Annotated in this window: 102 protein-coding genes and 1 tRNA gene (1 of these 103 only partly in view); 38 read left to right on the top strand and 65 right to left on the bottom strand. The window is 47.5% G+C overall.

From position 1 onward, the window contains the following. From CWI73_RS08840 to phoB, 4 genes are all read right to left on the bottom strand, one after another. A protein-coding gene (locus CWI73_RS08840; RefSeq protein ID WP_126752441.1) for an ABC transporter permease subunit crosses the window boundary here: on the bottom strand, nucleotides 1-1,007 show its start. Its footprint begins 1,261 nt before the window's first position; 1,007 of the gene's 2,268 nt are visible here — the first part of the coding sequence; its start codon is at nucleotides 1,005-1,007; its stop codon lies off the left edge, out of view. Nucleotides 1,008-1,183: 176 nt separating this feature from the next. Then, nucleotides 1,184-2,164: a PstS family phosphate ABC transporter substrate-binding protein gene (locus CWI73_RS08835; RefSeq protein ID WP_126752440.1), complete on the bottom strand. Its 981-nt coding sequence runs from the start codon at nucleotides 2,162-2,164 to the stop codon at nucleotides 1,184-1,186. A gap of 101 nt (nucleotides 2,165-2,265) precedes the next feature. Next, nucleotides 2,266-3,561 carry a phosphate regulon sensor histidine kinase PhoR gene (phoR, locus tag CWI73_RS08830; RefSeq protein WP_126752439.1) on the bottom strand — a complete coding sequence of 432 codons (1,296 nt, stop codon included), beginning with the start codon at nucleotides 3,559-3,561 and terminating at the stop codon, nucleotides 2,266-2,268. Nucleotides 3,562-3,578: 17 nt separating this feature from the next. Next, complete coding sequence (gene phoB, locus CWI73_RS08825) at nucleotides 3,579-4,265, bottom strand: phosphate regulon transcriptional regulator PhoB (RefSeq protein WP_126752438.1); 687 nt, start codon at nucleotides 4,263-4,265, stop codon at nucleotides 3,579-3,581. Nucleotides 4,266-4,490: 225 nt separating this feature from the next. Between phoB and CWI73_RS08820 the strand changes: the two genes are divergently transcribed. Then, a complete protein-coding gene (locus CWI73_RS08820) occupies nucleotides 4,491-5,888 on the top strand; it encodes a Fic family protein (RefSeq protein WP_126752437.1) in 1,398 nt (465 codons plus the stop codon). A gap of 12 nt (nucleotides 5,889-5,900) precedes the next feature. Here the strand turns inward: CWI73_RS08820 and CWI73_RS08815 are convergent, their stop codons facing one another. The 8 genes from CWI73_RS08815 to CWI73_RS08780 all read right to left on the bottom strand — a co-directional run bounded on the left by CWI73_RS08815 (nucleotide 5,901) and on the right by CWI73_RS08780 (nucleotide 13,057). After that, a complete protein-coding gene (locus CWI73_RS08815; RefSeq protein WP_126752436.1) occupies nucleotides 5,901-6,812 on the bottom strand; it encodes an AEC family transporter in 912 nt (303 codons plus the stop codon). 80 nt (nucleotides 6,813-6,892) lie between these two features. After that, nucleotides 6,893-7,858, bottom strand: a complete 966-nt coding sequence (locus CWI73_RS08810) for a porin (protein WP_126752435.1) — start codon at nucleotides 7,856-7,858, stop codon at nucleotides 6,893-6,895. A gap of 128 nt (nucleotides 7,859-7,986) precedes the next feature. Beyond that, nucleotides 7,987-9,264, bottom strand: a complete 1,278-nt coding sequence (locus tag CWI73_RS08805; RefSeq protein WP_126752434.1) for a tetratricopeptide repeat protein — start codon at nucleotides 9,262-9,264, stop codon at nucleotides 7,987-7,989. An 11-nt stretch (nucleotides 9,265-9,275) separates the two neighbouring features. Continuing rightward, on the bottom strand, nucleotides 9,276-9,881 hold the full coding sequence (locus tag CWI73_RS08800; protein ID WP_126752433.1) for an energy transducer TonB: 606 nt from the start codon (nucleotides 9,879-9,881) through the stop codon (nucleotides 9,276-9,278). A 6-nt stretch (nucleotides 9,882-9,887) separates the two neighbouring features. After that, nucleotides 9,888-10,295 carry an ExbD/TolR family protein gene (locus tag CWI73_RS08795; protein ID WP_126752432.1) on the bottom strand — a complete coding sequence of 136 codons (408 nt, stop codon included), beginning with the start codon at nucleotides 10,293-10,295 and terminating at the stop codon, nucleotides 9,888-9,890. Between the two features lie 21 nt (nucleotides 10,296-10,316). Then, nucleotides 10,317-10,847, bottom strand: coding sequence for a MotA/TolQ/ExbB proton channel family protein (locus CWI73_RS08790; RefSeq protein ID WP_088767536.1), 531 nt, complete (start codon nucleotides 10,845-10,847; stop codon nucleotides 10,317-10,319). A 2-nt stretch (nucleotides 10,848-10,849) separates the two neighbouring features. Continuing rightward, the gene (locus CWI73_RS08785) at nucleotides 10,850-12,229 is read right to left on the bottom strand and encodes a MotA/TolQ/ExbB proton channel family protein (RefSeq protein ID WP_126752431.1); all 1,380 of its coding nucleotides are present in this window, start codon (nucleotides 12,227-12,229) and stop codon (nucleotides 10,850-10,852) included. 12 nt (nucleotides 12,230-12,241) lie between these two features. Further along, the gene (locus tag CWI73_RS08780; RefSeq protein ID WP_126752430.1) at nucleotides 12,242-13,057 is read right to left on the bottom strand and encodes a DUF3450 domain-containing protein; all 816 of its coding nucleotides are present in this window, start codon (nucleotides 13,055-13,057) and stop codon (nucleotides 12,242-12,244) included. A 184-nt stretch (nucleotides 13,058-13,241) separates the two neighbouring features. Here CWI73_RS08780 and CWI73_RS08775 point away from each other — a divergent pair, with 184 nt between their 5' ends. Both CWI73_RS08775 and rdgC read left to right on the top strand, forming a co-directional pair. Beyond that, nucleotides 13,242-14,975 carry a sensor histidine kinase gene (locus CWI73_RS08775; protein ID WP_126752429.1) on the top strand — a complete coding sequence of 578 codons (1,734 nt, stop codon included), beginning with the start codon at nucleotides 13,242-13,244 and terminating at the stop codon, nucleotides 14,973-14,975. Nucleotides 14,976-15,035: 60 nt separating this feature from the next. After that, nucleotides 15,036-15,926: a recombination-associated protein RdgC gene (gene rdgC, locus CWI73_RS08770; RefSeq protein ID WP_126752428.1), complete on the top strand. Its 891-nt coding sequence runs from the start codon at nucleotides 15,036-15,038 to the stop codon at nucleotides 15,924-15,926. Between the two features lie 6 nt (nucleotides 15,927-15,932). Here the strand turns inward: rdgC and CWI73_RS08765 are convergent, their stop codons facing one another. Then, entirely contained in the window at nucleotides 15,933-16,781 is an 849-nt protein-coding gene (locus tag CWI73_RS08765) for an HDOD domain-containing protein (protein ID WP_126752427.1), read from the bottom strand. Between the two features lie 98 nt (nucleotides 16,782-16,879). Between CWI73_RS08765 and CWI73_RS08760 the strand changes: the two genes are divergently transcribed. The 9 genes from CWI73_RS08760 to srmB all read left to right on the top strand — a co-directional run bounded on the left by CWI73_RS08760 (nucleotide 16,880) and on the right by srmB (nucleotide 27,471). Further along, complete coding sequence (locus CWI73_RS08760) at nucleotides 16,880-18,541, top strand: dipeptidyl-peptidase 3 family protein (protein WP_126752426.1); 1,662 nt, start codon at nucleotides 16,880-16,882, stop codon at nucleotides 18,539-18,541. 420 nt (nucleotides 18,542-18,961) lie between these two features. Continuing rightward, nucleotides 18,962-19,702, top strand: coding sequence for a metalloregulator ArsR/SmtB family transcription factor (locus tag CWI73_RS08755; protein WP_126752425.1), 741 nt, complete (start codon nucleotides 18,962-18,964; stop codon nucleotides 19,700-19,702). Beyond that, on the top strand, nucleotides 19,689-20,729 hold the full coding sequence (gene arsB / locus CWI73_RS08750) for an ACR3 family arsenite efflux transporter (protein ID WP_126752424.1): 1,041 nt from the start codon (nucleotides 19,689-19,691) through the stop codon (nucleotides 20,727-20,729). The genes CWI73_RS08755 and arsB overlap by 14 nt, the downstream gene beginning before the upstream one ends. Nucleotides 20,730-20,739: 10 nt before the next feature. Next, nucleotides 20,740-21,735, top strand: a complete 996-nt coding sequence (locus CWI73_RS08745) for an ArsJ-associated glyceraldehyde-3-phosphate dehydrogenase (RefSeq protein WP_126752423.1) — start codon at nucleotides 20,740-20,742, stop codon at nucleotides 21,733-21,735. After that, complete coding sequence (gene arsJ / locus CWI73_RS08740) at nucleotides 21,735-22,952, top strand: organoarsenical effux MFS transporter ArsJ (RefSeq protein ID WP_126752422.1); 1,218 nt, start codon at nucleotides 21,735-21,737, stop codon at nucleotides 22,950-22,952. The genes CWI73_RS08745 and arsJ overlap by 1 nt, the downstream gene beginning before the upstream one ends. Beyond that, a complete protein-coding gene (locus CWI73_RS08735; protein ID WP_126752421.1) occupies nucleotides 22,949-23,626 on the top strand; it encodes an NADPH-dependent FMN reductase in 678 nt (225 codons plus the stop codon). The genes arsJ and CWI73_RS08735 overlap by 4 nt, the downstream gene beginning before the upstream one ends. Before the next feature lie 215 nt (nucleotides 23,627-23,841). Next, nucleotides 23,842-25,332: a SulP family inorganic anion transporter gene (locus CWI73_RS08730; RefSeq protein WP_126752420.1), complete on the top strand. Its 1,491-nt coding sequence runs from the start codon at nucleotides 23,842-23,844 to the stop codon at nucleotides 25,330-25,332. An 11-nt stretch (nucleotides 25,333-25,343) separates the two neighbouring features. Then, nucleotides 25,344-26,195 (top strand): universal stress protein, encoded by an 852-nt coding sequence (locus CWI73_RS08725; RefSeq protein ID WP_452176796.1) that lies wholly within the window; start codon nucleotides 25,344-25,346, stop codon nucleotides 26,193-26,195. Between the two features lie 22 nt (nucleotides 26,196-26,217). Then, on the top strand, nucleotides 26,218-27,471 hold the full coding sequence (gene srmB / locus CWI73_RS08720; protein WP_126752419.1) for an ATP-dependent RNA helicase SrmB: 1,254 nt from the start codon (nucleotides 26,218-26,220) through the stop codon (nucleotides 27,469-27,471). On the opposite strand, the gene CWI73_RS08715 is transcribed toward srmB, so the two are convergent. From CWI73_RS08715 to pomA, 4 genes are all read right to left on the bottom strand, one after another. Next, entirely contained in the window at nucleotides 27,468-27,800 is a 333-nt protein-coding gene (locus CWI73_RS08715) for a VanZ family protein (protein ID WP_126752418.1), read from the bottom strand. The two genes, srmB and CWI73_RS08715, sit on opposite strands and share 4 nt — an antisense overlap. A 12-nt stretch (nucleotides 27,801-27,812) precedes the next feature. Beyond that, nucleotides 27,813-29,267 carry a tRNA uracil 4-sulfurtransferase ThiI gene (thiI, locus tag CWI73_RS08710; protein ID WP_126752417.1) on the bottom strand — a complete coding sequence of 485 codons (1,455 nt, stop codon included), beginning with the start codon at nucleotides 29,265-29,267 and terminating at the stop codon, nucleotides 27,813-27,815. 66 nt (nucleotides 29,268-29,333) lie between these two features. Beyond that, on the bottom strand, nucleotides 29,334-30,272 hold the full coding sequence (locus CWI73_RS08705; protein ID WP_126752416.1) for a flagellar motor protein MotB: 939 nt from the start codon (nucleotides 30,270-30,272) through the stop codon (nucleotides 29,334-29,336). A 2-nt stretch (nucleotides 30,273-30,274) separates the two neighbouring features. Continuing rightward, on the bottom strand, nucleotides 30,275-31,042 hold the full coding sequence (pomA, locus tag CWI73_RS08700; RefSeq protein ID WP_126752415.1) for a flagellar motor protein PomA: 768 nt from the start codon (nucleotides 31,040-31,042) through the stop codon (nucleotides 30,275-30,277). Between the two features lie 181 nt (nucleotides 31,043-31,223). Here pomA and CWI73_RS08695 point away from each other — a divergent pair, with 181 nt between their 5' ends. From CWI73_RS08695 to dxs, 3 genes are read left to right on the top strand one after another with little or no spacing between them, the layout of a single operon-like run. Next, entirely contained in the window at nucleotides 31,224-31,460 is a 237-nt protein-coding gene (locus CWI73_RS08695) for an exodeoxyribonuclease VII small subunit (protein ID WP_058576199.1), read from the top strand. Then, complete coding sequence (locus CWI73_RS08690) at nucleotides 31,457-32,344, top strand: farnesyl diphosphate synthase (RefSeq protein WP_126752414.1); 888 nt, start codon at nucleotides 31,457-31,459, stop codon at nucleotides 32,342-32,344. The genes CWI73_RS08695 and CWI73_RS08690 overlap by 4 nt, the downstream gene beginning before the upstream one ends. Nucleotides 32,345-32,348: 4 nt before the next feature. Continuing rightward, a complete protein-coding gene (gene dxs / locus CWI73_RS08685) occupies nucleotides 32,349-34,199 on the top strand; it encodes a 1-deoxy-D-xylulose-5-phosphate synthase (RefSeq protein ID WP_126752413.1) in 1,851 nt (616 codons plus the stop codon). 355 nt (nucleotides 34,200-34,554) lie between these two features. Here dxs and CWI73_RS08680 read toward each other — a convergent pair whose 3' ends face one another. The 12 genes from CWI73_RS08680 to CWI73_RS08625 all read right to left on the bottom strand — a co-directional run bounded on the left by CWI73_RS08680 (nucleotide 34,555) and on the right by CWI73_RS08625 (nucleotide 44,754). Continuing rightward, nucleotides 34,555-35,019, bottom strand: a complete 465-nt coding sequence (locus CWI73_RS08680) for a phosphatidylglycerophosphatase A family protein (RefSeq protein ID WP_126752412.1) — start codon at nucleotides 35,017-35,019, stop codon at nucleotides 34,555-34,557. A 3-nt stretch (nucleotides 35,020-35,022) separates the two neighbouring features. Then, nucleotides 35,023-36,027, bottom strand: coding sequence for a thiamine-phosphate kinase (gene thiL, locus CWI73_RS08675; RefSeq protein ID WP_126752411.1), 1,005 nt, complete (start codon nucleotides 36,025-36,027; stop codon nucleotides 35,023-35,025). A 2-nt stretch (nucleotides 36,028-36,029) separates the two neighbouring features. Beyond that, complete coding sequence (gene nusB, locus CWI73_RS08670; RefSeq protein WP_126752410.1) at nucleotides 36,030-36,449, bottom strand: transcription antitermination factor NusB; 420 nt, start codon at nucleotides 36,447-36,449, stop codon at nucleotides 36,030-36,032. Nucleotides 36,450-36,451: 2 nt separating this feature from the next. Beyond that, the gene (gene ribH, locus CWI73_RS08665; RefSeq protein ID WP_053953707.1) at nucleotides 36,452-36,916 is read right to left on the bottom strand and encodes a 6,7-dimethyl-8-ribityllumazine synthase; all 465 of its coding nucleotides are present in this window, start codon (nucleotides 36,914-36,916) and stop codon (nucleotides 36,452-36,454) included. 70 nt (nucleotides 36,917-36,986) lie between these two features. Continuing rightward, nucleotides 36,987-37,634 (bottom strand): GNAT family N-acetyltransferase, encoded by a 648-nt coding sequence (locus CWI73_RS08660; RefSeq protein WP_241968877.1) that lies wholly within the window; start codon nucleotides 37,632-37,634, stop codon nucleotides 36,987-36,989. Continuing rightward, on the bottom strand, nucleotides 37,628-38,233 hold the full coding sequence (locus CWI73_RS08655; RefSeq protein WP_126752409.1) for a lysophospholipid acyltransferase family protein: 606 nt from the start codon (nucleotides 38,231-38,233) through the stop codon (nucleotides 37,628-37,630). Before CWI73_RS08655 ends, CWI73_RS08660 begins: the two co-directional genes overlap by 7 nt. Nucleotides 38,234-38,236: 3 nt before the next feature. Further along, nucleotides 38,237-39,115 carry a DUF3014 domain-containing protein gene (locus CWI73_RS08650; RefSeq protein WP_126752408.1) on the bottom strand — a complete coding sequence of 293 codons (879 nt, stop codon included), beginning with the start codon at nucleotides 39,113-39,115 and terminating at the stop codon, nucleotides 38,237-38,239. A gap of 10 nt (nucleotides 39,116-39,125) precedes the next feature. Then, nucleotides 39,126-39,902 (bottom strand): peroxide stress protein YaaA, encoded by a 777-nt coding sequence (gene yaaA / locus CWI73_RS08645; protein ID WP_126752407.1) that lies wholly within the window; start codon nucleotides 39,900-39,902, stop codon nucleotides 39,126-39,128. A 35-nt stretch (nucleotides 39,903-39,937) separates the two neighbouring features. Beyond that, nucleotides 39,938-40,876 carry a protein translocase subunit SecF gene (secF, locus tag CWI73_RS08640; RefSeq protein WP_126752406.1) on the bottom strand — a complete coding sequence of 313 codons (939 nt, stop codon included), beginning with the start codon at nucleotides 40,874-40,876 and terminating at the stop codon, nucleotides 39,938-39,940. Between the two features lie 15 nt (nucleotides 40,877-40,891). Then, nucleotides 40,892-42,736: a protein translocase subunit SecD gene (secD, locus tag CWI73_RS08635; protein ID WP_126752405.1), complete on the bottom strand. Its 1,845-nt coding sequence runs from the start codon at nucleotides 42,734-42,736 to the stop codon at nucleotides 40,892-40,894. A 29-nt stretch (nucleotides 42,737-42,765) separates the two neighbouring features. Further along, the gene (yajC, locus tag CWI73_RS08630) at nucleotides 42,766-43,101 is read right to left on the bottom strand and encodes a preprotein translocase subunit YajC (protein WP_053953701.1); all 336 of its coding nucleotides are present in this window, start codon (nucleotides 43,099-43,101) and stop codon (nucleotides 42,766-42,768) included. A 138-nt stretch (nucleotides 43,102-43,239) separates the two neighbouring features. Next, complete coding sequence (locus tag CWI73_RS08625; protein WP_126752404.1) at nucleotides 43,240-44,754, bottom strand: sigma-54-dependent transcriptional regulator; 1,515 nt, start codon at nucleotides 44,752-44,754, stop codon at nucleotides 43,240-43,242. Nucleotides 44,755-44,863: 109 nt separating this feature from the next. Between CWI73_RS08625 and CWI73_RS08620 the strand changes: the two genes are divergently transcribed. After that, nucleotides 44,864-45,481, top strand: a complete 618-nt coding sequence (locus tag CWI73_RS08620; protein ID WP_126752403.1) for a trimeric intracellular cation channel family protein — start codon at nucleotides 44,864-44,866, stop codon at nucleotides 45,479-45,481. A 2-nt stretch (nucleotides 45,482-45,483) separates the two neighbouring features. Then, on the top strand, nucleotides 45,484-48,831 hold the full coding sequence (locus CWI73_RS08615) for a PAS domain-containing hybrid sensor histidine kinase/response regulator (protein WP_126752402.1): 3,348 nt from the start codon (nucleotides 45,484-45,486) through the stop codon (nucleotides 48,829-48,831). Here CWI73_RS08615 and CWI73_RS08610 read toward each other — a convergent pair. Together CWI73_RS08610 and CWI73_RS08605 are read right to left on the bottom strand one after the other, a co-directional pair. Then, the gene (locus CWI73_RS08610; protein ID WP_126752505.1) at nucleotides 48,796-49,452 is read right to left on the bottom strand and encodes a response regulator; all 657 of its coding nucleotides are present in this window, start codon (nucleotides 49,450-49,452) and stop codon (nucleotides 48,796-48,798) included. The two genes, CWI73_RS08615 and CWI73_RS08610, sit on opposite strands and share 36 nt — an antisense overlap. A gap of 102 nt (nucleotides 49,453-49,554) precedes the next feature. After that, nucleotides 49,555-51,762: a TonB-dependent receptor gene (locus CWI73_RS08605; protein WP_126752401.1), complete on the bottom strand. Its 2,208-nt coding sequence runs from the start codon at nucleotides 51,760-51,762 to the stop codon at nucleotides 49,555-49,557. Between the two features lie 215 nt (nucleotides 51,763-51,977). Between CWI73_RS08605 and CWI73_RS08600 the strand changes: the two genes are divergently transcribed. From CWI73_RS08600 to CWI73_RS08590, 3 genes are read left to right on the top strand one after another with little or no spacing between them, the layout of a single operon-like run. Next, on the top strand, nucleotides 51,978-53,270 hold the full coding sequence (locus tag CWI73_RS08600; protein WP_126752400.1) for a GntP family permease: 1,293 nt from the start codon (nucleotides 51,978-51,980) through the stop codon (nucleotides 53,268-53,270). A gap of 23 nt (nucleotides 53,271-53,293) precedes the next feature. Continuing rightward, the gene (locus CWI73_RS08595; RefSeq protein WP_126752399.1) at nucleotides 53,294-54,922 is read left to right on the top strand and encodes a long-chain fatty acid--CoA ligase; all 1,629 of its coding nucleotides are present in this window, start codon (nucleotides 53,294-53,296) and stop codon (nucleotides 54,920-54,922) included. Beyond that, the gene (locus CWI73_RS08590) at nucleotides 54,919-56,097 is read left to right on the top strand and encodes an E22 family MetX-like putative esterase (protein WP_126752398.1); all 1,179 of its coding nucleotides are present in this window, start codon (nucleotides 54,919-54,921) and stop codon (nucleotides 56,095-56,097) included. Before CWI73_RS08595 ends, CWI73_RS08590 begins: the two co-directional genes overlap by 4 nt. A gap of 12 nt (nucleotides 56,098-56,109) precedes the next feature. On the opposite strand, the gene CWI73_RS08585 is transcribed toward CWI73_RS08590, so the two are convergent. Continuing rightward, nucleotides 56,110-57,861, bottom strand: a complete 1,752-nt coding sequence (locus CWI73_RS08585) for a TIGR03545 family protein (protein ID WP_126752397.1) — start codon at nucleotides 57,859-57,861, stop codon at nucleotides 56,110-56,112. 2 nt (nucleotides 57,862-57,863) lie between these two features. Continuing rightward, a complete protein-coding gene (locus tag CWI73_RS08580; protein ID WP_126752396.1) occupies nucleotides 57,864-58,370 on the bottom strand; it encodes a DUF2062 domain-containing protein in 507 nt (168 codons plus the stop codon). Nucleotides 58,371-58,501: 131 nt separating this feature from the next. Here CWI73_RS08580 and CWI73_RS08575 point away from each other — a divergent pair, with 131 nt between their 5' ends. Both CWI73_RS08575 and rimI read left to right on the top strand, forming a co-directional pair. Continuing rightward, nucleotides 58,502-59,965, top strand: coding sequence for a RimK family protein (locus CWI73_RS08575; protein ID WP_126752395.1), 1,464 nt, complete (start codon nucleotides 58,502-58,504; stop codon nucleotides 59,963-59,965). 16 nt (nucleotides 59,966-59,981) lie between these two features. Continuing rightward, complete coding sequence (gene rimI, locus CWI73_RS08570) at nucleotides 59,982-60,443, top strand: ribosomal protein S18-alanine N-acetyltransferase (RefSeq protein WP_126752394.1); 462 nt, start codon at nucleotides 59,982-59,984, stop codon at nucleotides 60,441-60,443. On the opposite strand, the gene glpQ is transcribed toward rimI, so the two are convergent. Beyond that, nucleotides 60,418-61,437: a glycerophosphodiester phosphodiesterase gene (gene glpQ, locus CWI73_RS08565; protein ID WP_126752393.1), complete on the bottom strand. Its 1,020-nt coding sequence runs from the start codon at nucleotides 61,435-61,437 to the stop codon at nucleotides 60,418-60,420. The genes rimI and glpQ overlap by 26 nt on opposite strands. Further along, on the bottom strand, nucleotides 61,430-62,482 hold the full coding sequence (locus CWI73_RS08560) for a cysteine synthase A (RefSeq protein WP_126752392.1): 1,053 nt from the start codon (nucleotides 62,480-62,482) through the stop codon (nucleotides 61,430-61,432). The genes glpQ and CWI73_RS08560 overlap by 8 nt, the downstream gene beginning before the upstream one ends. Nucleotides 62,483-62,697: 215 nt before the next feature. Here CWI73_RS08560 and CWI73_RS08555 point away from each other — a divergent pair, with 215 nt between their 5' ends. The 3 genes from CWI73_RS08555 (at nucleotide 62,698) to cfa (ending at nucleotide 65,422) form a co-directional block, all read left to right on the top strand. Next, a complete protein-coding gene (locus tag CWI73_RS08555) occupies nucleotides 62,698-63,036 on the top strand; it encodes a P-II family nitrogen regulator (protein WP_053953691.1) in 339 nt (112 codons plus the stop codon). Between the two features lie 11 nt (nucleotides 63,037-63,047). Next, nucleotides 63,048-64,235, top strand: a complete 1,188-nt coding sequence (locus CWI73_RS08550; RefSeq protein ID WP_126752391.1) for an ammonium transporter family protein — start codon at nucleotides 63,048-63,050, stop codon at nucleotides 64,233-64,235. Between the two features lie 71 nt (nucleotides 64,236-64,306). Next, nucleotides 64,307-65,422, top strand: a complete 1,116-nt coding sequence (gene cfa / locus CWI73_RS08545; protein WP_126752390.1) for a cyclopropane fatty acyl phospholipid synthase — start codon at nucleotides 64,307-64,309, stop codon at nucleotides 65,420-65,422. Here cfa and CWI73_RS08540 read toward each other — a convergent pair. Further along, entirely contained in the window at nucleotides 65,419-66,492 is a 1,074-nt protein-coding gene (locus CWI73_RS08540; protein WP_126752389.1) for an AI-2E family transporter, read from the bottom strand. The genes cfa and CWI73_RS08540 overlap by 4 nt on opposite strands. Before the next feature lie 169 nt (nucleotides 66,493-66,661). Here CWI73_RS08540 and CWI73_RS08535 point away from each other — a divergent pair, with 169 nt between their 5' ends. Further along, nucleotides 66,662-68,278 carry an EAL domain-containing protein gene (locus CWI73_RS08535; RefSeq protein ID WP_198675171.1) on the top strand — a complete coding sequence of 539 codons (1,617 nt, stop codon included), beginning with the start codon at nucleotides 66,662-66,664 and terminating at the stop codon, nucleotides 68,276-68,278. On the opposite strand, the gene CWI73_RS08530 is transcribed toward CWI73_RS08535, so the two are convergent. The 5 genes from CWI73_RS08530 to CWI73_RS08510 all read right to left on the bottom strand — a co-directional run bounded on the left by CWI73_RS08530 (nucleotide 68,271) and on the right by CWI73_RS08510 (nucleotide 73,279). Then, nucleotides 68,271-68,849 carry a gamma-glutamylcyclotransferase gene (locus tag CWI73_RS08530; protein WP_126752387.1) on the bottom strand — a complete coding sequence of 193 codons (579 nt, stop codon included), beginning with the start codon at nucleotides 68,847-68,849 and terminating at the stop codon, nucleotides 68,271-68,273. The two genes, CWI73_RS08535 and CWI73_RS08530, sit on opposite strands and share 8 nt — an antisense overlap. Before the next feature lie 10 nt (nucleotides 68,850-68,859). Beyond that, the gene (locus tag CWI73_RS08525) at nucleotides 68,860-70,746 is read right to left on the bottom strand and encodes a hypothetical protein (protein WP_126752386.1); all 1,887 of its coding nucleotides are present in this window, start codon (nucleotides 70,744-70,746) and stop codon (nucleotides 68,860-68,862) included. A gap of 91 nt (nucleotides 70,747-70,837) precedes the next feature. Continuing rightward, complete coding sequence (locus CWI73_RS08520; RefSeq protein WP_241968876.1) at nucleotides 70,838-71,590, bottom strand: sulfite exporter TauE/SafE family protein; 753 nt, start codon at nucleotides 71,588-71,590, stop codon at nucleotides 70,838-70,840. Between the two features lie 115 nt (nucleotides 71,591-71,705). Continuing rightward, entirely contained in the window at nucleotides 71,706-72,335 is a 630-nt protein-coding gene (locus tag CWI73_RS08515) for a peroxiredoxin (RefSeq protein ID WP_126752385.1), read from the bottom strand. A gap of 47 nt (nucleotides 72,336-72,382) precedes the next feature. Continuing rightward, nucleotides 72,383-73,279 (bottom strand): MBL fold metallo-hydrolase, encoded by an 897-nt coding sequence (locus CWI73_RS08510; RefSeq protein ID WP_126752384.1) that lies wholly within the window; start codon nucleotides 73,277-73,279, stop codon nucleotides 72,383-72,385. 230 nt (nucleotides 73,280-73,509) lie between these two features. Between CWI73_RS08510 and CWI73_RS08505 the strand changes: the two genes are divergently transcribed. Both CWI73_RS08505 and CWI73_RS08500 read left to right on the top strand, forming a co-directional pair. After that, nucleotides 73,510-74,382 carry an MBL fold metallo-hydrolase gene (locus CWI73_RS08505; RefSeq protein WP_126752383.1) on the top strand — a complete coding sequence of 291 codons (873 nt, stop codon included), beginning with the start codon at nucleotides 73,510-73,512 and terminating at the stop codon, nucleotides 74,380-74,382. Between the two features lie 13 nt (nucleotides 74,383-74,395). Further along, on the top strand, nucleotides 74,396-76,138 hold the full coding sequence (locus tag CWI73_RS08500) for a bifunctional protein tyrosine phosphatase family protein/NAD(P)/FAD-dependent oxidoreductase (RefSeq protein WP_126752382.1): 1,743 nt from the start codon (nucleotides 74,396-74,398) through the stop codon (nucleotides 76,136-76,138). 56 nt (nucleotides 76,139-76,194) lie between these two features. Here CWI73_RS08500 and CWI73_RS08495 read toward each other — a convergent pair whose 3' ends face one another. The 5 genes from CWI73_RS08495 to CWI73_RS08475 all read right to left on the bottom strand — a co-directional run bounded on the left by CWI73_RS08495 (nucleotide 76,195) and on the right by CWI73_RS08475 (nucleotide 82,508). Next, nucleotides 76,195-77,832, bottom strand: coding sequence for an amino acid ABC transporter ATP-binding/permease protein (locus tag CWI73_RS08495; RefSeq protein WP_126752381.1), 1,638 nt, complete (start codon nucleotides 77,830-77,832; stop codon nucleotides 76,195-76,197). Further along, the gene (locus CWI73_RS08490) at nucleotides 77,829-79,475 is read right to left on the bottom strand and encodes an ABC transporter ATP-binding protein/permease (RefSeq protein WP_126752380.1); all 1,647 of its coding nucleotides are present in this window, start codon (nucleotides 79,473-79,475) and stop codon (nucleotides 77,829-77,831) included. Before CWI73_RS08490 ends, CWI73_RS08495 begins: the two co-directional genes overlap by 4 nt. Nucleotides 79,476-79,484: 9 nt before the next feature. Next, nucleotides 79,485-80,492 carry a cytochrome d ubiquinol oxidase subunit II gene (cydB, locus tag CWI73_RS08485; RefSeq protein WP_126752379.1) on the bottom strand — a complete coding sequence of 336 codons (1,008 nt, stop codon included), beginning with the start codon at nucleotides 80,490-80,492 and terminating at the stop codon, nucleotides 79,485-79,487. An 11-nt stretch (nucleotides 80,493-80,503) separates the two neighbouring features. Beyond that, the gene (locus CWI73_RS08480) at nucleotides 80,504-81,886 is read right to left on the bottom strand and encodes a cytochrome ubiquinol oxidase subunit I (RefSeq protein ID WP_126752378.1); all 1,383 of its coding nucleotides are present in this window, start codon (nucleotides 81,884-81,886) and stop codon (nucleotides 80,504-80,506) included. 61 nt (nucleotides 81,887-81,947) lie between these two features. Further along, nucleotides 81,948-82,508: a Tll0287-like domain-containing protein gene (locus CWI73_RS08475; protein WP_126752377.1), complete on the bottom strand. Its 561-nt coding sequence runs from the start codon at nucleotides 82,506-82,508 to the stop codon at nucleotides 81,948-81,950. A 209-nt stretch (nucleotides 82,509-82,717) separates the two neighbouring features. On the opposite strand from CWI73_RS08475, the gene CWI73_RS08470 reads away from it, so the two are divergent. The 4 genes from CWI73_RS08470 (at nucleotide 82,718) to CWI73_RS08455 (ending at nucleotide 88,845) form a co-directional block, all read left to right on the top strand. Beyond that, nucleotides 82,718-83,227 (top strand): Mpo1 family 2-hydroxy fatty acid dioxygenase, encoded by a 510-nt coding sequence (locus CWI73_RS08470; RefSeq protein WP_126752376.1) that lies wholly within the window; start codon nucleotides 82,718-82,720, stop codon nucleotides 83,225-83,227. Between the two features lie 69 nt (nucleotides 83,228-83,296). Next, nucleotides 83,297-84,148: a glutathione-dependent disulfide-bond oxidoreductase gene (gene yghU, locus CWI73_RS08465; RefSeq protein WP_241968875.1), complete on the top strand. Its 852-nt coding sequence runs from the start codon at nucleotides 83,297-83,299 to the stop codon at nucleotides 84,146-84,148. Between the two features lie 104 nt (nucleotides 84,149-84,252). Next, entirely contained in the window at nucleotides 84,253-86,445 is a 2,193-nt protein-coding gene (locus CWI73_RS08460; protein ID WP_126752375.1) for an OsmC domain/YcaO domain-containing protein, read from the top strand. A gap of 336 nt (nucleotides 86,446-86,781) precedes the next feature. Beyond that, a complete protein-coding gene (locus CWI73_RS08455) occupies nucleotides 86,782-88,845 on the top strand; it encodes a TonB-dependent receptor domain-containing protein (RefSeq protein WP_126752374.1) in 2,064 nt (687 codons plus the stop codon). A gap of 113 nt (nucleotides 88,846-88,958) precedes the next feature. Here the strand turns inward: CWI73_RS08455 and tehB are convergent, their stop codons facing one another. The 8 genes from tehB to CWI73_RS08415 form a co-directional block, all read right to left on the bottom strand. After that, entirely contained in the window at nucleotides 88,959-89,528 is a 570-nt protein-coding gene (tehB, locus tag CWI73_RS08450; protein ID WP_126752373.1) for a tellurite resistance methyltransferase TehB, read from the bottom strand. A 167-nt stretch (nucleotides 89,529-89,695) separates the two neighbouring features. Then, a tRNA-Ile gene (locus CWI73_RS08445) sits at nucleotides 89,696-89,771 on the bottom strand. A 46-nt stretch (nucleotides 89,772-89,817) separates the two neighbouring features. Beyond that, nucleotides 89,818-91,233, bottom strand: a complete 1,416-nt coding sequence (locus CWI73_RS08440) for a histidine kinase (RefSeq protein WP_126752372.1) — start codon at nucleotides 91,231-91,233, stop codon at nucleotides 89,818-89,820. Between the two features lie 19 nt (nucleotides 91,234-91,252). Continuing rightward, nucleotides 91,253-92,041, bottom strand: coding sequence for an amidohydrolase family protein (locus CWI73_RS08435; RefSeq protein WP_058577032.1), 789 nt, complete (start codon nucleotides 92,039-92,041; stop codon nucleotides 91,253-91,255). 25 nt (nucleotides 92,042-92,066) lie between these two features. Further along, on the bottom strand, nucleotides 92,067-93,899 hold the full coding sequence (rpoD, locus tag CWI73_RS08430; protein ID WP_126752371.1) for an RNA polymerase sigma factor RpoD: 1,833 nt from the start codon (nucleotides 93,897-93,899) through the stop codon (nucleotides 92,067-92,069). A 101-nt stretch (nucleotides 93,900-94,000) separates the two neighbouring features. Next, on the bottom strand, nucleotides 94,001-95,746 hold the full coding sequence (dnaG, locus tag CWI73_RS08425) for a DNA primase (RefSeq protein ID WP_126752370.1): 1,746 nt from the start codon (nucleotides 95,744-95,746) through the stop codon (nucleotides 94,001-94,003). 114 nt (nucleotides 95,747-95,860) lie between these two features. Beyond that, complete coding sequence (rpsU, locus tag CWI73_RS08420) at nucleotides 95,861-96,076, bottom strand: 30S ribosomal protein S21 (RefSeq protein WP_006954239.1); 216 nt, start codon at nucleotides 96,074-96,076, stop codon at nucleotides 95,861-95,863. An 80-nt stretch (nucleotides 96,077-96,156) separates the two neighbouring features. After that, nucleotides 96,157-96,891 (bottom strand): PilZ domain-containing protein, encoded by a 735-nt coding sequence (locus CWI73_RS08415; RefSeq protein ID WP_126752369.1) that lies wholly within the window; start codon nucleotides 96,889-96,891, stop codon nucleotides 96,157-96,159. Nucleotides 96,892-97,091: 200 nt separating this feature from the next. Here CWI73_RS08415 and CWI73_RS08410 point away from each other — a divergent pair, with 200 nt between their 5' ends. Continuing rightward, nucleotides 97,092-98,408, top strand: coding sequence for a protein kinase domain-containing protein (locus CWI73_RS08410; protein ID WP_126752368.1), 1,317 nt, complete (start codon nucleotides 97,092-97,094; stop codon nucleotides 98,406-98,408). Here the strand turns inward: CWI73_RS08410 and tgt are convergent. The 11 genes from tgt to metK form a co-directional block, all read right to left on the bottom strand. After that, nucleotides 98,384-99,499: a tRNA guanosine(34) transglycosylase Tgt gene (gene tgt / locus CWI73_RS08405; RefSeq protein ID WP_126752502.1), complete on the bottom strand. Its 1,116-nt coding sequence runs from the start codon at nucleotides 99,497-99,499 to the stop codon at nucleotides 98,384-98,386. The genes CWI73_RS08410 and tgt overlap by 25 nt on opposite strands. Before the next feature lie 32 nt (nucleotides 99,500-99,531). Further along, on the bottom strand, nucleotides 99,532-100,587 hold the full coding sequence (gene queA / locus CWI73_RS08400) for a tRNA preQ1(34) S-adenosylmethionine ribosyltransferase-isomerase QueA (RefSeq protein WP_126752367.1): 1,056 nt from the start codon (nucleotides 100,585-100,587) through the stop codon (nucleotides 99,532-99,534). 105 nt (nucleotides 100,588-100,692) lie between these two features. Beyond that, nucleotides 100,693-101,964: an inorganic phosphate transporter gene (locus CWI73_RS08395; protein WP_126752366.1), complete on the bottom strand. Its 1,272-nt coding sequence runs from the start codon at nucleotides 101,962-101,964 to the stop codon at nucleotides 100,693-100,695. Between the two features lie 14 nt (nucleotides 101,965-101,978). Next, nucleotides 101,979-102,659: a TIGR00153 family protein gene (locus CWI73_RS08390; RefSeq protein WP_126752365.1), complete on the bottom strand. Its 681-nt coding sequence runs from the start codon at nucleotides 102,657-102,659 to the stop codon at nucleotides 101,979-101,981. Between the two features lie 92 nt (nucleotides 102,660-102,751). Continuing rightward, nucleotides 102,752-104,671, bottom strand: coding sequence for a methyl-accepting chemotaxis protein (locus CWI73_RS08385; protein WP_126752364.1), 1,920 nt, complete (start codon nucleotides 104,669-104,671; stop codon nucleotides 102,752-102,754). 120 nt (nucleotides 104,672-104,791) lie between these two features. Then, a complete protein-coding gene (locus CWI73_RS08380) occupies nucleotides 104,792-105,577 on the bottom strand; it encodes a DUF481 domain-containing protein (protein WP_126752363.1) in 786 nt (261 codons plus the stop codon). 10 nt (nucleotides 105,578-105,587) lie between these two features. Continuing rightward, nucleotides 105,588-106,652 (bottom strand): class II fructose-bisphosphate aldolase, encoded by a 1,065-nt coding sequence (gene fba, locus CWI73_RS08375; protein WP_088767464.1) that lies wholly within the window; start codon nucleotides 106,650-106,652, stop codon nucleotides 105,588-105,590. A 32-nt stretch (nucleotides 106,653-106,684) separates the two neighbouring features. Continuing rightward, on the bottom strand, nucleotides 106,685-107,866 hold the full coding sequence (locus CWI73_RS08370) for a phosphoglycerate kinase (RefSeq protein WP_126752362.1): 1,182 nt from the start codon (nucleotides 107,864-107,866) through the stop codon (nucleotides 106,685-106,687). A 27-nt stretch (nucleotides 107,867-107,893) separates the two neighbouring features. Continuing rightward, complete coding sequence (gene epd / locus CWI73_RS08365; protein ID WP_126752361.1) at nucleotides 107,894-108,913, bottom strand: erythrose-4-phosphate dehydrogenase; 1,020 nt, start codon at nucleotides 108,911-108,913, stop codon at nucleotides 107,894-107,896. Then, the gene (gene tkt, locus CWI73_RS08360) at nucleotides 108,914-110,914 is read right to left on the bottom strand and encodes a transketolase (RefSeq protein ID WP_126752360.1); all 2,001 of its coding nucleotides are present in this window, start codon (nucleotides 110,912-110,914) and stop codon (nucleotides 108,914-108,916) included. Nucleotides 110,915-111,004: 90 nt separating this feature from the next. Continuing rightward, nucleotides 111,005-112,150, bottom strand: a complete 1,146-nt coding sequence (gene metK, locus CWI73_RS08355; protein WP_126752359.1) for a methionine adenosyltransferase — start codon at nucleotides 112,148-112,150, stop codon at nucleotides 111,005-111,007. A gap of 115 nt (nucleotides 112,151-112,265) precedes the next feature. On the opposite strand from metK, the gene CWI73_RS08350 reads away from it, so the two are divergent. Genes CWI73_RS08350 through CWI73_RS08330 form a run of 5 tightly spaced genes read left to right on the top strand, consistent with a single transcriptional unit; the run spans nucleotide 112,266 to nucleotide 115,329 of the window. After that, complete coding sequence (locus CWI73_RS08350) at nucleotides 112,266-112,997, top strand: 16S rRNA (uracil(1498)-N(3))-methyltransferase (protein WP_126752358.1); 732 nt, start codon at nucleotides 112,266-112,268, stop codon at nucleotides 112,995-112,997. Between the two features lie 10 nt (nucleotides 112,998-113,007). After that, complete coding sequence (gene gshB / locus CWI73_RS08345; protein ID WP_126752357.1) at nucleotides 113,008-113,952, top strand: glutathione synthase; 945 nt, start codon at nucleotides 113,008-113,010, stop codon at nucleotides 113,950-113,952. A 60-nt stretch (nucleotides 113,953-114,012) separates the two neighbouring features. Beyond that, nucleotides 114,013-114,570 carry a YqgE/AlgH family protein gene (locus CWI73_RS08340; protein ID WP_126752356.1) on the top strand — a complete coding sequence of 186 codons (558 nt, stop codon included), beginning with the start codon at nucleotides 114,013-114,015 and terminating at the stop codon, nucleotides 114,568-114,570. Further along, the gene (gene ruvX / locus CWI73_RS08335; protein ID WP_126752355.1) at nucleotides 114,567-115,001 is read left to right on the top strand and encodes a Holliday junction resolvase RuvX; all 435 of its coding nucleotides are present in this window, start codon (nucleotides 114,567-114,569) and stop codon (nucleotides 114,999-115,001) included. The genes CWI73_RS08340 and ruvX overlap by 4 nt, the downstream gene beginning before the upstream one ends. Before the next feature lie 37 nt (nucleotides 115,002-115,038). Then, nucleotides 115,039-115,329 carry a hypothetical protein gene (locus tag CWI73_RS08330; RefSeq protein WP_088767455.1) on the top strand — a complete coding sequence of 97 codons (291 nt, stop codon included), beginning with the start codon at nucleotides 115,039-115,041 and terminating at the stop codon, nucleotides 115,327-115,329. Nucleotides 115,330-115,343: the final 14 nt, after the last annotated feature.

The following is a 115,343-nucleotide window of genomic DNA, read 5'->3' as shown; positions in this document are numbered from 1 at the left end:
CCGGCGTCGAAGCTGCGAATGTACTGATACTGACGGCCATCGTCACCCGGTACTTCAAACCACTGTGAGACTTTCCCTGTGTCATGGGTTAACAACACAGAAGACGCCCCGGCCAGCAGGTACATGCCGGTGGCATTACCCAGCTCGCGCGTGCGCATAGGCAGCAGTTCACGCTCAGTTACGTTACCACTAATAGAAATATCAAATACGTGCACGCGGTTGCCACGACGCGCAATGACTTGTCGTAAGTCAGGCGTGACAACAATGTCATCAATAGCGGTGTTTAACGGAATTTCAGTGTAGTTCGGCGTTAATGTAACTGCGCCGGTCATGAAGTTCTCTTCTGCAACAAAGTGCGTTATCAGCAAGGTGCTGTTTTCCACAGCTGCAGCGAACAGCATACCGTCGCCGTCAGTTTCATAGGACAGCTTTTCAAGTGCGCGGCCGTTTTCATCGACAACCAGCGGCTGCCCGTCATTTTTCACCTCAAAACGAGGCGTAATGACACGTTCAACTTTGTCTGTTGCAGCGGTTGCGGCTGTTTCCGGGAAAGTCACTGAAAACTTAGGTTCAACCACAACAGCTTCACCCGACTCCAACCCATAGGCGTACTGGTGGTTTACCGGTAAGGTTTTCGCAAAGCTGCTAACATTTTCCGGTTCAACAAAAGTTTCGCTGAGTAAAATATCGCCTGAGCGACGATCATTTTTGTCGATAAGGGAGAAAAATTGCAGCTCACCACTTCTTAAAAAGCGATAACCAATTTCGGCCTGCTCTTCCATACCAACGGCTTCAACTTGTCCCGACTCGGGCAGGTTAAAACTGTTTACTTTTTTCAGGCTGACCGACTCAAATATCGGCTGCACCACGTAAAGCAGGTAGAAGAAGATCAGAAGCAGTGCGACCAATACCATAACGCCGCCAGCCGTTACGCCGTATCGCGCAAAACGGTCTTTGAACAATCGCATGCGATTGGCCGACAGCTGTTGGGCAGATTGTGTTGCCATTGTGACCTCGGACTCTAAAATGACTTTAAGTTTAACTGCGTCTTAACTGGGTAGTAGTGTAGTAAAGTTTTATGACAGTACTGTTACAGTTCCGTCATATTTTCTTCACTAAAGTGTCAAAATAGAAAAAAGCCGGTAGTTTCAATTAACTACCGGCTTTGTTATGACGTAATTTTTTAGTGGCTAAGGCCTAGCTTTTTAAGCTCAGCGTCAACAACCTGCTTCGGCAAACCAATGTAGCCATCTTTGTTCACTATGTCCTGACCTTGTTTCGACAAAATCATTTTCATGAACTCAGCTTCTGCTTTACCTAATGGTTTGTTCGGGTGCTTGTTCACGTATACGTAGAGGAAACGTGCCAGTGGGTATTTACCCGCTAACGCCTCTTCGCGTGACGCTTCAATAAAGTCGTCGCCGTCGCCTTTAGCAATAGGTACCGCTTTCACACCAGAAGTGACATAACCAATACCTGAGTAACCAATTGCGTTCAGTGACGTAGAAACTGACTGCACAACTGACGCTGAGCCAGGCTGCTCGTTGACGTTAGAGCGGAAGTCACCGTCACAAAGGCCCACTTCTTTAAAGTAACCATAAGTACCTGACACCGAGTTGCGGCCGTACAGCTGTAAGTCACGGCTAGTCCAGTCGCCGTCTAAGTCCAGTTGTCCCCAGCGGTTGACTTGCTGGTTAGCACCGCATTTACGGGTTGACGAGAAAATAGCGTCAACTTCGGCAATCGATAAACCTTCGATTGGGTTATCTTTATGCACGAATACCGCTAACGCGTCGATAGCAACACGTACTGGTGTTGGTTTGTAACCGTGGCGCTTTTCAAACGCTTCGATTTCTTTTGACTTCATAGCGCGGCTCATAGGGCCAAAGCTTGAAGTACCTTCGGTGAGTGCTGGTGGCGCAGTAGAAGAGCCCGCCGCCTGAATTTGAATGTTAACGCTTGGATACATGCGCTTAAACTCTTCGCCCCAAAACGTCATCATGTTTGCCAGGGTGTCAGAGCCAACCGATGATAAGTTTCCTGATAAACCGCTGACTTTTTCATATTCTGGTAAGTCGTCGGTTGCTGCTGCCAGCGAGCTGAACATTAAAGTGCCCGCCGCTACTAAACCAGTTAATGTCTTGTTCAAAGTTGATTGGAACATGTTTTTCACCTCTGTGGGTTTTGTCTAACTTCAGAAAGTCATTCTTCGATAATGCGTAGTTTAAGAACGATTTGTGACAGCTTTATGACAATGTGAAAAATTTATGACTTAATTAGTCCGTGGGGCAGTTGAAATGCAAAACGACTGCCTTTGCCCGGCGTACTGCTTATGTCCAGTTGTGCATTATGGTGCTCGACAGCTTGCTTAACTATAGATAAGCCCAGCCCGGTTCCGCCACTGGCGCTGTTTCGGTCTTCATCGATGCGATAAAAACGCTCGGTCAGTCGCGGTAAATGCTGCGCTGGTATGCCTTTGCCATTATCGGTCACGCTGAATTCAACGCCGCCCGAGGTCTCTTTCCAGCACACCTCTATTTCGCCGCCTTCCGGCGTGTAACGAATGGCGTTAGTAATCAGGTTCTGCATGGCACTGCGTAGTAACGATTCTTTGCCGTAAATATGAATGGGGTCGATATTAAACTGCAGCTTGTGTTGTTTCTGTTCGTTAAGGCGATGCGCTTCCGTTTGTAGCTGCTCCAGTAAGACCGGTACATTCACCTCGTGGTCAAAAACATCGTCACTGGGAGTTTCCATGCGCGACAAGACTAATAGCTGATCAACCAAATTCGCCATGCGGTCACTTTGCGCATTCATATTCTCGACCGCTTTTTTCATCATGGCCGGCGGCGTTTGTTCCGGCTCTTCCAGCATTTCCAGATAGCCCTGCAACACCGTCAGCGGCGTTTTTAATTCGTGCGACACGTTCGCAACGAATTCACGACGCATTGAGTCCAGACGTTTAACTTGGGTGACGTCACGTGCGACCAGCAAAAATTGGTCTTCACTGTACGGCATAATGCGAATTTCAATGTCGAGGCTGTCACGCACAGGAGAGGGAATAGTGAGAGCATCGTCAAACTGACCTTTGCTGAGATACACCGAAAACTCCGGGTGACGAATAAGGTTAGACAGGCGTTGCCCGGCGTCGTCCGGCCAGCGCAGACCGAAGTAAAACTGCGCGAGTTTGTTGCTCCACAACAGCGCACCGTCGGCACGAAACACAATTGCTGCGTCCGGTAGTGCTTCTGCCGCTTCGCGAAAGCGTCTTAATAAGCGTGCCAGCGATTTACGGCGCTTTTGACTGCGGCGTTGCGAACGATAAATGCCGTCATAAATATAGGACCAGCTACCCGGCGCTGACGGCGGCATTAAAGTACGACTTTGCCATAACCATTTAATGAGCTTTTGCTGATAAAAATAATGCCAGCACACCAGGCCCAGCAGAGCAAACGTCAGCAGCGGCCAGAGAATATCGAACAGCCAGCCGACAAAAATAAATGGCAGCAGAAAAAGCGCCAAATTGCGCAGCGACTGCCAGTTTGAATAGTCTCTGTCCATATCAAGCAGACCCGCTGTTAACGACTCGAGAAACGATAACCGACTCCTCGCACGGTCTGAATAAGGCGATCATAACCGTGATCTGCCAGTGCTTTGCGTAAGCGACGAATATGCACATCGACGGTTCTGTCTTCGACGTAAACATTAGTGCCCCAAACGTGGTCTAACAGTTGTTCACGGCTGTACACGCGCTCTGGGTGTGTCATGAAAAAGTGCAGTAACTTGAATTCGGTTGGTCCCATGTCAACACTGTTGTCGCCAACCGAAATACGGTGCGATACGGGGTCGAGCTTTAAGCCTTCCACTTCCAGCGGCTCGTCTAACACGGTTGGTGCAACACGGCGGAATACAGCGCGCATTCTTGCCATGAGCTCTTTTGGCGAGAATGGCTTGGTAATATAGTCGTCAGCGCCGACTTCCAGACCTTTTATTTTGTCTTCTTCTTCGCCGCGGGCAGTCAACATAATAATAGGTATATTGCGGGTGAAGTCATCGCCTTTAATTTTTTTGGCCAGTTGAATACCTGAGCCGCCGGGGAGCATCCAGTCCAGCAGAACCATATCGGGATATGGCTCGGCAATTTTACTGACAGCGGCATCAAAATCATGAGCTTCGACTGCTTGATAGCCGTGTTGCTCCATAACAAAGCTCAACATCTCACGAATGGGTGCTTCATCTTCTACAATTAGAATTCTACGCGACATGTGTTTAGTCCCTTATTGGATCAGTTGAGCCAATTATTACTGAATAGTATGACACTTTTATGACCAGCGACACATTGCTGTAAGATTTCTTTTGTTTATGGGCTTTTTTAGTCATACTGTCCAATAAAAGCGGGTTGTTGGACAAATTTTCACTATTAACTGTCCAATAAATGTGATTTAATGGACACACTCCTATTTTAGGTGTCCATTAAAAGAATAAAGAATATGACGATTCAAACAGAATTAGAAGCTATCCTTACATGTCTGGAAGATATTGGGCAACCGGTGTCTGTTGGCGCTTTGCAAAGCCACCTCGAAATCGATATGCCCAAAAAGACGTTACAAAGGAGGCTGAAAAAGCTGGTTGAACATGGACAAGTCATTGCTGACGGTGAGAAGAAAGCTCGTACTTATCGCTTGGCATCTTATGGTATTAGCAGTTCTGCAACAGAGCGTTCAGTTACGGAAAGCCTTGTACTAAATGAAAAAGGGAATGAATATAATCAACACCCGATTTTTTCTGCGGAGTCCTTGACCAAGTTAGCCTACCTGGACACGCCTCCCTATGGCCGAACTAAACGTACTTACCAACGGCAGTTAGTTGAGCAATATATCCCTAATGAGACTTTTTACGTGCCGTTGTCTGTGCGCACGAAACTTCACACAATGGGTAAGCGAGTTGACAAGGCGCTGGCTGCCGGGACTTATGCTAAAGAGATTGGACAAAAGCTACTAATAGACTTGTCATACAACTCAAGCCGTTTAGAAGGCAATACGTACTCTAAGCTCGACACTCAGAAACTGATAGAACAAGGGGTATCAGCAGAGGGTAAGGTTCACGAAGAAACCGTGATGATAATGAACCATAAGGAAGCCATCGAATTTCTGATTGAAAACGCAGAAGATATAACACTCAGCTCTTTTACGGTTCGAAACATTCATTACTTGTTGTCTCAAGACTTACTGGCGAATCCTAATGCGTGTGGAAGAGAGCGAGAGCTTGAAGTGACTATTGGTAAGTCGGCGTATACACCTCTCAGCAACCCTCACCAAATCAAAGAACTATTAGCGCGCGTGTTGTTAAAAGCCGAGCAAATTAGCGACCCTTTTGAACAAAGCTTCTTTCTGCTAATGCATTTGTCCTACTTGCAGGCATTTGAAGATGTGAACAAACGAACAGCCCGGCTTACCTGTAACATTCCATTTATAAAAAACAATTTATGCCCGTTAAGTTTTACCGATGTGCCACAAGAGGACTACTTTAAGGCTCTGCTTTATTTTTATGAAACTAATGAGTTGATGCCCGCTTTGGAGTTATTTGAATGGGCTTATAAAAAGTCCTGCGAGCAATATGACGTGGTAAAAGAGTCTTTGGGGGATATCGATGCCTACCGCATTAAATACCGAGCGGCCAGAAAAGAAGCGATGGGACTGGTCATAAGAAATGACATTAGCGATGCAAAAATAAGTGCGTTTTTGAGCCGTTATTGCCATGACCACAATATTGAGCAGCCAGACAAGTTCATTGCTATGACAATAGCCGACTTAGAGCAATTGCATGAAGGTGCAATTATCGGCTTAGGTATTACCGAAGCCATGTTTAAAGCATGGAAACGGCGATAGCCGCTTCCTGTTTTACGCCAGAAACTGCATTAATTCATAGGTTAACGGCAGTGTGATAAAAGCCAGTAGTATGCCGTAGCCGACCATGGCTGCCGATAGCCGCGGCGCCAAACCCGCCATAATAGCAAGGGCACCAGCCGTTATCATCGGCGGCATAGCCGCTTCAAAGACAGTAACTTGAATAAGGGTACTGTCAAAGCCAAAACTGAATAGCAGTAACATAGCGACTGCCGGCATTAGAACCAGCTTGGTTAACAGGCCAATGGCCAACGGCGTTTTACTGCCCTTGGGCAGACGAAACTTCAGCTGAAAGCCAGCGGCTATCATAATGACCGGTACTAAGGTGACCGCTAATGACTCAATGAGGCGCTGGAAAACGTCCGGGTAACTCAGGCTTTTGGTCAGCAGAGCTAAAACTAAGGCAATAAACGGCGGGAAAGTAATAATTTTTTTTAAAACACCTGCCACGGTCGGCTTTTCGTCTTGGTCTTTATAAAGCGCAATTATAACGGTTGAGTAAAAGGCTAAGCCGAAAAAGGAGCCAAACTGATCATAGAGCAAACCATAGGCAATAGCGTCGCTGCCGTAGAAGGCTTCTATCATGGGGAAGCCGAAGAAAGACGTGTTTCCCAGCGGCACGCACACCAACAAGGCGCCAACAATTTCTTTGCGCCACTTCAGTGCTCTGCCAATAAGGAAAATAAACACGGCACTAAACGCTAGCAGCACCCAGGGAATAATAACCGGAATAAGTAAGTCAGCGGAGAACTCTAGACCGGGTACTTTGCTGAAAATAACACCGGGTAATGCGGCATAAATAACGTATAAGTTGAGAACTTCGGCTGTGTTGTCGGGACACTTCCCGGAGCGTTTTAAAGTAAAACCAATAAGTAAATAAAAGCCGAGTACCGCCAGGTTGGTCATATTAAGTACTGAGGTTGAGAATGACGCCTATAGTGTAGCCTGACCGAGGCGATCAGGCTACATTAGTCTGCTTTAGACGCTTACCAGGAGAAGTCGTGGCGAATGCCAACGGCGAAGAAGTCTTGCTCTGCGCCCGGTGTTGCCCCACAGCCACGGCTTTCGTAGGTGGCAATATCGCACTCACGACCGGTGTACCATGCGTACACACGAGTGTCGCCGGTAAAGAAGTAGTCCGCACCAAATGAGAACGACGCATCACTTTCACCGCTTTCGTCGACTGACTGGTACTGACCTTTTAATACCCAGTTATTAATTGGGTAAGTCGCACTCAGCAAGTAGCCGTCGCCATCTTCCAGGCCGTCGGTACTTTCGAACTGTTGCAGCGCAGCGCCTAACTTAAAGTCACCTAATTTGGTGTGCACACTTACCTGTTCAGTGTCGTATCCGCCGACGTCTCGATCAAAAGCAATAGCGGCGTAAAACGGCGTTTTCTTCAGTTTATCGTCACCGTACAACACACCCATTGAGACGCCGTCATCTTCTGCGTCGTTTTCAGACGCAATGTAGGTCACACCGAAGGTGAAGTTGTTAAAGGTTGGCGAGTAATAGGTTACCGTGTTGTCCGGGCGTTCTTCACCAACAAATAAGCTTTTTAAGTCCGCTTCGTAGTCTTTAAACGCGTCGATAGAGCCTTGCGAGTCTTTCAGGAAGGTGTCATAACGACCCAGCATAACCTCACCAAAGTTACCGCGCAGGCCAACCACTTGATTACGATTAGTTACCGCATCTTTGTCGTCGCTGGAGTCTGCCAGGTCAACGCCAAATTCAAGTTGGTAAAAGACTTCCAGGTTGCTCTTAAGCTCAGCCGCGCCCTTAAAGCCAAAGCGCGATGAGTTACTGACCACTTCGGTGTCAGCGCCGTCACCAGTATCATTACTTTGTAAAGACACATTGGCACGACCGTAAACGGTTAGCGTACCATCGTCGTTAGCAAACGCCGGAAAAGTAGCGCCCGCAATTAACAACGCAATTAAAGACTTCTTCATAGAACCCTCATTAACTCATTACTAAACTGCCTAATTCTTAACCGCATTATAGACACGCTGCGAATTATTGCAGTTATTTTTCTGTCATGAGTCAATTCTATGTCTTTTTTGTTACAGCTTTATGACAGTTATAAGTCAGCTAATGAGGCGAGCTGTTCCTTTTGTCGATATTGCGCTTTTGCGTACTTTAACCACTGCTTTGCAGCAGATGCTGTTTTTTCATATTCGCTTGCCTGTTCAAAGGCTTGTAGCGCCAGCTTGTAGTCTTTTAGATTTAACGCCGCCATTCCTTCTACTAAATGCAAATGTCCCAGGTTCGATACCTGGCCTTTATTACGGCTGCGTTCAACGTACTTAATGGCTTGGTCATTATTGTTCAGGTTTAAATGCAGTTGTGCAATTTGCGCGGCAAAGTCGCCATGGTCGACCTGCTCTGATGCTTTCTCATAGGCCTGAATGGCTAATTCATACTCTTTTGCCTGAGCGTAGGCCTGCGCTATGAATTTCAGATTATCAACATTGGCTTCGACCACACCCTTTTGCATGGCGTTGCTTAATGTCTCCGCTGCTTTAAACGGCAGTTCATTGAAGTAGTACGCTTGTGCGAGCTGACGCCAGTCGCTGGCTTTTTCAATAAAGCCCTGCTGATTCGCAGCTTCCAAAACCGCTAACTGCTTTTTGTCCTGCTCTAACTGCGCGTAGACGCCTGCCAGTTGCAGCCAGTATTCCGGTTTACTGTAGTCTGTGACCAAACGTTCCATAACTTTGGCAACTTGCGTCGGCTGCTCTAGTTCGTAGTGCAGTGCACGCTTGAGAATTAACCAGTTTTCGTCGGGCGTTTTATTGTTGGCGTCGGCATTAGCAATGGCTTTCTCAATGAGCGGCAGCGCTTTAGTAAAGTCACCCGACTGATAAAAGGCTTGCGCTTTTAATACCCAGGCTTTGCCCAACTCATCTTGCTCGGCCAACGCTTCCCAGCGTCCCAGAAATTCTACAGAGCGCTGATACTGACCTTCGCTTAACGCCAGCTGAGCCAAGCTGAACAGGGTACTTTTTTTGAGCGACTCGGGAATTGGCGACTCATTCACGACTTTTTCAAAATAGTTAATGGCCTGGCTTATTTGGTCCTGCTCGTAATACATAAAGCCATAGAAATTCCAGAGCATGGCACGTTCATAACTGTTCATACTATCGGCTTTGCCTTCAATGTCTGACAGTATGCTAAGCCCTTCCTGAACATTACCGTTGTCGGCTTGTTCCTGCGCCCGTGCCAGCTGACCATAGACTTTTTCGCGCAGTGCTGGCACACGCTCTGTTTGTTGAGCCCCTGTCTGTTGAGCAATAACGGGCTGCGTTAATGCTATCCAGCCACTTAAGGCGGCAATAACCACAAATTTCATGTTCATAAGTCACCCAATTAGTTCATTTCAAAGGTCATGCGGTTTCTGACTCCGTCAACTTCAACCGCTTCACCATCAATGACCCGTGGTTTGTATTTGAATTTCAGCACCGCATCCATGGCGGCCTGATCAAAAATGCCTTCCGGCTCGGCCTCAACAACGACAGGATCGCGCACTGAACCTTGTTTGGTCACAGTAAATTCCACCACCACATAACCTTCAATGCCACGCTGTAAAGCACGTCGAGGGTAAGCCGCCTGCACTTTTACAATAGGCAGATATTCACCGTCGCTGGCTTGCAATGACATGCCATTACCAATGTCAGCGCCGGCATCCATACTGGCCGAGAAGTCATAACCTGAGCCGCTATCCGCATCGGCAATGTCGTTGTCCATTTGCGGTTGCGGCAAGTCTTCGGGCGGCTGTTCTGGCTCTGGTGGGCGCTCGGGCTTACGCTCTTTTTCCTGCACTTCTTCAGGCTCTGGTGTGCGCACAAAGTCCAGCACACTGCCTCGCGGCGGCTCGCTCATTGCCCCTTCGCCACCGCTTATTAGCGACTGCATTAAGTAAAACAGCCCAATTGTGACAAACGCGGCGACTAATAATGCTGCCAAAAGTCTCATTGCGGGTTACTCTTCGTCGGTTGCAACAGATACGTCATAAACACCAGCAGATCGCGCTGCGTCCATTACTTTAATGAGGACACGTGTGTTCGACTCTTCGTCGGCCTGAATCACCACAGAACCTTGCGGGTTCTCTGCGTATAAGCGCTCGATATTGGCCTGCACCGCACGCACATCAACCTGACGCTTGTTTATCCAAATTTCGTTGTTGTCACTAATGGCAACCAGAATATTGGCACGGTTTTTTTGCACCGCTGTTGCTGCGTCAGGGCGGTTTACATCGATACCCGCCTCTTTGACAAAAGAGGCGGTAACAATGAAGAAAATAAGCATGATGAACACCACATCCAGCATGGGCGTCATGTCGATGTTGCTCTCTTCTTCTTCAATTAAGTTGGCAAAATGCTGCTTCATAGTTGTTTCCTCAGCCTCACCTTAGTGACGCTCTAAAAGTATTTTGTCTTCCAGCTTCATGCGCTCGCGACGGGTGGTGCGCTGTAACCAAGTGGCGGCGAATACGCCGGACAGTGCGCCAACCATGCCCGCCATTGTCGGGATAGTGGCTTTTGATACGCCCGATGCCATCGAGCGGGCGCTGCCGGTACCTGTTACCGCCATAACGTCGAACACTTCAATCATGCCGGTCACGGTGCCCATGAGCCCTAATAAAGGACACAAGGCAACCAGAGCTTTAATGACCGGCAAATTGCCGCCCAATGCCAAACTGACGCGTGAAATCATTGCCTGACGAATTTGCTCTGCGTTCCAGGACGACTTGTCTTCACGTTGCTGCCAGCGTTTAAGCGTGTCTTTAACCCGCGCGCGATGCCCTTTCAGGTAGTAAAAAATGCGCTCGAGAATCATTAACCACATACTAAAAATTAGGATTCCGATGACCAGCAGGACTTGCCCGCCGGCCTCGATAAAATCTCGAATCGCATTATTAAACTCGATGAGAAATAACACGGTTACTCTCCTCGCTCTGAGCGCTCCGCAATAATGCCGGACGCCTGCTCTTGCAATATGTGAATCAGGTTTTTACTGCGAGTGTGCAAAGTGGCAAACAATAAGGTCATGGGTATTGCGACCACCAAGCCGAGTACGGTTGTGACCAGGGCTTGAGAAATACCACCTGCCATCAGTTTCGGGTCACCTGTGCCGAACAGCGTTATCGCCTGGAAGGTATTGATCATGCCGGTCACGGTACCCAATAGACCCATCAACGGTGCGACCACGGAAATGATTTTTATGAACGTCAGGTTGCGCGTAATTTTAGGAACTTCACGCAAGATGCCTTCACTGAGCTTCAACTCCAACGTTTCGGTGTCGGCTTGCGGGTACTTGTCCTTAATAAGCATGACTCGACCCAGCGGGTTGTCCTGGCTTGGCTTGTCTTTCTTAAGCTGACGTTTCACTTTATTGCCCAGTAGCATCAGTGACACAAAGCGCTCTAACGCGAACAGCAAGCCGATAGCACCCAGAGCAAGAATGATGTAACCCACAGTACCACCCTGATCGATGCGATCACCTAAGCTTGGTGCCTGAACTAATAAGCCAAGAATTGAGCCGCCTGTTGGGTCAAGGCCGAATGTGACAATGCCATTGTCGGTTTGCTGGATATTTTCAGCAGTGTCCAGATAGCGACCTGAGGGTTGGCGTACCAGCTCAGCAACAGAGCCAGTTGAGCTCATGCGCTCTAAATACTTGCCATTTGAAACCAGGTTAAAGGCACCAACACGAACGACTTCTTGTTCGGCTTTGTCGCCGTTGGCTGCGGTCACCTCAGTTGTGAACTCAGCGACTTTTCCCGACTCGGTCATTTCCTTTTGCAGGGCAAACCAGACACTTTCAATGTCTTCAATAGACGCCAGTTTAGATGACGAGCTCATGTTTTCTGCTAGCTGCTTAAGCGCTTCGGCACGGCCCGGGTACTGCGCTGAAATGACAGAGTTGTCGAACTTGCCTGAAGCGTCATTAGCCACCTGCTGCAGCACACCAAACAACTCTTTGAGTGAGCCCATGCGCTGAGTCAGAGTGTCGCTTAAGTTGCCTAAATCGACTTCGTTCTGTTCAAAGTCAGTTTCCAGTTGCTCGGCGCGTTGCTCCAATTGGTTTCTTTGGGCAATCGCGTCTTCGAGCATGGCTTTTTGCTCTTCCTCTTTTTCGCGGAAGCGCTGCTCGCGTTGCTTATTGCTCTCCGACTGCGAGAACTTACCCTGCTCCAATTGCTGTAACAGCTGGTCTAAGTTAATTGGGTCTTGCGGCAACGGCGCGGCTAATGCAGCACTCGAGGTTGCTGCCAGCGCAATAACTGAGAACCACTGAACAATTCGTTGTGTTAATTTCATTGGTGCGACTCCTTATTGGCCAGCTGCGCTGTTTGTGGCGGCTTTGTTGGCAAAAACGGGCATCATCAGCATGTCCGGTGCTAACTGTTTTCGGGCTATGCGGATAGCTTCTTCAACGGCAGGTAAGTGCTTACTATCGAGCTCTTGCCAGTTGCGCTCCTGCTGGTTCCAGATACCCAGGTGCTGACCGTCGCGGGTTTTATAAATAAGTGCTACCCGACCAATGCGCAGGAAAGTGACGTCTTGTTGTTGGCCGTTAATCTCATGCTCTGCAGTGTAGGCTTCAATGTTGCGGCCGTAGTCTGCTTCTATTTGATAAGCTTCCATAACACGGCGGAACTTTTCAGAAACGTCTACGTTGGCACGCTCCATCAAGTCGTTTAACTGCGCTAAACGCTCGTTACGCTCGGTTTCAAGGAACGGAACGTCCAGTTCAACAAAGGACTCGAGCGAGTCGATCATGCGTAACATCAGCGGAGTAATTTGACGCTCGACATAACTGACCTTGTCTATTGAGTCATTGATGTCTTGCTTTTCCTGTTGTTGGTTACCGATTTGCTGCTCAAGCTGTGCGGTATACACTTTTAAACCATCAATTTCCTTCATGATGCGTTTATACTGTTGCAAACGCTCTTGCATGTTGTCTGAAATTTGATCGATGGTCAGCTGAGACTGACGCGCGGACTGGTTAATTGAAGAGGCTTCTTCAACAACAGGCTCAAGTTTGTCCTGCTCTTGTATTGGAGCTGCGTACGCTGCAGTTGTCTGCGCTGGTAAAAAAAGCGCAGAGCTTAAAACGAAAGCGCCAGCGGAGGTAATGAACTTCATAAGTTATAACCCTTGTGAATTAATTTGTGGCAACTTTAGTGAGTTTTAGTGACAGCTTAATGACCAAAATGTGTCAGTTTTATGTCAATTGCTTAGGGCTGGGCGCTTTGCTTTATTGCGTTATGGGTAGCAATGATTTAGTTTAAGGTCATATTGACAAAAAATTTACACACACCTCTTTTATATGGTCATCAAAAGTATTTCATCATCGCTGCTGACACGGGTTCTGTCCGTTTACTTTGTGCTGACGCTTATTGTCACTGCAGTACAAATTGGTGCGGAATACTTTGATACCAAGCGCATACTGATTGCCGAGCTGCAAAACCAGCAACGAACCTTTAATGGGTCTTTGACGCGCTCACTTTGGGAATTTAATAGTGACCAAATTGACAGTATCGCCGACGGCCTTATTGGCATTCCGGCTATTGCCGGAGTATTGATTCGCGACGACGCCGGTAATATTTTGGTTCAGTTGGGTGAAACCTCAGAAATATCTGACTTGCCCGAAGAAGCCAGTGAGGGAATTCTGCTTCCTGAGCGTAACGGTATTTTTGGCTACCACAACTCGCTCATTTTCGAGTTTTCCGGGCATTCCACCAAGGTCGGTGACGTCAGCCTGTTTTCAACGCGAGACATAGCGATAGACCGCATTAAAGTCAGCCTGGGCTTTATTATTGGTAACGCACTTATAAAGAGTACCTTTTTAATCATTCTGTTTACGGTCGCATTCAGCCGCATGTTGAGCCGCCCGCTCAATGACTTAACGCAGCAAATAAAGAGTTTCTGCCTGGATAACCTCGAGCGCTCCCGCATTCGCTTAAAAGATCAGGACAACAACGAGTTGGTACTTATTGAGCATGCGTATAATCAGTTACTCGATAACATTGAAGAATATCAGGCTGACCTGGAGCGCACACAGAATAAGCTGAAAGCGGCAAACCGACAGCTGGATGAACAAAATGCGATTTTAGAACAGGAGGTGGCCCGTAAAACCTCCCGTTTGAGCCAGGTGATGCTGGATCTGGAGCAGCGCAAAAACGAACTGGAAATGCGACAGGAAAAGCTTGAACGCGAAATTAGCCAACGTCGTACTATGGAAAACACGCTGCGTCAGTCTAACCAGCGGCTTGAGTCGTCGTTGAACCACTTACGCGAAACCCAGCAACAACTCATTGAGTCGGAAAAAATGGCGTCGTTAGGTGGACTTGTCGCGGGCATTACTCACGATGTGAACACACCCATCGGGATTAGTGTGACTGCGGCCTCATATCTGCGCGAGAAGTTAGATTCACTGGATACCGCGTTAAGCAATAAAGAACTGACGCAGCCTCAACTGCAAAAATTTATCGAGGAAGGCAGAGAAAGCTTAAGCCTACTCGATAACAACCTGCATCGAGCGTCAGATCTTATCAGTAGTTTTAAACAAGTGGCTGTCGACCAGGCGTCTGACGCCATTCGCGATATAAACGTGAAGCGCTACATAGAAGAACTGATTCAGTCTCTGCAACCTCATTTGAAAAAAACCTCGCATCAAGTAGAGCTGAACTGTGCTGACGATTTATTTATACGCTGCCCGGCCGGTGCGCTGTCGCAGATATTTACCAATTTAATTTTAAACTCATTACGTCATGCCTTTGACGGCATTGAGCAAGGTACCATGACCATCAATATCGAACTGCGCGACAGCGAGCTTCATGTTGTTTACGAAGATAATGGTAATGGTCTGTCTGAAGAGAACCTCGGCAAGCTGTTTGATCCCTTCTTTACGACTAAGCTCAATGACGGTGGTAGTGGTTTGGGAACTCATATTGTACGCAACCTGGTTACCCAAACCCTGCAGGGCGATATTGACGCCACCAGCGAACCGGGTCACGGCCTAACTTACACCTTTTCGTTTCCTGTACAGGTTTTAAACTGACACAGACGCCGTTAGTCGATACAATTCAGGGTTTCTAATGCCGGACAGGAACCCTTATTTATGTGGTTTAAAAACCTTCGCTTTTATCATTTCAGTGAAAATTTCTCGTTACCCGAAAACTTTGAAGAGCAGCTTGCGGAGCACAGCTTTCACCCTTGCTCTCGCACTGAGCAAAGTAGTTTTGGCTGGTTTTCTCCTTTTGGCCCAGACAACGAGACGTTAACCCATAGCGTCGGTAACTGTTGGTTACTCTGCGCTAAGCGAGAAGAAAAAGTGCTTCCCAGCACGGTTGTTAACGCTCAACTCGATGAAAAAGTCCGTCAGATTAGTGAGGCCGAAGGCCGCTCTGTGCCGCGCAAAGAAAAACAAAACTTAAAAGAAGATTTGATTCACCAACTATTGCCACAGGCGTTTAGCCGTTTTCGCTTAAGCTGGGGCTACATTGATTTAGACCGTCAATTTATTGCGGTTGACGAGTCGGCGGCGAATAAAGCGGAAGACTTTCTCGGTTTATTGCGTGGCTCGGTGGGGTCTTTACCTGTCAGACCTTTCAGCTCGTCTGAAGCCGTTGAAGTGTACTTGACCGACTGGCTACAAAAACAAGACATTCCTGCCCCCTTTGAACTGGGCGACGAAGCAGAGCTGCGTTCACCTCAGGCCGACGGTGGCATCATTCGCTGTAAGCAAGAAGACCTGACTCGTGACGACATTCAGGCTCATTTAACTGCCGGTAAACAAGTGACTCGCTTAGGTTTGGTGTGGCAGGAAAACTTGGAGTTTATTCTTGAAGCCGATATGGCACTAAAACGTGTTAAGCCAACCGACGTGCTGCTGGACGCAAAAGATGATTTGGTAGACCCAACCCCGGAAGAGAAAGTGGATGCCGACTTTGCGCTAATTAGCGGCGAAGCCGGGCAGCTATTTGATGATTTGAAAAAGGCGTTTGAGTAACGCGAGTTAGCCAAATAAGTCCAGCACCTGGTGGTAAGACTCTTGAGTCGAGTCTTGCTGCCAGAAGTCCGCGCTTTCAATAACCCCTCTTAGTTCATACTCCACCACGGTCACATTTTGTCTTTCGCCTGAATTATTTCCGGTTAAAAGACTCGCCAAATGCACAATATCGCAATAGTTAACGGTAATGGCGTCGTCGAGATTGGTACGTCCTTTATCGTAATGTAGTGGCACCTGCACCAAGTTTGGTGTGAACTGCCAGTATTTCAAAATATTAGTGCCTAGCGGCGAACTTAGCTGTGAAATACACTCATTAATAAACGTGGGGTTGGCAAAGCTGTCTTCAAACTCGCTGGCCATTCTTAAAATAGGTGTTACCCCTATTCTAGACACCATCCCCGCCAGCAAAGAGACGTCCTGATGCAACCGGTGCCCTATTCCGCGGCGTTGGAGGTCTTTCGTAATAACCACCGACGCTGCCGCAATTTGCCGACTTTCCTTAATGTATTGCTCTGAGAACATCTTCACAATGTCGTTGTCGGGTTCGAAAACCTGCTCCATTGCCATCGCAAACGCCAGCGTGCGAATTCGACGCATGCCAATACGTGTTAACGCCTGCATCAAGCTTTCTGCTTTATTACGACCGCCCAGGTAAGCGCTGTTAGCCAGGCGTATTAACCGGGCTGACAATACTGCATCTTGCTGAATGATATGCGCAAGGTCATGCAGGTTACAGTCAGGATCGAGCGTAGCGTTACGCACCTGTTCAGCGGTTTTCGGCAAACCGGGCAACGTTAGTTCGTCACGCTGTAACCGTTCATCAATGAGTAAATAAAGCGCATTCTGCGATACCATTGAGAGATCCTTTTTTATGGTTATTCTATTGCTTCTAGTCAGGCATAGCAGTAGATTAACAGAACTTTCCAACAACTCAATTTTACAAAAGTATCATTATGAAAAAATCAGCCTTTTTTATTGCACCGCTGGCACTGGCTATTGCCGCCTGTGGTCAACAATCGACTACAGAAGATACCAAAAGCGCAGCTCCTGAGAGCTACCAATTGGTTGAAGGAAAAGAGCATAGACTCGATATTTACACGCCGTATGAATTGACCAGTGATTTGTCGCACTTGTCTGACAACCAGAAAAAAATGGTCAGCTTGCTTATTGATGCATCAACAATAATGGATGAGCTGTTCTGGAAACAAGCCTTCCCCGGTAACAAAGATGAGTTGCTGGCTAAAGTTGAAGGGCGGGCTAAAGAATTCACGGTAATTAACTACGGCCCGTGGGATCGCCTTAATAACAACCAACCCTTTTTAACCGGCTTTGACGATAAGCCTGAAGGCGCTAACTTCTACCCGGAAGATATGACCAAGGTCGAGTTTGAAAATGCGGACCTTGCTGACAAAGACAGCCTTTATACATTATTGCGTCGTGATGAAAACGGCGACTTAATGACGCTTCCTTACTCTGAAGCGTTTAATGATTCACTGACTGAAGCGGCGGAGTTACTGCGTCAAGCCGCTGAACTTGCTGAAAGCGAAGACTTTGCGAAGTATTTGCGCCTGCGCGCCGATGCATTTTTAAGCAACGAGTATCAGCCGTCTGATATGGCATGGATGGACATGACCGACAACGATGTTGATGTGGTTATTGGCCCTATCGAAAACTATGAAGACCACTTATACGGCTACAAAACCGCGTTTGAATCTTACGTATTGATTAAAGACAAAGCATGGAGCGAGCGCTTAGCGAAATACGCTGAGTACCTGCCTGAGTTGCAACGTGGCCTGCCGGTTGAAGACGCTTATAAAGCAGAAATGCCGGGCGCCAATGCTCAACTGAATGCCTACGACGCGGTTTACTATGCCGGTCACTCGAATGCGGGTAGCAAAACTATTGCGATAAACCTGCCTAACGACGAAGAAGTTCAGCTGGAAAAAGGCACCCGCCGCTTACAGTTGAAAAACGCCATGCAGGCTAAGTTCGATAAAATTCTGGTGCCTATTGCCGAGCAGTTAATTGTACCGGAGCAGCGTGAGAACATTACGTTTAATGCCTTCTTCGCCAATACCATGTTCCACGAAGTCGCACACGGCCTGGGTATTAAAAACACACTGAATGACAAAGGCACCGTGCGTTCGGCGCTGAAAGAACACGCTTCTGCGCTGGAAGAAGGTAAAGCCGATATTCTGGGGCTTTACATGGTGACTCAGCTGTTTGAACAAGGCGTTTTAGCTGAAGGTGAGCTGGAAGACTATTACACCACCTTTATGGCCAGTATTTTCCGTTCAGTGCGCTTTGGCGCATCCAGTGCCCACGGCAAAGCCAACATGATTCGTTTCAACTACTTTGCCGATGAAGGTGCCTTCAAGCGTAATGAAAAAGGCCAATACGCCATTGATATGGACAAAATGCGTGCCGCCATGAATAGCCTTTCAGAAAAAATTCTGACGCTGCAAGGCGACGGTGACTACAACGGTGTGGCTGAACTGGTTGCGACCTTAGGCGTTGTCAGCCCACAGCTCAAAGCCGATCTCGACAAACTCGCCGACGCCGGCATCCCCGTTGACGTCACCTTCAAACAAGGCAAAGACGTACTAGGGCTATAGGGCAGGTTGTCACTTGCTTCGCTTGAACATTGAGCCCCCTGTGACGGAGACGCTACAAGTTCATCCATGAACGCTTGACGAAGGCCATCCTTGGCCTTCGACACTCCGCCACAGGGGGCTCAACATTCATAACGCTTACAAGTGAGCAACCTACCCTATCTACACCTACCTGCCATTGATATCAGGTGAGGGCTGAAACAGGAGCACGCCCGACGGTTACAGCGGACCATTGTGGAGGTGTGCAGCGCCATGGATGGCGCTGCTCAAGCCCTACAGGGATGTATTCACGGGCGTCCTCCACAATGGTTCCTGTAGCCTCAGCGCTCTTGGTTCAGTCCCCAGCCTCCCAGCTTGGCTATTGCGCGGCCAATATATTCGGTATAACATATATATGGAATATCGAATATATGGTGTTACCTGATGACGAAAGTTTTGTTTCTGTGTACGGCGAATTCTGCGCGGTCTTTGATGGCGGAGGCTATTTTTCGGCAGTTTGCTGGTGATGACTTTGAGGTTGCCAGTGCGGGTACTGAGCCGACACAACCTGAGCCGGGTGCTTTAGCGGCATTAGAGCACTTGGGTGTTGAAACGGATGGGCTGCATTCAAAAGCGCTTGCTGATATTGATCTCAATAGCTTTGATTACGTGATAAGCCTGTGTGATCGAGCTCGCACTGAATGCCAGACTTTATGCGGTGATCAGCACTTCATTGCCTGGGACTTCCCCGACCCGGTGACCAGTAAAAAAGCGGATGCTTTTAAGAAAACGGCGCACGAATTAAGAGAGCGTATAAAGATGCTGTTGCTTATTTTACGCAAGAAAAGTGACCGTCCGCAGCTGTTTGATGCACCTCATGAGTTCTTCAAAATTATGGCTGACCCCCTGCGCCTGAAAATGATTCTAATGCTGCAACACCATGGTGAGTTATGTGTTTGCCAGTTTGTGGACGCGACTGGTATGTCACAGCCAAAAGTGTCGCGGCATTTGGCGCAACTGCGCGAATACGGCTTATTAGCCGACCGTAAAGATCAGCGCTGGGTGTACTATCGAATAAACCCGGCCCTACAAGACTGGATGGCGACTATCATTAATACTACTGCGACTTATCACGCGTCGTTGATTCCTCAACAAGTCAAGGATGTCGATAATGGGTGTGTTTGAACGGTTTTTATCGGTTTGGGTTGCTCTGGCGATTATTGCAGGAACCTTACTGGGCAACGTATTCCCGGCAATTTTTGAGGTTTTGTCAGGTATTGAGTTTGCGCAGGTTAACCTGATTATCGCCGTACTGATTTGGCTGATGATTTATCCGGTCATGGTACAGGTCAACTTCGAGTCTATTACACAAATTGCTAAAGAGCCCAAAGGGCTTATTCTAACGGTCGTTATTAACTGGCTGGTAAAACCCTTTACTATGGCCCTGGTCGGCTGGCTGTTTTTCAAAGGCGTATTTGCTGATTTCATTCAGCCCGAAACTGCTAACGAGTACCTGGCCGGGGTCATTCTACTCGGTGTTGCTCCGTGCACAGCTATGGTGTTTATCTGGAGCCAACTGACCAAAGGCGATGCCAGTTATACGCTGGTACAGGTGTCGGTCAACGACGTCATTATGATTTTTGCCTTCGCCCCTATTGCTGCCCTGCTGCTGGGTATTACCGATATTATTGTGCCCTGGCAAACCTTGCTGTTAAGTGTTGGCCTATACGTAGTAGCACCGCTTATTGCCGGGCTGTTAACGCGCCAGCGGCTAAAGAGCAAAGCAACATCGCGACAGCATAATGTCGACTCTGCGCTGCAAGCCTTTGATGCACGCATGAAGCCCTGGTCTATTATCGGGCTATTGCTAACGGTCGTACTGCTGTTCGGCTTTCAAGCGGAAGTTCTGCTTACACGTCCATTGGACATTGCCATGATAGCAACACCATTGCTGATACAAACCTACGGCATTTTTGCTATTACCTTTATTATTGCGTTATTAATTAAGCTGCCCTATAGAATTGCGGCACCAGCCTGCTTAATTGGCACTTCGAACTTTTTTGAACTGGCAGTAGCTGTAGCTATTTCACTATTTGGCTTGCAGTCCGGCGCAGCGTTAGCCACGGTTGTTGGTGTACTGGTTGAAGTTCCGGTAATGCTCTCTTTAGTGTGGTTCGCTAACCCGACTCGTCACTGGTTTAGTCAAAATTAAGGAGTCTTTTATGACTATTAAGGTTGGAATTAACGGTTTGGGTCGTATTGGTCGTTTAGCCTTGCGCGCGGCGTGGGACAATCCTGAGCTGCGGGTTGTGCAGGTGAATGACCCGGGGGCTGATGCGGCAACCTTTGCACACCTTCTGAATTTTGATTCGGTGCATGGTCGTTGGGGCTATGAGGCCGAGGGTGCGGATAACTCGATTCAAATTGGCGGGGAGCGTATTGCCTTCTCTCAGCAAAAAACCATTGCCGACAACGACTGGCGTGGTTGTGATGTGGTTTTAGAAGCTTCCGGCAAAATGAAAACCGTAAATGTTCTGAATGATTACCTGTCACAAGGCGTAAAACGAGTTGTAGTATCCGCTCCGGTCAAAGAGCCCGGCGCTTTGAATATTGTAATGGGCGTTAATGACCATCTATATGATCCTGACAAGCATCAGATAATCACTGCTGCGTCCTGCACCACTAACTGTCTGGCGCCAGTAGTCAAAGTGCTGCAGGACAAAATTGGTATTAAACACGCCTCTATCACTACTATTCACGATTTAACCAACACGCAGACCATTCTTGACGCACCGCACAAAGACTTACGTCGGGCCCGCGCTTGCGGCATGAGTTTAATTCCGACGTCCACCGGTTCGGCTACTGCTATTGTGGAGATTTTCCCAGAGCTGAAAGACAAAATTGATGGACATGCGGTACGTGTTCCTTTAGCCAATGCATCGTTAACCGACTGTGTATTCGAAGTGGAAAAAACCATTTCTGTTGAAGAGGTTAACGACTGGATGAAAGAAGCCGCAGAAGGTGAACTTAAAGGCATTCTGGGTTACGAAGAGCGCCCGTTAGTGTCGATAGATTACAAAACGGACCCTCGCTCAAGCATTGTCGATGCCCTGTCCACCAAAGTCATTAACGGTACGCATGTAAAAATTTACGCCTGGTATGACAACGAGTGGGGTTATGCCAACCGCGCGGTTGAGCTGGTCGAAAAGGTCGGTTAATGCTGAGTCAGCTGTCGCCGGCAATACGCCAATACTTAATTGTTACGGGCAACTACTGGGCTTTTACTCTGACTGACGGCGCGCTGCGTATGCTGGTGGTGCTGCATTTCCACCAGTTGGGTTACAGTGCGCTGGAAGTCGCTATGTTGTTCCTATTCTACGAATTTTTTGGTGTGGTCACTAACCTGTTTGGTGGCTGGCTGGGCGCTCGTTGGGGGCTCAATCGCACCATGAACATTGGGCTTGGTATACAGATTGTGGCGTTAGTCATGCTGTTGGTACCCAGTTCTATGCTCACCGTCATTTGGGTGATGGCTGCTCAAGCGCTATCTGGCATTGCCAAAGATCTCAATAAAATGAGTGCCAAAAGCACCATTAAGCTATTGGTGCCGGACGACAAGCAGGGTCAGCTGTATAAGTGGGTCGCCATACTCACTGGCTCAAAAAACACCTTAAAAGGCGTTGGCTTTTTCTTGGGTGGCCTGTTGCTTACGTTAATTGGCTTTCAGGGCGCAGTGCTGTCCATGGCAATTATGCTTAGCGTGGTCTGGATAGGCAGTTTGATTTTCCTGAAGAAAGAGTCGGGCAAAGCCAAGTTCAAACCTAAGTTTAAAGACATTTTGTCTAAAAGCCGGCCTATTAATATTCTATCGGGCGCGCGCTTTTTACTCTTTGGTGCGCGCGATGTCTGGTTTGTGGTTGCTTTACCGGTGTTCTTAGCCAGCCAATTAGACTGGAGCCACTGGCAGGTCGGCAGCTTTTTAGCGCTTTGGGTTATTGGCTACGGCTTTGTACAAAGCATTGCGCCTAAATTCACAAAAAGTAGCCAGGACGTGCCCAAAACTCAGGCGATTGTCTGGAATGCACTACTGACTATAAGTCCACTCGCGCTTGGCTTGGCACTATGGCAGCACCTACCGATTGCCCAGAGTATAATTATTGGCTTAGGGTTGTTCGGCATTTTGTTTGCCATTAATTCATCCTTGCACAGTTACCTTATTGTCTCGTACTCACGCGCCGATGGAGTGTCTTTGGATGTTGGCTTTTATTACATGGCCAATGCCGCCGGGCGTCTGCTGGGCACCATTTTATCGGGTTGGGTTTATCAGCAATGGGGACTGGTTGCTTGCCTAATGATATCAACGCTGCTATTGCTATTATCCACGGCTGCAATTAGCTTTCTGCCAGCGAGAAATTCAGTTAAGGAACCACAATGAAATATTTAGTGTTTTTAGGCACGGTACGTGACAGTACGCCGCCCAAGCCAGCCAGACTGGGAGAGCGAGTGGCAAAAGCCTGCGTTAATTACCTGGAGCAAAGCTTCGACGACGCCGAAGTCGAACTTGTTGACCCTTTAGATTACTCATTTGACGATGTTTTCAAGCCACATTTTTCTTATCACGAAAAAGACGTTCCCGAGCAGCTGGACGCCCTGGCTAAGAAAATTGAAGCCGCCGATGCTTACGTGATGGTCAGCCCTGAGTATAACCACTCCATGAGTCCCGCTCTGGCAAACTTACTGAATCACTTCGGTGCGTCTTTGTATTCCTATAAACCCAGTGCCATTGTGACTTACTCGGCCGGTCAGTGGGGCGGTGTTCGCGCTGCGGTTAATATGCGTACCTTCATGTCAGAGTTAGGCTGCCTGCCGGTATCGGCTATGATCCACGTGCCTAAAGCACAAACAGTGTTTGAGGAAAATGGCAAATTCAATCAGGAAGTTAAAGACACTGAACGCTGGATCCAATATTTTGGCCGAACTCTGAATCAGTTATTCTGGTGGGCCGAAGCCGCTCAAAAACAACGCGAAGCTCTGAACCCGCGCAAGTTGGTCAGCGATTTTAAGAGCGACCCCTCGCAACGCAATGCCCCAGACAGCGACCGAAAATAATTTTTCGGTTGTAGTTGGCACATTTTATGCTAAAATTCGCGCTCTTTTTTTAACCAGCCTCAAACCATAAGGAGCCACCTACGTGCTGACGCGTATTACGCCACCCTAGCCGTCATTTCCCTGTCACAGGTGCGCAGTAGGCTGTTTACTGCTTTTCTGGCCATTCCGGCCACTTATTACTGTATTGTTTTTTTAAAATTTGGTGTCACTTAACTATGTTGAAGTCTATCCAGCAGAACTGGTTTTCTAATATACGTGGTGATTTGCTTTCAGGTATTGTCGTTGCTCTAGCGCTAATTCCTGAAGCTATCGCATTCTCTATCATTGCCGGTGTTGACCCGAAAGTGGGTTTATACGCGTCGTTCTGTATTGCGGTTGTTATCGCATTTACCGGCGGTCGTCCGGGTATGATCTCCGCTGCTACAGGCGCTATGGCCCTGCTTATGGTGACCCTGGTCAAAGACCACGGGCTTGAATACCTGCTTGCCGCCACTCTGTTGACCGGTGTGCTGCAGATAATTGCGGGCTACCTCAAGTTAGGGGACCTCATGCGCTTTGTCTCGCGCTCAGTGGTAACAGGCTTTGTGAATGCCCTGGCTATTTTGATATTTATGGCACAACTGCCCGAGCTGACTAATGTCACCTGGCATGTGTATGCAATGACGGCGGCCGGCCTGGCTATTATTTACGGCTTCCCTTACATTCCGGTCATTGGAAAAATTCTACCGTCTCCGTTGGTTTGTATTGTTTCTTTAACCATTGTTGCGGTGTTTTTAGGCCTGGATATTCGCACCGTTGGTGATATGGGCGAGCTTCCTGACGCCCTGCCGATATTCTTATGGCCTGATGTACCTTTAAACTTCGAAACCTTAGCCATTATTTTCCCTTATTCTGCGGCATTGGCAGTTGTCGGTATTCTTGAATCATTGATGACGGCGACCATTGTTGACGACTTAACCGACACGTCCAGCGACAAAAACCGCGAATGTAAAGGTCAGGGTATTGCCAACATTGGTTCTGGTTTACTTGGTGGTATGGCGGGTTGTGCCATGATTGGTCAGTCAATTATTAATGTAAAATCAGGTGGTCGTACGCGCTTATCCACCTTGGTTGCGGGTATTTTTCTGCTGATTATGGTCTTAGTGCTGGATAATATTTTGGTACAAATACCCATGGCAGCGTTGGTTGCAGTGATGATCATGGTCTCTATTGGTACCTTTAGCTGGAGCTCTATTCGAGACTTGAGAAAACACCCACTGTCGACCAATATCGTTATGGTGAGTACCGTTGCGGTTGTTGTCGCAACACATAACTTAGCATTAGGCGTTTTAGTCGGTGTGCTGTTGGCTGCCATGTTCTTTGCCAACAAAATCGGGCATTATCTGTATATTAAATCGGATGTTGATGCGGATGGCATTAAACGCACATACCGCGTTGTCGGCCAGGTGTTCTTTAGCTCGTCTGAGAAGTTTCTCGCCGCATTTGACTTTAAAGAAGGTGTTGAACGGGTTGTTATTGACGTGAGCAATGCCCATTTCTGGGATATTACCGCCGTTGAAGCACTTGACCGTGCAGTAGTGAAGTTTCGCCGTGAAGGTGCTGATGTTGACGTGGTTGGGCTGAACGAAGCCAGTGCCACCATCGTGGATCGCTTTGGTGTTCATGACAAACCAGAAGCGGTTGATAAGTTAATGGGCGGCCACTAAAAAGGAATTCGATGATGAAACATGTTGTTGCTTGTATTGACGGTTCTGCCTCGACGCAATCGGTGTGCGATTACGCCAGCTGGGCAGCGCTGCGACTTGAAACGCCACTGACGCTTTTCCACGTACTGGACGAAGCGCGTTATCCGACTGAAACGGATATGACGGGCAATATTGGTTTAGGCAGTCGTGAGGCCTTACTGGAACAGCTTGCAGAACTCGACCAACAACGCAGTAAGTTAGCGCTTGAACAAGGGCATCATATGCTGGAAAGCGCGAAAGCCCGCGCTTTGGAAGACGGTGTCGAGCAAGTAAACCTGCGCCAGCGTCATGGTGACTTAGCCGAGTCGCTGCATGAAATTGAAGACTCTATGCGCCTGTTGGTTATGGGATTACACGGCGAGGACACAACTCGGACTACTCGTGTAGGCAGCCAGTTGGAAACCGTGGTAAGAACTATGCACCGCCCTATCTTGGTGGCGCCTGAAGAATTTACTGAACCCAAAAGCGTTATGTTAGCTTACGATGGCAGTGACTCTTCACGAAAAGGCATACGCTTGCTGGCCGAGAGCCCGATATTCAAAGGTTTACCGCTGCATTTAGTCATGGTTGGCGCTGGCACCAACGATAACCATGCCTCAATTGAGTCGGCCGCAAACCACCTGCGCGAGCTCGGCCATGATGTCCGTTTTGAAATACGTTCGGGCGAGGTTGAACCAACGCTGCATGCGTATCAGAATGAGCACAATATTGACGTGTTGGTTATGGGCGCCTACGGTCATTCGCGTATCCGTCAGTTTTTGGTGGGCAGCACTACCACCAGTATTTTACAAACAACCAACTCGGCTTTGCTGTTGTTGCGTTAATGCAATTTAAAGAGGAAAAAAGATGGTCCCAGACTGGGAAGAGTTAGAACTGGATGATCGCTTAATTGGCGTTCTTAAAGCAGCCGATTTAAACAAGCCGGCCAAGGTTCAACAATTAAGTATTCCACAAGCGCTCGACGGTCGGGACTTGTTAGTGAGTGCGCCAACAGGCACCGGCAAAACGCTGGCCTTTTTATTGCCCGCGCTTCAGCATTTACTGGACTTTCCTCGTAAACAACCGGGGCCGGCGCGCATTTTGGTGTTAGCGCCGACGCGTGAGTTAGCCGAGCAAATACACCAGCAAGCCTCATTGTTTTCTGAGGCAACGGGTTTGTCGTCAGTGGTTGTCACTGGTGGTATCAATTATGGCAGTCAACTGTCTCAGTTGGAAAAAAGCCACGACATTGTGGTCGCTACGCCAGGTCGTCTGATGGACTTACTGGAAGCCGAACAATACAACTTAGAAAGCGTTGAGTGGCTGGTTATTGATGAAGCCGACCGAATGCTGGACATGGGTTTCGCCGCTACGGTAAAAGAAATGGCGTTGCAGGCGCGACACAGACAGCAGTCGTTGTTGTTCTCAGCAACTCTGGGTAGCTCTGGGGTTATTAAGTTTTCTAAAGAACTGCTGGAAGAACCCGAGTACATTGACGTGCAACCACCCAAGCGCGAGCGCGGTAAAATTGTTCAGTGGGTTCATTTGGCTGACACCGATGAGCACAAGCGTAAGCTTTTAGTCTCATCCCTAAAAGACTTTGACGGCCGCCAGTTTGTGTTTGTGCGTACTCGTGAGCGGGTTGAAATAGTCGCCAATTTCCTGCGCAGTGAATTTACTGATACGCGTAAAATTGTCACGTTAAGAGGTGACATGCCTCAAAACGAGCGTCAGCAGATTATTAATACGCTGAAGGAAAACCAGAACATCACGCTAGTTGCGACCGATGTCGCTGCCCGCGGACTGGATATTGATGACATTGCCCTGGTGGTTAATTACGACTTACCGAAACAAGCGGACGTCTACGTACACCGTATTGGCCGCACCGCTCGTGGTGGGCAAAAAGGTACGGCTATTTCGTTAGTCGAAGCGCATGACGCCCTATTACTTGGCAGGATTGAGCGCTATTTAGATGCACAACTCGACAGACGTGTTATTGAAGGGCTTCGTCCTCAATACAAATTCCCGTCGACGAAAAAGTCTAAGCCTAAGAAAAAGGCGAAGAAAGATACGAAAGGGAAAAAGCCGGTTAAGTCGAAAAAACCTAAAAAGTCGCGTTAAGAACGCGACTTTTTTAATACATGGTGTAAGCCAAAGTAAGCAATAACACCGCAAGCGTCGGCTATCCAGTCGTAGACATCGGCACCGCGTCCTGGTGCATAGCTTTGCGCAACTTCAATAGCCAAGCCGTAGCAGGCTAAAAATAACAGCGATAATCGGGCAGACAAGGCAAAAGCTTTGTGAAAGGTCATAGCCAGCACAAAAAATATTCCAAAATGAACCGCTTTATCTAAATAAGGGATACTTTGGGCGCCAGTCGTTGGAAATTGCCATAAAAACAACACCGTAGTGACGGTTAACAGAATAAAAAACAGCACTCTTGCCAGCATAAATACGTCTCTTTAGTCAGGCTTATAAACAGATACGTTGGTAAAGCCATTTTCGTGCAATAGCAACGCCTGCATACGGCTCATAATTCCCTGATCACAGTAAAGCAAATAGTCATGGCTTTGATCCAATTCAGGAAACTTCGTGGCTAATTTAAAAAACGGAATTTCGATGACCTCTGCATTAACGTTCAATGGTGCAGCTTCAATTTCATCGTCATTACGAATATCTATGATGACACTCTGTTTATTGAGTTCCGCTGTGGTGTCCGGCATTTTCAATTCGTTTTCAGTTTGCTCAGCAATATCCTGCATGCTCAACACATTCGATGCACGCACGACCTGCTCTAACAAATCCTGGTTCAACTTCGCTTCTTCCGCCTCGATAACTTCAGGTACCGCTTTCACCGTCGGCTTATTCGAAATAACCCCACAGTACTCCGGAATTGACTTAGCTAACGGCTCGGTGCCTATTTTCTTCGCTTCGTCGACAATTTCCTGTTTATCTTTGGTAATTAACGGGCGTAGCACCAATGTCGGCGTCGCCTGATCGATGACACGTAAATTTGATAATGTCTGGCTCGACACTTGGCCTATAGCCTCTCCAGTGACTAAAGCCTGGGCTTTTACATAGTGCGCAACCCGGGCAGCCGCCCTTAGCATTTGGCGTTTTAGTACAACCCCCATTTGGCCGTTATCGACGTTCGTTAAAATGTCATCGACAATAGGCGCGAAGTCGACACTAATAAACTTAATAGGGTGCGATGAGCTGTACTTTTTCCATAGGAAATAGGCGATTTGACGAACCGCGACTTCGTGAGCGTCGCCCCCTAAGTTGAAAAAGCAAAAGTGAGTACGCGCACCGCGACGAATAAACTCATAGCTGGCAACCCCCGAATCAAAACCGCCACTTAACAAAGACAGCACCGTTTCCTGAGTTGGAATAGGAAAGCCGCCCAGGCCGTCGATACGTTCACCAATTAAATGAACCACCTGATTGGTAATTTGCAGCTGTACTTCTTCGTCAGGTCGCGTGAGTTGCACTCGGGAATTCTCAGCATGTTTCAGCAAATAGCCGCCTATGTAGCGTTCAAGTTGCTGCGAGTTAAACTCGTGTTTGCCCTGGCGCTTTACACGCACAGCAAAGCTCTTGCCTTGTAGCCGTTTAATCCAGTGCTCGCCGACTAAATCAGCAATATCATCAAAGTCAGTTAACGGCTGCTCGATAACTTCAGCGAACCATGAAATACCCGGAGTGTTTCTGAGGAGCTCGCGTATGGCGTCGCGAGCATCATTACTGTCAGTATCCGCCGCCACTTCAATACGATCCCACAGCCACTTCACATAAATGGACGGGTGTATCGGCGCCAAAATTTTGCGCAAGTTATTGGTTAACACCTTACCGTGGCGTTTTCGTACGGATGCGCTTTTGATGGTAATTTCGGCGTGCAGACGAACAACAAACTTCATAGCAATATCATTAGACGTTGGGGAAAGTCGGCAATTATACGTGTCCTAAGCGCCAGAAACCAGCGCTTAGTCTATAACGTCAACTTCCTCATCTGACTCAGCTGCTTTACCTTGCATGACGGAAATTTCTACTCGGCGGTTACGGCGGCGGTTCTCTTCAGAGTTGTTAGGCACCAGTGGTTTGGTGTCTGAATACCCCATAACCACCATACGATCTTCGCTAAAGTCGTCTACTTTTAGCATTTCTTCGGCAACTGCTACGGCCCGTTTGCTGGAAAGATCCCAACGTGAGGAGTAAATTTCTGACACCACTTGCTCGTTATCACTGTGTCCTGAAACAGTGATTTCACCCGGAATTTCTTTAAGCGCAGTCGCTACTTCCTGAATAATTGGTCGGAACTGCGGTTGTAAGAAAGCGGACCCCTCAGGGAACGAGCCCTGCTCACGGATACGAATAATGATTTGCTGACCATGCTGCTCTAACTCAATGGTGCCTGCTTTAATTTCATTTTCGAGCTGTTGCTCAATGCGTCGCATCAGCTCTTTAGACACCTGAGTCATAGCTTCGGTGTTCTTTGATTCTGCCTGTTTTTCATCACTTTCGCTGTCTGCTTCCTGACCCCCGCGCTCGGTTTGCTGACCGCCGGCAAAATCGGACTGACCTTCCTGAAACTCCAGCATTTGCTGGGTCATTTCAACGGTTTGCTGCTGAATGGTTTCTATAGGTGTTGGTTCAGGACGCCCCGGACGGAACTCCTGAGCAATAACGCTAGTGCCTTTCGGAATGTCTTTCACTTCAATTTTATTCTGCACACCAAGTGCGTACTTCATTGAACCCGCTATTTGCTTAAACTTCAGCACGTCCATTTCTGAAAACGCCAACAGCAAGACGAAGAAACACATTAACAGTGTCATCAAGTCGGCGAACGTTGCCATCCACATGGGAAGTCCCTGTGGTGGACAATCGCACTCTTCTTCTTCGTCTCTTACTGTTTCAGAGACCATTATTACTCTTCCTCGTCCCCATCGCCGATACGCTTCGACTCAGCCAGGTAATTACGCAGAATACCTTCAATAACGCGCGGGTTCTGACCGTCCTGAATACCCAAAATAGCATCCAGAACCAGCTGCTGATTAAGCTTTTCCTGCTCGGCACGCAGTATTAGCTTATTAGCAATTGGAATAGCAATAACGTTAGCCAGAAACGCACCATACAGCGTTGTCAGCAAGGCAACAGCCATTGCCGGACCAATGGCTTTAGGGTCATCCATGTTGGACAGCATAGCCACCAGGCCAATCAACGTACCTATCATACCCATGGCTGGTGCTACATCACTGAGAATTTTAAAGACTCGAGCGCCCTCTTCATGACGCGCAAAGCTCATTTTTATGTCTTTCGAAAGAGTTGTTCTGACAACTTCTGCGTCGTGGCCGTCGACCAGCATGTCGACACCTTTACGGAAGAATTTATTGGGGATTTCGGCTTCTTCCAGTGCTAAAAAACCACCTTTACGGGCAGCATCAGCCATTTCAACTGCAGTGTCGATAAGCTCTTGCGGGTGTTCAATTTTGAAAAAGAAGGCTTTTACGACAACCTTGCCGGTGCCCAGGAACTGGCTAAGCGAGAAATTTGCGAGCGTAATGAACAGGGAGCCGCCAAAAACAATAAAAAATGAGCGAGTATCAAGAAATAGCCCAATGTCTCCCCCTAAAACCATCGCCACAACCACGAAGCCAATGGCGCCGATGATTCCTATGAGCGTTGCAATATCCACTCAGTTCTCCTCCCCAATTCTCGTTTTGCCATTCCAGCTACGCTCCATTCTTAAACAATAGCGCTGCTCTGACAAGCATCTTCTTGTTATGTTACACAGGAATAATGAGATCATCGGCTGACATTCGGGATTCTTTATCGGATAATTAGCCCTAACACACAACAATTGCGCAAGAAGCATTATGTCAGAACAACAAAAAGCCCCGTCGTTTGAGCAGGCATTAGAAGAGCTTGAGTCATTGGTTAATGAGCTTGAGCACGGTGAACTGCCACTGGAAAAGTCGCTGGAAAAGTTTGAGAAGGCCATTCAACTGGCTCGCACCAGTCAACAACAGCTGCAACAGGCTGAGCAAAAAGTGACGACACTCATGGCTGCTCAGGAAGGCTCTGCTGATAATGATGACGGAGAAGTGATGTGAGCATTAATGCGTTAACGGCTGATGTGCGCGAGCAAGTCGACGCATTTTTAAAACAGCAGCTGGCGCGTCACTCTATTAATGAAACGCTTAGGCGGGCGATGGAGCATGGCGTGCTACTGGGCGGCAAGCGTGTCCGTCCTTATTTACTAATGACTATTGCCGAAATTTGCCGTGGCGATAAACAAGCCGCTTTGACGGCTGCCGGTGCTATTGAGCTGATTCATGCCTACTCACTGATTCACGACGACCTGCCCGCCATGGACAATGATGAGCTCAGGCGAGGCCAACCCACTTGCCACATTGCGTTTGACGAAGCGACCGCTATTTTGGCGGGCGATTCTCTGCAAACCCTGGCTTTCGAATTATTGTCAGAATCGCCGTTAGGTGGGTTGAAGGCAGAGCGTCAGTTGTCTATGGTGAATGCATTGGCTCGTGCGAGTGGCAGTGCCGGAATGTGTGCCGGCCAGGCAATTGACTTACAAGCCACCGGTCAACAGGTAAGCGAACACGAACTTGAACACATGCACAGACATAAAACCGGTGCTTTAATTGAAGCTGCGGCAACAATAGGCGTGCTGTGTGGTGAAGAGGAAGCACTAAAATGGCAGCCTCATTTTGAAGAGTTTGCGACCCATTTGGGGCTCGCATTTCAGGTTCAGGATGATATTCTCGACGTTATTGGCAACACAGAGCTACTGGGCAAACCGCAGGGCTCGGACACAGCGGCAGACAAGTCGACTTATGTTCAGCTATTAGGCGTCGAAGGTGCTCAAAAATACTTAAGCTCGTTGCATGAGAAAGCACTACTGTCACTCGCCGATATCCCTTACAATACGGCAAAACTCGAACAATTTTCTGACGTCCTGCTGAAGCGGGATCACTGAGCGAATGATACAAAATTACCCGTTACTCGATAAAATTAATTTTCCAGCTGATTTGCGCGAGCTTGCGCCGAGTCAACTGACCGATTTATGCGCTGAAGTGCGTCAGTTTTTACTGACCTCAGTCAGTCAAAGCAGTGGTCATCTAGCCTCTGGCCTGGGAACTGTTGAGCTTACTGTTGCTCTGCACTACGTGTATCACACGCCAAATGACAAGTTAGTTTGGGACGTTGGCCATCAGGCATATCCGCATAAAATTCTCACGGGTCGCAAAGAACAGCTGCATACCATTCGCCAGAAAGACGGTTTGCACCCTTTCCCATGGCGCGAAGAAAGCGACTATGACGTGCTTTCTGTTGGGCATTCGAGTACATCAATATCCGCGGCTTTAGGTTTAGCCGTTGCCGCGCAGCGTCAAAAACGTGAGCAGAAAGTGGTGTCCATTATTGGTGACGGCGCCATGACCGCCGGTATGGCTTTTGAAGCAATGAACCATGCCGGTGACATAAAGCCCGACATGCTGGTTATTCTGAACGACAATGACATGTCAATTTCAGAGAACGTCGGTGCGCTGAACCATCATTTCGCGCGCTTACTGTCTGGTCGTTTTTATACCTCATTACGCGAGAGCGGCAAGAAGCTGCTAAGTCCACTGCCTCATATTCGTCATTTCGCCAGCCGTGCCGAAGAGCATATGAAAGGCATGATGGCACCGGGCACAATTTTCGAAGAGCTTGGCTTTAACTATATAGGCCCCATTGACGGTCACGATGTTAATGCGCTGGTAGACACCCTACGTAATATGAAAGACCTGAAAGGTCCTCAGTTACTGCATATAGTGACGCAAAAAGGTAAAGGCTATAAGCCCGCTGAGAAGGATCCTATTGGTTACCACGGCGTGCCCAAGTTTGATCCTAAGTCGTCAGAGCTGCCACAAAAGGCACCGGGTGTTCCGAATTACTCCGATATTTTTGGTCAGTGGCTGTGCAGCACAGCTCAAAATGATAAGTCCTTGATGGCGATAACACCCGCTATGCGGGAAGGCTCCGGGATGGTCGAATTTTCACAAGCCTACCCTGAACAATATTTTGATGTCGCCATAGCCGAGCAGCACAGTGTTACCTACGCAGCGGGTTTAGCCATAGCTGGTATGAAACCTGTTGTCGCTATTTACTCAACGTTCTTACAGCGTGGTTACGACCAATTAATTCATGACGTGGCGCTGCAGAACTTAGATGTGTTGTTTGCGATTGACCGCGCCGGTATTGTTGGTGCCGACGGCCCAACCCATCAGGGCGCTTTTGATATTAGCTACATGCGCTGCATACCGAATATGGTAATAATGACGCCTAGTGACGAGCAAGAATGCCTGGATATGCTGACCACCGGTTATCAGTACAAGGGACCGGCCTCTGTTCGATACCCACGTGGTGCCGGTGTCGGGCTCGAGTTGAGAGACCCTGAACCACTAGAAATAGGCAAAGCCAGAACCGTCCGCGAAGGTGAAAAAATAGCATTCCTAAACTTTGGCACACTATTGCCTGAAGTTAAACAAGCGGCAGAGGCATTAAACGCCAGCATTATTGATATGCGCTTTGTGAAGCCTCTGGATACCCAAGCCATTGAAGACGCCGTTGCCAAACACGACAGTCTAGTCACCGTTGAAGAAAGCGTCATTGCCGGTGGCGCTGGCAGTGCCGTGCTGGAATATCTCGCCGACAAAGGCTTGTCTATTCCTGTCCTGCAGCTAGGACTCCCCGACGAGTTCATCAAACACGGCTCCCAAGCCGAAATCCGCACCGAACTCAACCTCGACGCCGAAGGCATAGAAGCCCAAGTCAAAGCCCGCTTTTTCTAGATCGAGGAAAAGCGAGCGCTGAGGTTATAAGGGGCACTATGGAGGACGCCCGTAAATACATCCCTGTAGGGCTTGAGCAGCGCCATCCATGGCGCTGCACACCTCCATAGTGCCCCTTACAACCTATGTGGGCGCTCGCTTATACCCCTCGATATTACGCAGCGACTATCTCTTTCTAGCCTGAAGGGACAGATAAGCCGCTTATAAGCGTTACGAGCATAGAGAAGCTTTACTGGGGAGTGTCGAAGGCCATGGATGGCCTTCGTCAAGCGTTCATGGATGAACTCGTAGCGTCTCCACAGGAAAGCTTCCCTATGCTCAAGCGAAATAAGAGGGTTATCTGTCCCCTCGGGCTTTAAAGGAAGTATGCCGCTATATGCAAGATGGCGGTGGTTAGGATGCCGGCTAGGACGTCGTCCATCATTATGCCGGTGCCGCCGGTGAGCTTTTTGTCGGACCAGCCGATGGGGCCGGGTTTCCAGATATCGAAAAGGCGGAATAGAAGAAAGGCGGCGATGAGCCAGGTTGCTTCAAAAGGTAATGCAAACATTGCGAAGCCGTAGCCGACTATTTCGTCCCATACGATAGATGGATGGTCGTGCTCGCCCATGGCTTTGGCGGTGTATTGGCACAGAAAGATACCGATAATTGTAGCCAGTATCAGGGCGATAAGTTGCCACTGCCATGTGAGTTGGGTAATCAGGTAGACAAAGGGTATGCCGACTAAGGTCCCGAAGGTGCCGGGGGCTTTTGGGGCTAACCCTGTGCCGAAACCAAGGGAGAGCCAGTGGATAGGGTTAAACCAATTCAGTTTCGGCATGACTTACTCGCCTTCTTTGACTATTTCTTCTTCGGCAAAGTGGTTAAAGCTTTTATAGCCTTGCGGAAGTTCCCACGGCTCGCCTTCGTAGTGCATGTTAATTTTTGCTTCAGCACCTTTCATTATCCGACCGATACAAACGGGTTTGGTCTTTAAATGCGATGTCAGCGTTTCCATGCGACCACGGTGCTCTTCAGGCAATGTAAAACATAGCTCGTAGTCGTCACCGGCTGTTAACGCCATAGCCAGGGCTTCATTGGCGTTTAATGTTTCGGTAAGTGCCAATGACAGGGGTAATTTTTCTAAATCGATTTGCGCGGAAACTTGTGCCTGATTCAGTAAATGCCCTAAATCGGCTATCAGGCCATCAGAGACGTCAATGCAAGACGTTGCAACGCCCCGAAGTACCTGCCCCATTGCCACCCGTGGTGTTGGGTAGTGCAGCCGCTCAATGACATGCTGCAAGTGGCGACCTGTTGTGCTGACTTTATTCTGTGTGACTTTTAAGCCAAGTCCTGCATCACCGAGTGAGCCACTCACGTAAACCCAGTCGCCGGGCTTTGCTCCGCTTCGACTAATTGCCGTCCCAGTTGGTAATTGCCCATGAGCAGTAACAGTTACCGTTAAAGGGCCTTTGGTTGTGTCACCACCGATAAGTTGGCAGTCATAGTAACGGCAGATTTCATCAAGGCCGCTACTGAACTCTGTCAACCAGTCTTGGTTAGTATTGGGGCAGGTCAGCGCTAAGCTCACCCAACTTGGTTGCGCCCCCATTGCCGCCAGGTCGCTTAAATTGACGGCAACAGCTTTGTGGCCGATGGCTCTTGGCGGCGTGGTTTTGTCGAAATGTACACCTTCAACTAAGGTGTCAGTAACCACAACGGTATCGTGCTCGGGCATGGGTTTAACGACAGCGCCGTCGTCACCAATGCCTATTACAACATCGCTCCGACAAGCGGAGCGATTTGCGAAATAATCGTTAATGAGAGAAAACTCGTCGTTAGGCATAACTATTTTCGTGCGGGTCGTAAGGTATCTACCGCTTTGTCCAGAACACCATTCACAAAACGATGGCTTTCGTCAGCACCAAATGATTTGGCAAGTTCAATCGCTTCGTTAATGGCAACTTTGTACGGAACATCCATGCGTTCGCTTAACTCGTAAGCCGCAATACGCAGAACCGCCAGCTCGATAGGATCAAGCTCGTTTATCGGACGTGCCAAAAATGGCTTCAAAGACTCGTCGAGCGAACGGTACTGACCGCCAACGCCTCGCACTAGCTCAAGAAAGTAATCTACGTCGACTTTGTCGGTGTCCGTATCTGTTAAAAACTGAGCTTCTATATCGCTAAAACTGTTTTGCGACAACTGCCAGGAGTAAATAGCCTGAACCGCTAACTTTCGTGCTTTTCTTCGTGCTGCAGGTTTCATCTTTAGATTTTATCCAGTACGTTGACCATTTCGAGCGCGCTTAAAGCGGCTTCGGAACCTTTGTTACCCGCTTTAGAACCGCTTCGTTCAATAGCTTGCTCTAATGAGTCTGTGGTAATAACACCAAAGGCTACCGGTAATCCAAATTCGGTTGCAACACGACCCAGTCCGCTATTGCATTCGCCTGCGACAAACTCGAAGTGAGGCGTGCCGCCGCGAATCACTGCACCAACAGCGATAATGGCGTCATATTTACCCGACTGCGCTAAACGCTTTGCTGTTACCGGAATTTCATAGGCGCCAGGAACACGTACCACAGTAATGTCGTCGTCTGCCACTTCGCCATAATGCTTTAATGTTTGAACAGCACCGTCCAGTAAGCTTTCAACAACGAAATGGTTGAAGCGAGATACGATAATGGCAAATTTTTTGCCAGCCGCATTGATACCGCCTTCAATTACCTGCATAAGTCTTCCTTAATTAACCTGTCTTTTATACTCAATAGCGAATTGCGCGCGATCATAGCACAACGAGGAATTATTTGCGTGAAATTGCGTATGAGAAATACTTTTCTTGTGTATCGAGGTTTCTGCCAATGTAGCGTGCTTTACTGCTTTCTAACAGTTGCAGAGCTGTTGCGTTATTTTCAGAGACAGGAAACATAACCTGCCGCCATGGCCAGCTTTCCCCAAGCCAACGCGTTAGTAAAGCGAAGAGATCGTTATGGAGGTTATTATCAACAGCACTTTCTAACAACCACCAGCTGACTTCTGCGTTATAGGCACTTTTTGAAATACCACTGTTTTCCTGGCGCTCCGACGCCACAGGCACCATATAAACCGCACCAATAATAGAATTGTCGGATTTATCCAATACAACATAAGTGAACGCAGTCTTTTGTTCGGCTTGTTCCAGGTGGTAATCCACCATTGTACTGTTTTGTTCCAGCGTACTTTTCTCAGAAGGCCAAGCCCAGCCGAGTTTCTTATACAACCATTTTTGTGATGTCATGTAAGAGTGAAAAAAGCGCGCTTTATCAGACTCACGTATAGGACGAATAATTAAGTTATTACTTTCAGCTTCACCAGGAACCGTCCATTGCTGTTGCCAAAAGTCGCCCGCCTTAGCCGGCATTGCGGCCAGTGCAAGAAAACACATAATGACAGCAGCCAAACTTCTCAGCACGATGCTTCACTCCGTTTGCCCTGCGCATGCGCGAAAAATGACTTCACGCGAAGCAGTTCTTTTTCAATTTCGTCGGTGATCATTAACGCTGGGCCAATATCAATAGCTTTACGAGCAAAGTCGAATGCAACCGGTATAACCGGTACTTTTGCTTGCTTCGCCATGTGCAAAAAGCCCTTTTTCCATTCCGTAACTTTTTTACGTGTTCCTTCCGGGGTGATAACCAGAATAAGCTCGTCCTTGCTACGAAACTGCTCCACCATGCTGCCAACTACGCCATTAGCGGCACTTCTATCGACAGGAATGCCTCCCAGCTTAGTCATCAGCGTTTTTATAGGAAAGCGGAACAGGCTATTCTTACCCAGGTAATTCAGTTTAAGTCCCATAGCAAGCATAACGAACGCGCCAACCGGGAAGTCCCAGTTTGACGTATGTGGCGCCACAGGAAGAATCGCCTTTTTAACCGCTGGCATACTGCCGTTAATTTTCCAGCCTCCCATGAGACGCATTCCAACACGACCAATCCAGCGCAAGAAACGGTTGTCTCTGACAGGAAATTCGCCTTTTACAAATTCAGGAAGCTGATCGTTACTTTTCATAAACTACTGCAGTGCCCTTTGGATTTCTCTAAGTTTTTGTTTAATACGCTCGATATTATCCGGCCCCATTCGCAACAATTGCTTTTGGGCTGCCGGTAACGCTTCATAAGCATCATCCGCATAAGTATACATGACACTGTCAGCGTTCACCTCGACCAAACCCTCCGGCACTGGTGTCGACAACAGCACATCGATAGCTTCGATTAGGGTGTCATCAAAGTTTGAATCCGGGTAGCCAATTTCCGCATACGCCTCCTGAACTAAAGGCTTAAATAGCTCGTAGTTGTCAGCTAATGCGTAGGCGTCCAGACTAACGAACCAGTCGACGAGTGCGTCGTAACGACGGTAGGAACTCTCATCAATATAAAGCTCACCATCCACTTCTATAACGCTAAAACGACCATCGGGGCGCTGCACAATAGTGCGGTCTCGAACAATACTGCCATTACTAATATTGTCGGCTAATACGACAGCGTCGCGGATAAGCTGAGAGCTTTTCAGCGGACGAATGTTAATATCGCTTGAGTCCAGCTCCTGTAAAACCGTCGGCGTACTGTTGTTAAGCTCTGGCAGTGCTATTTGTTCCGGCTCGGGGTCTTCTTCGGTTTGTTCAACCGGTTCAGGCTCTGGCTCTACGGGTTCCGGTAAAGGTTCCGACTCTTGTTTTGCAGGCTCTTCAGGTTCGTATGACTCTGCTTCTACCTCTGTTGAGGTTGACTGCTCCACGACAACCTTTTCTTGCTGCTGTGGCTTTTCCGAGGGTAACCACCACCAAATAACAGCAGCAATGACCGCAACCACAATGACAATAACAACGGCCCAGGTTGTTTTCCGGCTGGCATCTTCTGTTGCCGGAGAGTTTTCTACTTTGTCGTCACTCATTCAGGGCTCCTTATTTTTGCTCTGCCCGGCAAAACACCAACTCATTACCTTTTGACAGGTCTTCGTTGTAGCTGTATCCGGCCGCATCAAACTCTTTAAGATCAGACACAGATTGTGGCTTTTGGTTCACTATAAAGCGCGCCATCATGCCTCTTGCTTTCTTAGCATAGAAGCTAATGACTTTGTATTGACCATTTTTTTCGTCTTTAAACACCGGCGTTACAATGTCTGCGTTCAGCGCTTTTGGTTTTACCGCAGAAAAATACTCGTTCGATGCCAAGTTAACTAAGGTTGAGCTGCCGATAGCGTCCAGGTCTTTATTGAGCTGTTCTGTTATCGACTCACCCCAAAATTCATAGAGATTTTTACCTTTCTCGGTTTGCAGCTTCGTGCCCATTTCCAGGCGGTATGGCTGCATTAAGTCAAGAGGTCTTAATACACCATATAACCCTGACAATATGCGTAAATGCTGCTGCGCATTATTCACTGCGTCAGCATCTAACGAAGCTGCCTCTAAACCCGTGTAGACATCTCCGTTAAACGCATACAATGCAGGACGAGCATTTTCTTCCGTGAACGGCCGTTGCCACTCTTCAAATCGCGCAGCGTTAAGCCCGGCTAACTTATCACTAATTTTCATTAGCGAGCTTAAGTCTTGTGGGCTTAATTTGCGACAGACTTTAACCAAGGCCTCTGCCTGGTCCAGCATTCTTGGCTGGGTGACGTCTAACTTCGGCAAGTCACTGCCATAGTCTAGATTTTTAGCAGGTGAAACAACGGCTAGCATGCTCTAATCTCCTGTAATGTTAACTCAGGACCTTCTTATTGAAGAGGATCCTGGTCTGCACCTTCTTTTTCAACTTCCGGAGGCATTAAGTCTTCTCGGCTTACACCAAAGGCTAAGGCGACGGTACTTGCAATGTAAATTGACGAGTAGGTACCGATAACCACACCGAATAACAACGCTGTTGCGAAACCGTGAATTAATGGACCGCCTAAGAAGAACAAGGTCAATAACACCAAAATAGTGGTAATTGACGTGACTAAAGTACGGCTTAATGTGTCAGTCAGTGCCCGGTTAACCGTTTGCACCGGAGTCAGCTTAGCGAACTTACGGAAGGTTTCCCGAATTCGGTCACACACCACAACAGTATCGTTAATGGAGTAACCGATCACGGCTAAAAGAGCAGCCAGTACCGTTAAATCAAACTCTAATTGCAAGAAAGAGAATAGTCCCAACGTTAGTATCACGTCATGTGCCAATGCGGCTACTGCGCCGACCGCTAAACGCCATTCAAAGCGCATCGCAATGTACAGTAAAATACAGATTAGCGCTGTCAGCATGGCTAAACCGCCCTGCTCAATGAACTCGTCACCCACATTAGGGCCAACGAATTCAATACGGCGCATTTCAACTGTCTTGTCGAACTCTGCACGCAGTGCTTCGAGGATATTTGAGCCAAGTTCTTCGGCTTTTACGTCAGTACGGGGTTCCAGACGGATAAGAATATCTTCCTGCGTTCCGTAATTCTGCACAACAGCATCGCCGAAGCCTTCACTTTCTAAAGAGCTGCGCACGCGATTAAGATCGGCCGGCTCCTGAAAACCAATTTCCAGCAAAGTACCGCCGGTAAAATCGAGACCAAAGTTCAGCTTATTCACCGACAATGACACGATAGACGCAATAACCAATAATGCACTAATGATTCCGGTAACGCCCCGGAAGCGCATAAAGGGAAGTCGTTCTTCTGAATTAATCATATTCCTGTACCTCCCTTATATCGACAGCTTCGATAATCGCTTGCCACCCCAAACGGAGTTAACAATGGCACGCGTACCGACAATGGCTGTAAACATGGATGTAATAATGCCGATTGCTAAAGTAATAGCGAAACCTTTAATAGGCCCATTACCAATAGCGAACAGAATAAGTGCGGCAATTAATGTCGTGACGTTGGCATCGGCTATCGTCGACAGAGCACTGTCATAACCATGGTGAATAGCCTGTTGCGGACTGCGCTTGGCTTTTATTTCTTCACGTATACGCTCAAAAATAAGTACGTTCGCATCGACCGCCATACCAACGGTTAAGACAATACCTGCCATACCCGGCAAGGTCAGTGTCGCTCCTGGTATCATTGACATAACGCCAATAATTAAAATTAAGTTGGTTGCCAACGCCCCATTTGCGACCAGACCAAACTTCTTGTAATACACGACCATAAAGGCCAGAACTAAAACAAAGCCCCAGAAAATAGCCTGTGTACCCGAATCGATGTTTTGCTGACCCAGGCTTGGACCAACGGTTCGTTCTTCAACAATTTGAATAGGCGCAATAAGAGCACCGGCGCGAAGCAGCAGCGCCAGGTTTTGTGCTTCGTTAGCACCAACACCGGTAATACGGAAGCTACTTCCAAGACGAGACTGTACGGTGGCAACGTTGATAACCTCAGCACTTTTCGTGAATTGCAGGTTGCCTTCCGGGTCGCGCTCTTCAGTTGCTTCATACTCAATAAAGACCGTTGCCATTGGCTTACCAACATTGTCCTTTGTTGCCAACGACATTTTGTTACCACCAGCACCGTCTAGCGTTATATTTACCTGAGGACGGTTATATTCGTCGTAGCCAACGCCCGCATTAACAATGTGGTCACCCGTTAAAATAACGTCTTCTTTAAGCAGTTGCTGTGGACCGTCCCGCATTGGTAATAATTCACTACCAAAAGGCACGCGGCCATTTTGCGCATCACGCACATCGTTTTCAGTGTCGACCATGCGAAATTCCAGCGTTGCTGTCGCGCCGAGAATTTCTTTTGCCCGGGCAGTGTCCTGAACACCAGGTAATTCAACAACAATGCGGTTAGAGCCCTGGCGTTGAATGACCGGTTCGGCGACGCCAAGCTCGTTCACACGGTTACGCATAATGGTAATATTTTGGTCAACTGCGTAGTCGCGCGTTTCGACAATCTTCTGTTCGCTCATTTCTAAGCGCAAAATACGATTTTCTTCGTCTTCAGCAAGTACATAACCCTGATAACGGTTATCAAGATATTGGGCTGCCTGCTGATACGCTTCGTCGTTACGAAGCTCGACTTCGACAGCTGTGTCGTCAACTCGAACGGCGCTGTAACGGATACGCTCTTCACGCAACTCAGCTCTTACAGTGTCTTTCATGCCATCGACAATTTTGGACATTGCTTCGTCCATATCGATTTCCATTAAGAAGTGGACACCACCACGTAAATCAAGGCCGAGCTTCATTGGTTGTGCACCTAAGCTTTTCAGCCACTCGGGTGTTGCCGGTGCGAGGTTGAGTGCGACAATATAGTTGTCACCAAGGCTATCAAGAATGGTTTCTCTGGCCTTTAACTGTTCGTTGTCTGAGTTCAAACGAACCAACAGTTGTTCATTCTCTAATGACACGCTTTTCGGTTCAATGCCAACACTGTTCAGCGTGTTGCGCACGCGATCCATAGTGCTTGCATCAATGGTTGCGTTTCTATCTGCGGAAATTTGCACCGCTGGGTCTTCGCCATAAATATTTGGCAGCGCATAAAGCGCTGCCACTAATACAACAAAGATAACCAGCAAGTTTTTCCACAACGGGTATTTGTTTAACACGTCGTGCCCCTGCTTATTTCTTTATCACATTACAGTGATTTCATGGTTCCCTTAGGAAGAACAGAAGTAACAGCACCTTTTTGAATGGTCACTTCTAACTCGTCAGTCAACGCGATAACAACAAAGTCTTTTTCGTCGCTCACTTTGGTGATTTTCCCAACTAACCCACCTTGAGTCAGAACTTCGTCACCTTTGCTCAAAGAGCCCATTAATTCTTTGTGTTTTTTCACGCGCTTTGCTTGTGGGCGGTAAATCATGAAATAGAAAATCAAAGCGAACATGACCAGCATGAAGATAAGCTCCATACCGCCACCACTTTGTCCACCAGCGTCCTGGGCGTAAGCTGAGCTAATAAAAAAGTCCATAAGTTTCCCTCAAATTAACGTTAAATTATTATTCGTTATGATTGCTTCTCCAGAGATATGGGGACAAAGCAACCAAAATACAATTCGTAATTTACAGACAGCGTATCTTAACAGAAAGTTTTTCAACTCTCAGTAGAATCAAATGTCATAACCTAAGCTTTTTAAACGCCGTCTCAAGCCTATCTGTGAGACACGTAATTCCCACATCATTTTCTCGGTGTCGCCCCGGTGTTTTGCGTAGCTGCCTTTAATTTCCGATTCGCTAAGATCCTGCGCTGTCTGAAGGCCGTCAAAGCGCTGGATTAATTGATAAACCGACGCTCGCGAGATATTCAGCTGTTTAGCAACAGCCTGAAGCTCAAACCGGCAGCTTTCCAGCGCTCCGGTCAGCTCGCCACGACTTACACTATTCGGACGGCGCTGTTTAGGCGCGGATTCTACCGAACCCGTCTGAGGTGACTGAGGCTTCAATAAGGACAACAGTTGCGGGTCTAAATACAGTTGCTCTTGATCTCGGCTGTCGATAACAACCTGCCTCGCGACATTTCGAAGCTGACGAACATTACCCGGCCAGGTAAAAGTCATCAGCTGTTTCATCAACTCGCCCGGTATGACAAATTGATCCGCTTTTTCAGGATACAACTTGCGCCATTGCTCACGAACAAATGCGTCGAAGAGCAAGCCAACATCTTCTTTACGCTGCACTAATGGCGGCATAAATAGCTGATACGGCGCCAGCTTTTCAAACAGCATCGATACCATCGACGACTCATCAACGGCACTACTCTCCTGATGGCTGGTTATTATAATGCGACATTCAATAGGTATGGCTTTAGTGCTACCTTTAGGCATGACACTTTGGCTCTGCAATGCGCGGCTCAGTAATTGGTGGATGTTGTCTGAAGCGTCTTCGATATCTTCCAACACAATAGTGCCGCCAGCAGCCTGCTCGAAATAACCCGGCTGATGCTTAGCATTTCTGACCACACCAAATAACTCTGCTTCAGCGACCGCATCATGAACTGCGGCTAAATTCACTGATATAAAGGTTTTATTATCGCTAAATTGTTCTTTATGAATGGCATACGCGGCTTGTTGCTTACCAACACCAATAGCACCACGAATAATAACAGGTACGGACAACGTCGCCAGATGCTCAACTCGGTGACGTATTGCCTGAATATCTGCGCTAATACCCATTAGCGTATGGCTGTCGTCAACTGTCGTGTCTTTTAACGGAAGGCGTTTAAACAACAGCACAATACGATGGTTAAGTCCGAGTACGACACCGTTATCCAGTTCGTCCTCACTCACCAGATACTCGTCCTGAGGGCGGCGGCCGGCTAATGTCAGAACGGTTTTAGTGCTGTGCGCACGCAACTTGATGCCACCACTGTCAGTGGCCTCAAAGATAATAGGCGAGCGGCTCACATATTCATCGAGCAATGCGCGGCCGGCATTACCATTTTTCGCAAACTCAGGTTTTACACGACTTAAATAGTCCGTTCCTGATAGGTGCAAGTCGAGCAATGCCGCTCGCTCACCAATACGCTCCCGGTTCGGGTGCGTGGCTATAATGAGCATAGGCACGCGCTGGTATGACTCTACCAGTTCATCAACCGCATGTTTTGTGGTGCACTGGGTAACACTCATTGACGCTAATCCTTAGCTTGACTGTGTGTAAGACGGCATAATTTGTGCTGGGAATCAGCAAAGGTTAATGACAAACTAAGCCTTAACATTTTGACCTTTTATACCGCACATGGAACAGATATTCTACTGGACAGATCAGGCTGGTGTCGCTGTTTTTGCGATAGCTGGCACATTATTAGCGTTTCGTAAGAAAATGGACGGCTTTGGTGTCATTGTTCTCGCCTCTGCGACTGCTATTGGCGGTGGAACGATTCGGGACTTAATACTTGGCTTGCCGGTGTTTTGGACGCACGATGAAGTTTATCTGTACACCATTTTAACCGCTGCGTTACTCACCATTGTGTGGTTAAGATTTAAAGCCTACATACCCATGACAACGCTACAAATAGCGGATGCTTTCGGGTTAGCCTTTTTCGCAGCCATGGGCACCGAAAAGACACTAGCTGCAGGCTTCTCCCCATTTATTGCCGTTATTATGGGTACAATATCAGCGTGTTTCGGCGGCATGCTTCGCGACGTTTTAGCACGCGACATACCTATGGTGCTAAAAGGCGAACTTTACGCTACGACCTGTCTGGTTGGCGCTACGGTATATGTGTTACTGGTGCCATTCCAACCACTTATTGCGCTCGCCGCCGGTATGTCAGCAACATTAGTCATACGCTTAGGCGCTATTAAATATCAATGGTCATTGACAGTGTTTCGTGACCATCAGGATCATTACTAGCCATGCTGAGTATTGAGGTTACGGTATTTGCTGCTATTGCGTACCTCGCTGTTCTGTTCGTTATTGCATACAGAGGCGATAAATCCTCAACGAATACTGTAAAACCTTACCGTTACTCTCTCGCTCAAGGCGTTCATTGCACTTCATGGGCCTTTTTTGGCACTGTCACCCAATCTGCCTACTACGGCTGGGCATTTGCTCCAACCTATATTGGGGCGATTATCGTATTTTTGCTGTTACACGGTGTTCAGTTAAAACTTCTGAACTATTGTAAGCAGAAAAACATAACGTCTATCGCCGATTTAATAGGCACTCGATACAGTAAATCTCCGGTTTTAGCGGCAGCCGTTGCTTTAACGGCCTTTGTTGCTGTTGTCCCTTATATATCTCTGCAACTACGGGCAGTTACCTCCAGTTTTGCGGCCGTCACTGGGTTCGACAATAGTCCGCTGTGGCTTTCAGACCTGTCATTCTTAGTTGCTTTATTCATGGTTGGGTTCGGTTTTTTATTTGGTACGCGCCGACTTAGTCTTGCAGAACAGCACTCTGGATTAATGGACGCTATTGCCTTCGAGTCAATCGTCAAACTTGTCGCTTTTGTTATTGTTGGTTTGTTCGTAAGTTACAGCCTTTTTGACGGGCTAAGCGACCTTTTTAGAGCCAGCTTCGAAAACCCAGTCACTCGCGATGTTTTGACCGGTGAAGAAGGCGGGGGTTACGTATTTACAGTGCATATCTTGCTTGGTGCGCTGTCCATGTTTTGCTTACCACGGCAGTTTCATGTCAGTTATGTAGAAAACACTCACCCCGACGAGTTAAAAGTAGCTCGCTGGGCTTTCCCTCTGTATTTATTCAGTATTAACTTTTTCATTTTGCCTATCGCGCTGGGAGCGTTGCACTTAGCCCCCGAGCAGGCGGCTAACGACACGTTTTTATTAAGCATTCCGCTTATCAGCGAGCGACCCGATATTACACTAGTTGCATTTATTGGCGGCTTATCTGCCGCTACCAGTATGGTTATTATCGCTTTGCTCGCACTCAGCATTATGATTTCTAACGACGTAGTTATGCCCATTTGGCTGCGTCTGACAAAAAGCCGGCTGCGCCAGTTTAGCTTCACGCCTAAGCGAATCTTGAGAATACGACGGGTCACCATTGTCATTGTAATGCTAATGGCATACCTCTATTACCAAGTGACTATCGACTCAATGCCGTTGGTTAACTCAGGGCTTTTATCGCTTGCACTGCTCGCTCAGCTGGCTCCCGGCATATTAGCTACGGTTTTATGGAAGCGCGCTTCTCAAACCGGTGTTTTCAGCGGTCTTTTCGTCGGTACCTGTGTTTGGCTAACGCTACTGCTTATTCCTTCAATTGGGTCGAACTCGCGGCTAACCGATATCGACATTGCCAACGGCGTACTTTTAAGCCTTGGCCTTAACCTTTTGTGTTTCACTCTTTTTTCACTTCTGTCGAAACGACGCACTAATGATAGTCAGCTCACAAGCAGCAACAGCGAATATATTAACCAGCCAGTTATCGCCTGGGGAACAGTACATTCACTCTTGACTCGCTTTTATAATCAACAACAATTGCAAGCCCTTCACGAGCGCCTCAATATCGACATCCAGAGCATCAATACAGATGCTCTGGTTCCGGCTCCGGTGCTTATACGTATTGAACGAGAGCTTTCTGCCATTATTGGTACCTCTGCTAGTCGCCTTCTTTTAGATACCGTTTCCAAACAAAACGACGCACCCGTATCAAGCATGGTCGACTGGGCAACAGAAGCTTCGAAGCTCTATCAGTTTAACCGTGAGCTACTTCAATCCTCCGTTGAGAATATACCGCAGGGCATTAGTGTCGTTGACCAAGATCTTCGGTTGGTTGCGTGGAACCGTCGTTATTTAGAGATTTTTGATTACCCCGACGGCCTGGTCAGAGCAGGAATGCCAGTAGAAGAACTTTTGCGATTCAATGCCCGACGCGGTCTGCTGAGTCGTTCGGACGGAGCCAGCACCGATGAAGAAATAGAAAAGCGCCTGGATTACCTACAGGCTGGTAGCGCGTACCGATACCAGCGCCAGCAAGGTGACTTGACCATAGAGCTACAAGGCAACCCTATGCCCGGCGGCGGCTTTGTTACTACTTACAGTGACATTACCGAGCGTATTGAGGCGCAGAAGCAGCTCCAGCGAATCAATCAAGAACTGGAAGAGCGCGTTGACGAGCGAACAAAACAGCTATTAAAGGCTAAGCTCGCTGAGGAAGAAGCCCATAAAAGCAAGTCACGCTTTTTTGCCGCAGTCAGCCATGATCTTATGCAGCCTTTTAATGCAGCCAGCCTGTTTTGCGAAATGCTGCAATCGCGGCTGTCGCAAGATCAACAACCTTTAGCAACAAACATTCAGCGTTCGCTGGAGCATGCCGAAGAGCTGCTCACTATGCTGCTTGATATGACAAAACTCGACTCTGGAAACTTACAGCCCGACTATCAGGAGGTTGACCTGAACGCGGTGATAAAACCACTGGCGGAGCGTTATCAATTTGTCGCTGAAGAGAAATCAATTCTCTTTAAATATCACCCGACATCGGCTGTTATCAACAGCGACAGAAAGCTTCTGACACGCATATTGCAAAACTTATTATCGAATGCCGTAAGGTACACTGAGTCAGGCCGCATAGTAATAGGAGCCAGGCGTCATGGTAATACAGTCAACGTTTGGGTTATTGACACAGGCACAGGCATTCCTAAGCATAAACAATCAGAAATATTTAAAGAGTTTCACCAGCTACCTTCCACTGGCGATAACCCGGGACTTGGGCTAGGGTTATCTATTGTTAAGCGTATGTGCGAACTGCTCAATATAAAGCTCGATATGCGCTCTACCCCAGGGCAAGGCACTGCATTCAAACTCTCTTTACCGGCCGTGCGGTGGGAGTCGAACAGTAAACAACCTAAACTTCGGGAAGCGGTAGAAAACTCACAACCGCTGGCTGGAATGACGGTATTGGTCATCGATAACGATAAACGAGTGTTAGAAGCAACCTCTCAACTTATGACAGACTGGGGCGCCAAAGTAGAATCAGCGGGCGGTATAAATGACATACGCCATTTAGCCAAGTGTGACTTGATTCTGGCTGACTACCACCTTGACGACGGAGTTACTGGTATCGATATCGTTAGAAAACTGAGAGCTCTCTGGAATACTCAAACGCCAGCCATTATTAATTCGGCCGACCCTGATGAGTCACTACGAGAAGAAGCGTTAGAAGTGGATGCTTACTTTATTCCGAAACCCTTGAAAAGCGGAGCTTTAAAGCGACTCATCCGTCGTATCCGGAGTATCTAGCATCTCCCGAAATAGAATGCCCGCCTGAGTTCGGTTAACGCATCCCAACTTACGTAAAATAGCTGATGCATGCTGCTTTATTGTCGTTTCCTGTACGCCCAACTCGTAAGCGATTTGTTTATTCAGCAAACCGTCAGCGATGCATTGAAGTACTTTAAATTGCTGTGGTGTTAGCTGCTCAAGCTTGTTCGCAAACTCTGTCATATCCTCACTGGCTGACAAATCGATGTTACTCATACTTTCCGGTAACCAATTGTACCCGGCTAAAACCGTTGATACCGCTACCTGCCACTGCGGCAGAGGAACTGACTTAGGTATATAACCGCTAGCCCCCAGCGCCATAGCCTGACGAATGACTTTTGTATCCTCATTTGCTGACACAATGACCACTAATATGTCTGGATACTGACTACGCAGCACCGATAAGCCTGTGAGTCCTTTGTTACCCGGCATTGAAAGGTCTAGAAACACAATTTCGACTTGAGGCTGCTCTTGTAATAACTGTTCGAGCTGCTCGAAACTGGAAACTTCGATGATGTCGCTGTCAAGACTTTCACTTAAAGCCTGCTGCATTGCAGCCCTAAACAACGGGTGGTCGTCAGCGATGATTGCTCTGGCCATATTTTTATTATTATTCGGTAAGGTGTCTTTCATGACCATGCTATCGACTTAGAGGAAAAAAGCCAGTATTACCGGATAACCGGCAATACTGGCGAGCGGGAGTTAAAAACGATAACCGACCGATAGAGATACGGTGCGCGGGTCACCGTAGTAACCGGTTACGATATTTTCTCCAAAGGTTGAGCCAAAGTTATACCCAGACAAGCGATATTCTTCATCGAAAACGTTCTTCGCATGCAGACCGACAGTCCAGTTCGACGCGTTCGAGTACCATACTAAGCTGGTATTTACGAGAGAATATGAGTCCTCATCCAACGGCGATGGCTCTTCGAAAATTTGCGTTTCATCGCGATAAGCGACGGCTCCAGACCAAACCAAGGCGCCATTTCCCAGGTTAAACTCTTGGTTAAAGCCTAAATTTGCAGTCAACTCAGGCGTGTTTGCAAACGACCAGCGGTTAGAAACATCCTCAACTTGCTGCGTCGTTGGGTTGAATACTGCCACTTCGTCAAATTCAGCATTGATGTAACCAATTGAACCGGTAAAGTTCAAAGAGTCCGTTGCTGCAAAGGTACTTTCAAGTTCAACACCTTTAACGGTTGAATCCGCCGCGTTCAGGACTTGCGAAGACACCCCTGTTGGCACGGCAGTTTGTACAGTGACCTGCATATCCTGATAGTCTGAATAGAACGTTGACAGGTTCGCTCTCAAGCGTCCATCCATGAACTCACTTTTCACACCAATTTCGTAAGTATCTACTGTTTCAGGATCATAAGGGTCACGGGCACTTGGGTTAATTGAGACGTCCGCTCGCATATCAACACCGCCTGATTTAAAGCCGTTGCTGTAACTTGCGTAGAACATCAAATCAGGGTTTGCCTGATAACTAACGCTGGCATGCGGTGAAAACTTACTCCAATCCGCTTTTGTCGTGAAATCAGAGTTAACCGCGATAGGGTCTGCAGCGTAGTCATTACGGTCCAGAAATTTCACGCCAGCATAAGTGTAACGGTAAACATCAGCTTCTTTTTCATCGCGAGTGTAACGCCCTCCTAAGGTAAACGACCATTGGTCATCGACATGGTAAGTTGCCTGTCCAAAAGCGGCCTGACTTGAAGTATCAACACAGCCACCGTTATCAATCGTTAGACCCAACATGCCTAGCACTGTACCGAATACCCCACAGGCTTCGCCTTCATAGAAGTAAACCCCACCAACAAAGTCCATGCGATCATCACGATACATGAACTGGAACTCCTGAGTTGTTTGGTCGTCTTCATAAATAGCAGGAACCAGAAGAACCGGATTTACCGTCGAATCAAAGTCAATGTTCGTGTCAGTGTAACCTTCCCGGTAAGCAGTAACTGATTTAAACATCCAGTCGTTATTGATGGCCCAGTCGACCGTCATTGAATAACCTTCGGTTTCCACTTCGTTCCAAGTGGGCATAGCAGTATACGAGTCGTATACATCGGTTAAACGCGGCTCATCACTCAATACCGACTCTTGCTCTCTGTGACCCCCTCGGGAATTGGAGTCGTCTTTTGTCCAGTCGGCAGCAAATTTAACATTAATGTCTTTGTTTACTAGCCACTTAGCATTTAGCCGCCCTGTCATTAACTCTTTATTGTAGTTTTCATCGCCCGTGTTAACGAACTCGCCGAAGCCATCTCGGTTTAACGTCGCAAAAGCACCGCCGACGTAAAAGTTATCGGCCAGAGCCGTCTGCCCGGAAACTTTCAAATCTCTTTGGTTATAACTGCCAACCGTGCCTTTCACTTCAAACTCGTTATAACCAGTCAGTTCACGTGTGACGTATTTCATCGCACCACCGATGGTATTCTTGCCGTAAAGTGTTCCCTGTGGACCACGGAGCACTTCTACGCGCTGAACGTCAAGCACCTCTAAAACTGCGCCTTGAGGACGAGCAACATAAACATCGTCGATATAGATACCAACGCCAGGCTCAAATCCCCAGAGTGGGTCCTGTTGACCAACACCTCGAATGTAGGCCGTTAATGTTGAATTAGTACCTCGGCTGACTTGAAAGGTTGTATTCGGCATTTTGAACTGAAGCTCAGTAATGTCTTCAATACCACTTTGCTCCAACTCTTGTTCGCCGAATGCACTCACGGAAACCGGCACTTCTTGCAGGCTCTCGTTGGTTCGACGCGCGGTTACTTCAATGCGCTCCAGTTTACCTTCATCGACTTCAGCTTCTTCGTTTTGCTGTGCTAAAGCCGCCGGACTCCCCAGCAACGTAGCTACCGCTGCTGCAATCATCGATTTCTGAAATTTGGGCTGTTTCATGGTTGTTCCCCTGACAGATAATGTCGTTTGTATTTGTTATTTCCGTTTACAGCAATTTAACGGTTCAGAGCTATGGTTGCTCATTAAACTAGCGCAAATTGTTAAAATTGTGATCTGTACCATAGTACTATATGGTCAATTTCCTTAATAACGCAGAATACTTCCATGCAACGATTCAGAGCATGGTCCGTTTTTCATTCGTTGCGAGGTAACTCATGTTAAGTATGATTGGCCTGATTGGCGGCTTAGTGCTGCTTATCATACTCACACTACGGGGGATGAACCTGTTTATCAGCGCCCCTCTTTGCGCCGTTGTCGTTGCTTTATGCAGCGGCGTACCATTATTCACAGGTGACGTGAACTTTGTCAGTGCCTATATGGACGGCTTTGCCAGCTTTGTGGCGGCCTGGTTTTTTATGTTCTTACTCGGCTCTATGTTCGGTAAGTTTATGGAAGACACTGGAGCGGCCGACAGTGTTGCGCGCTGGATCATCAACAAGTTAGGCCGTAAGCAAGCGGTGCTCGCTGTAGTATTGGCCTGTGCGATTCTGACCTACGGCGGTGTCAGCGTCTTTGTAGTAGCGTTCTCAGTTTATCCAATGGCGCTCAGTTTGTTTAAAGACGCGAACTTACCTCGTCGCTTTATTCCCGCTGCACTGGCCTTTGGCTCTGTCACTTTTACCATGACCTCTGCCGGCTCACCGGAAATTCAAAACTGGATACCGGTTAAATACTTGGGTACCTCGCCTTATGCCGCCTGGGAAGTAAGCCTGGTAGTTGCTGTGTTAATGGCAACCTTTGGTTACTGGTGGCTTAAGAAAATTATTAATAAAGCCATAGCAAACGGTGAACAATTTGAAGCGCGTGAAGGCGATCCAATACTACTTGAGCGCGAACTACCTTCACCGATAAGCGGATTAATTCCACTACTGGTTGTACTTGGACTGTCCTTTACCTTTCACGATACCTTGCAGCAAAACGCTTTAATTGTTGCTTTGCTGGGCGGTGTTATTGCCATTGCGGTCATTAACTTCAAACATTTTCATAAGCCACAAACCGCCATTCATGAAGCCACAACCGGCGCCTTGGTGGCTATAGGTAACACCGCCGCGGTCGTGGGGTTTGGGAGTATTGCCAAGATAACCCCGGCTTTTGATACTGCCGTGACCGCTATGACCAATCTACCGGGCAATGAATTAGTCGGCGCTGCCGTTGCTGTGAGCGTTATTGCGGGTTTGACCGGTTCGGCTTCCGGCGGACAAGCGATTGCCCTGCCCGAAGTAGGACCTCATTACATGGCGGCCGGTGTTAATCCTGATCAGTTGCATCGAATTGTTTCAATCTCCTCAGGTGCGCTGGACTCCCTGCCACACAACGGCTATGTGGTTACCACTATTCGCGCTATTTGTAACGAGAAGCACAGTGCCGCCTACTGGGCTGTAGCTGCCGTGACCGTTGTTGTGCCGTTAATGGGTCTGGCCGTGGCCATTGGCTTATTCATGTTGTAACCCAGTAGTAAGGGGATTTGACCATGTTAGGAAATATGATGAAACGGCCACTGCAAATTATCGACTTACTGAAATTTGCAGCAAATCGCCACCCTCGACAGGAAATTGTCACCCGCCGGCTGGAGGGTGACATTCACCGGTATAACTATGCTGACTGCTGGGAAAGAAGCGGGCAATTAGCCCACGCTTTAAAAAATCTGGGCGTACAGCCCGGCGAGCGCGTGGCCAGTCTGGCCTGGAATACTTACCGGCATATGGAGCTTTATTACGCTGTCAGTGGCAGTGGCGCTGTTATGCATACGGTAAACCCACGCTTGTTCGGTGAACAGATAGCCTGGATCCTAAACCATGCTGAAAGCGGGTGGGTCTTTGTTGATCTTAGTTTTGTCGAACTACTGGAGTCCATTGAGGACGAGCTGCCCGGGGTAAAAGGCTTTGTAGTGATGACCGATCAAAACCACATGCCGAATACCAAACTTAAGAATGTGCTTTGTTATGAAGAGCTTTTAGCGTCAGAGCCTAAAGACTATGACTGGCCAGACGTTGATGAAAACAGCGCGGCGCTCCTTTGTTATACCTCGGGCACTACAGGCAACCCCAAAGGCGTACTGGCCTCACACCGCGCCATGGTTTTGCACGCGCAGGCAACCGTCAGTGCCGACATGCTCGACCTACGCAGCGATACCGTACTCATGCCTATGGTCACTATGTATCACGTAGCCGCCTGGGGCGCGCCCTACGCCGGTCCTTTGTCCGGTTGTAAGTTAGTGTTCACTGGCGACGGAACATCCGGCGAGGCAATGGCTGACATGATACGCACAGAAAATGTCACTGTGGGTTTAGGCGTACCCACTATTTGGCTCACTTTGCACAATTATTTGAATGACAATAAGCTGGATATCCCATCACTGCAGCGCGTTTGCGTAGGAGGAGCAGCCTCTCCTATGGGGCTGGTTAAAACTTACGACAGAGAGTACGACGTTTACTGGCAGCCTATTTGGGGTATGACAGAAACCGGTCCGCTGGTTCATTCGGTGCCGCCGCAGGCAGACATTATTAACCGGCCTAAAGACGAGCAATACCAACTGCAGACAACGGCTGGCCGCCCGGTTTTTGGTATTGAACACCGCATTGTTGACGCTGAAGACAACCCATTACCGCATGACGGAGAAACACGTGGCGAATTGCAGGTTCGTGGACACTGGATTGCTTCGCAGTATTTTCGCAATGACGACTTAAGTAGCTTCCCGGATGGATGGCTGGCTACGGGTGACATCGCGGTTATTGATCCCGAAGGCTTTATGAATGTGGTTGACCGCAAAAAAGATGTGATTAAAAGCGGTGGCGAATGGATAAGCTCTCTGGATATCGAAAACATTGTCAGCCAGCACGAAGCGGTTAACGAGTCCTGTGTCATTGGTGTTAAACATCCGAAATGGGACGAGCGCCCGCTATTGCTGGTGGTACTGAATAAAGGTCACCAGCTATCCAAACAAAACATTAAAGACTTTTTAACCGGCAAAATTGCCCGTTGGTGGATGCCCGACGACGTGGTCTTTGTCGATGAGTTGCCCCATACCGGCACCGGTAAGCTGGTTAAAAATAAATTGCGCGAGCAGTACCAAAATTACTTACAGGAGAATGTGTCATGACACGATTATGGACAACGGTTATTAGCATTGCGGTATTGCTGATTAGCCTACCGTTAGCAGCCGAGCAATGGGTAGAGAAAAAGACCTTTAGCATGGACAGTTATACCACTCACGGCGGTGAAACCATTAAAGACGTAAAAGTGGGCTGGGAGTCTTACGGCACACTTAATGAAGCAAAGGATAACGTCGTGCTTATTACCCACTTTTTCTCCGGTAACAGTCACGCCGCTGGCAAATACAGTGAGGATGACCAACAGGCCGGCTACTGGGATTCTATTATTGGTCCCGGCAAAGCCATTGATACCGATAAGTACTATGTTATTAGCGTTGATTCGTTAGTCAACGCTTACCCTAACCTTCCTAATGTCATTACCACCGGTCCTGCCAGCATTGACCCGGATACCGGAAAGCCCTACGGTTTAGACTTTCCGGTGGTGACCATACGCGACTTTGTGAATGTGCAAAAAGCGCTACTGGAAGATTTAGGCATTAGTAAACTGCATGCAGTAGTCGGCGCTTCTATGGGCTCATTACAGGCCATTGAATGGGCAGCGGCTTACCCGAACTGGGTTGAGCGTATGGTCTCTGTTATTGGTGCCGGCTCGTTAGACGCCTGGACTATAATGGGCCTGGAACAGTGGGCACAAGCGATTAAGCTGGACCCTAACTGGAAAGGTGGTGACTACTACGACAGCGACGCGCCTTTAGACGGCATCACTATGGCACAGGCCATGATCACCCATGGTGCGATGCATCCGGAATACATTAATCAGGCCGTACCGAAACAGGAAACTCTGCCTGAAAAAGGCCTTGAGTCCGTTACTCATGAACTGCCGGCTGTGGAATGGTTATACGCTGCCAGCCGTGCGCGTGCGCCACTGGCAGATGCCAACCATATTCTTTATCTGGTGCGCGCAAACCAGCTGTTTGTTGCCGGGCATCAGGACACGTTAAAAGACGGATTAAAAAACATTTCCGCAAAAACCTTGTTTTTGCCATCCAGTAACGACCTGCTGTTAATGCCGTACATGGCAGAAAACACGGCTGAACAACTTAGAGAAATGGGTAAAGAGGTTCAGTACGAAGAAATTAATGGTCCCTGGGGACACTTGAACGGACTGTTTTCTATTCAACAAAAAGCCGAGCTACTCAGCGAGTTTTTAACCACTGAGTAACTCAGTTGAAGCTTAAGAGTCGCCGAACAGGCGGCCCTTAAGCTTATCTTTCAGACTGTCTTCAATTTTAGACTTCAGTAACTCTTCCAGTTTCTGATCTTTCTCACCTGATTCGCTGTTCCATTGCGTCAGGCTTTGTAGCAGCTCTTCCTGACCACCTAACTGATCAGATACTTTCGCCGTTAAGTCTGCTTTAATGTCTGCCAGTTTGCCGTCAGCCTCTGACATGGCGGTATCGGCCAGTAAACTGCCCAGTTGATCATCCAAGTCCGAGTCAAAACTCAGCGAAGGACTCTGAATATCGCCCGTAATGTTGGTCGCAATGTCCAAACGCTGTAACTGGCTAAGCGCACTGGCAATAGCATTGGTCAGTTTGCTGGAGCCGCTGGCATCCATGTCCAGGTTCAGCATTCTGACCATGGCGTTACCATCAAGCTTGTTTTCTCTGACTAAAATAGTGCCGTCACTGTCTAGCAATGAGGAGACAATTTGGGCGCTCAACTCCGCACTTTCACTCAATCCAAGGTTCTGTAACTGCGCACCTTTTAACTGCCATTGTTGCTTGGCATCAATACCCAAGTCTGAGAGCGAGAGTTCGCCATTTAAGTTAAACGCCTTCCAGAGTTCACTGTTATCAGCACGCGCCTGGTAAGTCGTTGGCTGCCCCAGTAAATTGTGCTGATGAGTAATATTCTGCCAGTCAACATCAATGACGGTGCCCGCCACCATAAACTCAGTACGCGCCTTTTTAATCAGAAATTCCGGTGGTGCGTCTTCCTCGGCAAAGGAGATACTTTGCCCTTCTCCACGCACCGGTTTAACGGTTTCTGAATTATCTGACCGCGCCAGCATGGGCCCCAGTTGCTCGTAGGCCAGCAACAAGTATTGACTCCATTGCTTCGCCTGTTCACCCAATAGCAGGCCGGTCACGTTCTGTAAGCCCTGTCCGTCCATACTAAAAAATGACTTAATTCTATCAATGTCATTGCCCGGCGCGTTTTTCAGCTCTGTGACTTGTGTTTGCAGCACGTCTTTCGCTTCTGACACTCTGTTCCGGAAGTTTGCTATAGCTTCTTTGTCTTTACGAATAGACTCTTTAAGTTCGTCTAAGGCCTCTTTGCGCGCTGCAATAGCTCCTAAGTCTTTAACATCGCCTTCGGTTATTTCTTTTATCTTTTGCTCGTACTCTTTAATTTTATCTTCACTCGGCAAAGCGTCTTTCGCTGCGATAACTTGCTGCTTCTGCTTCTCATACGCCGCTTTTGACTCTTCAATAACTTTGTCAGTACGAAGGTTTACCTGAGCCATAATCTCATCGGTCGACGGCAGTGACATTTTTAAGTCTTCCCAGGACTGGCCGGCCCACTGCTTCATGTCATCTTCTGACGGCAGAACGTACACCTCGCCTTCACTATCACGCTCTTGATTGACTCTTATGCCAGTCATGGTCAGCTGTTCAATAAGAGTGCGCCCCAAAATGAGTTCTGTCGGACTGATATCGGCAGACGCTTCCCCCACTTGCACCCGGTTATGCGTTGGTTGCTGAGGATTTGTCACTTGCACACCTTTTATGCGTAACGCCAGTGGCGACCAGCTGTGCTCAACCTGCTCAATATTAACTTCAGCGCCATTTAAGCGCCCGAGTGTGTGCTCCAAAGTGACTTTTATAATAGAGTCCAGAAATAACCAGGAAATAGCCACCAACAGCAGCACAAATCCAGCAAATACGGCCAGCCCAGGCCAACGAATAATACCCCGTTTCATAATTACCCCCTAAGACTCGAGTAAATTTGCCAGAACCGGCTGCCTTTAATAATTTGCACAACTCGCAGTTTCATAAAGGCTTTTTGAATGCGCTTACGATAATTTGCCACGACAAAATAGCTAATCGCAGCAACGAAAGGAGCGGCCAACAAGCTGAAAATGACACTCCCCATGGTTATGGTGTGGTTAAACATAGACAACCGCCCTACCGCACTGGCATAAGCGGCTTCGTAGATACCCTGCCAGCTTGAAGCATTAAGAATACTCAAACCCATGTCGTGGAACACCGGATCCAACAGGTAGGCAACACCCGAGAACACACCAAAAGAAACCAGGAATAAGCTTAAATTGACCCGAAAAATAAGGGCCGCGAGAATAATAATGAGGTTATGGATCCGCCACAGTGGCGTCAGACCAATGAACATTCCTAAAACCACTGCTAAGGCCAGTGCCCAGGGACTGGTCTCTGAGTTCAACGCCTTTAGCAGCTTAGCCAAAATTGTCAGCATTTATCTGACTCCTTTCATAGCAAAAAAACAATAAAAATCTGCTTGTTATCCGTTATCTTTCTAATATAGTGTCAGTTGCTTTTAATAAGCAAATAAACTCGTGGGTTTTACACTTTTTATATCAGGACATCATGCAAACTCAGGCTCACGTCATTATTGACGAGATGGTCGATTGGCAGCCATATTACCCTAGCCAAAGCTTACTTAGCGCAAGTGAGTACTTGCAAACTACTCACTCGAATTCGCGTCAAAGTATTTTAAACCTCTGTAACGACTTATCTTACTTGTCGACCGGCTACTATGTCAGCCTATTAGCGGAAGCCCGCGGCCAAAAAGTCATTCCGTCAGTTGCCACTATTAACGATGTGAACAACTTTTCACACTATCAGTTACTCATTAATGCGACCGACCGATCACTTCTGCGTTACCTGCAACAGTCCGACAAGAAATCGTTATCCTTACTTATTTGTTTCGGTATGTGCAAAGAAAAAGCGCTGACAAACTTTGCCCGGCAGATTTTCGAGCGCTACCCATGCCCAATATTACGAGTACAGCTTGAGTTTAATGGTCGCTGGCACATTTCAGCTTTGCAGGCCGGTGCCCTAAACCAGTTAGACGACAACGAGCAAAGCTTTTTCGGTAATGCTTTGGATCAGTTCAGTAAACGAGTTTGGCGTAAAGCTCGCTCTCGTAAGGAGCTGCGCTTTGATCTGGCCATATTACACAACCCGGACGAGGCTATTCCTACCTCTGACAAACGCGCTCTAAGCCAATTTATTAAGGCGGCAAAAGAAGCGGATATCGACGCCGAGTTAATAACCGCAGACGACTTCAACCGTTTGCTGGAGTTTGACGCGTTATTTATAAGAGAAACCACACGAATTAACCATTACACCTACCACTTTGCTAAAAAGGCAGAAGCCAACGGTATGGTAGTGATAGACCATCCTGACGCTATTGTTCAGTGCGCTAATAAAGTGTTTTTGAAAGAGCTGTTAGACAAACACAAAGTAGCCACACCAAAAACTAAATTACTACTGAGCCAATCCGACATTGACTATAAAGCTATTGGCGACTCTTTAGGCTACCCGGTGGTTTTAAAAATTCCTGACGGTTCATTTTCTATCGGTGTCGAGAAGGCAGAAAACCTCGAGCAGTTACAAGCGACTGCGGAATCATTATTTAAACAGTCGACTATTTTGCTGGCACAAGAGTTTATTAAAACGGACTACGACTGGCGTATCGGCGTACTGAATAACCGGCCTATTTATGCCTGTCAGTACTTTATGGCACGTAATCATTGGCAAATTTATAACCATAAAGAGTCATCTTCTCGCGCTAAAAGCGGCTCGTTTACAACGTTGGGGGTGCATCAGGCACCTAAAGATGTGGTTCGCCTGGCATTACAGGCAACCCGGTTGATTGGCGACGGTCTATACGGTGTCGATATTAAACAAACCGAGCGCGGCCCTGTGGTAATAGAGATTAACGATAACCCGTCCATTGAATACGGTGTGGAAGATCTACACCTGGGATACGAACTTTACCGCCTAATTATGGCGGACTTTAACCGCAGGCTCGACGAGCGCAAGTAAAATCAGGTAACTCACAGTGAATGTCAATGTCGAACGGGCTCAACTTTCAGACCTGGACAACTTAGTCCGGCTGGAACGCGCGACCTTTAATTACAGTTGCATTAGTCGTCGTAGCTTTAAGCACTTAATAAGCTCTGCAACGGCTTACTGCTGGGTAGTGCGAGACGGAAATAGACTGCTTGGTTATGCGCTGGTACTGACCCGTAAAAACAGCTCGGTGTGGCGGCTCTACTCCATTGCCGTAGCGCCAGAAGCGCGCGGCAAAGGTATTGGCCAGAAGCTTATGGATGAGCTTATTTCATGCGCTCGAAAAAGCCAGGCGAAAGCTCTTTCATTGGAGGTTAAATCAGACAATAAAGCCGCAATAGCCTGGTATCAGGACTGCGGCTTTGAAACTATTGATGTTCTCGCGAACTATTACGATGACAGCTCTGATGGCTTAAAAATGCGCTTTACTTTTGATCCGGAAAGTCCGTAAACGCTCCTTCAACACCGGCGGCTCTCAGCCACTGTCGCAATTGTGAGTGAGACTCTACGCCTTCAGGTAAGTCATCCGCGCGCAAGGTATACACATGAACATCCAGACCTTTTTTGTCGGCCGTGTCTAACACTGTTGACCATTGGGGCTGCCCCTCTTTTACGCCTTCCAGTGCGTGACTCAACCAAAGACCAATGCCCTCGGCATAAGACTTCACTGCTTCCAGTCCGGCACTGGTACGCATGGAGCTGTAATCCACATCGCTCATGCCCCAGTCGTTATCACCAATAAGCTGTATAAGCGGTTGCTCCCAGTTAAACTCACGTTTCAATCGGCGTAGCACTTCCGGGTCGAACGACTGCAAATAAATAGGAGTCGCCATGATGTCGTGATAACCATTTTGAGCCAGTACCGACATAACCGCCGCCGTCGAATCATAACCTTGTTGCTGATACCAGCGCGGTGATTTTATCTCAACATAAATACCTGTGTTTTTCTCACGAGTTCGGTTCAGTTCATGAATTAACTTGAGTTGCTCGTCCAAGGTTTGAATGGGAAAGCGAACCTCAGTATTTGCGAAGCGCTTAGGATATACCAGCTCATAGTCCTTATGCCGTGGCGTTATTGACAGCTGTTTTAACTCAGCAAGGGAAAAATCCACCACATAATAATGGCCATCGGGACGGTGCTTTTCCGGAAATACCTGGGAAACATCGGTAATGTAATCCAGCACTTCGTCATGCAGCACAACAGGCACACTGTCACGGGTTAACTGTATGTCTTGCTCAATATAGTCTGCGCCCATTGCATGCGCCATAACGGTGCTGGCTTGCGAGTGCTCGGGTACATAACCCGATGCTCCCCGGTGTGCAATGTCTATAAACTGCGGTATTTTCAGGTCGGACAGTGACCCTTGCTGCGGCAGAACTTCTGCGGTTGCTGAAGAAACAATAACGCCCAGAAAACTTACCGCATAGACAAGTATTTTAGTCATTATTCCAGCTCACATTTAACACCTTATCGCCCAATGAACGATAGCGCTCAAACAATGCGTCTATCGGCTCCGGCTCAGTGCTCAACTCCCGGCCTCGAAGGTATTCCGGGTTATACAATTTACTGGCTGAACGTTCACCTAAGTCACAGGCGAAAGTCACAATACGTTGTCCAGCCCCTTTTTTCAGCGCTGCCGCTAAAGCAGCAGCAACATTCAGGGCAGAGCTGCTGCCGAGTACAATGCCGTCATGGTCGCGTACGTAACGGGAAATAGTCACTAAGTCCTGGTCCGGTAAGTTAACCGCATGGTCTATTTTTGCCTGCTTAAAGTTTTCCACTAAGCGCATAATACCGATGCCTTCAGTCATCGACCCGCCGTGTGATACATACTCGCCGGTTTTCAGAAACTCATAAATGCCAGAGCCGTCAGGGTCTGCCAGCCACACATCAATGGTCGAGTCCTGCTCTTTGAAAAACTTAGAATTACCGCCAATAGTACCGCCTGTGCCTGCCACCGACACAAAAACGTCGATATTGCCGTTCATTTGTTCCCAAATTTCGGGCGCAGTGTGCAGGTAATGCGCCCGTGCGTTACTGGTATTTTCAAACTGATTCGCCCACCAGCAATCATCGCGCTCTTCGGCTAAACGACGTGCCGTATGGTAAAAGTGGTTTTCATTTTTAAAAGGTACCGGGTCCACTGCCATCAACTCACCGCCATGCAAGCGTATCATTCGCTCTTTTTCCGGGGTCTGGTCATTAGGCATCACCGCCAGCATGTTTAGCCCGTAAGCTTTAGCAACGACAGCCAAACCAATGCCAGTGTTACCCGCGGTACCCTCAACGACGGTCATTCCCGGCTTCAGCTCGCCACGTTCCATGGCATCTTCAATAAGCTGCTTTGCCGCACGGTCTTTAATAGAGCCGCCCGGGTTTTGAAACTCGCACTTCAGGAATATGTCGCACCCTGTCAAATCCGACAATGACTGAATACGTAAGAGATCGGTCTGCCCAATTAAGTCACTCTGACGTTCACCTACCAGCATGGCTAAACCCTTTAATCATTCAATAGTGTTGGTAAATAGTATCTCTTCTGAGCACACCGCATCAATAGAACTTTTTGGTGCAATGCACCCGCTTAGTGCAGGTTTCCGCTTTAATAAGCTCTTAAAAATAAATTTAACCTTAAAAATCAACACGTTGTTTTTTTGGCATGGTTCGTGAAAGGCAAAGTTAACACTGCATTAACAAGGTAAAGCCCATGAAAATGATCATCGCATTAATTAAGCCGTTTAAATTGGACGACGTGAAGGAGTCTTTATTCGAGATAGGCTGCCAAGGACTAACCGTATCGGAAGTCAGAGGTGTTGGTCGTCAAAAAGGACACACCGAACTTTACCGAGGCGCCGAATACACCGTTGATTTTCTCCCTAAAATTCGTATCGAAATTGCGGTTAGTGACGCGCAGCTAGAGCGAGCGTTAGAAGTCATTCAGTCAGCGGCGCAGACCGGCGCCATTGGCGATGGGAAAATTTTTGTCACCCCTTTAGAGCATTGCATACGCATTCGCACTGGAGAAACGAACGAACAAGCTTTATAGAGGAAGCACTCATGGAATCTCAACAGCACTTAGCGCAACTGCCTTATGTTTTAGACACTTTCTTTTTATTAATCTCCGGCGCCTTTGTTATGTGGATGGCGGCGGGCTTCTCTATGCTTGAAGCCGGTTTGGTCAGAGCTAAAAACACGACAGAGATACTGACTAAGAATATCACCCTCTATGCTTTAGCCTGCCTCAGCTATTTGTTTATTGGTTATGCCATCATGTACCCAGATGCCGCGCCAACAGCCCACGCAGCTGACGCCGGCTTCTTTTTCCAAATGGTGTTTGTTGCCACCGCAATGTCTATTGTTTCGGGCGTTGTTGCAGAGCGCATGAAACTCAATAGTTTTTTACTTTTTTGTGTTGCATTAAGCGCCTTTATTTACCCAATCCAGGGCGCATGGAGCTGGGGTGGCGGTTTCCTGTCAGAACTTGGCTTCGTTGATTTTGCCGGTTCAAGTATTGTTCACCTAACCGGAGCATCCGCCGCTTTTGCCGCTGTTCTATTACTTGGTCCACGCTTGGGCAAATATTCTAAATCAGGTGCCGTAATGGCCATTCCAGGCGCTAATATGCCACTGGCCACTTTGGGAACTCTGGTTTTATGGTTCGGATGGTTCGGCTTTAATGGCGGCTCTCAGCTTGCATTAAGCTCTACCGCGGATGCCAATGCTATTGCTTCCGCCTTTGTGAATACCAACATATCAGCAGCGGGAGGAACGGTCGCGGCCTATTTGTTTACCAAAGTCTTTTTTAAAAAGGCTGACCTCACGATGATTCTAAATGGCGCCCTCGCAGGCTTAGTTGCTATAACAGCACAACCCGTTACTCCACCAAGTTGGCTGGCGGCCATTGTTGGCTTTACGGCAGGAATACTGGTTGTGCTATCCATTATTTTTCTGGACAAACTGCATATCGATGACCCTGTTGGGGCTATTTCAGTTCACGGGGTGGTGGGAATATTCGGTACCCTGGTCGTTCCAATCAGTGACTCGGGGGCAACTCTGCTTAACCAGTTGATAGGAGCATCCGTCATTCTGGTCTGGGGCTTTTTAACGAGCTTTGTCCTTTGGGGGTTACTAAAATTCACAATCGGAATAAGGGTCACCAAAGAACAAGAGTATGCGGGCTTAGATAAAGTGGATTGCGGCGTGGAGGCTTACCCTGAATTTATTCGCTCTCCGGAAGGACAGTGACTACTCATTGTCAGGGTTATAGCTTCCTGTTAAGTTAATGCGACATTTCTGGAAAGAATGGACCAAATGTTATGGCAACCTCTAAGGCATATGTTGAGGAATTATTAGCCAAGGCCGATATTCGCATTAACGGAAACCGCGCCTGGGATATGCAAGTTCATGACGAGTCTGTTTTTGATGAGGCTCTTTCGCGTGGCAACCTGGGACTTGGTGAGTCTTATATGGCTCGGCTGTGGGACGCCGAGTCACTGGATCAGTTCTTTTTTAAGCTGCTGCGCTCCGGTATTCAGGACGAAGTAAACCCTGCCCGGCTCATTTTTCACTCTCTGAAAAGCCGCTTATTTAACTTACAGGACAAGTCGCGTGCCTGGAAAGTCGGACAACACCACTACGACATGGGTAACGACCTGTATCAAGCCATGCTTGATGACAACATGGTCTATACCTGCGGGTATTGGGAAAAAGCGGATAACGTAGACGACGCACAACGTGACAAACTAGAGCTATGCTGCCAAAAGCTGGGACTGAAACCGGGCATGACGGTGCTGGATATTGGTTGCGGCTGGGGTAGCTTCATGAAATACGCTGCTGAAAACTATGGCGTGAAATGTGTGGGCGTCACCATTTCTAAAGAGCAGGTGGCACTGGGCGAGAAACGCTGTGAGGGGCTACCTGTCGAGTTCCGTTTACAGGACTATCGTGACTTAAACGAGCAATTTGACCGGGTGATTAGCCTGGGTATGTTTGAACACGTTGGCCAGAAAAACTACGACGACTATATGGATGTCGCATTACGCTGCACCAAACCGGACGGCCTTTTCCTACTACATACCATTGGTAAAAATGTCAGCGATACCGCCGCCGACCCATGGATTAGCAAGTACATATTCCCTAACGGAGAAATTCCTTCTATTTCTCAAATTGGGCAGGCGTTGGAGCAGAAGTTTGTCTGCGAAGATTTTCATAATTTTGGTGCTTATTACGACAAAACCCTTATGGCCTGGTTTGAGAACTTCGATGCCGCCTGGCCTCAACTGAAAGCACAGTTTGACGACGAGTTTTATCGTATGTGGAAGTACTATCTGCTTTCCTGTGCAGGCGCTTTTCGCGCCCGCGACATTCAGCTTTGGCAGTGGGTATTGTCGCCTAAAGGTCAGCTCGACGGTTATTTAAGACCGCAGCTTTAACGCTGCGGTTTATCGTCTTCATAGACATCGGTGGTATTAAACTCGGACATAAACAGCTGCCAAAACACCAGGAATAAAGCGGCAATGAGAGGCCCTAAAACGAAGCCGGTAATACCAAATAATGCAATACCGCCCAGCGTTGAGAACAGCACTAAATAATCCGGCAGTTTGGTGTCACGGCCCACTAAAAGAGGACGCAGTACATTGTCGGCCAACCCAATAACAATTGCACCGTACGCCACCAAAATAGCGCCCGCAATCCAGCTTCCGGTTGCAAACAAGTAAACCGACACCGGCAACCAAACCAAACTCGCGCCTACCGCCGGTATTAATGACAAGAACGCCATCACTACGCCCCATAAAATAGGACCGGGAATACCAAGCAGCCAGAATATCAGCCCACCTAATGCGCCCTGAACCATAGCGACAACAATATTGCCTTTTACGGTGGCTCGAGTGACCTCCGCGAACTTTTGAAATAGCTTGCGCTCACGCTCGTCACCCAGTGGTAACGCCTTCATCAAGACATGTAGCAACTGCTTACCGTCGCGAAGCAAAAAGAAGGTCAAATACAGCATTAGTGCGACGCTCATAATAAAAGCGAAGGTGTTTTGCCCAATGCTAAGTGCTTGCTCCGCCAACATTCGGCTTGCCGTCACAGCAAATGATGACAGGCGCTCTCTAACGTCGGCTGGCGTAATATCAAACTGAGCCAGTAAGTCATTAATAAAAGGAAATGCGGTTCTAATTTCTTCGAAAAACTCACCCGGGTTGACCTTGCCTGAGTCAAGCTTTTGATAAAAGCTTAGCCCTTCCTGAACAAACGAATAAGCAATGCCTAACACCGGTAACACAACAATGAACAAGGCCACCATCAAGGTACTTAAAGCCGCTCGGTTCGGCTTGTCGCCAAACACACTTTTGAGCTTTTCATGTAACGGGAAAAAGATAACAGCGACCGCGCAGGCCCAAAAAATGGCGCCCCAAAACGGCTGCAACACTAGCGCGAACGTAACACTTACCAATCCCAGCGCTAGCACAAATGAGCGCCTTTCCAGTGACTCTCTCACGGTACCCTCCATAGGGAAAAATAGCTCTACTTGACAGTAGATAACATTAAACACACTCTAAAGCGAGGTAATAACCTATCAACATAACACGATATTATAAGTAGGAATAATGGTAACCTTCTCAAAAATAAGCCGATTTTTTCAATTGGCACTGATTAGGGCATTACGAATGCAGGCGGAGAGCGTATTCATCGCTAGCTTCGTTTTACTGGTTCTTAGCGCTGCGATAGTAAGGTTAGTTATCAGCTCTGGTGGATTACCCAGTATTTATAGTTCACTCATTTATATTCCTCTGGCTATTGTCGGTCTACTATTCGGTTTTAGAGCGGGCCTCTTATTTGGAATCATCACCGCGATAGTCATGGGGCCTTTTGCCCTTTCCTCTCCATTCATCAGCGATAACTTAGTGTCAACTGGGTGGGTCTTTTTGCTGATGAGTTGCACCTTTGTTCCGGTTATCACCGGTTTGGTCTCAAGCACATTAAAAACCACTCTCCGCCGAGAACAACACGCTAAGTTCCGCCATCAAGAAACGGGACTGCCGAATATCAAAGCATTGCTAGGATATTTTAAAAGCTTGTCTAAAAACCCCCGTTTAAGTGATGAATCCCTGTTTGATATTATTGACATTCGCCTAAAAAACTTCGACGACATTCAACAAAAAATAGGCACCGAGAAAGCTCACAGGCTGGTCAAGTTGATGGCCAAGCAATTGAGTGAATTGTTAGGTAATCAGGTTCACTTTGGACAAGCTTCCGACAATGAACTTATCGGCGTGCAGCATGCTGCAGAAAAAGAAAACCACAACGTTCAGGATAACCTGAAAGAGTATCTGCAAAAAGAAGTTCAGGCGGAAGATGGTACGTCCTACCAACTCGATCCCAGCGCCAGTATTCTGCGGGTGAATAAGCGACAATTAACAGAAAGTTCTCAAGAGGTACTCAAGCGTTCACGCGACCGCGCCTATCGGGTAAAAGACACCGGCGATATCCTGTCATTTTTTGATGAAAGCGAACCAGCTCAACAACAGTCAAGTTTTTCAAAGCAGTTTAAAGACGCCCTGATCAATAATGAAATATCGTTACTTTATCAGCCACGATTAAGCACCGTCACCGGGCATTTTGAGACGTTAGAGGTATCGAGTCGATGGCTCCATCCAACCAGAGGCGACATTATTTTTAGCGAGTTTGCCTCAATGATTAAAGAAAACCAGCTAACGAAAGATTATTTAATGTGGATGATTGAGTCGTGTTTTGCGGACTTAAGTCAATTGACTCAGGAGCAACGGCAACCTAAGGTCTCTATCGATATTTCTCTGGGCGAAGACGTGGAGCCCAATGTTTTATACGCACTGGCGAATAAAATACAAACAACGGATTACCCGCCCACTCGTATTTGTATAGAAGTTCTGGATTCAGCATTGATGAACCTTACCCCTAAAACACGAACTTATTTAGAAAAGCTGCATAATATTGGCTGTAATATTATCGCGGACCATTTTGGCGAAGGGTTTTCCACCATTCAATCACTTTTTAAACTACCGGTGGATGCCATAAAACTTTCTGACGAATTGATACACTCAGCCGCATCGAACAGCGATGCCAAACGTCAGCTCGCCTCAATTGTCAAGATAGCTCATGCTAAAGGTCTTCGAACCATTGCGACGGGCGTCAACAGTAAAGAAAAACTATTGCTACTCAAACATATTGGTTGTGAAGAACTGCAAGGCTCTGTTTTGACCCCCCCAGTTCTCAAAGAAGCTCTTCCGTGGGAGCGAATTAAATAATATCCTGCGGCTTTTGATGGCAAAGTTTTTGATAAATATCGGCTACGTGGGGGTCATGAACGCCTAGCTGTTCCAAAGCCAGTTGCAACTTCACTAAATACTCGCTATTGGGTCCGCTGGGACCTGACGCTTGCCCGATATGCTCGGCCAACTCTTTACTGCTAGCTGGCCCTAAGAAGGCCTCGTTGTCCTTAGTTGCAATATAGACGAGCCCTTCATGCTGGCTGCCGTCTCGAAACGTCATAGGTGTGGTAAAGCGTAAATAACCGTTTTTCTCACGATGATCCAAATGCTCGAACACGTCGGGCGTGACTTTGTAGGCCATACCCGTACATTTTTCTCCTGGCGTTTCTATTAGTGTCAAAACACGACCTGGCGCATCCGGTGTACCACGGTGGTCGTGTGACCCCTGCCAAAAACGTCGCGACCAACCTTCAATGTAAGCCGGTGCGCGCTCTAAGTAAGGAAAGTCGACCTTGTAAATCAACGACCCATAGCCGAACAGCCAAACCTCGCTATGACCACTTAAGTCGTGACGTTTCTTGTTTTCGGCTATGGTGTTTTGCGACATACTTCTCCCGTTACGGCTTGTCGTTATTTAAGTCTTCTTCCTGTCGGAGGTAACCGGCGGCTTCCTCATCAGACGTTTGCTGCTTCTCATCTAAACGTTCTTGAGAGCCCGGAATCGCACGAGTCTGCTCATTAAGCTGATGAATTTGCGAGGCATTACCCAAATCACGCTTGCTGGTCAGCGACGCTATTGACTCTCTGTCTTTCAAAAAGTCTATCACATCGTTTCGTATACTCTCGAGCTCCGCATCGGCTCTGTGCATTTCCAGAATATGCCGCGGGTGCTCCAGATTTCTCATACCGGTAGCAGCAAAAGTCGTCGTCACTAACCGGGAAACAATAACCCAAGGGGTAATACTGCTTCTAACCAACGTATTTTCAGAGCGTGTGCTGTCGTGAATACCGGTTCCGGTTGATATTTTAGACTCGGTGAATGTACCTTCACATTTAAAATAAATAAGTAACGACTCAAACTGGATCTCGGCGAAGAATAAATGTGCTACATTCGCCAGCAAGTGGGCAAACGCCTTCAACAAATAACCAATTAAAAAGACATGAATGGCGCCAACCGCGACAGTCGCAAATGCTAAAAGCTCAGCAGATGTGTTCACTTGGTAGTCAATGCCTCGCAAGAAGGCAGCAACTTCTGTCACTTCATAAGCCAAGAGAAAGGTTGCGATAATACCGCCAACAAACAGCAAATTGCCCAGCAGCAGACTTATAAAACGGAACTGACCAAACGATCCACCCAGCTCCATACCTTTCACTTTTGGCTGTATTTCCTGGATCATCTCACCATTAAATGCGCCCTTACCATCTACTTGCTCTTGCAAGCTAGGGTTCAGTTCACGATAGACACGATTCGGCACTTCTTTGTAACGGCGATTCGCCATGACCAGGTTGTCGAGGTTGATAAATATTTCCTTCGGATGCACTGACTCCTGCCAGTTTTCACGAAGCTCTGATACTTCTGATACCGGGTTGGCTTTTGCAAGGCGCTTTTTAAGTAGCAAAACTGAAATAGCAGTAGATATTAATGCACCCAATGCGATGCCTGTTAGATAAAGCCCCGCATGAAACGAAGGCAACGCAGAAAACCAAACTTCCACTTCTGAGGCTGTCACGCTTTCAGAAGACATCCACCAGGAAAATACTAGCCCCACAATAACCGGCAGTAGCAGTGAGAAAACAACCGTTTTTGCCAAAGCTCCAGCCCCCATTGAGTCAATGGACTGCTCTGCATTTCGTGAAATTGATGTTCCCGCTTTGCGCCATACTTGAATTAAATAAAGCGTCAGCAATACGGTATAAACCGGAAAGGCGAGTTCCCCAGCCTCTCCGGCGAAACCAGCCAAAGACACAAACGCAGCAAAACCGAACGCTATCATGGCGGTAATAGTACGAACCCAGGCACCAAGCAAACGCTGCGCCATATTACGCACGGGGTATGGCATAAATAGCAGCTTAGGAAAAACCGTATGGGCAATGCGCGCCAGCAGTCCTTTAGGCTCTACAAAGGTCGCATTTTTACGACCCATAAGCATTTCTTCCAAGCCCCTATCGGTATAGCCAACATAAGGCATTTCTTCTTGTGAGGTACTGCGCTCCGACTTACTAAAGTTTCGAGCCAGAGACGTTGGGTGGTTACGCCCCACAAAGTAACGAAGCATGGCCATAATGCCGCCACTGATGACTTTTATACCAGCAATCAGCAGCAGTACACCGAATATAGCCAGAACCCAACCGGTAAGCGCGTCTTCTTTGACTGAGCCGGCCGCCGATACCAGCAAAAAGACAGCCGCGACTAGCTGTATACCGCCACGCAAGGTGGTGACAAGTCCCTCTGTTTTAAATGGGTTTTTAAGCCCTAGATCTATGGAGCCGTAATCAAAAGCCACTGACAATCCCCTATTCGCTTTAGACAAAACTAAAGGTTAAAGGTTAACGACTCGTAAACTTTTGAGCAACGAAAATATCTCAGTTTTCTTTTTAAATCACCGACTTGGTAATCACAAAAATGCCCATTAGCACAAGAAACACAGCAAATCCTTTCTGGAGCTTTTCTTTGGGTAAGCTACGGCCGATTTTAGAGCCCAAAATACTCCCGAGAATTCCGCCGGCTATCATTATAGAAATAATAAACCAGTTAAACTCGACGTCGTTAGCTGACATGACTGCATAATATTTAAAGAAGCCGGCAATAGACTTAATGACGATAATTAACAAACTTGTACCAATTGCCACAGGCATTGATAGTCCGGCTAAAAGAACCAGTGCGGGTACAATTAGAAAGCCTCCGCCGACCCCAACAAAACCGGTTATCACACCCACCACTAAGCCCTCAAGCGTTACTTTGGCATAGTTCATTTCAGTAACATGGCCAGGAGGCTTAGGCTTACTGCGCCACATAAGTAATGCTGCAACTATCATTAATAGAGAAAAGACAAGTAACTGCCAGCGGCTATCAACTAATGTGCCTATCCACGCACCACCGTATGTACCTATCATCCCGGGAATACCAAATACCCAGAAGTGGCGCCAGCTTACGTTTTTCCGTCTTATGTAGGAAATTGAGCCAAACAAACTGATGCCGGCAACAATTAATAATGACGAGGCAATTGATTCACCCGCGGGCATACCCACTAAGTACATCAGCACAGGAACAGTTAGTATTGAGCCCCCGGAGCCAAATAGGCCTAAACTCAAACCAATAATCACAGCACCTAATATCACTAGCAGCATTTTTTACCTCATATTCTTATTTGAAATATGATTATAACAAAAAAGAATTAAAACAAAAAAGGCCGCGCTTAGTACGCGACCTTTAACCTGTAAATTACTTGCTAACCCGCAGAAATTACTTAAGGTCCGTCAAGCGTAGATAAGGACGCAGTGTCTCCCAGCCTTGCGGGAATTTCGCTTTTGCATCTTCGTCAGAAACACTTGGACGAATAATAACCGGTTTACCGAGCTCCCAATCTGCAGGGCAAGCCACTTCTTGACTATCCGTTGTTTGCAGTGCGTCGATTACACGCAAGATTTCGGCGAAATTGCGACCTACAGTCATTGGGTAAGTCATCGTCAGGCGAATTTTCATATCCGGGTCAATAATGTAAACCGAGCGGATAGCCGCATTGTCATCTTCATCCGGATGAATCATGTCATACAGTTCAGCCACTGCTTTGTCTTTGTCAGCAACAATAGGAAACTCAAGCACAGTATTTTGTGTTTCGTTAACATCTTTAATCCAACCTAGGTGCTCTTCAACCGTATCAGTTGAAAGGCCTAGTGGCTTAACATTGCGTTTAGCAAACTCCGGAGCTAACTGCGCAGTGCGACCCATTTCAGTCGTACATACTGGCGTGTAGTCGGCCGGATGACTGAAGAAAAACGTCCAAGACCCTTTAGCCCATTCATGAAAGTCGATGGTGCCTGTGGTTGTTTCAATTTTAAAGTTAGGTGCGATAGTGCCAATACGTAAACTCATTAGTATTTCCTCTCTTTCGATTGTCGTCATTTAGTTAATTCAATTAACTAAAATTTATTCGCCGGAATTTTGAAGTAATGCTGTCCATCGTTCTCGGCAGGTGGCAATTGCCCTGCACGCAAGTTAACTTGCAGAGCGTGTAACATTCTGTCTGGCAGCGCCAAGGTTTCATCCCGTTCGTCTCGTACCTTCCGGTACTCCTGCTCGCTGACGTCACCCGATAAGTGCACATTGCTTTGTTTGTGCTGCGCCACAGTGGCTTCCCACTGAGCCTCGCGTCCGCCTTTTCCGTAGTCATGCCCAACAAACAAGCGTGTCTCTTCGGGAAGGCTCAAGATACGCTGCAATGATTCCCATAAGTCTTTTGAAGAACCACCGGGAAAGTCAGCGCGTGACGTACCACTGTCTGGATACATAAATGTGTCATGCACAAATGCGGCGTCACCCACAATGTAAGTAATTGAACCCAATGTATGACCCGGTGATAACCAGACTTTGACTTCAAGATCACCAATACTGAAGGTATCCCCCTCTTTAAATAGCCGATCGAAATCTTTTTTCGGATCGAAGATCCCTGATACGTTGTAGTAATCGCTCCATAGCTCTGCTATTTCAAAGGTCTTCTCTCCAATAGCATTAGGTGCACCGGTTTTCTCTTTTAAATAAGCTGATGCCATCAAGTGGTCAGCGTGCGGGTGCGTATCTAAAACCCACTCGATGGTTAGACCGTTGTCTTTCGCCAGCTCCAATACTTCGTCAGCGCTCTCAAATGACGTTTTTGCGCTGCGCGGATCGAAGTTCTGAACAACGTCAATAAGCGCCGCTTTTTTGGTATTAGGATCTGCAACGATATACTGAACAGATCCAGTGTCTTTTTCGTAGATTCCCCATACATCAGGAGAACTTCCACCTGTCGATGGGCTTTTGCGAATGATGCTTGTCATAATGACCTCCTCGCTTGAATTTGGTTATAAGCATATAACAAAAAGTAATTACTTCAAGCGATCAGCCCATTTGAAAAACGATTACTTTAATCGTTATTTTAGATTTAAAATTTTTTTCTAATAGAATTGATAACTATAACTTATTGTTATTTGCCCATTGCTCTCTTTGGAGTTAGTGTTGGTTATATAGATATTACTTTTGGTTATATATTACTGAAGAGGCTTTATATATGTCATCACAGAATCCTGTCGTTACTCACTTTTTCGATGAACCGACAAACACATACAGCTATGTTGTGCAGGATCCAGAATCTAAACACTGCGCTATCATTGACTCCGTACTCGATTTTGACTACGCCGCAGGCCGCACAAACACAGAGTCAGCTGAGGCTATATTGGCTTTTGTAAAAGAAAAGCAGCTTACCGTGGACTGGATTTTAGAAACCCACGTTCACGCAGACCACTTATCTGCGGCTCCTTATTTGCAAGAGAAAACCAGTGCAAAACTAGGTATTGGAGAATATATTAAGACCGTTCAGGAGACTTTCGGTAAAGCATTTAATGCGGGTACCGAGTTTGCTCGTGACGGTAGTCAGTTTGACCGGCTGTTTGCCGATGGAGATACCTTCAGTATCGGTAATATTGAGGCAAGAGTACTACATACACCGGGTCATACGCCGGCCTGCCTTACCTATGTCATCGGCGACGCCGCGTTCGTTGGCGATACCCTATTTATGCCCGACTATGGCACCGCGCGCTGTGACTTTCCTGGCGGTGACGCTCGCACGTTGTACCGCTCTATACAGAAAGTATTTGCTTTGCCGGGCAACACTCGCTTATTTATGTGCCACGACTACAAAGCTCCCGATCGCGATGAATATGCCTTTGAAACGACCGTTGCGGAAGAGAAGCAAAACAACATTCACGTCGGTGGCGGAAAAACCGAAGAAGAGTTTGTGAAAATGCGTACCGAGCGCGATGCGACACTGGGTATGCCCCGGTTAATCCTCCCCTCAGTACAAGTCAACATGCGCGCAGGGCAAATGCCGCCAGCGGAAGATAACGACCAACGTTACCTGAAAATTCCGCTTAACCTATTCTAAATGAGGTCTTGTTATGGAACGTCGTAAACTCAGCCCGTTTATCAGTGTTTCACCACAGATCTCTGTCGAGGATGTCGGTGTTGCTGCATCTCTGGGTTTCAAAACCATCGTCTGCAATCGCCCTGATAACGAAAGCGACGATCAAATCAATGCCGACAAAATTAAGCAGGCAGCTGAGAGAAATGGACTAACATTTAAACACTTACCCGTAGTTTCCGGGAATATCACCGACGATGATGTAAGTGCGTTTGCGAAGCTGATGGCCGATATCAAAGGCCCCGTACTCGCTTATTGCCGCACCGGCACTCGTTCATGTACCTTATGGGCGTTGGCAGAGGCTGCTCATCTAGCTCCACAAACGTTACTCGATACAGCTCAAGAAGCAGGCTACGACCTCTCAGGTCAGCAGTCCCGTATGCAACAACGCTTTGAGCAAAGCACTGCTGACACTTCTCAAGCAAACGCCCCTTCGGTCAACAAACATACAGTGATCATCGTTGGCGGCGGAGCCGGTGGCCAGTCAGTTGCCGCTAGTATTCTAAAGCGCCAACCGCAAACCGATATTGCTATTGTTGAGCCGGCTGAAGCGCATTATTACCAGCCTGGATGGACCCTAGTCGGCGGTGGCGTGTTTGAGCGCGAGCAAACCAAACGACAGATGCGCGACATCATGCCGAAGGCCGCCAAGTGGTACCAAACCGCAGTCAGTCAGTTCCTGCCTGAACAGCAACGCATCGTCCTCGAAAATGGTGACCAAATTGCGTATCAAAGTCTGGTTGTAGCAACCGGACTCAAACTCGACTGGGAAGCAATTCCGGGATTAAAAGAAAGTCTGGGGCTGCATGGTGTCACTTCAAACTATCGGTTTGATCTTGCACCGTACACTTGGAAATTAGTACAGGCGACCCGCAAGGGTAAAGCCATTTTCACGCAACCGCCAATGCCGATAAAGTGTGCTGGAGCTCCACAAAAAGCAATGTATTTATCTTGCGACGAATGGAAGCGTAGTAACTTTCTAAAAGACATTGATGTTGAGTTTTGCACGGCAGGCGCAGCTCTTTTCGGCGTCAAAGACTATGTACCGGCGTTGCAAAAATACGTTGATAGCTATGGCATCAATTTACAGTTTCAGCATAATTTAATTGCTGTAGACGGTCCCAATCAAAAAGCAACGTTTGCAGTAACTGACAGTAGCGGCCGTACCTCTGAAGTAGAGAAGTCATTCGATATGTTACATGTTTGTCCGCCGCAAAAAGCGCCTGACGTTATTGCCAAGAGCCCATTAGCCGATAAAGCAGGATGGGTCGATGTCAGTGCAGAAACACTGCAACACAAACAGTATGGCAACATTTATGCCGTTGGGGATGTGGCTAACGCACCTAATGCGAAAACCGCTGCAGCAGTTCGTAAACAGGCCCCGGTCGTTGCCGAAAATGTACTGTCTACGCTTGCAGGTAAACCCGCAATGGCGGTTTACGAAGGCTATGGCTCTTGTCCATTGACGGTAGAGCGCGGAAAAATCGTATTGGCTGAATTTGGTTATGGCGGCAAATTACAACCTACCTTCCCAGCCTGGTTAGTTGACGGAACAAAACCGACTCGCTCGGCTTGGTTCCTAAAAGAGAAAATGTTGCCGTGGCTATATTGGGATATCATGCTTAAAGGCAAGGAATGGCTAGCCAAGCCTAAACACCTCAGTCACCGACCTGAACCGCATAGCGCACCTGACGCCTGCAATTTCGAAGAAAAGAAATAAACCTTTCCCAACCTAGTGGCGGCTACTCATTCTCTCCGGTAGTCGCTGCTTTTTAGTTAAAACGGTTTAAGTACTATCGTTTCCCCCTGTGGAATTTTCGGGTTATCAAGTTCGTTTGGCCCAAGGTGGCTAATAATAATCCACGTCTTGTCCTTGTAGGCAGCAACGATATTTTCCAGCATTCTTTTCGCCAGTTGACGCTCGAGCCCCGCAAAAGGCTCATCTAACAAAATAATGGGACGCCCTTGTAATAAAACTCTTGCTAACACAAGTCTCCGTAATTGACCGCCTGATAGCATCACGCCTCTGGCACCAACTAGGGTATTCAGTGATTCCGGTAAGGCTCTTACTACATTATCCAGTTCCACTAACTGCAATACCGCCCAGAGTTCTTCATCGCCCATAGGTTGATGCGATAGGTTCAGGTTTTCTCTTATCGACCCATCCAATACTTCCGTTCTTTGCGTTAAAAAGCTGATATGGTTATCTACATCCGCCCCTTGCGATAAGGTGATTTTTCCGGTGAAACAGGGCAGCCACCCCATAATGGCTTCGGCTAACGAGCTTTTACCAAGGCCTGACGGACCATTCAGCCAATGGACATAACCGGGTTTAAACTGTGCCGATACCGGCCTTATCAGGACTCGCTTGCCTCGTTTGACACTGATGTTATCCAACGTCAAGGAAATAGCTTTTTTCAAAGACTCACTGCTGTGACTCTTCACTGGCTTCTGCACTGAGGCTTCATTAGCTAACAAGTGTTTCGCTGCCGCTACCGTTTTTCCATAACCTCCCCATTGAGACGGTAACTCCGCTGCAATCTCTTGCCACGCCAGCGCTGAGAGCACCAACATAATCATTTCAGCGCTGCTTATCATACCCGTCTCAAAAGCAAAGCCTGAAAGTATCACCGCTAGCAAAAAGACGCTGTGAGAGAATATTTCGACAAGCCATAGTGTTTTATGCTGCATTGCCAGCTGCTTGTCGTCGAGCTGCTCTTGTCGTTGGGCTTGCTTTAGTAACGCCTGCCGGTGGGTTTTATACGCCCCCCATGCGAGTAGCTCAGTAGCTGACTCAGTAAACGCCATCGACTGCCGCCGCAAACGCTGTGTTGATTGCAGTTGTTGCATTGCCAAAGCACGTGTTTGCTTTGCCATTCGAACACTGACAAAGAGCACAAGCAATGCCGCTATTGCCAGTGCTATCGCTGCCGAAGGAATATAGATTCCCCAAAAGAGAATCAACAGACACGACGATAATACGAAAACCAACACCGGCGCCATAAGCCTTAACAGCAGGTTATCCATGGCATCCAAATTACGCGTTAAATATTGCACGCCGTCGGCAACTCGCAAAGGGGCTAAGCTTGCCAGCGAACGGCCTTGTAGTCTTTTGAACAGCGCGACACGCCAGCGCGCTTGTAGCTTTAAAACAGCATCGTGATTGATCAAACGCTCTACATAGCGGCTCAGAGTACGCGTCACAGCAAAAAAGCGAATTCCGGCCCCCGGTGTGTAAATATCAAATGCAGTATATAAAGCGGCGGCTGTTATAAACCAACCAGACAATGACAATAGACCAATACCAAATAACGCAGTCGCTGTCGCAAGCCCCAAGCCAATAAAAATCTGAAGCCGGACACTTCTAAGCTGCTTAAGCCAGGGCTTTAAATATTGCCAGTCACGGTGATTCATGCCGACACCTTTATTAATTGCGTAGCCCGTTTAATAAGTAATGGATCATGACTTGCGACAATGACGGTATTGCCATCATGGGCATAACTCTGTAAGCACTTTCTAATAGCTTCCGCAGACACTTCGTCAAGATTCTCCGTCGGCTCATCGGCGATAATGACAGCTCGTTGAGATAATAGGCAACGTGCTAACGCAAGCCGACGCTGCTCTCCTCCAGATAGTCCGACCCCGTGCTCTGAAAGCTTAGTGCCAAGTCCCTCAGGGAGCGTTGCCAGAAGCTTATCAAGACGCACCTGTGCTAATGCTTCGAAAATTTGTGCGTCACTGTGATGCTCGAATATGTTGAGGTTAGCACGCAAGCTGCCTGCGGTTAGGAATGGTTGCTGAGCAAAATAGGCAATTTGGTGAGTACTTTCGACTGGTTGAGATAACTGCCCCTGAAACGGCAGCTGCCCTAACAGAACTTTGACTAGCGTCGTTTTACCGCTGCCTGAGTCACCTGTTATTACACAAAGCTCCCCCCGCGCTATCTCGCTATCAGGAAACTTTAATTGCTTATTAGCTCCGCTACTGCCAAATGTCACGCTTAGGTTATTCCAAGCATAAAGATGAGTGTCTTTGCGCAAATCATCACTAGTACCAGAGCTTTCTTCAGCGGTAAGGCTATCTTTATTTAACTCGCACAATAAGGTCGCGGCACCAACAGCCGCCGCGCGATCGTGGTAACTTTGCGCAAATTGTCGAAGTGGCGCAAAGTATTCCGGCGCCAGCAGCAAAACGAAGAGCCCTGTAAATAAGGTTAATTGGTCAGCGCCTAACCAGTCGATATAACCCAATAGACCAAAGCCCACATACAAAGCAACACCGGCAATCGCCACACTGGAAAAAAACTCCAGCACGGCTGACGATAAAAACGCAATGCGAAGAGTCGACATAGTGGCTTTGCGGTAATCTTCCCCCGCTGCTGCGACATCATTAACAGCAGCAGTACCGGCACCAAATAGCTTTAACGTCGTTAGGTTGCGTAATTTGTCGGTAAATACACGGCTCAATGCAAACGTTTGTTGTGCATGTTTTTGGCTTAACCTTTCAGCCCCCATGCCAACAAGCGCCATAAAAACCGGAATAATCGGCCCTGAAATTAGGAGTAAAGCACCAACAACCGGGTTTAAGTAAAAACACACCAGTAAAATAAGTAACGGAGAGGTGACAACCAAATACTGTTGCACCAAATAGCGGCTGAAGTAGCCCTTCAAAGATTCAATGGGCTCTAATTGCAACGAACCGTCTGCTGCCGCTAACGGCTTTCCCGCTAACAGTTTTCGCTGCCAGTCGTCAGCAAGCTTCTGACGAGCTTGTTGGCTTGCCAATAATGTCGCTCTGCGCAGAAACTGTTGCTGTATTTGCGGCAACGTTGCTCTTAACAAACTAGTGAGCGACAACCCGATCAATAGCATTGGCTGAGACCAAAGTGAGTATTCGCCCACAAATAACCTTTCGGCCAATAGTGCCAAGAATGATAACTGCACGATGACAGCCACTGTTTTTAATAAACCTAACAAAAACGCCCACTGAATGGGGCGTTTTACGTAAGCAGCAAGCTGCTTTAAATAGGCTGAAGCAGACGCAAAATCAGCGTTCATTCACCATTCCTAATGGTAACCCTGGTCAGCTTTGACCTTACCTCGGAATACCCAATAGGTCCAAGCGGTATAAACCAGTACAATTGGAATAACGAATAGCAGCCCTATTAACAAAAACAGCTGAGACTCGTGTGCTGACGCCGCATCCGCAAGAGTATAATTCGGCGGTACTACGTAAGGCCATTTACTTGCCAACAAGCCTAAATACGTAAAGATAAATAGCGCCATGGTCGCAATAAATGGCGTGCCTTCGCGACGCTGACTAACAGACCGATAAATCCAGAATGCACTGAGTAAACCGAGTATGGGCAGTAGCCAAATTGCAGAGAATTCACTAAACCAGCGCTCAGCCACAAATGCATCGACAAACGGAGTCCAAACGCTAATGACAAGGAAAATGATTAACACAGCTGCCAATAGTGGTTTAACAAGCTTGTAAGCCCACTCTTGCGTCGCTCCTTCTGACTTCATCACTAACCAGGTTGCACCAAGCAGTGCATAACCCGCAACCAAACCTACACCGGTCAAAACAGTGAAAGGTGTTAGCCAATCTAATGCACCACCAACGTACCGCATATTCTCTGTTTCAAAACCTTGAATGTAAGCGCCCACTACCGCACCCTGTGCAAACGCTGCAACGGTGGAGCCAATAGCGAATGACCAATTCCATAAGTACCTGGACGAATGCGCTTTAAACCTGAATTCAAAGGCTACACCACGGAAAATGAGCCCTGCCAGAAGTAAAAACACACCAATATAAAGTGCAGGTAAGAAGATTGAATAGACTAAAGGAAAAGCAGCCAACAACCCGGCTCCACCAAGCACTAACCAGGTTTCGTTGCCGTCCCAAACAGGGGCAACCGAATTCATCATAATATCTCTATCTTGTTCGCTCGGTGCGAACATAAACAGGATACCCTGCCCCAAATCAAAACCATCCATTAGCACATACATGATGACGCCAAAGGCAATGATTGCAGCCCAAATATAGGTTAAGTCAAAAACGGGTTCACTCATAACTGACATCCTTAATCAAAGCTTGCTTCAGCAGCAGACAGTGGGCGTTTAGCACGATGCTTTTCATCGTCGTGCTGCTCTGTACCTTCTGTTCCGGTACGAATGACGCGCGTTAAGTAATAAGCTCCGGCAGCAAAAACACAGGCGTAAACCAAAACGTAGCCAATGAGAGTGAACAGCGCCATTCCTCCAGTCAGTGACGGAGTGACTCCCTCCGCATGCGTCATTTGCCCATATACCAGATAAGGCGCACGACCTACTTCCGTAACAAACCAGCCGGCCAATACAGCAATAAACGGACTTAGCGTCATTAAACGCAGTGTTTGTAAATACCAACGCTTATGCATATAGGCTTTGTTACGTCGCAGGAACAGTCCAATAACGGCAACCAGCACCATTAACAAGCCCATAGCCACCATAATTCGGAAGGACCAGAACACGACAGGTACATTTGGCTGTAACTCCGGCGGCTGCTCTTTCACACCAGGAATTTCACCGTCCCAGTCGTGAGTTAATATGAAGCTTGCCATTTTCGGAATGCCCACTTCAAAGTGGTTGGTTTGCTGCTCTTGATCTGGAATTGCAAACAATAACAAAGGCGCGCCTTTTTGCGTTTCCCAGTTACCTTCCATCGCCGCCACTTTAGTTGGCTGATGCTCAAGCGTATTTAAGCCGTGCAGGTCGCCAATAAAGACTTGTAGTGGCGTCAGGAATAATAGCAGCCAAAGCGTCATCGATAATGCTTTACGATGTAACTCCGTGTCCCGCTTTTGAATCAGGAACCAGGCACTAACACCTGCAACCACAAAACCACCGGTCAAGAATGAAGCCAAGCCCATGTGAGCAAACCGATACCAGAAGGACTCGTTAAAGATAGCAGCCGACCAATCAACTACATGGTAGATACCGTCACGAATCTCTACCCCTGCAGGCGTTTGCATCCAGCTGTTCGCCGAGAGGATCCAGAATGACGAAATAAAGGTACCAATAGAGACCATCAACGCCGCAAAGAAATGCACACCGTTAGGCACTTTGCCTCGACCAAATAGCAACACTCCCAAAAACGCAGCTTCAAGGAAGAATGCTGTCACAACCTCGTAACTAAGCACAGGCCCCAGGAAGTTTGCGGTTGCCAGAGAGAAATTACTCCAGTTCGTACCAAACTGAAACGACATGACAATGCCTGACACAACTCCCATACCGAAAACAACAGCGAAAACCTGCGTCCAGAACGCGCCCAAACGTTCCCATTTCGGATTATTGGTTTTAAATGCAAGGCCGTAAATAAGTGCAATATAAGACGCCAACCCGATAGTGAACACCGGGAAAATGGCATGGAAAGACACAACAAACGCAAACTGAATTCGCGAGAGGAACAGCGGGTCGAGTTCCATTACATGATCTCCTAGCTAAGGATTTAACTCATTCTAAACAATAACCTTACAATATCAATGGTTATTGATTTTGATTTTTTGATCTAACAACAAAAGCCCCACGAATATCGCCAACGTCAAAACCTGTTGCTTTATCGTTTGGATACTTTTGGGTAATAGCCTTTCTTAGTTCAGGTTCAATATTCGAACCATGGCACGCCGCACACTGCGGCTGCATAACGATAGCTTTCATCCACACCGTATGCCCTTCTTCATTCGTGTAGCGCTGAGTCGGTACGTTTTCTTTCGTTTTGCTCCATAACCGCTCGAACTCTTTTAGAACCTGCTCTTGCTTTTTAGTCGGTTCATTCTGCGGGTTTCTCACTTTCAAAGACGTACGTCCAACGCTTAGGTTTAGTTCATCACTTACCGCACTGGCAATTTCTGGTGCCTGCTCGTTACAAACAGAAATTGCAGCAACATGACCGTCTTTCTGAATGGTCGACATAAGCACCTTACCTAAACGCTGTTGCAACTGCTTCGCCGCCTCTTCGTAATTTTCTTCACTAGCAAAAGCGGATGCAGACAACACTAGTATGCTTAAAATAGCAGTAGTAGAAATAAGGCGTGATGTAGCGAACATATTGGACTCCCTAACTGTAAACTAGAAACAGGTTATATGCTTATTCCATTTTGTTCTACATGTATTTATGAGACATTTTGTCGCAGTCCCACATAAACTGTATTTAGCGGTTTACATTATTAGTCGAAATTACACCCAAATGCGTTGCTAATTGACAATGGTAACGATGCGTATCAATCTAAAACGAATCTCTTCCGAAACGAAAAGCTATGAAAACAATTGCCGAACATTTAGCTCAATACGCCGCTTACCATCGTAACCGTAAGAACGTCGCAACGCATTTAATTGGTATTCCGATGATTGTTGTGGGTATTTTAACGCTGCTTTCGCGGCCAGTTTTGCCCATGGAGTTTATGATTATTACGCCTGCCAGCGTTGCCGTTTTTCTGTCGATTATTTTTTATGTTCGGCTGGATATCCCGTTAGGCCTGCTTATGACGGTTTTGCTATGGTTTGCGCTGGCTGCCGGCCGATGCTTTGCGGCTATGCCAACTGAACTATGGCTCAGTTGGGCCATTGGCTTGTTCGTTGTCGGTTGGGTATTCCAGTTTATTGGCCATTACTTCGAAGGTCGCAAACCGGCTTTTGTTGACGACATTATGGGCTTAGCCGTTGGCCCGTTGTTTGTCGTGACCGAAGTTGTATTTATGCTGGGCTTGCGAAAAGAGTTAAAAGCCGACATTGAAATGCAGTTAGTGAAACAAAAGCTTAAAGCATAGACAACAATCATTTTATTGGCGACCCATGCACCGACGCCATAACGATCACCTGACATGAGGTACTTATTTATGAAGGATGCCATTTCAACTGACACTTATGAACCACCTAAAGTGTGGAAATGGGACCAGGAAAGCGGTGGTAAGTTTGCCAATATCAACCGTCCTGTGGCCGGCGCTACGCATGACAAAGAATTACCTGTGGGTAAGCACCCGCATCAGTTGTATTCGCTGGCAACGCCGAACGGACAGAAAGTCACAATTTTATTTGAAGAGCTGCTGGAAAAAGGCATAGATGCTGCCGAATACGACGCCTATATTATTGATATTACTGAGGGCGAACAGTTCAGCAGTGGTTTTGTAGAGATAAACCCGAATTCAAAAATTCCGGCACTGCTCGATAATTCCACAACCCCAGCAACTCGGGTGTTTGAGTCAGGGTCCATACTGCTTTATTTGGCCGAGAAGTTTGGGGAGTTTTTGCCGACAGAGCCCGCCAAACGTACCGAATGTTTAAACTGGCTATTCTGGCAGATGGGCAGCGCACCTATGTTAGGTGGTGGCTTTGGTCATTTTTACTCTTATGCGCCAGAAAAACTGGAATACCCCATTAACCGTTACACCATGGAAGTAAAGCGCCAGCTCGATGTGCTCGATAAGCAACTCGCAGACAACGACTATATTGCCGGCGACGACTACACCATTGCCGACATGGCCATTTTCCCGTGGTACGGCGCATTAGTATTAAACGAAGTTTATGAAGCCGCAGAGTTTTTACAAGCACACGAGTACAAAAACGTGGTGGCCTGGGCGAAGCGCATAAACGAACGTCCAGCCGTAAAACGCGGCCGTCGTGTGAACAAAGTTTGGGGCGAAGAAAGCGAGCAGTTACGCGAACGCCACAGCGCCAGCGACTTTGAGTAACTCCGCCTATGGCAGTGGCTACGCCGATAATGATCAATAACTGAAAGTGTGGGATAATCCCGCACTTTCTTAGCTCTTCTATTTACAAGCGAAAGTCCCTCTCTATGGAAATCAATGTTCGTTTTCTCGAAAACATGCGCCTTGAGGCGAAGTTTGATGACTTCACCGTCATTTCTGACCAGCCTATTCGTTATAAAGGCGACGGCTCTGCGCCCGGTCCGTTTGACTACTTCTTAGCATCATCGGTCATGTGCGCCGCACATTTTATTCGTCTTTATTGCGATGCGCGCGACATTCCCACCGAGAACATTCGCATTTCCCAGAACAATGTTGTCGACCCGGAAAACCGCTATCAACAGCTGTTTAAAATTCAGGTTGAGTTGCCGGCGGACATCGACGAGAAAGATCGCAAAGGCATTATTCGTGCAGCTGAGCGCTGTGCGGTTAAGCGGGTTATTGAGAACGAATTGGCATTTGACGTTGAAGCTGTGGAAAGCATCACGCAGGACGCTCAGGCATTACTCACTATTGACCCAAGCGGTGACGAGAAAACCTACATTGAAGGCAAAGACCTGCCTTTAGAAGACACCATTAACAACATGACCAAGCTGTTAGCTGACTTGGGTATGAAAATAGAGGTGGCGTCCTGGCGCAACATTGTGCCAAACGTTTGGTCACTGCATATTCGTGACGCCGCGTCGCACATGTGCTTTACCAACGGCAAAGGCGCCAGCAAAGAAAGTGCATTATGCTCGGCGTTGGGTGAATTTATTGAGCGCTTAAGCTGCAACTTTTTCTATAATGACCAGTATTTTGGTGAAGAAATTGCCAATGCCGACTTTGTTCATTACCCGCAAGAAAAGTGGTTTCAGCCCGGGCCAAATGATGAACTACCGGAAGAAATACTCGATGAGCGAACGCGCGAGTTTTATGACCCTGAAGGCGAACTACGCGGCTCTCACTTAATTGACACCAATTCAGGACGTGTCGATCGAGGCATTGTGTCATTACCGTTCATGCGCCACTCCGATGGCGAAACGGTTTACTTTCCGTCGAACCTTATTGAGAACTTGTACTTAAGTAACGGTATGAGCGCCGGAAATACATTGGCGGAAGCGAAAGTGCAGTGCTTGTCAGAGATTTTTGAACGCGCGGTTAAGAAACAAATTATTGAAGACGAGATTACCCTACCCGACGTGCCGCAAAACGTTCTGAATAAATACCCTGATATTGTTGCCGGCATAAATGCCCTTGAGGAGCAAGGCTACCCGGTATTGGTAAAAGACGCTTCACTTGGCGGACAATTCCCGGTTATGTGTGTGACGCTGATGAACCCACGTACCGGCGGCGTATTTGCCTCCTTTGGCGCACACCCGAGCTTTGAAGTGGCATTAGAGCGCAGCTTAACAGAGCTATTACAAGGTCGCAGCTTTGAAGGACTGAACGACTTACCACCGCCAACCTTTAATTCTATGGCGGTGTCCGAGCCAAACAATTACGTCGAACACTTTATTGACTCCTCTGGTGTCGTTTCCTGGCGCTTTTTCAGCGCTAAATCAGACATTGAATTTGTAGAGTGGAACTTTGCATCCCCAACCAATGAAGAAGAGGCCGACACCTTGTTCGGTATTCTGAAGGAACTGGACAAAGAAGCCTACATTATGGTGCACGAAGACCTGGGCGCTCCGGTTTGCCGCATCTTAGTTCCGGGTTACTCCGAAGTATATCCAGTTGAAGATCTCGTCTGGGATAACACCAATATCGCGTTGCAGTACCGTGAGGACATTCTGAACCTGCACCGCCTGTCAGACGAGCAGCTGGAAGATTTAGTGGAGCGATTAGAAGACAGCCAGCTCGACAACTACATGGATATTATTACGCTGATTGGTATTGAGTTTGATGAAAATACCGAATGGGGTCAGCTCACTATTTTAGAGCTTAAGTTGCTTATTTATCTGGCACTGCAACGTCATGAAGACGCTCAAGAGTACGTTGAAATGTTTCTCCAGTATAACGACAACACGCCAGAGCGCGTGCTGTTCTACCGAGCGATTGAAGCCGTACTGGAAATTACGCTGGATGACGAACTAGAGCTAGATGATTATCGCTATAATTTAGGCCGCATGTACGGTGAAGACGTGATTGAAGCGGTTATTGGCTCCGTACAAGGCACCACACGCTTCTACGGCCTGACGCCAACCAATATGCAATTGGAAGGCATCGACCGTCATCTGAAGCTGCTGGACAGCTATAAAAAGCTACATAGTGCTCGGGCTGAAAGAGCGGCTAAGCAATAGCCGCTAAGCCAACAAGCCCGAAGCAGCTTATTAGCCCAAGCACAGCGATAACGGCTATGATAAGGAAGGTTAGCCAGGTTGCAGCAGGTGCCGATTTTTGCACTTAATCGAGGCCGCCTAAATCTATCTCTCTAACCAATTGGTTTGCCATGTTCACACCTAATTAAGGTTGATCCACTTAGAATTATTACATTTTAGACGGGTTTTCATTGCAGTTTAATGACACGAAGAAACTGACTAAAATAAATTGCAAATACGAACCATTATCATTACTATGTTTTCTAACTTAAACAACATAGCTATTCGCTATCGGAAAGGACAAGGAAGGCAGGAATAATGAATAAGTTCGTTTTAACTGGCGTGGCATGCGTCATGATGAGTGGTACAGGCTTTGTAAAAGCGGCTGAAACCAATAGCACGGAAGAGCAAAAGCAGCCAGACAAAAGTGCTATTGAACGAATTTCGGTGGTGGGCGCCGCAACCAACTTTAGTGTTACTGCAGAAGATATTGAACAATTCCAGGCAAACGATCTTGCTGATATTTTTCGCGAATCGCCCTCAGTTAGCGTCGGTGGCTCAGTGGGCGTTGCCCAGAAAATTTATATACGCGGCCTTGAAGACGCCTATCTGAATGTGACCGTCGACGGTGCCCAACAAACCTCTACCCTTTTTCACCATATCGGTCGTGTGACCTTAGACCCCGACTTACTAAAACAAATTGACGTACAAGCGGGCGCTGGTGAAGCCACCAGTGGACCTGGTGCTATTGGTGGTGCTATTCGCTTTAAAACCAAAGATGCACAAGATCTATTAAATGAAAACGAGCAGTTTGGCGGCCGCTTAAAGGCGAGTTACTTCTCCAATGACGGAACGCGATACAGTGGCACCGTATACGGTAAGCTGAACCCGTCTTTTGGTCTTTTAGGCTATTACAGCACGGTTGATCGCAACACCATGGAAGACGGTAACGGTAATAATATTTACGGTACCGCTGCAGACCAGGATCTCGCTTTTTTCAAAGCCAGCGGCGAAGTAACAGATAAACATTATGTGTCGTTAAGCTTCGAACAACGCGATGAAGAAGGCCAATTTTCCGCTCGCCCCAATTGGTTTGTTCCAGAGGGCACGCCGCTGTATCCCAGTGCGGCAAAACGCGACACCTACGTTGCAAATTATCGGTTTGACCATAGCGAATGGATTTATTTAGAGGCCACGGCTTATCAAACCAGCTCGTCATTTCGTGGCGGGCGCTTTGACTGGCTTGCTGACATCGACACGCAAGGTTTCGACGTCCGAAACACCACAGACACGCTTTATCATAGCTTCACTTATGGTGTCGACTACCGTAAAGACGACGTCGAAAGCGGCCCCGCAAACGGCCCGGCAGAAAACGCGGAAGAAAGCAGCATAATGGGCATTTATGCGCAAGCACACAGTAATATCACCGCCGACCTTTTGCTAAGTTATGGTGTGCGTTACGACAATTATGATTTTCAACAACGCATTCTTCTTGATGAGTACTATGGCGAGCCAGTAACTGACTCTGCAGCCGGATTAGATGACAGTAAGTTGAGCCTGAACGCAGGCCTTTCATACCGAGTCTCTGATGCCTGGAAACTTGGGCTAAGCTACGCTGAAGCCGCTCGAGGTAAAGAAATTGGTGACGGCTTTACGTTAGATGAATACTTGTACGACGGATCCGATGTTCCTGTCGTCGGCAGTAATGTAGTCCCAGAAACGGTTGAAAATATCGAGGCGTCAATTGAGTACAGCGCTAGTCGCTTAAACGCCAAACTGAGTGTTTATCAGTCAACCATTCACGACGTTATCTTCAGTGGTTTTGGCGGCGCGTCAATTTACAACAACATTGGAGATGTCGAATCAACCGGTATTGAACTCAATATGGCCTACCGGTGGGACAACGTCGATATGTATTTGGGGTTCTCCAATGCAGACGCCGAGCTTAAACCACGTGAAAATTTATACAGTCGCAACTACGACTCTGTTGATTTAAACGGATATGAGTTTAATGGCTTAGGTAATACTCGGGGTAGTACCCTGGTACTTGGTGCCGATTACTTTCTTGACCGTGATGTGAGCATTGGTTTTAACGTAACGCACGTGAATGATATTCGTATCGAGACTCTGCACCAAGCCCTCGAAAATGGCTGGGTCGACTCGTTATATACGCTGAATAAACCCAGTTATACCGTACTTGATATTTACGGTAACTGGGATATTACTAACGACTTGTCGGTTAATCTAGCAGTGACCAACTTATTAGACGAGCTCTACATTGACCATTCAAGTGTTGGTGATTACAGCGAGGTATTCCCTACCGTCGTTGGTCCTTATGAAGCCGGCCGTGACATCCGCTTGTCGTTAAGCTATGACTTTTAGGCTTAACTGACGCGGGAAAAGCGATAGTAGAGCCCTTACTGACCGATGGTCCACACTACGTTGGCCATCGGAATACTCACAAGAGTCAAAGCTCTAACTAACCCCGAAGCTTTTTACTTACTAGGTTTGCGCGCCAGCATCGTTGCAAACTGAAGTTTTGCACCATTATGCATAGTGCCGACATCTTCATTGTACTTGAGTAATTCCCAGCCCTCGTATGCGCTGCGCAACTGCCCTGTTTGAAAGGTAAAAGGAAACGGAACCGGGCATGGGTTTTCCGTCGTGTTCATTGCGCAGACAATTAGGTTATAACCGCCAGGCATCGTGCGAGATTGCATATTCTCAATAACCGCATCAACGCGCGCAGGGCTAAGAAACATTAAAGTTACCGTGCAGGCTATCAATCCATACTCGTCAGTTAGCTTCGCATCATTAATATCGTAGATGTTGGCGTCGATATTATCGAGGTTCTCTTCACTGGCAATTTGCCGCAACATATTGATGGCGTCAGGGTTATTGTCTACTGCGGTTACGTCGAAACCGAGTTGACTCAGGTATAACGCATTACGCCCATTTGAGCAGCCCATATCAAGTGCTTTACACGGCTTTATAGTCTTACATGCGTCTACGACTTCACTATGTGCGGGGTTAAGACCGTAACGGCTATTAATATCGATTGGCATGATACTTTCCTGAAGATTTCATAACATGCCGGCATAATACAACGTTTGGGAGTAAATTTAACCCGTATTGCCCGGCCTAGACATGATTTGAATCAATAAGAAAAGGCTTGTAGAGAGTGTGGTCCCCTCAAAGAAATTCCTGTGATCCTGAGGGTGTCATTTAAAAATGGTGGCCCCTCGCAGATTTGAACTGCGGACCAACCGATTATGAGTCGGGTGCTCTAACCACTGAGCTAAGGGGCCATTTCTGGTTGGAATGCTTGAAAGCGGCGCAGATTATACGAACTTTTTACCCTTTTGTCATGGGTATCAGCACGTTAAATCGCGATGTTTTTTCAAGTTTTTCGTAATTTATGTCGCCGCCCTGACTTTTTATCGCGTCTTTGACCACTTTTAAACCAACGCCATATGCATCCGGGTTTACGTCATCGGTTTCGAACATAGCACCTAAGTTTTTCTTGACTACGCCGTTATTTTCGTCGCACACGGACACATTCACAAAGTCGCCTTCAATATTTGCCTGTATCAGCACTTCGGAATTCACCGGTATAAAACTCACAACATGCCGTAATAAGTAATCGAAAACAAAACGGAACACTAACGGGCTAATCGTGACGCGTACGCTATCATCGGCAATAGAGGTTACAGTAATGTTCTTCTCACCTGAAAAGCTTTCATGATAATCCGCAATATCCTGCAGCCACGCCTCTAGCTCGAGGTCGCTTTTATCAAGCCCCTGCATGTCTGGCGACAGCTGTGAGAAGGTTTCGAACAAGCTCACAAGCTCTTGTACTTTAGGTTTCAGTTCAGCGCTATCACTGTCCCTTAACCGCTTCTCGAGATTCTCCAAATTATTCAAAGCTAATGCCGCCATTGAACGTGCCATGCGACCGGCTAAGGTTTTTTCAGAGGCAAGGCGAAGCTTGTCAGCTTCTTTCTCGAGTTCTCGCTCAGCAGCCTGTACTTGTTGGCGTGCTTGATACAACAAAAGAAGGAAAGGCTGTATTTCACCTACTTCAGAGGTCACAGAAACAGCTTTACTGGTATCTTCAGCGTCATTCACAATGCGATCACGCTCTTTGTGCCAACGCCGATTAAACGCTGACTCTCGCACAATAATGGCAACACCAATTAATGCCAGCAACACAAATAGCACGCTTGCAGTGACACTAAAATAATTCTGTACCGGCTGTATCGGGTGACTAAGCCATATGGCAAGCCCGGCGTGCTGTTTTTCCGGACATGCCACCACGACACGTATAGGCAGCTGCTCAGTGACATTTGCAGCAGCTTTATTATCAGCAATTGCCTTTCGGGCTGCGGAGCTTATAGCCAGTTGGACAGCTCCGGCTAACTGGCTGTCTTGCGAGTTACCACGTGAAGAGGCTACCGCGTAGCCCATGAATCCATTTTCAATGTGCCAAAAGCCGCCAAGCGTGTATTCCTTATTGCGAATAGACTCGCTAATAGCCTGATACAAAAGCTCGGGGTTGCTAACCGCTTGCTGCTTACTTTCAGAAGAGGGATAGAGGTTACTAACAGTTCGCTGAACAGCCGCGCAGGTTTGCTCAAGGCTGCTTGTCGTTCGACTGATTAATTGACCGGATGACTGCCAATAAGTCAGCAGCAGACCACCTATCGCTATCGCAATAATAGCGATAGCGAACCAGCGATTAGTGCGGGTGTGGCTTGCGAGTGACTGCACGTTGCGTCACTCGCTCTTATTAAGGAAGTTGGTAGAAGTCGCGTGCATTTTGATAAAACACTTTATCAACAGCATCTGCACCACCGTCGGCACTTTCCAACGCATTCACAATGGTTGTAATGTCCGAAGGCTCAAACGAACGGTTACTGCGGGTACCTGGTAAGTCGGTGCCGAACATTAAAGCATCTGGGTTAGTTTTATATAGCGCTTTAACAGCATCAGCCACATTGACTTCTGTGCGACCAAAACCGCTGGCTTTAATTTTTACGCCACCTTCGGCTAAACGACGCACTTGCGATAAGCCCGACTTAGCCATACCTAAGTGGTCAACGCTAAGTTTCGGTAACTTCAGCAGCGTAGGCACCATGTCGTCAAGCTCGCGGCTGTCGACGTAAATTTCCAAATGCCAACCCGCTAAATCCCAAATACGCTTACCAAATTCAACAATACCTTCAATGTCGCGGTGAACACCGCGCTTCAGGTTCACACGAACGCCACGAATGCGGTGTTCGTTCAGTTGCTGAATCTTTTCATCACTCACAGAGCCTGGTAGTTGGGTCACGCCTACAAAGTTGTCACCCAAATTTTCCAGTGCGGCTTTCAAATAACGCTGCTCAAAGCCCTGGAATGAACCCGACACAATAACACCGCCTTCAATAGGCAGGCCACGTGTTAAATTCCGATAATCATCAATATAAAAAGGCTCAGGGATATGACCTTGGTTTTCAATTAGCGGAAACTCGTCATCGTAAATATGCAAATGCGAGTCAATAATACGTTTCGGCCAATTGTCACGGTTATTACCCATGCTGCCTCCTGTGTCAGAGAATATCTTACTCATCCAAGAACGATTTAAGCTGCTCAGAGCGGCTTGGATGGCGAAGCTTTCTTAATGCTTTGGCTTCAATTTGACGAATTCGTTCACGAGTTACATCAAACTGTTTACCAACTTCTTCCAAAGTATGGTCAGTATTCATATCAATACCAAAACGCATACGCAAGACTTTCGCTTCTCGAGCGGTAAGGCCGCCGAGCACTTCGCGCACTGAGTTACGCAAGCTCTCAGACGTCGCCGAATCGATAGGTAAGTCCAGCGTGTTGTCTTCAATGAAATCACCCAAGTGCGAATCTTCGTCGTCACCAATAGGGGTTTCCATTGAAATCGGTTCTTTTGCAATTTTTAGAACTTTGCGAATTTTGTCTTCCGGCATCATCATGCGCTCAGCCAATTCTTCCGGCTGCGGCTCTCGGCCCATTTCCTGCAACATTTGACGCGAAATACGGTTCAATTTGTTGATAGTTTCAATCATATGAACCGGTATACGGATAGTACGAGCCTGGTCCGCAATTGAACGAGTAATTGCCTGGCGGATCCACCACGTAGCATAGGTAGAGAACTTGTAACCACGGCGATATTCGAACTTATCTACCGCTTTCATCAAGCCGATGTTACCTTCCTGAATTAAGTCCAGGAATTGCAGGCCACGGTTGGTGTACTTCTTCGCAATTGAAATAACCAAACGCAGGTTGGCTTCCACCATCTCTTTTTTCGCACGGCGGGCTTTCGCCTCACCAATAGACATACGGCGGTTAATTTCTTTTACTTTACCGATGGTTAAGCCGGTCTCTTTCTCAACATCGACCAACTTATTCACGCAACGCTCAATTTCGTCGCGTGTTTCTTTCATTGTTCCTGCGAAGCTCTCGCCTGAGCTAATTTGCGCATCTACCCATGCCATGCTGTTTTCGTTACCGGCAAAGGCTTTCATAAAGTCGCGCTTAGGCATGCCGCCTTGCTCAACGCTTAACTTCATAATAATACGTTCTTGCACACGTACACGCTGCATCATTGAACGCATGTCTTTAACTAAGCGGTCGAACTGCTTTGGTACCAGGCGGAACTGTTTGAACAGATCGCTTAGTTTGTCAATTTCAACGCGGGCATCGGCTCCATCTCGACCATGTTTGGCAATAGCCTGACGAGTTGCTTCGTACTGCTCTCGAAGCTCGGTAAACTTGGCGCGAGCGAATTCCGGATCGATGCCAGTATCTGACTCTTCCTCATCATCCTCGTCTGCATCGTCGTCTTCGTCTTCCAGCTCTTCTTCTGGTAGTTCAGAACCAACGTGTGTTGCAGCAACAGGCGCTTCATCGACCTCTTCCGGGTCAATAAATCCAGAGATGATATCGGTTAAGCGTAACTCTTCCGCTTCGTAAGAGTCCCACTGTTCTAATAGGAAGTTAATGGCTTCAGGGTATTCCGCCACAGAGCATTGAACCTGGTTAATACCTTCTTCAATGCGCTTGGCAATATCAATTTCGCCTTCACGAGTCAGCAGTTCAACGGTACCCATTTCACGCATATACATACGCACTGGGTCTGTCGTTCGGCCAATTTCGCTGTCGACCGACGCAAGGGCTTGAGCGGCTTCTTCCGCAGCATCTTCGTCGGCTGCGCTCTCGGCCATCATCAAGTCATCGGCGTCCGGCGCACTCTCAAAGACACGGATGCCCATGTCGTTGATCATGCGAATAATATCTTCAACCTGATCGGAATCTACAATTTCTTGAGGTAAATGGTCATTAACCTCAGCAAAAGTTAAAAAACCTTGCTCTTTGCCTTTCGCAATAAGTACTTTCAGTTGCGATTGCCGACTCTGCTGCATACAGACGTTCCACCCATGACTGTGAATGTAGAATACCCAAAATGACCAGACAGTATAACAGAATTCAGTCTTTTAAGCTAGAAAAGGCTGACTAGCAAGTGTTATTTCGCCTTGTTTAAGTACTGTATAATTGTCTGGTATTCTTGGCGCTCTACCTTAGTTAATGCGCCCTCTTGCGATTTTTTCAAGAGTGCGTTTGCTCTTTGTTCGAAATACTGGTCTATCAAATAAATAAAAATATCAGAAAATTCCTGCTCAATGTTTTCTTCATCGAGCTGATGATTCCAAAGCGCTAGCTTTTGCAGAGCTGAGTAATAGTCACTGTCGCGCCAGCTCTCAAGTACCTGCGCTGTTGTCATTGGCTTATTCGCACACTGTTTGTGAAGCTCAATAAACAACTCAACGCCATTTAGCTGAAGTGCCCGCAGTTCTTCTTTAACCGCTATTTTAGTGCCCAACTGCGGATACTGAAGCAGTAAGGATATCGCCTTTCTAATTGGCGTCATCTTTATTGACTCAGATTTGGGTCTTCTTTGGTTGGGTTTATCAAAGTGCCGCTCTAACTGCGATGTCTCACGCCGCAGTATTTCCGCCAACCTCTGCATTAATGAATCTCGGTAATAACCGCTCGCTATTTTCTCAATCAGCGGTTTGGCCGTGCTAAGCAACTGCGAACAACCGGCGTCAGTACTAACGTCGATACCTTCCTGCAAGTGTTCAAAAAAGTATTCAGTAAAAGGCTTCGCTTGAGTTAAGGCCTGCTCAAACGCTTCTTTGCCTTTATCTCTAACAACGGAGTCTGGATCTTCCCCTTCCGGCAGAAATAAGAAAGCCATGTCCAGACCGTCCTTTAATAACGGCAGCGCATTTTCCAACGCACGCCAGGCGGCGTCTCGCCCCGCTCGGTCGCCATCGTAGCAACAAACGACGCGCGGCGAGGTACGGAATAAACGCTGTAACTGTTCAGTTGTTGTTGCTGTGCCCAGCGATGCAACGGCATAATCAATGCCCGCCTGAGACAACGCAACGACATCCATATAACCTTCAACCACCACCACTTGATCTGGTCGGCGCACAGCTTGCTGCATATGCCAGTAACCGTAGAGCTCACTACCTTTATGAAACAAACGCGTTTCCGGTGAGTTCAAATACTTAGGTCCGTCACCTTCAATGATTCGTCCACCAAAACCGACAACCCGCCCGCGCCGATCGTGGATAGGAAACATAACCCGGTCGCGGAAAAAATCATAATGACGACCTTTCTCGTTACGGTTAATGAGTTTCAGCTCGAGCAATTGCTGACGCTGCTTAGCACCTTTCCCAAAGGTTTTAAGTAAGCTGTCCCAGTCGTCGGGAGCATAACCTATTTGAAAGCGCTTAACCGTCTCGCCACTCAAACCACGCTTTTTCAGGTAGCCAATAACTTGCTCCGAACGCGCATGATGTTTCAGCTGATGCTGATAAAACCGTGCCGCTTGATTCATTATCGCGACATCGTCCTGAGTTTGCTGTTGCTTCTTCTGCGCCGCTTGCGGGTTTTCCGGCTCTTCTCTGGGTACCTGCACCCCAAACAAACCTGCCAGTTCTTCAACGGCGTCCGGGAACTGAAGACCATCGAACTCCATTAGAAAGTCGATGGCGTTACCGTGAGCACCGCACCCAAAGCAATGATAAAACTGCTTGTCTTGGCTGACTGTGAAGGATGGCGATTTTTCGTTATGGAAGGGACAACAGGCCTGATGGTTCTTGCCGGCTTTTTTTAACGGCACGCGACTGTCAACAACTTCAACAATGTCTGCTCTTTCGAGTAAGTCGTGAATAAAGCTTTTAGGGATCAAGCCTGCCATTGCCGTCTCAGTCTCAAGGTTAAAGAATCAACAGAAACACGAAAGCCGCGACAACAAGTCACGGCTTCCAGCACTTTACGAAAAAGTGAACACTCAAATTGTCGTTAAACGCTCTTAGTATAAACGAGTACGACGAGCGTTTTCACGAGCCAGCTTTTTAGCGTGACGTTTTACGGCCGCGGCTTTCTTGCGCTTGCGCTCTGCAGTAGGCTTTTCGTAGTGTTCACGACGACGAACTTCTGACAGAACACCTGCTTTTTCACAAGAGCGCTTGAAACGACGCAAAGCTACGTCAAACGGCTCGTTTTCTTTCACTTTTACGACTGGCATTAAAACATCACCTCGGATAAATTATCTATTTGATTAAAAATTAGCCGCTACTGGCTTAAATTGGTGCTGAATTGTACCGACTAAGATTCTGCTTGTAAAGTGTTATCCGATGTTTCAAAACCAATATCGTTGTCGCTCAATAATGCCTTAACTTCCGAGGATGCCATCAGCAGTTTTCCCAGCAAATCTTGGAAGTTGTCAGGCTTATCTTTAAACGCTAACCCAAACTGCCATACCCCTGGTCCAACAATATCCAAACTTTTTACATGGAAAAGCCCAAGTGACAAATCGTTGCCCGGTTCAGTCACTGTTACGCTGGCTTGTAATCCGCCTTCGTCCTCCAGAGAAGCCGGTTGGGTCCCTCGGTATTGGAAACCAATGCCTTTTCCCGATACATCGACAACGATACCGCTTAATGGATTACCGTTACCCTGTGCACGATGCAGTTGAAGCTCTGCACCACAGTTAACCGAAATGCGAGGAGATGTGCGCAACGACTGAACATTTGCCTCTCGGGGGTAACTGACAAACAAAAGTTTTTGCGGGAATTGTGTCATGCTGAGTAAATCAACAGTTCCCGTGACTTGCTCACCCGATGCGGCTACCGTCGTAAACGCGAATGTTCTATTCGCTTTCAACTGGGGCAATACATCCTGCCAACGATACTGGCGGGACAATTCAAGAATTAAATAGTCGGGGTATTGTTGACCAACCAAGGTTATGTTCAGTGTTTGGTAACCGTCGTTTGACTTGAGTGTAATTTGAGCAGGCTGCCGAAACCGATTGTTCGCCAAAACACCTTTGCCATTCTGCATTAGTGCTGTCCTTTTATTATTATTTTAATAACCATTCATAATAGCGAATATCTGCTAATTTTTAAGTAAATACTCGATATTTATCAGTCGATGTCAATTGACGTCAGTTGTTATAAGGAAGGCTTTCGTTAGCTTGGATCCTGTTGTTTACCGACTATGCTCGCTAGACTCTGTGTTAGCTAGACAGTAAGGATGCGAACTTGGCTATTAGTTACTCCAGAGACACATTTCCATACCCTATACCCGAACGTTACCAATGCGAAGGCCTGCTTGGTTACGGCGGTAGCGGCTTGGTTTATAAAGCTTACGACGGGAGACTTCAGCGTACCGTTGCAGTGAAGTTCGCTCGCTCACCCTCGTTAGTCAGTCGTAACCGTTTGGTTCGCGAAGCTCGCTTACTGTCTCAGGTTTCACACCCTTCATTATGTCGCGTTTATGACATTGGTGAACCAGAAGTCATCTCTTCATCTTTATTCCTTGTCATGGAATATGTTGAAGGGACTAGGCTCGATAAACTCAATAAGCACTTATCAGTTAACGATGCGGTTGAAATTACCTATCAACTTGCCAATGCTTTAAGCGCACTACACAAGTCGGGGTACGCTCATAATGATGTGAAAGGACATAACATCATTTTGTCGAAACAGAAGCAGTCCGATGTGCCTGTATTGGTTGATTTAAGTATCGCTGAAAACGTTTCGAGAGAGTCTCAGCAACAAGATATCTATCAGGTTGGTGAATTACTGCTACTTCTTCTTGCCAGCATGACCCCTGATGTATTTTTAATGCAACCAGTGGCCGATAAGCGCCGATTGCCATCAGGGCTAGCGGACATTATTAAGAAAGCACTTGCCGTCGACTCTTATGAATCATTTACTGACATGTCGGAACTGGCTAATACGCTAGCTAAATGGCGAGCTAAATCTTACAAGCAACGAAGACGTCTGGGCTGGGCAACGGCATTGACCGCCTCCACCCTAATACTAGGAGGGCTGGCTCTTACCGCTTTCAATAAACTCGACACTTACGAAAGCATATACAGTGCCCCGGTTCATCAACATTCGCACGGACAAGTATTTGCTCACTATACCGAACATTTAATTGAAGATGGCAGTTGGGACGAAGCCCAGGAGACGGCAGAGTTAGCACTGTCACACTTTGACAATGCGATTAGTGAACATGGTGATGATTTTACGCATCACCGTGAACGTATTGAGTTCCTGCTCGGGCTTGATCCCATTTTCTCGGATACCGAGTACACAACTCGGCTACTGAACGCACTTAATAATATGGGCGCTCCAGCTAAGTACTCCAGGCCTGATGCCGCGTATCACGTCCAAGCCAAAGCTTATCTCGCACTCGCCAAAGTGAACAAAAAGCAGGAGCATTTAAGGACGCGCTGGGTCGAACAAGCCTGGGCGGCCCTGAGTTCAGCACAGGAGCTTTCCTCTGCTGAACATTACCTGCCTACCCAGAAAATGCTTGAGAAGTTTCAGTCCAGCGGCGGAACTGATTGACCTCGCTGCTGATAAAACGTTTCAACAAACTCGTCAAATGTATCGTTATCCAGCGCATCGCGCATATCACTCATGACCTTTTGATAGAAACGCAGATTATGAATAGTGTTTAAGCGCCCACCCAGCATTTCATTGGTTTTGTCTAAATGATGTAAATACGCACGCGAGTAATTTTTACAGGTGTAGCAGTCGCAATTTTCATCCAGCGGACCGGTATCGGTTCTATGCACTGCGTTACGTATTTTTACCACGCCTGAACTAATGAACAGATGACCATTACGCGCGTTACGGGTTGGCATGACACAGTCAAACATGTCAATACCTCGGCGCACAGCTTCAACCAAGTCTTCCGGTTTACCCACTCCCATTAAGTAGCGCGGCTTTTGCTCCGGCATTTTTGGCGCTGTGTGCTCTAAAATGCGCATCATGTCTTCTTTGGGTTCGCCCACCGACAAGCCGCCTATCGCATAGCCGTCAAACTCAATGTCAGTTAAGCCTTTCAAAGAAATGTCACGCAGCTCTTCATACATACCGCCCTGAATAATACCGAATAACGCTGCTTTGTTATCGCCATGTGCGTTTTTCGAGCGTTCAGCCCAACGCAAAGAAAGCTCCATAGAGCTACGAGCTTCTGCTTGAGTGGCCGGGAATGGCGTGCATTCGTCAAAGATCATGACAATATCAGAGCCGAGTTCGCGCTGAACCTGCATAGACTTCTCTGGTGTCAGTAGAATCTTCTCACCGTTAATTGGCGAACGGAAAGTCACCCCTTCTTCGGTGATTTTTCTTAGCTCACCAAGGCTAAAAACCTGAAAACCGCCAGAGTCAGTAAGAATGGGCTTATCCCAATTCATAAAGTCGTGGAGGTCGCCATGCTGTTGGATAATTTGCGTGCCCGGGCGAAGCATTAGGTGGAACGTATTACCCAGACAAATCTGAGCCCCGGTGTCTTTAACCTCTTCCGGCGTCATCCCTTTCACTGTGCCTAGCGTTCCGACAGGCATGAATGCGGGGGTTTCCACTGTGCCACGTTCAAACTTCATGCGTCCTCTACGGGCACGACCACTGGTTTTATCAAGTTCAAATTTCATTGTCATAATATATCGCTTCAAAGAATGTCTGTTTATCGCTGCAATAACATTGCATCGCCGTAACTAAAGAATCGGTATTTTTCATTAATGGCTTGCTGATAAGCATCCATAATTAAATCACGTCCGGCGAAGGCTGAAACCAGCATAATGAGTGTCGATTCCGGTAAGTGGAAATTCGTTATTAAGCTATCGACCACTTTAAATTCGTACCCCGGATAGATAAAAATATCGGTGTCGTCAAAAAAGGGTTGAATGTCGCCGTTTTCTGAGGCATTTGCGGCCGACTCCAACGAGCGTACGGAGGTTGTGCCTACAGCCACAACTCGACCACCATTAGCTTTCGTCTGCTTTATGGCATTGCAGGTTTCTTCACTGACCTTTGCGTATTCGCTGTGCATGACGTGATCATTGATATTTTCCACGCGTACCGGCTGGAATGTACCCGCCCCAACATGTAGCGTCACATAAGCGAAGTTAACGCCTTTGTTTCTGAGCTTCTGTAGAATATCGTCGTCGAAATGCAACCCCGCTGTTGGCGCCGCGACAGCGCCGGGCTCGCGGTTATAAACGGTTTGGTAACGTTCTTTGTCGGAGCTTTCATCCGGACGGTCAATGTATGGCGGTAACGGCATGTGGCCATATTCTTCAAGAATGTCCAATACGGATTCTTCATGCTCAAATTTAAGCTCAAATAAAGCATCGTGCCGCGCTAACATAGTGACCTTTACAGCACCTTCGAGCAGCAACTCTGCGCCCGCTTTAGGCGAGCGGTTCGAGCGAACATGAGCTAATACCCGGTGCTCATCCAGCAGGCGCTCTATCAGAACTTCTACTTTTCCGCCGGATACTTTTTCACCCAGTAGGCGAGCAGGAATAACGCGAGTGTCATTGAATACCAGGAGATCGCCTGAGTCTAAGGCATCGACAATGTCAGTAAACTGCTTATGCCCAATAGACTTTGATTCAGCATTAACCTGAAGCAAGCGACTGGCACTGCGCTGCTCCTGAGGATAACGAGCGATAAGTTCGTCAGGCAACTCGAAAGAGAAGTCACTGACTTTTAAAGAAGACGGGTTATTTTCTGACATACCTGCGCTTTTTCTGGAACACTTTTAAAGCGCGGATTTTACTGGAAAGTCGGCAGCCTGTCACTGAAACAGACTGCCTTTTCATGGCTTCTTAATTGGCGAAGCTTATGCGACGCCGAATATCGCCTTCAGGATATAGAAGAAGACAATAGACATAATGGCACCCGCCGGCAGGGTCACAACCCAGGACACAACGATATTGCGCACAACGCCTAAGTTAAGAGCGGCAATACCACGCGCCATACCAACACCCAGTACAGCACCTACCAGAGTTTGCGTAGTAGAGATTGGCAAGCCAGTACCTGACGCAAGCACGACGGTAGACGCAGCGGCCAATTCGGCAGCGAAACCACGGCTTGGCGTTAAGTGAGTAATACCTTTACCAATGGTTGCGATAACGCGTTTGCCCAGCATCGCCAGACCGGCAACAATACCTACACCGCCTAATGGCAATATCCACCACGCCAACTGCGCTTTACTGCCGATATCGCCACCACTGGTTACTACGCTGACAACAGCAGCTAGCGGTCCAATAGCGTTAGCAACGTCATTTGAGCCGTGGGCAAATGCCATCGCACAGGCAGTTACCACCATAAGTACCGCAAATACTTTCTCGACGTTGGTATAGTGCATGTCTTTGTCATCGGACGGATTAAACTTCAGTCGGCTAATGGCAAGCTTACCAATAGCGAACACAATCACAGCGACACCTAGGGCCCAAAGATAGCCCTCAAGACTGCCTAAGTTCAAACCCACGTGTTTTAAACCTTTTTTAATGGTAACCAGCGAAAGAACAAAGCCTGCAAGCCCCATATAGAAAGGAACGTAACGTTGCGCCATTTTTAGCGGGTTGGAGCGGTCAAAAATAAGTTTCTGTGCACTCATAAAAATGAGATAGGCAATAAAGCCGGATATTGCCGGGGTAATGACCCAACTTCCCACAACACCGCCAACTTTCGCCCATTGAACCGACTCCATACTGACACCCACGGCCGAAAAGCCGACAATGGCTCCGATAATAGAGTGCGTGGTTGACACAGGCCAGCCCAGGTAAGAAGCAATAAGCAGCCAGAACCCCGCAGCCAAAAGCGCCGAGATCATACCGAAGACAAGAAGCTCAGGCTGATCAACAAAGTAGGCTGAGTCGATAATGCCTTTACGTATCGTGGAGGTCACTTCGCCACCAGCGAGGTAAGCACCGGCAAATTCAAAGATCATGGCAATTAAAATGGCTTGCTTAATGGTTAGCGCTTTTGAACCAACCGATGTGCCCATGGCGTTAGCAACGTCGTTAGCACCAATGCCCCAGGCCATAAAAAAGCCGAAAATAGCCGCCATGCCGATAAGCAGCATGCTGTAATTTGAAATAATATCCATAAATTAGACTCCGCTTAGACTCGCGCCAGCATCAATTCGAAACGTGCGCCAACTCGTTCTGACAAGTCAGCTAAGTCCCCCACCCAATCCAGAATTCGATACAAGAACATCGCGTCCAGTGGGTTCATATCTAACTCTATTTTGCGCAAGTCTTTGCGTAACTGGATTTGTAATTTATCGGTGTCCGCCTCAATGGCATCAAGTTCTGCAATGAAGTCATCTACAATGTCGCGTTCGCGACCTTTAAAACCGGTTTCCAAGAGATCATCAAATTCACCGATAGTCTCTCTGGCTTTGGCTGCGGCATCAATACAGCGGTTTAAGTAAGCATCGAAGTCTTTTACCAGAGGTTCAGGAATGGTCAATTCACGGCCAGTCATAAGGCCTGAAATGTCTTTGGCTTTATTAGCAATACGGTCTTGCTGAGAAACCAGCTCGAGTAAGTCAGTACGCTCAACTGGCATGAATAAGCCACTTGGAAGATTTAAGCGAATTTTGCGCTTGAGTTCGTCCGCTCTTTGCTCGTGAGTAACAATTTTGCTGCGAGCAGTTTCTGCCGACGTCCAATCCTTAGCGTATACCGCCTTAAAAAATTCTTTAAGCGCTTCTGCGCAGCGGTGCACTTCGTCCATGTGTTCGATCATTGGTTTTATCGGGGACTTTGCAAATACCCCAAGGAATGAGTTCATTGACATAACCGGTTCCAATTTTTTCAGCTGTCGTTAGCTGCGCGAATGGTAGCGAAAAGTTTCTGTAAATGGAACCATGGCGCTTGATTAATTACCCATTAACTGAACGCCTGTTCAATTTCACTTTGTTGTTTATCAACCTGTAGTTCGACATTTTGTAACAACTGATGGGCATGACTCATATTATCGATTAACGATCGAAGTTCCTCGGAAAACGCTGTAACCCTTGAGCTCTGCTGCTCTGCGAGCTGCAATGAGGTTTTAGCCTCGTCACTTGAAGCCTGTGCTTTCTTTGAAACTTCATCCGCAGTATCGACCAGGACATTAACGTACTCATGCTGATTTGAGCTCGTCTCTATAATATTCTGGTAGCTACTGTCGATAGCAGCGGATGCGTCAGTCAGCTTTCCTAATGTACTATCAATACTGGTCAGTGAGGACTGAGTTTTCTGGGCTAACTGCCTTACTTCGTCAGCGACAACCGCAAAACCACGCCCTTGTTCCCCGGCTCGAGCAGCTTCAATTGCAGCATTTAGCGCCAGTAAATTAGTTTGATCAGCGATACCCGAAATAACAGACAGTGCCGAACTCACCTGCTCTACAGAGCTGGCAAGTTCATTAACCGACGTTTTTGCAGATTTCATTGCCTGCTCATTCACGTTCGACGCATCACTCAGTTTTCTGATGTATTCTCGGCTTACTTGCATCGACTCTTGTGTACCTAGCGCATTTTGCTCAAGCGCTTCCGTACAGCTATTTAAAGAGGTCGTCAGTTCATTGAGTTGATTAATGCCCTCAATCGTTGATTCTGCCGATGTTTGCGTTTTATGTGATGATGAGACCAGCTCCTGCAACTCTTGTATTACCGTTTTAAGTGCGTCATTTACGACAGACATTTGACGAGACTTCTGCGCTTCACTGGACTTTGTTTGCTCAAGAATACCATTAAAGAACTTGGCGACTTCTCCGAATTCTGTTCTTTTATCCGCACCGGGTAAATAGGTGAGCTGTTGCTGCTCAAGGAGTTGCTGCATAGCGTTACGCAAACTTCGAAGAGGCGTCAAAACCATTTGTTTTAGCAACAAAAAGTTAATTAAAGCAAAGAGTAGTAAAGCGGCAACTAACGCCACAATGGTTATCTTTATTTGTAAAAGTTGTTCTTGCTGAACGTCGATAAGCTGCTTTTCAGCAGCTACTGCTATTGCCTGAATTTGCGCAATGTCGTTTGAGATACTTTTGAATGCCTGCTCTCGTTTGGCTATTAACTCTAAAGTGGACGATAACTCTCGTGGATAACGGGTAACCAGACTGGCCATCTCCGAGATTATTTTAGGGCCCAGCTCTTTCGCCTCACGTTGAACAAGCATCATTGACTGATCAGGCAGTTCTTCCTTCACACCCAATGCTGGTAACCCCTCCAACCTATTAATCTCTTGCTTGATCGAGTTAAGGACTTGCTGAAGAACATCCTGCTCAACTTCTCCATTAAACAAACGCTCCCGGGTATGAACAAGCTCATTTATTAATAGGATGAGGTCACTACCAACCTGAGCATACTTTTGGCTGGCGGAAGGACTGTTTGCGATTCCTTTTCGGGCGTAATCAAATAACCGGGAAAGTTCATTCGACAATGAACGCTCAGCATTAAAAAGCAAAGCAGTTTCCTGCCCAGAGAGCTTCCCAACTGATCGGTAATCTTTGCCTATTCTGGTATTTATAGACTGGAGCTGGTTAACAACATCGGATTTTTTATCAAAGCCTAAGTCAACCAATTTAGTTTCCGCCTGCTCTACCGCCTTTTGGGCGTCGGTCAGCAGTAAGGTATTTCCGGACTGCAGGTAGCCACTTAGATCAGTAACCACATTAACCATCAAGCTTTGCTTTACCGACGAATAAGCAGCTTGTTTTTCTTCAATAGTGTTGAGCTTATGACTCGACCAAATTAGAACTGTTAGAAAGACCAGGGACAACCCAAGTAAAATAAAAGAAGAAGCTCGACTGAATGTGGATACGCGCATAACTTCAAACCGCTTTGAGTAATGCGCTAAGTTTAAGACGCTTTTATGACAGCTTTATGAAAAAGGCCGCGCAGATTTACTCAACGCGGCCTTTTAGGAACAATTTAGTCTGAATAGACCTTAAAACGTATAAACCAGAGTAACAGCCGTTTCCGTATCCAGCTTTTCAATACTTTCATCAGATACGTTTGAGTTGTGCGTACCGCTGACAGAAAACTTCATTGCTAGTGAACTGTTAATGTTCGATGACAATGAGACTTCCGCTTTACTCTTAGTGTTGTCTTCACCCAGTTCAGATGACAACAATGCATTGAACTTTGAGTTCTCGGAAATTTTCCAATCAACACTGCCCGCTAAACGAAGAATCATTTGCCCTTCAGATTCAGCAGGCGGCTCTCCTTCTATTTGAATCGGTTTAGTTCGAGAGTAACCCGGACCAATTTCATAGTCGGCGTATAAGTCTTCGTCATAACGGTAACGGGCATCATAACCGGTTGCGACCGTCGCCTGATACTCATAACCGCTAAACTCATCTTCTTCATAGGAGCCAAACACAAAAAGCGATGAACGGCTATCTGGTGAAAACTTATAGTTGCTTTGTGCAGAGACAAACATACGGTCAGCAGTCTCTATTGACTCACCCGTTGACTGGTCTTCTTGCTCAGCCGTGTAGTAGTCAATAACGCCTTTGTGACGCCAGCTCTGGACGTCTCGCGATACGTTCAGCTTGCCTTTTAAGCTTTCAGTCTCGGTATTACCCGACGTGTAAAGCAGGCCAAACTCAGCACTTGCTTCCCACTCTTCAACCGTTTCGGTATCCATATCGTCAGCGTCATCAAACATGAAGGTTTGAGCATTGGCCGATACCGACAAAAATAAACTTGCAAATAATACTGATAAACGCACAACAACCCCTTTATTTTACAATTGCGTTTAGTTCACCGCTTTCGTAGCGCTGAAACATAGTTTCTAATGTTATAGGTTTTATTTTACTCGCCATTCCCGCGCAGCCGAAGGCTTCATAACGTGCTTTACAGATTTCTTCCATTGCTGTCGTTGCTGCTGCTAAGAATTTACGCGGATCGAAGTTTGATGGATTCTCTGCTAAGTGACGACGGATTGCTCCGGTTGATGCTAAACGCAAGTCAGTATCAATGTTGACTTTGCGAACACCGTTTTTAATGCCTTCCTGAATTTGCTCAACCGGAACGCCGTAAGTTTCAGGAATTTCGCCGCCAAATTCGTTAATAACTTTCAGCCATTCCTGAGGCACAGATGATGAACCATGCATCACCAAGTGTGTACCCGGAATACGACGATGGATCTCTTTAATGCGATCAATGGACAAAATATCGCCTGTTGGTGGGCGCGTAAATTTGTAGGCACCGTGAGACGTACCACAAGCAATTGCCAAAGCGTCTACATTAGTTGCTTTAACAAACTCAGCGGCTTCTTCCGGGTCTGTCAGTAACTGATCGTGTGACAATTTACCTTCAGCGCCAACGCCGTCTTCTTCACCCGCTTCACCTGTCTCCAACGAGCCCAGGCAGCCGAGTTCACCTTCAACAGAAACACCACAAGCGTGTGCCATTTCCACGGTTTGCTTAGTGACTCGAACGTTATAGTCATAATCAGCAGGAGTCTTACCGTCTTCCAGCAACGAACCATCCATCATGACTGAACTAAAGCCTAATTGGATTGAGCGCTGGCAGACCGCAGGTGACGTACCGTGATCCTGATGAACAACCACAGGAATATGTGGCCACTCTTCAACGGCAGCTTGAATTAAGTGACGCAGGAAAGGAGCACCCGCGTACTTGCGTGCGCCTGCTGAAGCCTGAACAATAACCGGGCTGTCAGTTGCGTCGGCCGCCTGCATAATGGCACGCATTTGCTCTAGGTTATTTACGTTAAACGCCGGTACACCATAGTCGTGCTCGGCGGCGTGATCCAATAACTGTCGTAATGACACCAGGGCCATAAAAATACTCCTTTAAATTATAAAACTTGGGTTCAGGCGTCGTTTGCGCGCTCTTCTAAAACGGCCACTGCGGGTAAAGTCTTGCCTTCCAGAAACTCCAGAAATGCTCCGCCACCTGTTGAAATATAGCTTATCTTATCAGCGATACCATATTGATCAATGGCTGCAAGGGTATCTCCCCCGCCCGCAATGGAAAAAGCATCGCTATTGGCAATGGCATCTGCAATAGCTTTTGTGCCATTTCCGAACTGCTCAAATTCAAATACGCCAACCGGGCCATTCCAAACAATAGTGCCAGCGTTAGTTAGCATAGAAGCAAGCTGCTCTGCTGTTTTTGGGCCAATATCGAAAATCATGTCATCGTCAGCCACAGCATCTACCGCTTTGGTTTCAGCCTTAGCTTCCGCACTAAATTCTTTGCCTGTCACTACATCCACCGGCAACGGAATATCACCACCTTTCGCTTTCGCCTGTTCAACTAACCGGTTGGCTTCGTCTGTGAGGTCGGCTTCATACAGCGACTTACCGACGTTATGACCGGCAGCAGCTACAAAAGTATTCGCAATACCACCGCCAACAATAAGCTGGTCAACAACACCACTTAATGACTCCAGTACCGTTAATTTCGTCGATACTTTAGAGCCGCCAACAATAGCCACTAATGGGCGTTTCGGGTTTTCTAGTGCTTTGCCAAGCGCGTCTAACTCGGCTGCCAGCAAAGGGCCTGCGCAAGCGACTGGCGCATATTTGGCGACGCCATGTGTCGATGCCTGAGCGCGATGAGCCGTGCCAAATGCATCCATAACATAGACATCACATAAGGCAGCTAGCTTCTTCGCCAGCTCGTCATCGTTTTTCTTCTCACCCACGTTGAAACGTACATTTTCAAAAATAACCAGCTCGCCCGCTTCAATCTCAACGCCATCAAGATAGTCTTTGCATAAACGAACCGGGCAGTCGAGCGCGTTTGCCAAGTAGTCTACAACCGGCTGCATTGAAAACTGCGCGTCGTATTCGCCCTCGGTCGGTCTGCCTAGGTGGGACATAACCATAACCTTCGCGCCACCGTCCAACGCAGCTTTAATGCTTGGAATAGCCGCTTTCAGGCGAGCATCTGATGCGACTTTGCCGTCTTTAACCGGCACATTCAGGTCTTCGCGAATCAGTACACGCTTATTTGATAAATCCAAATCGGTCATTGCAATGACAGACATGTAAAACCTCTCTTCTTTAAATTCAGATTAAATCTGTTCGGCCATTTTGCGAGTCGTATCCAGTAACCGATTCGCAAAGCCCCATTCGTTATCGCACCAGCATAAAAGCTTTACCAACCGCTTATGGCTAACGCGAGTTTGCGTACCATCCACAATTGACGAATGAGGGTCGTGGTTAAAGTCGATAGAAACCAGTGGCTCTTCGGTGTAATCCAGAATGCCTTGCAACGCACCAGCGCTATGCTCTTTAAGCACTTTATTGACCATTTCCAGCGTCGCGTCACTATTTAGCGTAACGCTTAAGTCCATTGCGGTCACATTGGTAGTTGGCACGCGCACAGCAATAGCTTCAAAGCGCCCTTCTAAGTGCGGCAATATACGTTCAATGCCGCGCGCTAATTTTGTATCGACCGGAATAATGGATCGCCCTGCAGCACGGGTACGACGTAAGTCTGGATGGTAAGCGTCTATAACTTGCTGGTCGTGCATTGCCGAGTGAATCGTAGTGATAGCACCTGAGTCTATACCAAAAGCGTCATCCAGCACTTTAATAACCGGAACAATACAGTTCGTGGTACAAGAGCCGTTGGAAATTACTTTATGTTCAGGTGAAAGCTCGTTTTCATTCACGCCGTAAATAGCGGTGAAGTCGACGTCAGGTTTACCCGGATGCGAGAACAGTACCCGCTTAACACCATGCTTTAAGTAACGTTGACCGTCTTCCTGACTTCCGTAAACCCCCGTACAGTCAACAACAAAGTCAAGGTTGTGAGATGACCAGTCGATACCGTCAATGTCGGTTTCATGAGTCAACACAATGTCATCACCGGCAACGTTCAACTTATCGCCGGACTGTGTCACTTTGAAACCAAAGCGACCATGGCTGGAATCATACTTCAGCAAATGGGCTATCGCTTCCGACGCCGCAGGCTCGTTAATCAAAGTGACCTGAATACTATCTCGGTAATTATTTTCGTACAGTGCACGCAAAAAGCTTCGGCCAATACGACCGAAGCCATTAATTGCGATACGAACGGCTTTGCTCATTTACGCGTCCAATAAACGTTTGGCAGCGGTCACAGCGTTTTCGGCGGTAATGCCAAAGTGCTTGTATAAATCACCGGCAGGTGCCGACTCGCCGAAAGTTGTCATACCTACAACTTCGCCGTTTAAGCCAACATACTTCAGCCAAAAGTCTGCAATACCTGCTTCAATCGCAACCCGGCGTGTTACGTTTGCCGGTAAGACCGACTCTTTGTATTCAGTGCTTTGAATATCAAATACATTGGTCGATGGCATAGAAACAACGCGCGCCTTACGTCCTTCTTTAGAGAGTTGCTCATAGGCTTCAACGGCCAAATCCACTTCCGAGCCAGTCGCAATGAAAATAATTTCAGGCTGACCTTCACAGTCTTTCAGGATGTAACCACCACGAGCAATACTTGCTACTTGCTCTTCGTCACGCTCTTGCTGCTGCATTCCCTGACGACTAAACACCAATGCCGACGGTGTTTTACTGCTTTGTATTGCCGCCCCCCAGGCTACTGCGGTTTCCACAGGGTCGCATGGGCGCCAGCATTGCAGGTTCGGTGTTTGACGTAAGTTTGCTAACTGTTCAACCGGTTGGTGTGTGGGGCCATCTTCACCCAGTCCAATAGAGTCGTGGGTGTATACAAAGATACTCGGCTGTTTCATTAACGCCGCCATACGAACCGCATTACGGGCATATTCCATAAACATCAGGAAGGTCGCGCCATAAGCTTTGAAGCCGCCGTGCAGTGTCACACCGTTCATAATGGCTGACATACCAAACTCGCGCACGCCGTAGTAAACATAGTTGCCACTAGCGTCGTCTGCGGTAACGCCCTTGGCACCGTCCCATAACGTCAGGTTAGAGCCGGCTAAGTCAGCTGAACCGCCTAACAGTTCCGGCAATTTTGGACCCAACTCATTTAATACGTTCAGCGACGCTTTACGCGTTGCAATGGCTTCCGGAGCGTTCTGTAGTTTTTGTGCGTAATCAAAAACGGTTGTCGAGAAGTTTTCCGGCAGCTCGCCATTCAGGCGGCGTTTCAGCTCTTGTGCAAGTTCCGGGTGCTCTTGTTCATAAGCCACCCAGCGCTTGTTCCATGATGATTCAACTGCAGCACCTTTGTCTTTTGCTGACCACTGCTGATACACATCAGCAGGAATTTCAAAGGCATCGTGCGACCAGTTCAACTGCTTGCGAGTAGCTGCAATTTCATCGTCACCCAGAGGTGCGCCATGACAGCTTTCAGAGCCTTGCTTATTCGGCGAGCCAAAACCAATAACGGTTTTACAAATAATCAGTGTTGGCTTCTCAGTTTCTGAGCGTGCTTCTTCAATAGCTTGTGTAATTGCTTGTGCGTCATGACCGTCAATCGCTTCAATAACCTGCCAGCCATAAGACTCAAAACGCTTAGCGGTATTGTCGGTAAACCAGCCTTCAACTTCACCATCAATTGAAATACCGTTATCGTCGTAAAACGCGATCAGCTTGCCAAGACCCAGAGTGCCTGCCAGCGAGCAAACCTCGTGAGAAATACCTTCCATCAAGCAGCCGTCACCCAGGAATGTGTATGTGTGATGGTCGATAATATTGTGGTTTTCGCGATTAAATTGTGCCGCAAGTACTTTCTCTGCCAACGCCATACCAACAGCATTAGCAATACCCTGACCCAAAGGGCCGGTCGTCGTTTCAATACCAGGGGTATAACCATACTCGGGGTGGCCAGGGGTTTTAGAATCCAGCTGACGGAATTGTTTTAAATCATCAATGCTTAAGTCGTAACCCGTCAAATGCAGCAATGAGTATATCAACATAGAGCCATGACCGTTCGACAGCACAAAGCGGTCGCGATCAGCCCAGTCCGGGTTATTCGGGTTATGCTTTAGGTAGTCACGCCACAGCACTTCTGCGATATCTGCCATGCCCATTGGCGCGCCGGGGTGTCCCGACTTGGCTTTTTGAACTGCGTCCATGCTGAGTGCACGGATGGCATTGGCGAGATATTGACGATCTGACATGAAAAACCCCCTGAGGATGAAGAGCAACTTGCGATGCGCGTATTCTCCACATTTCAGGGGGTACAAGCAAATTTATTGGTTAATTTCTGGCTAAATATCGGCCTGTAAATCGGCAGCCTTGTCCGTTTGCTCCCACGGCAAGCCATCACGACCAAAGTGCCCGTATGCCGCTGTTTGCTTATAAATAGGACGCTCTAAGTCGAGCATTTTAATTAAGCCATAAGGACGTAAATCAAAATGACGGCGCACCAGTGCAATTAATTGCTCCTCTGAGTGCTTAGACGTACCGAAGGTATCAATGCTAATAGAGGTCGGTTCAGCAACACCAATAGCGTAAGAAATTTGCAGTTCGCAACGCTCCGCTAAACCGGCGGCGACTAAGTTCTTAGCAACATAGCGAGCTGCATAAGCCGCGCTACGATCCACTTTAGATGGGTCTTTACCTGAGAAAGCACCACCACCGTGACGTGCCATACCGCCATAGGTGTCGACAATGATCTTACGACCCGTCAAACCACAGTCACCCATAGGTCCGCCAACGACGAAACGCCCGGTTGGGTTAATATGGAATTGCGTGTCTTTGGAAATCCACTGCTCCGGCAATACCGGTTTAACAATTTCTTCCATCACCGCTTCACGCAAAGTTTCCTGAGTAATGTCTTCTCTGTGTTGCGTTGACAGAACCACGGTATCAATGGCGACGGGCTTGCCGTTCTCATAAACAAAAGTCAGCTGGCTTTTGGCGTCAGGACGTAACCAGTCCAGCGTGCCGTTATTACGTACTTCCGACTGACGTTGCATCACTCGATGCGCATAAGTAATTGGTGCAGGCATTAGAACGGAGGTTTCGTTCGAGGCATAGCCAAACATCAGCCCCTGGTCACCTGCGCCCTGTTCTTCAGGGTGAGCACGGTCGACGCCCTGATTAATATCGCCACTTTGCTTGCCTATGGCGTTTAAAACCGCACATGACGCACCGTCAAACCCCATATCGGAATGTCGATAGCCAATGTCTTTGACGGTTTGACGTGCCAGGTCTTCAACATCAACCCAGGCTTTTGTTGAAATTTCACCGCCAACCAGCACCATGCCGGTTTTAACGTAAGTTTCACAAGCAACACGGGCTTTAGGATCTTTTGCTAAAATAGCGTCTAAAACCGCATCAGATATCTGGTCGGCAATTTTGTCCGGATGCCCTTCGGACACTGACTCTGAGGTAAACAGGTGACGTGACATATGCCCACTATTCCTTTATTTTGATGAAATCACTCAATACTGGTTGCATAATGTAACCGATCACTCTGTTTTTTTCTACTTCTGGACGTCTAAAAGTCCGAATAAGGCGAATAGCATGCGAGTACCGCGGATCTATCACCCTGATCCCATCGACCTAAACGTTGAAGCCGAACTGAGTGCTGACGGTTTTCAACACTTGATCAAAGTGCTGCGTTTAAACGTAAACGATAGCATTGTCCTGTTCAATGGGGACGGCAAAAACTACCCGGCAACCATCACTCATGTTGCAAAAAAGTCTGCGTCCTTTAAGGCAACCGCAGCCGAAGCGAACGATATTGAATCTCCAGTTCATGTGCACTTAGGGCAAGTTATTTCGCGTGGCGACCGTATGGACTTCGTGTTGCAAAAATCAGTGGAACTGGGGGTCAGCGAAATTACACCGTTGTTTAGCGAGCGCTGCGGCGTAAAGCTCAGCGGTGACAGGCTCGAAAAAAAGCAGCAACAATGGCAGAAAATAGTGCGCTCGGCGTGTGAGCAGTGCGGCCGCAGTGTGGTACCCGACGTTAAGCCAGCACAAGCTTTGGAAGACTTTATCAACAATAGCTTTGACGGCTTACGGCTGACACTCGATCCAACTGCAGAACAGCCGCTGTCATCTTATACTCAAGCTGACAAAGGTATTCAGTTACTGATTGGTCCCGAAGGCGGTTTTACCGATGACGAAGTCAGCAACGCAGCAAGCCAGGGCTTTAAACCCATGAAGTTAGGCCCAAGAATATTAAGAACAGAAACCGCAGCGCTCTCTGCTTTAACCGCTGTGCAGTATCAGTTTGGCGATTTACGCTAGAGGAGTTTAAATGAAAAAGTTAGCAATGGTGATGGACCCTATCGCCGACGTAAAGACCGAGAAAGATACCAGCTTCCGCTTATTACTCGAGGCACAAGCGCGCGGTTATCAATGCTTCTACCTGGAGCTGGGCGACTTAGTTATCGACAACGGCAACCCGATGGCGTTCGCACAGGAAGTCACTGTCCGCGACCAAAAAACTGACTTTTATGACCTTGGTGACAGTGAATACCGGCCGTTGGAAAGCTTCGATGTTATTATGATGCGCAAAGACCCGCCGTTTGACAGCGAGTTCCTTTATGCCACGCACATATTAGAGCTTGCCGAACATCGTGGCAGCCTGGTAGTGAATAAACCGCAAAGCCTTCGTGACTGTAATGAAAAGCTGTTCACCTCGTGGTTTGCGGACGCTATTGCTGACACCGTGGTCAGTGCCCGTGCAGACGTTATAAAAGCATTCCACAAAAAGCACGGCGATGTCATTTTGAAGCCGTTGGATGGCATGGGCGGCGCTTCAATTTTTAAAGTCACCGAAGACGGTAACAACCTGGGCGTCATTATTGAAACCCTCACCGAAAAAGGCCAGCGCTACGCCATGGCTCAGAAATATCTGCCGGAAATTAAAGACGGTGATAAGCGCATTCTGATTATTAATGGTGAGCCGGTTCCTTACTCACTAGCCCGCATTCCCAGTGCCGGCGAAACTCGCGGTAATTTAGCGGCAGGCGGCAGCGGTCGCGCACAACCGCTTTCCGGCAGTGACTGGGCGCTAGCACGTAAAGTTGGACCTGAACTGAAAAAAAGAGGCCTTATTTTGGTTGGTCTGGATGTCATTGGCGACCGTATAACAGAAATAAACGTAACCAGCCCAACCTGCATGCGGGAAATTGAAAACGCTTACGATATCAATATTGCCGAATTGGTGTTTGAAGCTGCCGAGTCGAAATTAAATTGAATTTCCTCTTTGCGCCCCCATATCGGAAGTAGAGATTATCGTTAAGGAGTCGGTGAATCGATGAACAGCTTACAAAACCATTTTTTGATAGCAACACCCATGCTAAACGATCCAGCGTTTAAACGGACCGTTACCTACATTTGTGAGCACAATGAAGAGGGCGCTATGGGGCTGGTCATTAACCAGCCTGCGGAGCTCAGCGTAACGTCGTTACTGGACAAATTAGAAATTGTTTACCCTGATAACAACGAGTATCTGCAAGGCCAGGTTTACCAAGGTGGTCCTATCGGTCGTGAGCGTGGCTTTGTTATTCATCCGCCGCAAGACAATTGGCGCGCCAGCCTGAAAATGAGCGACGATATTATGGTCACCACATCGCGTGATATTTTGGAGGCGCTGGGCTCCTCGGCCGCACCGCAGCACTTTTTGCTGACACTGGGTTACGCGGGTTGGGAAGCGGGCCAACTAGAAGAGGAAATGGAAGAAAACTCTTGGTTAGCGATACCTGCCGACCCTGAGCTTTTATTCAATACTCCTGTCAGTGAACGGTGGCAAAAAGCAACCGAGAAACTCGGTTTCGATGTCTGGAAATTAGCGCCTGACGTGGGACACGCATGAGCACAATAATTGGCTTTGACTTTGGCACCAAAAGTATCGGAGTCGCCGTTGGTCAAAGTGTTACCGGGACAGCGTCACCGCTTAGCGCTTTAAAAGCCAAAGACGGCATTCCTAACTGGGACGCTATAGAGCAATTATTTAAAGAGTGGCAGCCTGAACGACTGGTTGTGGGGCTGCCATTAAATATGGATGGTACCGAACAACCACTGACTCAACGTGCCAAAAAGTTCGGTAATCGCTTACACGGACGTTTCGGCTTGCCCGTATCTTTTCAAGACGAACGGTTGACTTCAACAGCTGCACGCGAAGAGCTATTTAACAGTGGCGGCTATAAAAAACTCGAAAAAGGACTTGTCGATAGTCAAGCCGCACTGCTAATTGTCGAGGATTTCTTGAGCAATTCTTTGCCAACAAGCAATAATTCGTTATAGTGTGCTCAGTAATCAGTTGATGTGACAGGAGCTGACCTTGTTTGGTAACGAAGAACCGTATTCAGTTACGGGCAATACAATTCTCTTAAAAGATGAAAATAAAAAACTTCTCTTAATCACCGGCGCGAAATACGACAATATTCTCGTATCACGCAGCGGTGTTGAGTTTACTGATTTGCCGCCAGAGCGTCGCCCTGGACTCCGGCTGGTCTCTTTACTAGAGGTCTTTAAGAAAGAAAAAACCTACTTTTTTGTCCGTGCGGGCGGTGTCGAGTACCAAATCGACCTTAAATTCGAAGAAAGCCCCATTACGGAAATGAAGTTTTAAGGACGTTAAGGAAG

The organism is Idiomarina piscisalsi (assembly GCF_003987095.1).
GTDB lineage: Bacteria > Pseudomonadota > Gammaproteobacteria > Enterobacterales > Alteromonadaceae > Idiomarina > Idiomarina piscisalsi.
The sequence above is the reverse complement of the archived record's forward strand: the minus strand, read 5'-3'. Positions and strand labels throughout refer to the sequence as shown.

What these genes read in the sequence shown, in the direction of transcription:
- CWI73_RS08680 (WP_126752412.1), bottom strand. Translation starts at nt 35,019, where the DNA reads ATGCCGAAACTGAATTGGTTTAACCCTATCCACTGGCTCTCCCTTGGT.
- CWI73_RS08810 (WP_126752435.1), bottom strand. Translation starts at nt 7,858, where the DNA reads ATGAAGAAGTCTTTAATTGCGTTGTTAATTGCGGGCGCTACTTTTCCG.
- CWI73_RS08745 (WP_126752423.1), top strand. Translation starts at nt 20,740, where the DNA reads ATGACTATTAAGGTTGGAATTAACGGTTTGGGTCGTATTGGTCGTTTA.
- CWI73_RS08455 (WP_126752374.1), top strand. Translation starts at nt 86,782, where the DNA reads ATGAATAAGTTCGTTTTAACTGGCGTGGCATGCGTCATGATGAGTGGT.
- CWI73_RS08815 (WP_126752436.1), bottom strand. Translation starts at nt 6,812, where the DNA reads ATGACCAACCTGGCGGTACTCGGCTTTTATTTACTTATTGGTTTTACT.
- CWI73_RS08655 (WP_126752409.1), bottom strand. Translation starts at nt 38,233, where the DNA reads ATGAAAAGTAACGATCAGCTTCCTGAATTTGTAAAAGGCGAATTTCCT.
- yajC (WP_053953701.1), bottom strand. Translation starts at nt 43,101, where the DNA reads ATGGACTTTTTTATTAGCTCAGCTTACGCCCAGGACGCTGGTGGACAA.
- rpoD (WP_126752371.1), bottom strand. Translation starts at nt 93,899, where the DNA reads ATGCAGCAGAGTCGGCAATCGCAACTGAAAGTACTTATTGCGAAAGGC.
- queA (WP_126752367.1), bottom strand. Translation starts at nt 100,587, where the DNA reads ATGTCAGAAAATAACCCGTCTTCTTTAAAAGTCAGTGACTTCTCTTTC.
- CWI73_RS08835 (WP_126752440.1), bottom strand. Translation starts at nt 2,164, where the DNA reads ATGTTCCAATCAACTTTGAACAAGACATTAACTGGTTTAGTAGCGGCG.
- CWI73_RS08765 (WP_126752427.1), bottom strand. Translation starts at nt 16,781, where the DNA reads ATGGTATCGCAGAATGCGCTTTATTTACTCATTGATGAACGGTTACAG.
- gshB (WP_126752357.1), top strand. Translation starts at nt 113,008, where the DNA reads ATGAAAAAGTTAGCAATGGTGATGGACCCTATCGCCGACGTAAAGACC.
- fba (WP_088767464.1), bottom strand. Translation starts at nt 106,652, where the DNA reads ATGGCCCTGGTGTCATTACGACAGTTATTGGATCACGCCGCCGAGCAC.
- CWI73_RS08760 (WP_126752426.1), top strand. Translation starts at nt 16,880, where the DNA reads ATGAAAAAATCAGCCTTTTTTATTGCACCGCTGGCACTGGCTATTGCC.
- tgt (WP_126752502.1), bottom strand. Translation starts at nt 99,499, where the DNA reads ATGAAATTTGAACTTGATAAAACCAGTGGTCGTGCCCGTAGAGGACGC.
- CWI73_RS08725 (WP_452176796.1), top strand. Translation starts at nt 25,344, where the DNA reads ATGATGAAACATGTTGTTGCTTGTATTGACGGTTCTGCCTCGACGCAA.
- CWI73_RS08575 (WP_126752395.1), top strand. Translation starts at nt 58,502, where the DNA reads ATGCAAACTCAGGCTCACGTCATTATTGACGAGATGGTCGATTGGCAG.
- tkt (WP_126752360.1), bottom strand. Translation starts at nt 110,914, where the DNA reads ATGTCAGATCGTCAATATCTCGCCAATGCCATCCGTGCACTCAGCATG.
- CWI73_RS08350 (WP_126752358.1), top strand. Translation starts at nt 112,266, where the DNA reads ATGCGAGTACCGCGGATCTATCACCCTGATCCCATCGACCTAAACGTT.
- yghU (WP_241968875.1), top strand. Translation starts at nt 83,297, where the DNA reads ATGAAGGATGCCATTTCAACTGACACTTATGAACCACCTAAAGTGTGG.
- CWI73_RS08785 (WP_126752431.1), bottom strand. Translation starts at nt 12,229, where the DNA reads ATGAAATTAACACAACGAATTGTTCAGTGGTTCTCAGTTATTGCGCTG.
- thiL (WP_126752411.1), bottom strand. Translation starts at nt 36,027, where the DNA reads ATGCCTAACGACGAGTTTTCTCTCATTAACGATTATTTCGCAAATCGC.
- CWI73_RS08530 (WP_126752387.1), bottom strand. Translation starts at nt 68,849, where the DNA reads ATGTCGCAAAACACCATAGCCGAAAACAAGAAACGTCACGACTTAAGT.
- CWI73_RS08510 (WP_126752384.1), bottom strand. Translation starts at nt 73,279, where the DNA reads ATGACAAGCATCATTCGCAAAAGCCCATCGACAGGTGGAAGTTCTCCT.
- CWI73_RS08805 (WP_126752434.1), bottom strand. Translation starts at nt 9,264, where the DNA reads ATGAACATGAAATTTGTGGTTATTGCCGCCTTAAGTGGCTGGATAGCA.
- CWI73_RS08385 (WP_126752364.1), bottom strand. Translation starts at nt 104,671, where the DNA reads ATGCGCGTATCCACATTCAGTCGAGCTTCTTCTTTTATTTTACTTGGG.
- arsB (WP_126752424.1), top strand. Translation starts at nt 19,689, where the DNA reads ATGGGTGTGTTTGAACGGTTTTTATCGGTTTGGGTTGCTCTGGCGATT.
- CWI73_RS08490 (WP_126752380.1), bottom strand. Translation starts at nt 79,475, where the DNA reads ATGAACGCTGATTTTGCGTCTGCTTCAGCCTATTTAAAGCAGCTTGCT.
- CWI73_RS08600 (WP_126752400.1), top strand. Translation starts at nt 51,978, where the DNA reads ATGTTAAGTATGATTGGCCTGATTGGCGGCTTAGTGCTGCTTATCATA.
- CWI73_RS08495 (WP_126752381.1), bottom strand. Translation starts at nt 77,832, where the DNA reads ATGAATCACCGTGACTGGCAATATTTAAAGCCCTGGCTTAAGCAGCTT.
- CWI73_RS08460 (WP_126752375.1), top strand. Translation starts at nt 84,253, where the DNA reads ATGGAAATCAATGTTCGTTTTCTCGAAAACATGCGCCTTGAGGCGAAG.
- CWI73_RS08780 (WP_126752430.1), bottom strand. Translation starts at nt 13,057, where the DNA reads ATGAAGTTCATTACCTCCGCTGGCGCTTTCGTTTTAAGCTCTGCGCTT.
- srmB (WP_126752419.1), top strand. Translation starts at nt 26,218, where the DNA reads ATGGTCCCAGACTGGGAAGAGTTAGAACTGGATGATCGCTTAATTGGC.
- phoR (WP_126752439.1), bottom strand. Translation starts at nt 3,561, where the DNA reads ATGGACAGAGACTATTCAAACTGGCAGTCGCTGCGCAATTTGGCGCTT.
- epd (WP_126752361.1), bottom strand. Translation starts at nt 108,913, where the DNA reads ATGAGCAAAGCCGTTCGTATCGCAATTAATGGCTTCGGTCGTATTGGC.
- CWI73_RS08580 (WP_126752396.1), bottom strand. Translation starts at nt 58,370, where the DNA reads ATGCTGACAATTTTGGCTAAGCTGCTAAAGGCGTTGAACTCAGAGACC.
- CWI73_RS08620 (WP_126752403.1), top strand. Translation starts at nt 44,864, where the DNA reads ATGGAACAGATATTCTACTGGACAGATCAGGCTGGTGTCGCTGTTTTT.
- CWI73_RS08340 (WP_126752356.1), top strand. Translation starts at nt 114,013, where the DNA reads ATGAACAGCTTACAAAACCATTTTTTGATAGCAACACCCATGCTAAAC.
- secF (WP_126752406.1), bottom strand. Translation starts at nt 40,876, where the DNA reads ATGATTAATTCAGAAGAACGACTTCCCTTTATGCGCTTCCGGGGCGTT.
- yaaA (WP_126752407.1), bottom strand. Translation starts at nt 39,902, where the DNA reads ATGCTAGCCGTTGTTTCACCTGCTAAAAATCTAGACTATGGCAGTGAC.
- CWI73_RS08715 (WP_126752418.1), bottom strand. Translation starts at nt 27,800, where the DNA reads ATGCTGGCAAGAGTGCTGTTTTTTATTCTGTTAACCGTCACTACGGTG.
- metK (WP_126752359.1), bottom strand. Translation starts at nt 112,150, where the DNA reads ATGTCACGTCACCTGTTTACCTCAGAGTCAGTGTCCGAAGGGCATCCG.
- rdgC (WP_126752428.1), top strand. Translation starts at nt 15,036, where the DNA reads ATGTGGTTTAAAAACCTTCGCTTTTATCATTTCAGTGAAAATTTCTCG.
- glpQ (WP_126752393.1), bottom strand. Translation starts at nt 61,437, where the DNA reads ATGACTAAAATACTTGTCTATGCGGTAAGTTTTCTGGGCGTTATTGTT.
- CWI73_RS08695 (WP_058576199.1), top strand. Translation starts at nt 31,224, where the DNA reads ATGTCAGAACAACAAAAAGCCCCGTCGTTTGAGCAGGCATTAGAAGAG.
- phoB (WP_126752438.1), bottom strand. Translation starts at nt 4,265, where the DNA reads ATGTCGCGTAGAATTCTAATTGTAGAAGATGAAGCACCCATTCGTGAG.
- CWI73_RS08415 (WP_126752369.1), bottom strand. Translation starts at nt 96,891, where the DNA reads ATGCAGAATGGCAAAGGTGTTTTGGCGAACAATCGGTTTCGGCAGCCT.
- CWI73_RS08475 (WP_126752377.1), bottom strand. Translation starts at nt 82,508, where the DNA reads ATGTTCGCTACATCACGCCTTATTTCTACTACTGCTATTTTAAGCATA.
- CWI73_RS08500 (WP_126752382.1), top strand. Translation starts at nt 74,396, where the DNA reads ATGGAACGTCGTAAACTCAGCCCGTTTATCAGTGTTTCACCACAGATC.
- CWI73_RS08505 (WP_126752383.1), top strand. Translation starts at nt 73,510, where the DNA reads ATGTCATCACAGAATCCTGTCGTTACTCACTTTTTCGATGAACCGACA.
- CWI73_RS08735 (WP_126752421.1), top strand. Translation starts at nt 22,949, where the DNA reads ATGAAATATTTAGTGTTTTTAGGCACGGTACGTGACAGTACGCCGCCC.
- CWI73_RS08800 (WP_126752433.1), bottom strand. Translation starts at nt 9,881, where the DNA reads ATGAGACTTTTGGCAGCATTATTAGTCGCCGCGTTTGTCACAATTGGG.
- CWI73_RS08395 (WP_126752366.1), bottom strand. Translation starts at nt 101,964, where the DNA reads ATGGATATTATTTCAAATTACAGCATGCTGCTTATCGGCATGGCGGCT.
- CWI73_RS08560 (WP_126752392.1), bottom strand. Translation starts at nt 62,482, where the DNA reads ATGCTGGTAGGTGAACGTCAGAGTGACTTAATTGGGCAGACCGATCTC.
- ribH (WP_053953707.1), bottom strand. Translation starts at nt 36,916, where the DNA reads ATGCAGGTAATTGAAGGCGGTATCAATGCGGCTGGCAAAAAATTTGCC.
- CWI73_RS08520 (WP_241968876.1), bottom strand. Translation starts at nt 71,590, where the DNA reads ATGCTGCTAGTGATATTAGGTGCTGTGATTATTGGTTTGAGTTTAGGC.
- dxs (WP_126752413.1), top strand. Translation starts at nt 32,349, where the DNA reads ATGATACAAAATTACCCGTTACTCGATAAAATTAATTTTCCAGCTGAT.
- CWI73_RS08795 (WP_126752432.1), bottom strand. Translation starts at nt 10,295, where the DNA reads ATGAAGCAGCATTTTGCCAACTTAATTGAAGAAGAAGAGAGCAACATC.
- CWI73_RS08535 (WP_198675171.1), top strand. Translation starts at nt 66,662, where the DNA reads ATGCAGGCGGAGAGCGTATTCATCGCTAGCTTCGTTTTACTGGTTCTT.
- ruvX (WP_126752355.1), top strand. Translation starts at nt 114,567, where the DNA reads ATGAGCACAATAATTGGCTTTGACTTTGGCACCAAAAGTATCGGAGTC.
- CWI73_RS08390 (WP_126752365.1), bottom strand. Translation starts at nt 102,659, where the DNA reads ATGTCAATGAACTCATTCCTTGGGGTATTTGCAAAGTCCCCGATAAAA.
- CWI73_RS08820 (WP_126752437.1), top strand. Translation starts at nt 4,491, where the DNA reads ATGACGATTCAAACAGAATTAGAAGCTATCCTTACATGTCTGGAAGAT.
- CWI73_RS08480 (WP_126752378.1), bottom strand. Translation starts at nt 81,886, where the DNA reads ATGGAACTCGACCCGCTGTTCCTCTCGCGAATTCAGTTTGCGTTTGTT.
- CWI73_RS08610 (WP_126752505.1), bottom strand. Translation starts at nt 49,452, where the DNA reads ATGGCCAGAGCAATCATCGCTGACGACCACCCGTTGTTTAGGGCTGCA.
- CWI73_RS08515 (WP_126752385.1), bottom strand. Translation starts at nt 72,335, where the DNA reads ATGAGTTTACGTATTGGCACTATCGCACCTAACTTTAAAATTGAAACA.
- arsJ (WP_126752422.1), top strand. Translation starts at nt 21,735, where the DNA reads ATGCTGAGTCAGCTGTCGCCGGCAATACGCCAATACTTAATTGTTACG.
- CWI73_RS08625 (WP_126752404.1), bottom strand. Translation starts at nt 44,754, where the DNA reads ATGAGTGTTACCCAGTGCACCACAAAACATGCGGTTGATGAACTGGTA.
- dnaG (WP_126752370.1), bottom strand. Translation starts at nt 95,746, where the DNA reads ATGGCAGGCTTGATCCCTAAAAGCTTTATTCACGACTTACTCGAAAGA.
- CWI73_RS08755 (WP_126752425.1), top strand. Translation starts at nt 18,962, where the DNA reads ATGACGAAAGTTTTGTTTCTGTGTACGGCGAATTCTGCGCGGTCTTTG.
- CWI73_RS08590 (WP_126752398.1), top strand. Translation starts at nt 54,919, where the DNA reads ATGACACGATTATGGACAACGGTTATTAGCATTGCGGTATTGCTGATT.
- cfa (WP_126752390.1), top strand. Translation starts at nt 64,307, where the DNA reads ATGGCAACCTCTAAGGCATATGTTGAGGAATTATTAGCCAAGGCCGAT.
- CWI73_RS08615 (WP_126752402.1), top strand. Translation starts at nt 45,484, where the DNA reads ATGCTGAGTATTGAGGTTACGGTATTTGCTGCTATTGCGTACCTCGCT.
- CWI73_RS08775 (WP_126752429.1), top strand. Translation starts at nt 13,242, where the DNA reads ATGGTCATCAAAAGTATTTCATCATCGCTGCTGACACGGGTTCTGTCC.
- nusB (WP_126752410.1), bottom strand. Translation starts at nt 36,449, where the DNA reads ATGAAACCTGCAGCACGAAGAAAAGCACGAAAGTTAGCGGTTCAGGCT.
- CWI73_RS08555 (WP_053953691.1), top strand. Translation starts at nt 62,698, where the DNA reads ATGAAAATGATCATCGCATTAATTAAGCCGTTTAAATTGGACGACGTG.
- CWI73_RS08470 (WP_126752376.1), top strand. Translation starts at nt 82,718, where the DNA reads ATGAAAACAATTGCCGAACATTTAGCTCAATACGCCGCTTACCATCGT.
- CWI73_RS08705 (WP_126752416.1), bottom strand. Translation starts at nt 30,272, where the DNA reads ATGGTCTCTGAAACAGTAAGAGACGAAGAAGAAGAGTGCGATTGTCCA.
- CWI73_RS08595 (WP_126752399.1), top strand. Translation starts at nt 53,294, where the DNA reads ATGTTAGGAAATATGATGAAACGGCCACTGCAAATTATCGACTTACTG.
- thiI (WP_126752417.1), bottom strand. Translation starts at nt 29,267, where the DNA reads ATGAAGTTTGTTGTTCGTCTGCACGCCGAAATTACCATCAAAAGCGCA.
- cydB (WP_126752379.1), bottom strand. Translation starts at nt 80,492, where the DNA reads ATGAGTGAACCCGTTTTTGACTTAACCTATATTTGGGCTGCAATCATT.
- tehB (WP_126752373.1), bottom strand. Translation starts at nt 89,528, where the DNA reads ATGCCAATCGATATTAATAGCCGTTACGGTCTTAACCCCGCACATAGT.
- CWI73_RS08730 (WP_126752420.1), top strand. Translation starts at nt 23,842, where the DNA reads ATGTTGAAGTCTATCCAGCAGAACTGGTTTTCTAATATACGTGGTGAT.
- rpsU (WP_006954239.1), bottom strand. Translation starts at nt 96,076, where the DNA reads ATGCCAGTCGTAAAAGTGAAAGAAAACGAGCCGTTTGACGTAGCTTTG.
- CWI73_RS08550 (WP_126752391.1), top strand. Translation starts at nt 63,048, where the DNA reads ATGGAATCTCAACAGCACTTAGCGCAACTGCCTTATGTTTTAGACACT.
- CWI73_RS08370 (WP_126752362.1), bottom strand. Translation starts at nt 107,866, where the DNA reads ATGTCTGTCATTGCAATGACCGATTTGGATTTATCAAATAAGCGTGTA.
- CWI73_RS08605 (WP_126752401.1), bottom strand. Translation starts at nt 51,762, where the DNA reads ATGAAACAGCCCAAATTTCAGAAATCGATGATTGCAGCAGCGGTAGCT.
- CWI73_RS08585 (WP_126752397.1), bottom strand. Translation starts at nt 57,861, where the DNA reads ATGAAACGGGGTATTATTCGTTGGCCTGGGCTGGCCGTATTTGCTGGA.
- CWI73_RS08435 (WP_058577032.1), bottom strand. Translation starts at nt 92,041, where the DNA reads ATGGGTAATAACCGTGACAATTGGCCGAAACGTATTATTGACTCGCAT.
- CWI73_RS08650 (WP_126752408.1), bottom strand. Translation starts at nt 39,115, where the DNA reads ATGAGTGACGACAAAGTAGAAAACTCTCCGGCAACAGAAGATGCCAGC.